The 91,133-nt window shown below is 71.7% G+C and carries 100 protein-coding genes and 3 pseudogenes (1 of these 103 cut by a window edge); 47 read left to right on the top strand and 56 right to left on the bottom strand.

The window, feature by feature from the left end; translation table 11 throughout:
• Positions 1–80: 80 nt before the first annotated feature.
• From IR158_RS12950 to IR158_RS12925, 6 genes are all read right to left on the bottom strand, one after another.
• Positions 81–299, bottom strand: a complete 219-nt coding sequence (locus IR158_RS12950) for a CDGSH iron-sulfur domain-containing protein (RefSeq protein WP_291813655.1) — start codon at positions 297–299, stop codon at positions 81–83.
• Complete coding sequence (locus tag IR158_RS12945; protein WP_291813653.1) at positions 296–1,270, bottom strand: glycosyltransferase; 975 nt, start codon at positions 1,268–1,270, stop codon at positions 296–298. Before IR158_RS12945 ends, IR158_RS12950 begins: the two co-directional genes overlap by 4 nt.
• Entirely contained in the window at positions 1,267–2,334 is a 1,068-nt protein-coding gene (locus IR158_RS12940; RefSeq protein WP_291813652.1) for an iron-containing redox enzyme family protein, read from the bottom strand. Before IR158_RS12940 ends, IR158_RS12945 begins: the two co-directional genes overlap by 4 nt.
• Positions 2,335–2,451: 117 nt before the next feature.
• On the bottom strand, positions 2,452–3,723 hold the full coding sequence (locus tag IR158_RS12935; RefSeq protein ID WP_291813650.1) for a cytochrome P450: 1,272 nt from the start codon (positions 3,721–3,723) through the stop codon (positions 2,452–2,454).
• Positions 3,724–3,752: 29 nt separating this feature from the next.
• Positions 3,753–3,896, bottom strand: a complete 144-nt coding sequence (locus IR158_RS12930; protein ID WP_291813649.1) for a chromosome partitioning protein — start codon at positions 3,894–3,896, stop codon at positions 3,753–3,755.
• Positions 3,893–4,051 carry a hypothetical protein gene (locus IR158_RS12925; protein ID WP_291813648.1) on the bottom strand — a complete coding sequence of 53 codons (159 nt, stop codon included), beginning with the start codon at positions 4,049–4,051 and terminating at the stop codon, positions 3,893–3,895. Before IR158_RS12925 ends, IR158_RS12930 begins: the two co-directional genes overlap by 4 nt.
• A gap of 137 nt (positions 4,052–4,188) precedes the next feature.
• On the opposite strand from IR158_RS12925, the gene IR158_RS12920 reads away from it, so the two are divergent.
• Together IR158_RS12920 and lgt are read left to right on the top strand one after the other, a co-directional pair.
• A complete protein-coding gene (locus IR158_RS12920) occupies positions 4,189–5,094 on the top strand; it encodes a hypothetical protein (protein ID WP_291813647.1) in 906 nt (301 codons plus the stop codon).
• An 82-nt stretch (positions 5,095–5,176) separates the two neighbouring features.
• Positions 5,177–6,139 carry a prolipoprotein diacylglyceryl transferase gene (lgt, locus tag IR158_RS12915; RefSeq protein WP_291813645.1) on the top strand — a complete coding sequence of 321 codons (963 nt, stop codon included), beginning with the start codon at positions 5,177–5,179 and terminating at the stop codon, positions 6,137–6,139.
• Positions 6,140–6,352: 213 nt separating this feature from the next.
• Here the strand turns inward: lgt and IR158_RS12910 are convergent, their stop codons facing one another.
• Positions 6,353–8,278 (bottom strand): FAD-dependent oxidoreductase, encoded by a 1,926-nt coding sequence (locus tag IR158_RS12910; protein ID WP_291813644.1) that lies wholly within the window; start codon positions 8,276–8,278, stop codon positions 6,353–6,355.
• A 112-nt stretch (positions 8,279–8,390) separates the two neighbouring features.
• On the opposite strand from IR158_RS12910, the gene IR158_RS12905 reads away from it, so the two are divergent.
• From IR158_RS12905 to IR158_RS12880, 6 genes are all read left to right on the top strand, one after another.
• The gene (locus IR158_RS12905) at positions 8,391–8,939 is read left to right on the top strand and encodes a TetR/AcrR family transcriptional regulator (protein ID WP_291813642.1); all 549 of its coding nucleotides are present in this window, start codon (positions 8,391–8,393) and stop codon (positions 8,937–8,939) included.
• A gap of 288 nt (positions 8,940–9,227) precedes the next feature.
• Entirely contained in the window at positions 9,228–10,907 is a 1,680-nt protein-coding gene (locus IR158_RS12900; RefSeq protein WP_291813640.1) for a ricin-type beta-trefoil lectin domain protein, read from the top strand.
• Complete coding sequence (locus tag IR158_RS12895; RefSeq protein WP_291813638.1) at positions 10,904–12,724, top strand: family 43 glycosylhydrolase; 1,821 nt, start codon at positions 10,904–10,906, stop codon at positions 12,722–12,724. Before IR158_RS12900 ends, IR158_RS12895 begins: the two co-directional genes overlap by 4 nt.
• A 191-nt stretch (positions 12,725–12,915) precedes the next feature.
• Positions 12,916–13,383 (top strand): hypothetical protein, encoded by a 468-nt coding sequence (locus IR158_RS12890; protein WP_291813636.1) that lies wholly within the window; start codon positions 12,916–12,918, stop codon positions 13,381–13,383.
• Positions 13,384–13,440: 57 nt separating this feature from the next.
• Positions 13,441–14,820 carry an EAL domain-containing protein gene (locus IR158_RS12885; protein ID WP_291813634.1) on the top strand — a complete coding sequence of 460 codons (1,380 nt, stop codon included), beginning with the start codon at positions 13,441–13,443 and terminating at the stop codon, positions 14,818–14,820.
• Positions 14,821–14,891: 71 nt separating this feature from the next.
• Positions 14,892–15,266, top strand: coding sequence for a cupin domain-containing protein (locus IR158_RS12880; protein WP_291813632.1), 375 nt, complete (start codon positions 14,892–14,894; stop codon positions 15,264–15,266).
• Between the two features lie 66 nt (positions 15,267–15,332).
• Here the strand turns inward: IR158_RS12880 and IR158_RS12875 are convergent, their stop codons facing one another.
• From IR158_RS12875 to IR158_RS12855, 5 genes are read right to left on the bottom strand one after another with little or no spacing between them, the layout of a single operon-like run.
• Positions 15,333–15,719 (bottom strand): PIN domain-containing protein, encoded by a 387-nt coding sequence (locus IR158_RS12875; RefSeq protein ID WP_291813630.1) that lies wholly within the window; start codon positions 15,717–15,719, stop codon positions 15,333–15,335.
• A complete protein-coding gene (locus tag IR158_RS12870) occupies positions 15,716–15,991 on the bottom strand; it encodes a hypothetical protein (RefSeq protein ID WP_291813629.1) in 276 nt (91 codons plus the stop codon). The genes IR158_RS12875 and IR158_RS12870 overlap by 4 nt, the downstream gene beginning before the upstream one ends.
• A gap of 57 nt (positions 15,992–16,048) precedes the next feature.
• Positions 16,049–16,498 carry a TetR family transcriptional regulator gene (locus tag IR158_RS12865; protein WP_291813662.1) on the bottom strand — a complete coding sequence of 150 codons (450 nt, stop codon included), beginning with the start codon at positions 16,496–16,498 and terminating at the stop codon, positions 16,049–16,051.
• Entirely contained in the window at positions 16,495–16,995 is a 501-nt protein-coding gene (locus IR158_RS12860) for a hypothetical protein (RefSeq protein ID WP_291813627.1), read from the bottom strand. The genes IR158_RS12865 and IR158_RS12860 overlap by 4 nt, the downstream gene beginning before the upstream one ends.
• Positions 16,992–17,456, bottom strand: coding sequence for a hypothetical protein (locus tag IR158_RS12855; protein WP_291813664.1), 465 nt, complete (start codon positions 17,454–17,456; stop codon positions 16,992–16,994). Before IR158_RS12855 ends, IR158_RS12860 begins: the two co-directional genes overlap by 4 nt.
• Between IR158_RS12855 and IR158_RS12850 the strand changes: the two genes are divergently transcribed.
• The 3 genes and pseudogenes from IR158_RS12850 to IR158_RS12840 form a co-directional block, all read left to right on the top strand.
• Positions 17,337–17,996, top strand: a complete 660-nt coding sequence (locus IR158_RS12850) for a carbohydrate-binding protein (protein ID WP_291813661.1) — start codon at positions 17,337–17,339, stop codon at positions 17,994–17,996. The genes IR158_RS12855 and IR158_RS12850 overlap by 120 nt on opposite strands.
• 2 nt (positions 17,997–17,998) lie before the next feature.
• Positions 17,999–18,073 (top strand): annotated as a pseudogene (locus IR158_RS12845) (hypothetical protein); the annotation flags it as partial.
• A 61-nt stretch (positions 18,074–18,134) separates the two neighbouring features.
• Positions 18,135–18,572, top strand: a pseudogene (locus tag IR158_RS12840) (L-arabinose isomerase); the annotation flags it as partial.
• A gap of 31 nt (positions 18,573–18,603) precedes the next feature.
• Here IR158_RS12840 and IR158_RS12835 read toward each other — a convergent pair.
• Positions 18,604–19,455, bottom strand: a complete 852-nt coding sequence (locus IR158_RS12835) for a hypothetical protein (RefSeq protein ID WP_291813625.1) — start codon at positions 19,453–19,455, stop codon at positions 18,604–18,606.
• A 202-nt stretch (positions 19,456–19,657) separates the two neighbouring features.
• Here IR158_RS12835 and IR158_RS12830 point away from each other — a divergent pair, with 202 nt between their 5' ends.
• From IR158_RS12830 to IR158_RS12815, 4 genes are all read left to right on the top strand, one after another.
• Positions 19,658–20,248, top strand: a complete 591-nt coding sequence (locus tag IR158_RS12830; protein ID WP_291813623.1) for a GNAT family N-acetyltransferase — start codon at positions 19,658–19,660, stop codon at positions 20,246–20,248.
• Positions 20,249–20,331: 83 nt separating this feature from the next.
• Positions 20,332–20,709 (top strand): cupin domain-containing protein, encoded by a 378-nt coding sequence (locus IR158_RS12825; RefSeq protein ID WP_291813622.1) that lies wholly within the window; start codon positions 20,332–20,334, stop codon positions 20,707–20,709.
• A 62-nt stretch (positions 20,710–20,771) separates the two neighbouring features.
• Positions 20,772–21,014: a helix-turn-helix domain-containing protein gene (locus tag IR158_RS12820; RefSeq protein ID WP_291813621.1), complete on the top strand. Its 243-nt coding sequence runs from the start codon at positions 20,772–20,774 to the stop codon at positions 21,012–21,014.
• Positions 21,001–21,606 carry a Clp protease N-terminal domain-containing protein gene (locus tag IR158_RS12815; RefSeq protein ID WP_291813619.1) on the top strand — a complete coding sequence of 202 codons (606 nt, stop codon included), beginning with the start codon at positions 21,001–21,003 and terminating at the stop codon, positions 21,604–21,606. Before IR158_RS12820 ends, IR158_RS12815 begins: the two co-directional genes overlap by 14 nt.
• Positions 21,607–21,695: 89 nt before the next feature.
• Here the strand turns inward: IR158_RS12815 and IR158_RS12810 are convergent, their stop codons facing one another.
• The 4 genes from IR158_RS12810 to IR158_RS12795 form a co-directional block, all read right to left on the bottom strand.
• Positions 21,696–23,330 (bottom strand): FAD-binding protein, encoded by a 1,635-nt coding sequence (locus IR158_RS12810; protein ID WP_291813617.1) that lies wholly within the window; start codon positions 23,328–23,330, stop codon positions 21,696–21,698.
• 227 nt (positions 23,331–23,557) lie between these two features.
• Positions 23,558–24,331, bottom strand: coding sequence for an alpha/beta fold hydrolase (locus tag IR158_RS12805; RefSeq protein WP_291813659.1), 774 nt, complete (start codon positions 24,329–24,331; stop codon positions 23,558–23,560).
• A 95-nt stretch (positions 24,332–24,426) separates the two neighbouring features.
• A complete protein-coding gene (locus IR158_RS12800; protein ID WP_291813615.1) occupies positions 24,427–25,323 on the bottom strand; it encodes a sulfurtransferase in 897 nt (298 codons plus the stop codon).
• Positions 25,324–25,462: 139 nt separating this feature from the next.
• A complete protein-coding gene (locus IR158_RS12795; protein ID WP_291813612.1) occupies positions 25,463–25,963 on the bottom strand; it encodes a CGNR zinc finger domain-containing protein in 501 nt (166 codons plus the stop codon).
• A gap of 103 nt (positions 25,964–26,066) precedes the next feature.
• Here IR158_RS12795 and IR158_RS12790 point away from each other — a divergent pair, with 103 nt between their 5' ends.
• Entirely contained in the window at positions 26,067–26,927 is an 861-nt protein-coding gene (locus IR158_RS12790; protein WP_291813610.1) for an alpha/beta hydrolase, read from the top strand.
• A gap of 297 nt (positions 26,928–27,224) precedes the next feature.
• Here the strand turns inward: IR158_RS12790 and IR158_RS12785 are convergent, their stop codons facing one another.
• Positions 27,225–27,671, bottom strand: a complete 447-nt coding sequence (locus IR158_RS12785) for a nuclear transport factor 2 family protein (protein WP_291813608.1) — start codon at positions 27,669–27,671, stop codon at positions 27,225–27,227.
• A gap of 149 nt (positions 27,672–27,820) precedes the next feature.
• Here IR158_RS12785 and IR158_RS12780 point away from each other — a divergent pair, with 149 nt between their 5' ends.
• Positions 27,821–28,639: a helix-turn-helix transcriptional regulator gene (locus IR158_RS12780; protein WP_291813606.1), complete on the top strand. Its 819-nt coding sequence runs from the start codon at positions 27,821–27,823 to the stop codon at positions 28,637–28,639.
• Positions 28,640–28,912: 273 nt separating this feature from the next.
• On the opposite strand, the gene nrdF is transcribed toward IR158_RS12780, so the two are convergent.
• The 11 genes from nrdF to dnaK form a co-directional block, all read right to left on the bottom strand.
• A complete protein-coding gene (gene nrdF / locus IR158_RS12775; RefSeq protein WP_291813604.1) occupies positions 28,913–29,893 on the bottom strand; it encodes a class 1b ribonucleoside-diphosphate reductase subunit beta in 981 nt (326 codons plus the stop codon).
• Positions 29,890–30,684, bottom strand: a complete 795-nt coding sequence (locus IR158_RS12770; RefSeq protein ID WP_291813602.1) for an NUMOD3 domain-containing DNA-binding protein — start codon at positions 30,682–30,684, stop codon at positions 29,890–29,892. Before IR158_RS12770 ends, nrdF begins: the two co-directional genes overlap by 4 nt.
• 13 nt (positions 30,685–30,697) lie before the next feature.
• Positions 30,698–32,845, bottom strand: a complete 2,148-nt coding sequence (gene nrdE, locus IR158_RS12765) for a class 1b ribonucleoside-diphosphate reductase subunit alpha (protein WP_291813601.1) — start codon at positions 32,843–32,845, stop codon at positions 30,698–30,700.
• On the bottom strand, positions 32,815–33,231 hold the full coding sequence (nrdI, locus tag IR158_RS12760) for a class Ib ribonucleoside-diphosphate reductase assembly flavoprotein NrdI (RefSeq protein ID WP_291813599.1): 417 nt from the start codon (positions 33,229–33,231) through the stop codon (positions 32,815–32,817). The genes nrdE and nrdI overlap by 31 nt, the downstream gene beginning before the upstream one ends.
• 198 nt (positions 33,232–33,429) lie before the next feature.
• Positions 33,430–33,675 carry a glutaredoxin-like protein NrdH gene (gene nrdH / locus IR158_RS12755; protein ID WP_227577913.1) on the bottom strand — a complete coding sequence of 82 codons (246 nt, stop codon included), beginning with the start codon at positions 33,673–33,675 and terminating at the stop codon, positions 33,430–33,432.
• A gap of 627 nt (positions 33,676–34,302) precedes the next feature.
• Positions 34,303–34,530, bottom strand: coding sequence for a chemotaxis protein CheW (locus IR158_RS12750; protein ID WP_291813596.1), 228 nt, complete (start codon positions 34,528–34,530; stop codon positions 34,303–34,305).
• A gap of 140 nt (positions 34,531–34,670) precedes the next feature.
• A complete protein-coding gene (locus tag IR158_RS12745) occupies positions 34,671–36,524 on the bottom strand; it encodes an AAA family ATPase (protein ID WP_291813594.1) in 1,854 nt (617 codons plus the stop codon).
• 239 nt (positions 36,525–36,763) lie between these two features.
• Positions 36,764–37,189: a helix-turn-helix transcriptional regulator gene (locus tag IR158_RS12740; protein ID WP_291813593.1), complete on the bottom strand. Its 426-nt coding sequence runs from the start codon at positions 37,187–37,189 to the stop codon at positions 36,764–36,766.
• 42 nt (positions 37,190–37,231) lie between these two features.
• Positions 37,232–38,221 carry a DnaJ C-terminal domain-containing protein gene (locus IR158_RS12735; protein WP_291813592.1) on the bottom strand — a complete coding sequence of 330 codons (990 nt, stop codon included), beginning with the start codon at positions 38,219–38,221 and terminating at the stop codon, positions 37,232–37,234.
• Positions 38,222–38,351: 130 nt separating this feature from the next.
• Positions 38,352–38,927 carry a nucleotide exchange factor GrpE gene (gene grpE / locus IR158_RS12730; protein ID WP_291813590.1) on the bottom strand — a complete coding sequence of 192 codons (576 nt, stop codon included), beginning with the start codon at positions 38,925–38,927 and terminating at the stop codon, positions 38,352–38,354.
• Between the two features lie 50 nt (positions 38,928–38,977).
• Positions 38,978–40,840: a molecular chaperone DnaK gene (gene dnaK / locus IR158_RS12725; RefSeq protein WP_227580374.1), complete on the bottom strand. Its 1,863-nt coding sequence runs from the start codon at positions 40,838–40,840 to the stop codon at positions 38,978–38,980.
• A 556-nt stretch (positions 40,841–41,396) separates the two neighbouring features.
• Between dnaK and IR158_RS12720 the strand changes: the two genes are divergently transcribed.
• Both IR158_RS12720 and IR158_RS12715 read left to right on the top strand, forming a co-directional pair.
• The gene (locus IR158_RS12720; RefSeq protein ID WP_291813586.1) at positions 41,397–41,711 is read left to right on the top strand and encodes a hypothetical protein; all 315 of its coding nucleotides are present in this window, start codon (positions 41,397–41,399) and stop codon (positions 41,709–41,711) included.
• 442 nt (positions 41,712–42,153) lie between these two features.
• Entirely contained in the window at positions 42,154–42,831 is a 678-nt protein-coding gene (locus tag IR158_RS12715; RefSeq protein WP_291813584.1) for a GNAT family N-acetyltransferase, read from the top strand.
• 204 nt (positions 42,832–43,035) lie between these two features.
• Here the strand turns inward: IR158_RS12715 and IR158_RS12710 are convergent, their stop codons facing one another.
• The 6 genes from IR158_RS12710 to IR158_RS12685 form a co-directional block, all read right to left on the bottom strand.
• The gene (locus IR158_RS12710) at positions 43,036–43,518 is read right to left on the bottom strand and encodes a Mov34/MPN/PAD-1 family protein (RefSeq protein ID WP_291813582.1); all 483 of its coding nucleotides are present in this window, start codon (positions 43,516–43,518) and stop codon (positions 43,036–43,038) included.
• Positions 43,515–44,807: a ThiF family adenylyltransferase gene (locus tag IR158_RS12705; protein ID WP_291813579.1), complete on the bottom strand. Its 1,293-nt coding sequence runs from the start codon at positions 44,805–44,807 to the stop codon at positions 43,515–43,517. The genes IR158_RS12710 and IR158_RS12705 overlap by 4 nt, the downstream gene beginning before the upstream one ends.
• On the bottom strand, positions 44,800–45,366 hold the full coding sequence (locus IR158_RS12700) for a hypothetical protein (RefSeq protein ID WP_291813577.1): 567 nt from the start codon (positions 45,364–45,366) through the stop codon (positions 44,800–44,802). The genes IR158_RS12705 and IR158_RS12700 overlap by 8 nt, the downstream gene beginning before the upstream one ends.
• A gap of 5 nt (positions 45,367–45,371) precedes the next feature.
• On the bottom strand, positions 45,372–46,328 hold the full coding sequence (locus IR158_RS12695; protein ID WP_291813575.1) for a nucleotidyltransferase: 957 nt from the start codon (positions 46,326–46,328) through the stop codon (positions 45,372–45,374).
• Positions 46,329–46,449: 121 nt separating this feature from the next.
• The gene (locus tag IR158_RS12690; RefSeq protein ID WP_291813572.1) at positions 46,450–47,376 is read right to left on the bottom strand and encodes an SAVED domain-containing protein; all 927 of its coding nucleotides are present in this window, start codon (positions 47,374–47,376) and stop codon (positions 46,450–46,452) included.
• A gap of 808 nt (positions 47,377–48,184) precedes the next feature.
• Positions 48,185–49,066 (bottom strand): restriction endonuclease, encoded by an 882-nt coding sequence (locus tag IR158_RS12685; protein WP_291813570.1) that lies wholly within the window; start codon positions 49,064–49,066, stop codon positions 48,185–48,187.
• Positions 49,067–49,329: 263 nt separating this feature from the next.
• Between IR158_RS12685 and IR158_RS12680 the strand changes: the two genes are divergently transcribed.
• Positions 49,330–49,713, top strand: a complete 384-nt coding sequence (locus tag IR158_RS12680; RefSeq protein ID WP_291813568.1) for a hypothetical protein — start codon at positions 49,330–49,332, stop codon at positions 49,711–49,713.
• A 337-nt stretch (positions 49,714–50,050) separates the two neighbouring features.
• Positions 50,051–50,530, top strand: coding sequence for a hypothetical protein (locus IR158_RS12675; protein ID WP_291813567.1), 480 nt, complete (start codon positions 50,051–50,053; stop codon positions 50,528–50,530).
• A 33-nt stretch (positions 50,531–50,563) separates the two neighbouring features.
• Here the strand turns inward: IR158_RS12675 and IR158_RS12670 are convergent, their stop codons facing one another.
• Together IR158_RS12670 and IR158_RS12665 are read right to left on the bottom strand one after the other, a co-directional pair.
• Entirely contained in the window at positions 50,564–50,959 is a 396-nt protein-coding gene (locus tag IR158_RS12670; protein ID WP_291813565.1) for a hypothetical protein, read from the bottom strand.
• Between the two features lie 346 nt (positions 50,960–51,305).
• Entirely contained in the window at positions 51,306–51,605 is a 300-nt protein-coding gene (locus tag IR158_RS12665) for a hypothetical protein (RefSeq protein WP_291813563.1), read from the bottom strand.
• A 516-nt stretch (positions 51,606–52,121) separates the two neighbouring features.
• Here IR158_RS12665 and IR158_RS12660 point away from each other — a divergent pair.
• Positions 52,122–52,859 (top strand): GH25 family lysozyme, encoded by a 738-nt coding sequence (locus IR158_RS12660; protein ID WP_291813561.1) that lies wholly within the window; start codon positions 52,122–52,124, stop codon positions 52,857–52,859.
• 70 nt (positions 52,860–52,929) lie between these two features.
• Here the strand turns inward: IR158_RS12660 and IR158_RS12655 are convergent, their stop codons facing one another.
• Positions 52,930–53,442, bottom strand: a complete 513-nt coding sequence (locus IR158_RS12655; RefSeq protein WP_291813559.1) for a GrpB family protein — start codon at positions 53,440–53,442, stop codon at positions 52,930–52,932.
• A gap of 290 nt (positions 53,443–53,732) precedes the next feature.
• On the opposite strand from IR158_RS12655, the gene IR158_RS12650 reads away from it, so the two are divergent.
• Positions 53,733–54,380 (top strand): HAD-IA family hydrolase, encoded by a 648-nt coding sequence (locus IR158_RS12650; RefSeq protein ID WP_291813557.1) that lies wholly within the window; start codon positions 53,733–53,735, stop codon positions 54,378–54,380.
• 13 nt (positions 54,381–54,393) lie between these two features.
• Here IR158_RS12650 and IR158_RS12645 read toward each other — a convergent pair whose 3' ends face one another.
• Positions 54,394–55,173, bottom strand: coding sequence for an HAD family hydrolase (locus IR158_RS12645; RefSeq protein WP_291813555.1), 780 nt, complete (start codon positions 55,171–55,173; stop codon positions 54,394–54,396).
• A 307-nt stretch (positions 55,174–55,480) separates the two neighbouring features.
• Here IR158_RS12645 and IR158_RS19365 point away from each other — a divergent pair.
• Together IR158_RS19365 and IR158_RS12640 are read left to right on the top strand one after the other, a co-directional pair.
• Positions 55,481–55,717: pseudogene (locus IR158_RS19365) on the top strand (chromosome condensation regulator); the annotation flags it as partial.
• A 33-nt stretch (positions 55,718–55,750) separates the two neighbouring features.
• A complete protein-coding gene (locus IR158_RS12640) occupies positions 55,751–56,332 on the top strand; it encodes a hypothetical protein (RefSeq protein WP_291813553.1) in 582 nt (193 codons plus the stop codon).
• A gap of 22 nt (positions 56,333–56,354) precedes the next feature.
• Here the strand turns inward: IR158_RS12640 and IR158_RS12635 are convergent, their stop codons facing one another.
• From IR158_RS12635 to IR158_RS12620, 4 genes are all read right to left on the bottom strand, one after another.
• A complete protein-coding gene (locus tag IR158_RS12635; protein ID WP_291813551.1) occupies positions 56,355–56,681 on the bottom strand; it encodes a hypothetical protein in 327 nt (108 codons plus the stop codon).
• Between the two features lie 212 nt (positions 56,682–56,893).
• A complete protein-coding gene (locus tag IR158_RS12630; RefSeq protein ID WP_291813549.1) occupies positions 56,894–57,745 on the bottom strand; it encodes a hypothetical protein in 852 nt (283 codons plus the stop codon).
• A 1-nt stretch (position 57,746) separates the two neighbouring features.
• Positions 57,747–58,454, bottom strand: coding sequence for an iron-containing redox enzyme family protein (locus IR158_RS12625; protein ID WP_291813547.1), 708 nt, complete (start codon positions 58,452–58,454; stop codon positions 57,747–57,749).
• Positions 58,451–59,590 carry a 3-oxoacyl-[acyl-carrier-protein] synthase III C-terminal domain-containing protein gene (locus IR158_RS12620; protein ID WP_291813545.1) on the bottom strand — a complete coding sequence of 380 codons (1,140 nt, stop codon included), beginning with the start codon at positions 59,588–59,590 and terminating at the stop codon, positions 58,451–58,453. The genes IR158_RS12625 and IR158_RS12620 overlap by 4 nt, the downstream gene beginning before the upstream one ends.
• A 229-nt stretch (positions 59,591–59,819) precedes the next feature.
• Between IR158_RS12620 and IR158_RS12615 the strand changes: the two genes are divergently transcribed.
• From IR158_RS12615 to IR158_RS12600, 4 genes are all read left to right on the top strand, one after another.
• A complete protein-coding gene (locus IR158_RS12615; protein ID WP_291813543.1) occupies positions 59,820–60,128 on the top strand; it encodes a hypothetical protein in 309 nt (102 codons plus the stop codon).
• Between the two features lie 159 nt (positions 60,129–60,287).
• On the top strand, positions 60,288–61,511 hold the full coding sequence (locus IR158_RS12610; RefSeq protein WP_291813541.1) for an RICIN domain-containing protein: 1,224 nt from the start codon (positions 60,288–60,290) through the stop codon (positions 61,509–61,511).
• Positions 61,512–61,593: 82 nt separating this feature from the next.
• Entirely contained in the window at positions 61,594–62,571 is a 978-nt protein-coding gene (locus IR158_RS12605; RefSeq protein ID WP_291813539.1) for a hypothetical protein, read from the top strand.
• Positions 62,572–62,861: 290 nt separating this feature from the next.
• Positions 62,862–63,683, top strand: coding sequence for a HEAT repeat domain-containing protein (locus tag IR158_RS12600; protein WP_291813536.1), 822 nt, complete (start codon positions 62,862–62,864; stop codon positions 63,681–63,683).
• Positions 63,684–63,685: 2 nt separating this feature from the next.
• Here the strand turns inward: IR158_RS12600 and IR158_RS12595 are convergent, their stop codons facing one another.
• The 3 genes from IR158_RS12595 to IR158_RS12585 all read right to left on the bottom strand — a co-directional run bounded on the left by IR158_RS12595 (position 63,686) and on the right by IR158_RS12585 (position 66,957).
• Complete coding sequence (locus tag IR158_RS12595; RefSeq protein ID WP_291813534.1) at positions 63,686–63,970, bottom strand: hypothetical protein; 285 nt, start codon at positions 63,968–63,970, stop codon at positions 63,686–63,688.
• A gap of 381 nt (positions 63,971–64,351) precedes the next feature.
• Positions 64,352–65,011, bottom strand: coding sequence for a response regulator transcription factor (locus IR158_RS12590; protein ID WP_291813532.1), 660 nt, complete (start codon positions 65,009–65,011; stop codon positions 64,352–64,354).
• Positions 65,008–66,957, bottom strand: coding sequence for a histidine kinase (locus tag IR158_RS12585; RefSeq protein ID WP_291813530.1), 1,950 nt, complete (start codon positions 66,955–66,957; stop codon positions 65,008–65,010). The genes IR158_RS12590 and IR158_RS12585 overlap by 4 nt, the downstream gene beginning before the upstream one ends.
• A 159-nt stretch (positions 66,958–67,116) precedes the next feature.
• Between IR158_RS12585 and IR158_RS12580 the strand changes: the two genes are divergently transcribed.
• From IR158_RS12580 to IR158_RS12545, 8 genes are all read left to right on the top strand, one after another.
• On the top strand, positions 67,117–67,869 hold the full coding sequence (locus tag IR158_RS12580) for a hypothetical protein (protein ID WP_291813528.1): 753 nt from the start codon (positions 67,117–67,119) through the stop codon (positions 67,867–67,869).
• Between the two features lie 115 nt (positions 67,870–67,984).
• Positions 67,985–68,233: a hypothetical protein gene (locus tag IR158_RS12575; RefSeq protein ID WP_291813526.1), complete on the top strand. Its 249-nt coding sequence runs from the start codon at positions 67,985–67,987 to the stop codon at positions 68,231–68,233.
• 325 nt (positions 68,234–68,558) lie between these two features.
• A complete protein-coding gene (locus IR158_RS12570) occupies positions 68,559–68,954 on the top strand; it encodes a hypothetical protein (protein WP_291813524.1) in 396 nt (131 codons plus the stop codon).
• A 204-nt stretch (positions 68,955–69,158) separates the two neighbouring features.
• Complete coding sequence (locus IR158_RS12565; protein ID WP_291813522.1) at positions 69,159–69,995, top strand: alpha/beta hydrolase; 837 nt, start codon at positions 69,159–69,161, stop codon at positions 69,993–69,995.
• Positions 69,996–70,378: 383 nt separating this feature from the next.
• A complete protein-coding gene (locus IR158_RS12560; protein ID WP_291813520.1) occupies positions 70,379–70,633 on the top strand; it encodes a hypothetical protein in 255 nt (84 codons plus the stop codon).
• Between the two features lie 12 nt (positions 70,634–70,645).
• Entirely contained in the window at positions 70,646–71,344 is a 699-nt protein-coding gene (locus IR158_RS12555) for a hypothetical protein (RefSeq protein ID WP_291813518.1), read from the top strand.
• On the top strand, positions 71,341–72,246 hold the full coding sequence (locus IR158_RS12550) for a hypothetical protein (protein ID WP_291813516.1): 906 nt from the start codon (positions 71,341–71,343) through the stop codon (positions 72,244–72,246). Before IR158_RS12555 ends, IR158_RS12550 begins: the two co-directional genes overlap by 4 nt.
• Positions 72,247–72,417: 171 nt before the next feature.
• Complete coding sequence (locus IR158_RS12545) at positions 72,418–73,206, top strand: hypothetical protein (RefSeq protein ID WP_291813514.1); 789 nt, start codon at positions 72,418–72,420, stop codon at positions 73,204–73,206.
• 24 nt (positions 73,207–73,230) lie between these two features.
• Here IR158_RS12545 and IR158_RS12540 read toward each other — a convergent pair whose 3' ends face one another.
• From IR158_RS12540 to IR158_RS12525, 4 genes are read right to left on the bottom strand one after another with little or no spacing between them, the layout of a single operon-like run.
• Positions 73,231–73,959: a hypothetical protein gene (locus tag IR158_RS12540; protein WP_291813513.1), complete on the bottom strand. Its 729-nt coding sequence runs from the start codon at positions 73,957–73,959 to the stop codon at positions 73,231–73,233.
• Positions 73,956–74,750: an ABC transporter permease gene (locus IR158_RS12535; protein ID WP_291813512.1), complete on the bottom strand. Its 795-nt coding sequence runs from the start codon at positions 74,748–74,750 to the stop codon at positions 73,956–73,958. Before IR158_RS12535 ends, IR158_RS12540 begins: the two co-directional genes overlap by 4 nt.
• On the bottom strand, positions 74,747–75,520 hold the full coding sequence (locus IR158_RS12530; protein WP_291813510.1) for an ATP-binding cassette domain-containing protein: 774 nt from the start codon (positions 75,518–75,520) through the stop codon (positions 74,747–74,749). The genes IR158_RS12535 and IR158_RS12530 overlap by 4 nt, the downstream gene beginning before the upstream one ends.
• Positions 75,517–76,650 carry a sensor histidine kinase gene (locus tag IR158_RS12525; protein ID WP_291813508.1) on the bottom strand — a complete coding sequence of 378 codons (1,134 nt, stop codon included), beginning with the start codon at positions 76,648–76,650 and terminating at the stop codon, positions 75,517–75,519. The genes IR158_RS12530 and IR158_RS12525 overlap by 4 nt, the downstream gene beginning before the upstream one ends.
• Before the next feature lie 57 nt (positions 76,651–76,707).
• On the opposite strand from IR158_RS12525, the gene IR158_RS12520 reads away from it, so the two are divergent.
• Positions 76,708–77,373, top strand: coding sequence for a response regulator transcription factor (locus IR158_RS12520; RefSeq protein ID WP_291813507.1), 666 nt, complete (start codon positions 76,708–76,710; stop codon positions 77,371–77,373).
• A gap of 9 nt (positions 77,374–77,382) precedes the next feature.
• Here the strand turns inward: IR158_RS12520 and IR158_RS12515 are convergent, their stop codons facing one another.
• On the bottom strand, positions 77,383–77,988 hold the full coding sequence (locus IR158_RS12515; RefSeq protein WP_291813505.1) for an ABC transporter ATP-binding protein: 606 nt from the start codon (positions 77,986–77,988) through the stop codon (positions 77,383–77,385).
• A 146-nt stretch (positions 77,989–78,134) separates the two neighbouring features.
• Here IR158_RS12515 and IR158_RS12510 point away from each other — a divergent pair, with 146 nt between their 5' ends.
• Positions 78,135–79,082 (top strand): phosphotransferase, encoded by a 948-nt coding sequence (locus tag IR158_RS12510; RefSeq protein WP_291813503.1) that lies wholly within the window; start codon positions 78,135–78,137, stop codon positions 79,080–79,082.
• Between the two features lie 6 nt (positions 79,083–79,088).
• Here IR158_RS12510 and IR158_RS12505 read toward each other — a convergent pair whose 3' ends face one another.
• Positions 79,089–79,436, bottom strand: coding sequence for a DUF952 domain-containing protein (locus tag IR158_RS12505; RefSeq protein WP_291813502.1), 348 nt, complete (start codon positions 79,434–79,436; stop codon positions 79,089–79,091).
• Between the two features lie 141 nt (positions 79,437–79,577).
• Between IR158_RS12505 and IR158_RS12500 the strand changes: the two genes are divergently transcribed.
• From IR158_RS12500 to IR158_RS12480, 5 genes are all read left to right on the top strand, one after another.
• A complete protein-coding gene (locus IR158_RS12500) occupies positions 79,578–80,309 on the top strand; it encodes a response regulator transcription factor (RefSeq protein ID WP_291813500.1) in 732 nt (243 codons plus the stop codon).
• Positions 80,306–81,721, top strand: a complete 1,416-nt coding sequence (locus IR158_RS12495; protein WP_291813499.1) for a HAMP domain-containing sensor histidine kinase — start codon at positions 80,306–80,308, stop codon at positions 81,719–81,721. Before IR158_RS12500 ends, IR158_RS12495 begins: the two co-directional genes overlap by 4 nt.
• A gap of 71 nt (positions 81,722–81,792) precedes the next feature.
• A complete protein-coding gene (locus tag IR158_RS12490; RefSeq protein WP_291813497.1) occupies positions 81,793–83,028 on the top strand; it encodes a hypothetical protein in 1,236 nt (411 codons plus the stop codon).
• Between the two features lie 85 nt (positions 83,029–83,113).
• On the top strand, positions 83,114–83,638 hold the full coding sequence (locus tag IR158_RS12485; RefSeq protein WP_291813495.1) for a Rieske (2Fe-2S) protein: 525 nt from the start codon (positions 83,114–83,116) through the stop codon (positions 83,636–83,638).
• 259 nt (positions 83,639–83,897) lie between these two features.
• Complete coding sequence (locus tag IR158_RS12480; RefSeq protein ID WP_291813493.1) at positions 83,898–85,070, top strand: SGNH/GDSL hydrolase family protein; 1,173 nt, start codon at positions 83,898–83,900, stop codon at positions 85,068–85,070.
• A 303-nt stretch (positions 85,071–85,373) separates the two neighbouring features.
• Here the strand turns inward: IR158_RS12480 and IR158_RS12475 are convergent, their stop codons facing one another.
• On the bottom strand, positions 85,374–86,432 hold the full coding sequence (locus IR158_RS12475; RefSeq protein WP_291813491.1) for a DUF4037 domain-containing protein: 1,059 nt from the start codon (positions 86,430–86,432) through the stop codon (positions 85,374–85,376).
• 115 nt (positions 86,433–86,547) lie between these two features.
• Between IR158_RS12475 and IR158_RS12470 the strand changes: the two genes are divergently transcribed.
• On the top strand, positions 86,548–86,814 hold the full coding sequence (locus IR158_RS12470) for a cupin domain-containing protein (RefSeq protein WP_291813489.1): 267 nt from the start codon (positions 86,548–86,550) through the stop codon (positions 86,812–86,814).
• Between the two features lie 163 nt (positions 86,815–86,977).
• Positions 86,978–87,319, top strand: a complete 342-nt coding sequence (locus IR158_RS12465) for a phosphotransferase (RefSeq protein ID WP_291813487.1) — start codon at positions 86,978–86,980, stop codon at positions 87,317–87,319.
• A 116-nt stretch (positions 87,320–87,435) separates the two neighbouring features.
• On the opposite strand, the gene IR158_RS12460 is transcribed toward IR158_RS12465, so the two are convergent.
• Positions 87,436–88,434 carry an NAD-dependent epimerase/dehydratase family protein gene (locus IR158_RS12460; protein ID WP_291813485.1) on the bottom strand — a complete coding sequence of 333 codons (999 nt, stop codon included), beginning with the start codon at positions 88,432–88,434 and terminating at the stop codon, positions 87,436–87,438.
• Between the two features lie 83 nt (positions 88,435–88,517).
• On the opposite strand from IR158_RS12460, the gene IR158_RS12455 reads away from it, so the two are divergent.
• Positions 88,518–89,342 carry an SGNH/GDSL hydrolase family protein gene (locus IR158_RS12455; protein ID WP_291813484.1) on the top strand — a complete coding sequence of 275 codons (825 nt, stop codon included), beginning with the start codon at positions 88,518–88,520 and terminating at the stop codon, positions 89,340–89,342.
• A gap of 167 nt (positions 89,343–89,509) precedes the next feature.
• Here the strand turns inward: IR158_RS12455 and IR158_RS12450 are convergent, their stop codons facing one another.
• Both IR158_RS12450 and IR158_RS12445 read right to left on the bottom strand, forming a co-directional pair.
• A complete protein-coding gene (locus IR158_RS12450) occupies positions 89,510–90,160 on the bottom strand; it encodes a dihydrofolate reductase family protein (protein ID WP_291813482.1) in 651 nt (216 codons plus the stop codon).
• Between the two features lie 108 nt (positions 90,161–90,268).
• Positions 90,269–91,133 carry the 3' portion of an aldo/keto reductase gene (locus tag IR158_RS12445; protein ID WP_291813480.1) on the bottom strand. The gene runs 104 nt beyond the window's last position, so only the last 865 of its 969 coding nucleotides appear in the window; its start codon lies off the right edge, out of view — the gene reads right to left on this strand; its stop codon occupies positions 90,269–90,271.

The following is a 91,133-nucleotide window of genomic DNA, read 5'->3' as shown; positions in this document are numbered from 1 at the left end:
GGTGGCGGGGGTGACGCCACCCTGGGGTGGCGGGGGTGACGCCACCCTGGGGTGGCGGGGGTGACGCCACCCTGGGGTGGTTACTCCCCCGTCCGGAAGCCGTTGACCTTGTGCGTGCCGTCGCACCACGGGGGTGTGCCGGTCCCGCCGCAGCGGCACAGGGCGACGGTGCGCCGACGCGGGGTGACGGCGTTGCCGTCGGCGTCGACGACCTCGATCGGCCCGCGGACCAGCAGCGGGCCGTCGGGGCACGCCGTGATCCGCACCGGGCCGCGCACGCGGTCGTCGCGGCCGGTCACGCCGCGAGCCCGACCGTGCGACGCAGGCGTCGGGGCGGGGTCGCCGCCGCTCGCAGCCGCGTCCCGGCGTAGGGCACGCCGCCCGCGGCGCGGTACCCGAGCGCGAGCCACGCGCACACCGCGCGCTCCCCCAGCCACACGGGCGCCCACAGCGCGGCGGACGCGGGGTAGGCCCGGGCGCCGTCGCCGCGTCGTCGCCCCACCTCGGCCAGCACGACACTCGCTGCAGCGACGGCCAGCGTCGCCCGCCGGCCGCGACGCCGCACCGCCGCTGCGACGAGCAGCGGCGCCACAGCCAGCTCCACCAGCAGCCGCCCCGGCTGGGCGTGGCTGTCGTAGGCCTGCCTGACGCGCTGTCGCCAGAAGTGCCGGACGGTCGGCGGGACGCGGCGCACCAGCAGGTCCCGCGCGACGCGCTCGCGGCCGCCGCGCGCCCGCACGGTCCGCACCAGCTCGAGGTTCTCGAAGAGCACGTCCGCCGCGTACCCGTGCGGCGGCAGCGCGGCGCGCCGCACGACGAGCGTGCCGGGCCAGTCACCCCCGACCGCGCGGTTCAGGAGCGAGCGGCCGGTGTCCCAGCGGGCGTGCCACGGCGCGGGGTCGAAGACGTTCTGCGGCCGGACCAGGTCGACGTCGTCGAGCAGGCGCAACGCGGCGTCGAGCGTCGCGGGGTCCCACCGGACGTCGTCGTCGGCGACGACGACCCGGGCCTCCCCGGACGCCTCGAGCCCGCGGCGCACCCCGAGCACCTTGCCGTTGCAGCCGGGCCGCGGTGCGGGCGCGTCGACGTGCCGGACGGCGTCGGGCAGGGCACGGGCGTTCGCGGAGCGCACCGCGTCGTGCGACCCGTCCACGACGACGACCGCGAGCTCGCGCACCAGCCCTCGCAGGTACGTCAGCGCCTCGGCACCCAGCGGCGCGTCGCCCCGTACGGGCAGGACGTAGACCGCGTCGGGGTGTCGCACGCTCATGGCAGCCCCACGCGCAGCGACGACTCACCGGCCGCCCACCGGTCCAGCACGTGCCGCGCCCACCAGCCGTCGAGGGCCAGGCACACCGCCGCGCCCCACACCACGTCACCGCCGAGCGTCGGCTCCTGCTCGACGAGCCGCCCCGCCAGGTCCCGTCCCGCGATCTGCTCGTGCACCGCGTCAGCCTCGACGTGCTCGTCGAAGTACTCCGTGACGTCCTGCCCCAGTCCGACGCGCCGCATGCCGTTGCCGTACAGCCGGTTGGGGATTGACGACGTCATCTCGAACGCCGCGAGGTGCCCGACGATCGCGCCGCGCAGGCGACGGTGCAGGCCGAGCATCGACATGACGTTGGGGTGCGCGAGCGTGATCGCCGGGACCTGGTCCACGTAGCGCCCGTACGTGTCGTCCAGGCCCAGGCCCCGCATCGCGCGGGCGAACAGGGCCGCGTGCTGCCGCTCCGGGTCACCCGCGCCGTACTCGTCGGACTGGATCTCCATCAGCGCGACCTTGGGCGCCCCGCCCAGCCGCGGCACCGCCCACGTGTGCGGGTCCGCCTCCTTGAGCTGGTACACCGAGCGGTGCACGAGGAGCTCCTCGAGGTGCTCACGCTGCGCGCGACGGGCGATCCAGCGGGACATGCTGGGGCCGTCGTCGGACGACGTGAGCTCGAACAGCGTCGCGGCCACCGCCGCCGCCGACGTGTCCACGGGGACCGGGACCGTCACGCGCGTCCGCAGCTCCTCCTCGACCGCCCGCTCGAGCGCCGCGCGGGCCGCGAGCACGTCGGGCTGCCACTCCCAGTCGTCGTCGACGCCGTCCAGGCCGCGGTAGTGCAGCTCGTACATGCAGGTCAGCGCGACCTGCACGTCGTCGTGCTCGCACCACGACGCCCCCGGGGACGCGAGCGCGCCGGCCACCGCGGGGTGCAGGACGGCCGGGTCCGCCGCGTGCGTCAGCACGCGCAGCAACGCGTCGCTCAACGGGCCCCGGGGTGCCGGCAGCGGCATCGGCGCCTGCGGACGGGTCGCGACGGGTGCCGGTGACGGCAGCTGGGTGGTCATGGTTCCTCCTGCGCAGGTCAGGCGCCGCTGCCTGGCGCCCGCTCATCGTGACGTGCCGATGCGGGGCCCGCCACCGCAGCAGCGACCACCGCCCCGGCCGCCTCCACGCCGCTGCGGTCAGCGCCCCGCGGAGACCCGCACGGCCGTGTGCGCCAGGCTCGACGGCAGCGGGTCGTGCGCCAGGTGCGGGTGCGTCGCGGGCGACCAGCGCGCCGCGCGCACCAGCGAGGCCAGCAGGTGGGACGTGGTGTGCAGGACGACGTCGCGGCCCGGGCAGACGACCGGCCCTGCGCTGAACGGCACCACCAGCCGACCGCCGGGGTCACGACCCGGCCGGAACGCGTCACCGTCGTCGCCGGGCACCGGCTCGCGGTGCCAGTAGGAGCTGACGAGCACCACGCCGGTGCCGGTCCGCAGCGTCGTGCCACCCCACAGCGTGGACCGCGTGGTCTCGCGCAGGATGACGAGCGTCGTCGGCCAGGCCCGCACGGTCTCCTCCACCACGGCGCGCGTGAGCGGCAGCATGCCGTCCGTGCCCTCCTCGGCGCGGACCTCGTCCTGCAGCGCGGGGCGGGCGGCGAGGACCGCGAGCGCCCGCCACAGCGTGATGCGCGCGGCGTCGAATGCGAACAGCCAGTGCGCGACCTGCGACGTCACCATCGACGAGTCGCCCGCGGCGTCGCGGCCGTGCCCCGCGAGCGACCCGGGTGCCGCGTCGAGGACGTGCTCGTGCAGACGCCGCAGGAACGCGGCGCGGCGACGGGCCGCGACGGGCACGAGGCCCGACCAGTTGGCCCGCATCCGCAGCGCCTGCAGCTCGTCGGTGAGGCGCGCGTCGTGCCGCGCGCCGGGCCCGAGCGCGACCTCACGGACGGTCCCCCACAGCAGGTCGTCGACGTCGTCGAACCCGAGGTCGCCGTGGCGCAGGGCGCGGTCGGCGATCCACGCGGCGTCGGCGGTCAGCGTCTCGCCGAAGTGCGGTGCCGCGCTGTGCACGGGGTGCCCGGTGTCGAGCGCCGCCTCGTTCCACGCGCGGCGCGGCGGGCGGGCGGGCACCGGGCTGATCAGGACGCCGTCGGGCTGGAAGTGGTGCAGCGCGCCGCGCTTCTCCGCCGACGCGGGCGAGAAGGGCTCCGGGGAGCCGGCCAGCACGGCGCGCGCGTCGTCGACGTGCAGCGGCACGAGCAGGTCACGCACGCCCAGGCGGACGAGCACCGGGCGGTCGTCGTACCGGCGGGCCAGCCGGCGCCACGTCCCGACGCCGTGCGCGTCGGCCTGGACGCGGTCGGCCAGCGGCGTCAGGCGCGGGCGCCGCAGGATCGCCCCCTGGGCCACGAGGGGCGCCAGCGCACCGACCGCCCGGGCCGTGTCGGCAGCGCCCAGCGGCACGGCGTCGCGGGGGCTGACGCGGTGAGCGGTCAGTGCGTGCCCTCGTCGGCCGGACCGTCGGACCGGACCGGGGCGTTGCCCTCGTGGTCGTCGGGGAGCGGGTCGGGGTCGACACCGAGCGACGGCAGGTCGGGCTGCTTCTCGTCGAACGTGTCCGGCAGGTTCTCGCTCACGTGTCCTCCCGCGGGTTCAGGTTCGCGGGCTCCGCGTCGGTGTCCGTGTCGGTGTCCGTGTCGCCCGCGGCGGCCGCACCCGTGCGGGGGTTGAGGTTGGCGGGGTCGGCGTCAGGGTCCTGGTCCGGGTCGTAGCCCGTGGTGTCTTCGCTCATGGCGTCCACGGTGGCACCGGGACGCGGGGCGCGCATCCGCACGCTGCTGCCCTCCGGTCCTCAGGGGACCCCGTACCGCCCGTCCCCCAGGCTTCGGTACGTTGAAGGCGCACCACACGCACCGGCCGGGGGGTCCGATGAGCGCCTGTTCGAGCAGCAGCTGCCGGCATGCCACAGGGATCACCTGCGTCTGCCGGTGCGGAGGTGGTCACCATGGCGCCAAGGCGCGCATCGCCTGGGCCGCCGCTCTCGCCGCTGACCGCCCGACACCGCACCAACTCGCCGACGCCGCGCGGGCGCGCGCCGCGCAGGACTGGGCGCTGAGGAACATCAGGCGCCAGGAGGCGACGCTGCCCGCCAGCAGGACGCGGCCGCGACGCGCAGACGCCACCTGGTTCTTCGAAACGGCTCGAACCGTCGACATCGTCTCCAGGCTCGTCGCCGTCCGGTCAGAACGGGAGCAGCTCGACTGGATGGCTGACCAGGTCGATCGAGCCTGCACGACCGTGCTGACGACCGGCTCCGATCGACACCTTCGACTCGCGGACCACTTCTGGTGCGACGTTCTCGCGGCCCTCGCTCACACGCTCACCGAGATCGTGGACGCGGTCGACCAGCTTCCTGCAGAGGTCGCTGAGCTCACCGTCAGGTCGGTGGCCACCATGACGTGGGAGCAAGTGCGCGACTCCCGCAACGTCTCGTTCGGCAACGCGCCGGTGGTCAGAGAGCGGTCGCGGACGTTCCACCGCACTACGCGCCTGGAGAGGGACACCGCGACGGACCTGACCGAGGAGGTCCTCCGGCAGACCACCGAGGCCCTGGCCATGGTGCTCCTGCAAGCCGCGATCGAGGGTGTGCACGTGACGTTCGACGATCTCGTGGTGAAGTTGCGAGTCCTCGCGCTCCTGTTCTGCCCCGATCCGTACTCGCACGCCGCAGTGTGGAACCACTGCGCGGTCCCGCTCATCAACGCGGCGGTCGTCGGTCAGGTGCGCGCACGCCTCGATCGCCTGCTCCCTCTGTTCCGGACCCCGTGGCCGTGACGAGCCCCAGGGACCAGCGGAGCAGTCGAGTCGTCCCCGGGACGGATTCCGTCCGCCGCGCTCCGCAGGGGATGCTGGGGGCGTGCACCTCGGCATCCCCAGCCCCGACCTCGCGTGGTCCGGCATCTCCCTCGGCCCCCTGACGCTCCACACCTACGCGCTGTGCCTGCTCACCGGCATGGCGGCAGCGGTGTGGCTGACGTCCCGGCGCCTGACCGCACGCGGTGGGCCGGAGGGTGCGGTCGTCGACATCGCGATCTGGGCTATCCCGTGCGGGATCGTCGGCGCGCGGATCTACCACGTGCTCACGCACTGGGGCGACTACGTCGGGCCCGGCAAGGACCTCCTCGAGATCCTGTACGTCTGGAACGGCGGCATCGCGATCCTCGGGTCCCTGATCGGCGGGACGATCGGTGCGGCGATCGGGTGCCGACGGGTCGGCGTCCGGCTGCTGTCGTTCGCCGACGCGCTCGCGCCCGCCATGCTCCTGGCGCAGGCGATCGGACGCCTCGGCAACTGGTTCAACCACGAGCTGTTCGGCAGCCCCACGACGCTGCCGTGGGGTCTGGAGATCCCCGCGAGCAACGGCGCGTTCCCTCCCGGCCTGCCCCCGGACACCCTCTTTCACCCGCTGTTCCTCTACGAGATGCTGTGGAACCTGCTGGGCATCGCGGTGATCCTGCTGCTGGAGCGGCGCGTCGCGCTGCGCTGGGGCACCGCCTTCGGCGTCTACCTGATCTGGTACGGGGCTGCGCGCGTGTGGCTGGAGCTGCTGCGCATCGACCCGTCGAGCGTCACGCCCCTGGGGCTGCCCGCGAACGTGTGGGGCGCGCTGGCGGCGGTCGCGACGGGCGTGACGCTCATCGTCGTCCAGCGGCGACGGCACCCCGAGCCGGAGACGTCGGTGATGGTGGACGGGTGGACGACGGCGGACGCCTCGGCAGAGACGACGGCGACGGAGACGACGACGGAGACGGAGACGGACGAGTCGACGGTCGACGAGGCCGCGGTCGACGGGTCGACGAGGGCGGACGGCCGCCCCTGACCGTGCGGGCTCACGCCTCCGCGTGCCGGTCCATGCGCAGCGTCGCGACGAGGTCCTCGTGAGGCGCACGGCGTGCAGCGCCAGCAGGTCGGGGGGTGACACCACCGGTGGACCACCCCGACGTCGGCCGCCACGAGACCGTGAAGCGTTGCTGCCGGATTCCGGCAGCAACGCTTCACACTCTGCGGTCTCTGCGGTCCGCGGCGGGTGGCGTCAGATCGCGGCGCCTGCGGCGTAGCCGGCGTGGACCGCGTCGCCGACCTTCGAGGGCTGCACGCAGTCACCCACGACGTACGTGGCCGGGCCGTCCGCGAGCGCGTCGGGCAGCGCACGGTCCGGGCGGACGCCGAACGCGAGCAGAGCCGTGTCGGCGGCCAGCTCGACCGGCCCGTCCGGCCCCTCGCACACGACCACGTCGTCACGGATCTGCGTGACACGGTGCCCGGTGAGCACGCGCGCACCGACCTCCGCCAGCCGTCGCAGCAGCGCGACGCGGTTGTGCACCACCATGTCGGCGGCGATCTGCGGGTCGGCCTCGACGATCGTCACGTCGTGCCCGGCGAGCGCCAGCTCGAGGGCCGCGTCGGCACCGGACAGGCCGCCGCCGCACACCACGACCCGCGGGCCGACGTGCGCACCGCGGTGGAAGTCGAGCACCTGGACCGCGGTCAGCCCGTCCGCACCGGGCACGGGCGGCGCCCACGGCGTCGACCCGGTCGCGACGACGACGGCGTCGGCGCCGGCGACCTCGGGAGCGTCCGCGGCGACCTCGTGGTCGAGGTGGATCCGCACCCCCAGGCGCGCCATCTCGACCTCCCACCAGTCGACCATCCGGTGCAGCTCACGCTTGAACTCCGGGGTGGCGGCGGGCTCCAGGACGCCGCCGAGCCGCGTCCCGCGCTCGTAGAGGTCGACCGTGTGCCCGCGCTCGGCCGCGACGCGCGCGGCCTCCAGCCCGGCGGGCCCTCCCCCGACGACGGTCACCTTGCGGACCACCGGCGTCGGCAGCAGCACGCGGGTCGCCTCGTGCGCGGCCTGCGGGTTGACGGAGCAGCCGAGCGCCTTGCCGGCCACGACGTTGCCGATGCACATCTCGTTGCAGCGGATGCAGGGGCGCACCTGCTCGGGCCGGCCCTCGGCGACCTTGCGGACGAGGTCCGGGTCGGCGATGACCATGCGGCCGAACCCGACGAAGTCCGCGGTGCCGTCGACGAGCGCCTGCTCGGCGAGGTCGGGCGTGAGGTTGCCGTTGACCGCGACGGGGATGCGCAGCACCGGCTTCACGACCTCGGCGTCGGGCAGGTACACGCCGTCGCCCATGTAGTACGACGGGAAGGAGTAGTCGATGGCCTCGTACGAGCCCGCGTCGACGAGCAGCACGTCGAGGCCCGCGTCCTGCAGGATGACGGCGAGCTCGCGCGCCTCCTCGGGGGTGCGCCCGCCGGGGAACCCCTGCCGGACGCTGATGCGCATGGACAGCGGGAAGTCGGCGCCGCCCTCCTCGCGCACGATGCGGATCATCTCGGTGGCGAACGTCGCCCGCCCGCGCACGTCGCCGCCGAACCGGTCGGTGCGGGTGTTCCACGCGGCGGCCAGGAACTGGTCCGTCAGGTAGCCCGTGTGGCCGTGCAGGTCGATGGCGTCGAACCCGCACTCCAGCGCGCGGCGGGTGGCGGCACGGAACCGGTCGAGGACGTCCTCGACCTGCTCGGTGCTCAGCGCGCGGCAGCGGACGCCCGGGTCCATGAGGGTGGGGCAGTCGGACGCCGAGTACGGCGCGCCGCCGTCGGGGCCGGCGGGCATGATCCGTCCGAGCCCCGGGGTGAGGTTGGCGCTGACGAGGCCGCCGGCGCGGTGGACCTCGGCGACGGCGTCGCGCAGCGGTGCGACGTGCCGGTCGTGGGTGAGGCTGATGGTGGAGCCGGTCGGCAGGTCGTAGACGTCCTGGGTCTGGATCGACTCGGTGATGAGCAGGCCGACCCCGCCGCGTGCCCGTGCGACGAGGTACGCGACGCCGGCGGGCGAGATGGTGCCGTCGGCGTTCGCGGTGTGGGTGCCCATCGGGGGCATGAAGGTCCGGTTGGGCAGCTGGAGGGAGCCCCAGCGGGCGGGCTCCATCATGCGGGGGTGGCGGGTCACGGCGCTCCGATCGAGGAAGGTCAGCGAAACGGACACCTGCGTCCGTTTCTGCCTGCGAGTCTCCCGTCGCGCTGCACCGACCCCGCGGGGCGAACGTCCTAGACTCCCCGGGGTGACCACCGCGCGCCGTGACGCCGCGCGCAACCGCGCCGCCGTCGTGGCCGCTGCCGAACGCGTCTTCGCCTCCCAGGGGCTCGACGCCCCGCTGTCCGTGGTCGCCCGCGAGGCCGGCGTCGGGCGGGCCACCGTGTACCGCCACTTCCCCGACCGCTACGCGCTGGCCGCCGGTCTGTACGGGCAGCACCTCGACGACGCCGAGCGGCTCGCGCGGGAGCGCGCCGGGCAGCCGGGCACGTTCGAGGTCGTCGTGCGGCGCATCGCCGAGGGCCAGCGCCGGCTCGCCGGCCTGTTCCCCCTCATGCGCTCGGCACCCGACGCCGCGGGCACCCTGCAGGGGCTCGGCGAGCGCATCAGCAGCATCGTCACCGGCCCGCTCGCCGACGCCGTCGCGCTCGGCGAGGTCGCACCCGACGTCACGGTCGCCGACGTGCACCTCGTCCTCACCATGGTGGAGGGCCTGCTCACGTCGCACGACGACGACGTGCGGGAGGCCGCCCTCGACCGCGGGCTGACGATCGCGCTGGCGGGGCTGCGACCCTGAGGCCGGCTGCCACACCTGTTCATCCGGACGGCGAGGCGGCAGATGCGACGGAGCGACGGCTCGGCCCGGCCGTCGAAGCGTTTCACCGGTGGACCGGCAGGCCCGCGTGCGTACTCTCGACGAGCACGTTGTGAACGTTCACGGCGGGGCCTCCAGCCCTCCGCACCGGATCCTCGGCCGACTCCCCTGCGCGGGGTCGGGCGCCCCGCCGTGACGCCCCCCGGCGGACACCGACGTCCGCCGGGTCGGTCCGGCCCGCACGCGGGCCACGTCCGCGAGGAGACCTCCGTGTCCCGCAGCCGTCCACGCTCCAGGCTCCACACGCTCGCGCTCGCCCTCGTCCTGCTGGTGTCGCCCGTCGTGTGCCTCGCCGCACCCGCCGCCGCGGCACCCGCCCCCACCGTGGACGAGCCCGCGCCCCTGCCACCGCTCGGCTGGAACAGCTGGAACACCTTCTACTGCAACATCAACGAGCAGATGATCCGCCAGGCGGCGGACGCGATGGTCAGCTCCGGCATGGCCGCCGCGGGTTACCAGTACGTCGTCGTCGACGACTGCTGGATGCAGGACACCCGCGGCCCCGACGGCAACCTGCGCCCCAACACCTCGCGCTTCCCGTCCGGCATGAAGGCCCTCGGCGACTACATCCACGGCAAGGGCCTGAAGTTCGGTCTCTACCACGCCCCGCGCGAGAAGACGTGCGACCAGTACTTCAACAACCGCCCCGGCACGTCGTCCAACGGCAACGAGACGCGTGACGCGCAGCTCTTCGCGTCGTGGGGCGTCGACTACGTCAAGCACGACTGGTGCGACCCGCGCGGCAACGTGCAGGAGCAGGTGACGCTGTTCAAGCGGTTCGGCGACGCGCTCAAGGCGACCGGCCGCCCGATCGTCTACTCGATCAACCCCAACAGCGCGCACGACAACACCGCCCCGACGTACTCCGGCTGGGGCGGGTTCGCCGACATGTGGCGCACGTCCGAGGACCTCAAGGACGCGTGGTCGACCGGCTGCCCGCCGTCGGACCAGTGGTGCTTCGTCGGCATCACCGAGGCCCTCGACATCATCGAGCCGATGCGCGAGTGGACGCGCCCGGGGCAGTACAACGACCCGGACATGCTCATGGTCGGCGTCCGCAACACGCTGTCCCTCACCGAGAACCGCGCGCACATGAGCATGTGGGCGATGCTCTCGGCGCCGCTCATCGCGGGCAACGACATCCGGAACATGAGCGCCGACGTCCGCAACGTCCTGACCAACCGCGACGTGCTCGCGATCGACCAGGACCCGCTCGTGCGCCAGGCCGACCGCGTGCGCGACGACGGCGACGCCGAGGTCTGGGTCAAGCCGCTCGCCGACGGGTCCGCGGCCGTGGCGCTGCTCAACCGCGGCAACAGCGCGCGCAGCATCTCCGCGACGCTCGCCGAGGCAGGCCTGACGGGCACCGCGTCGTACCGCGAGCTGTGGACCGGCGCGTCGGGCCAGACGTCCGACCGGATCACCGCGACGGTCCCCGCGCACGGCGTCGCGCTCTACCGCGTCACGCCCGGCACGACGACCCCGCCGCCGACCGACCCGCCGCCGACCAGCTCGACGTCGATGCTGGTCAGCGCCGCGTCCGGCCGCTGCCTCGACGCACCGAACGGTGCGACGGCCAACGGCACCAAGCCGGTGATCTGGGACTGCAACGGCGGGTCCAACCAGCGCTGGGAGGTCAGCGGCGCCCAGCTGCGCGTGCTGGGTCGCTGCCTGGACGCCCCGACCGGGGCCGCCGCCGGCACGGCCGTGCAGCTCTACGACTGCCACGGCGGCACCAACCAGCAGTGGACGCTGGAGCCCAACGGCACGATCCGGGGGGTCGCGTCGGGCTTGTGCCTGGACGTCGACCGCAACCTCACCGCCAACGGCACCGGCGTGCTGCTCTGGCACTGCGCCGGCTCCGCCAACCAGGTCTGGAGCCGGCGATGAGCCGGCGGTGGCGGGTCGCCGCGCTGGCGGCGGCGGCCCTGCTCGCGCCCGTCGCCCTCGCCGTCCCGGCGCAGGCCGACAACCCGATCGTCCAGACGATCTACACGGCCGACCCGGCCCCGCTCGTGCACGACGGGCGGCTCTACGTCTACACGACCCACGACGAGGACGGCTCGACCTGGTTCACGATGAAGGACTGGCGGGTCTACTCGACGACCGACATGGCGAACTGGACCGACCACGGCTCCCCCATGAGCCTGGCGACGTTCTCGTGGGCGCAGTCCGACGCCTGGGCCGGCCAGGTGGTCGAACGCGACGGGCGGTTCTACTTCTACGTGCCGGTCGTCAAGCGCGGCGGCGGCAACGCCATCGGCGTCGGGGTGTCCGACAGCCCCACCGGGCCGTTCCGCGACGCGATCGGCCGACCGCTGGTCGACAACGCCGAGATCGACCCGAGCGTGATGGTCGACGACGACGGGCAGGCGTACCTCTACTACGGCAACCCGAACCTGTGGGTGGCACGGCTCAACCGCGACATGGTGTCGCTGGCCGGCAGCCCCGCCCGGATCCCGCTCACCACCGCGGGGTTCGGCACCCGCCCGGGCAACGTCGCGAACCGGCCCACCCTCTACGAGGAGGGCCCGTGGGTCTACCAGCGCAACGGCACGTACTACAACGTCTTCGCGGCGGCGTGCTGCAGCGAGTTCATCGGCTACTCGACGGCACCCGGGCCGACCGGTCCGTGGACGTACCGCGGCGTCGTCATGCCCACGCAGGGCGGCAGCTTCACCAACCATCCCGGCGTCGTCGACTACCGCGGCAGGTCGTACTTCTTCTACCACAACGGTGCGCTGCCGGGCGGGGGCGGGTTCACGCGGTCGGTGGCCGTCGAGCCGTTCACGTACGGCGGCGACGGGTCCATCCCGCAGCTGTCGATGACGACCGCCGGCCCACCGCAGATCGAGCCGCTCGACCCGTATGTCACCCAGCAGGCGGAGACGACGGCCTGGGCGAGCGGCGTGGAGACGGAGCGGGCCACCGAGGGCGGGCTCAACCTCGCGTTCGTCAGCAACGGCGACTGGGTGCGGGTCAAGGGCGTCGCGTTCGGCGGCGGGGCTGCGACGTTCAGCGCCCGTGTCGCGTCGGCGACGAGCGGTGGACGCATCGAGGTGCGGCTGGACAGCGCCAGCGGGCCGGTGGTCGGCACGTGCACCGTGCCCGGCACCGGTGGGTGGCAGACGTGGACGACGACGACGTGCCCCGTCAGCGGCGCGACCGGGACCCGGGACCTGGTGCTGCGGTTCGCGGGCGGCAGCGGGGAGCTGTTCAACGTCACCAGCTGGCAGTTCACGCGTGGCGGCGGGACGACACCGACCCCCACGCCGACGTCGTCGTCGGGCGCCGACGTGCGCGTCGTCAACCGCGCCAGCGGCAAGGTGATGGACGTGCAGGCCCCCCACCGCGACGACCTCGCGGTCGTGGGCCAGTGGACGAGCAACGGCCAGCCGTGGCAGCGGTGGCAGGTCGTCGACGCGGGCGGCGGGTACGTGTCGCTGCGGTCGGTGAACAGCGGCAAGTGCCTCGACGTCAGCGGGGCGTCCACGGGCGACGGGGCACGGATCATCCAGTACACGTGCCACGGTCGCGCCAACCAGCAGTTCTCGTGGCGGTCCACGGGCGACGGCTACGACCAGCTGGTGAACCGCGGCAGCGGACGGTGCGTGGGCGTGGTGGGCGGCTCGACGGCCGACGGCGCGGCCCTGGAGCAGCGCACGTGCACGTCGGCGACGACGTTCCAGTGGAGCCGAGCCTCCTGAGGGGTCCACCCCTCGGGCACCTCGACGACGAACCCACCCTTCGGCGGCTTCCGGACCTCCGGGAGCCGCCGAAGGCGCGGTTCGGCGGGGGCGGCGGGGGCGGCGGGGGCTGTGGGGGGCGGTGGGGCGCCGGATCGGCTACCTCGGCGTCGTGCCTCTGCCAGAATCGCACCACCGCGCGAGGAGGCACCATGGGCGACACCCGGAGCCGCGACCCGACCGACCGACCCGGGTCGACGACGATCACACCGCCCGGCAGCGCGCCGGACCGGCGGCGGCCGTCGTCCGGCGTCGTCGCCGCCGTCTGCCTCACCTTCGGGACCTTCCTGACGGGCGCGTTGTTCCTCCAGTTCTTCGCCACCAGCTTCTCGTTGGTGGTACCGGCGGGCCCGCCGACGCGGGGTGAGATCGTCGGGTGGGAGGTCACCGCGGTGGCCTGCCTCGCCCTCCTCGTGGCCGGCACCGTCGCCGCCCACCTGGGCGACCGCCTCTACCGCGTGTTCCTGGCACTTCCGCTGCTCGCGCTGGGTGTCCTGATGGTGTTCCTGCTCCCCGTGCCCGGCGACCGGTGGGAACGGGAGGCGCCCGTGACGGACAGCACGACCCGCGGCCCCGTCTGCCGCAGCAGAGGCGACAGCGACGACTGCCCCGGCGGGTAGCGCCCGCCACGCAGCCGCAGTGCTCATCGACGTCCGCGGGAGGCCGATGGGTGGGGTGTGACACCCGCCCCGGACGACCACTCCGCGGCGCTCACGTGCCTCCTGCGCGAGCGCGACGTCACCGTGCTGTTCCACCCGGTGGTCGAGCTCGCGACGGGCACGGTCGTCGCTCTCAAGGCGTCCGCGCGCGGCCCGGAGGACTCACCGCTGCACCTGCCGGCGGACCTCTTCGCCGCCGCGGCGGTCGAGGGGCTCACCGGCGAGCTCGACTGGGTGTGCCGCGCGGCGGCGTTCCGCGCCTTCCTCGCGGCCGACCTGCCACCGTCGATGTCGCTGATCGTCGGGACGGAGCCCGAGTCGCTCGCCGTCCCGTGCCCGCCCGACCTGCTGGAGACCGTCTCGATCGCCGAGTCGCGGTTGCGGGTCTTCGTCGGCATCAACGAGCGCGAGCTCGCGCAGGACCCCGGCGGGCTGCTCGCCGCCGCCGACCGCGCGATCGACGCCGGGTGGGGCATCGCCGTCGAGGACGTCGGCGCGGGCCGCGCACCGCTCGCGCTGCTGCCCGTCGTCGGGGCCGACCTGATCGTCCTCGACCGGCGGCTGCTCGCGCAGCGCAGCGAGGACGACGCCGCGGCGATCACGCTGGCCGTGCTCCAGCAGGTGGAGCTGACGGGTGCTGCGCTGCTCGTCGAGGGCCTGGAGAGCGACGACGACGTCGCGTGGGCGCGGGCGCTCGGTGCGTCGTACGGCAGGGGCGCGTTCCTCGGCCCCGCGGCGGCCGTCCCGCCGGACCTGCCCGCACCCCGGGCCGTCCTGCCGATGCTCGCCCGCACGGACGCCGACGCGCCGCTCGGGTCCCCGTTCGAGCTCGTCGCCGGCACCCCGGGCCGGTCGGTCTCGGAGGCGCACCTCGTCCGGCTCATGCAGGCCGTGTACCGCGCCGCGCTGACGCCGGGCACCGCACCGGTGATCCTGGCCGGCGGCGGACGCAGCGACCGTCCGGACGAGTCGTCGGCCGAGGGCTACCCGGCACCGGCGACCACACCGCTGCTCACCGTGCTGTTCGGCACCGGCCTGCCGCCCGACCCCCTGCCGGGCCTGCGCGGCGTCCGCGTGCGGTACGGCGACCCCCTCGCCCACGAGCGGTTCCTCGTCGTGCTCAGCGAGACGGGCGCGTTCGCGGTGCTCGCGCGGTCCGACCGCGCCCACCCGGGCCGTCAGGTCGAGACGGTCGTCACGCAGGACCCCGAACTCGTGCACGCGATGGCGCGGCGGCTGATCCGGCGGATCCCGCCCGCGGGCGGTTCGAACGAGGCGCTGCCCGGGCCGGGCGCGCTCGGTGCACCGGCGGCGGTGGTCGCCGACGACCACCCGTCCGACACGGACACCGCACCGGAGCGCACGGGCTGGCGCGCGAAGCTGGGTCTGCGCGCGTAGCCGACGACGGTACGGCGGTGTCGGGGGGTGGTCGTACGGTGACGAGGACACCACGCAGAGAGGTGGCCCGCGTGACCGAAGACAGCAGCCCCGTCGTCCCCGGGGTGATCCCGGCCGAGTCGTTGCGCCTGCCCGGTGGCCGCACCCTGCGGTTCGAGAGGCAGCATCACGGCTCGGGCGTCAGCTTCTTCCTCGTCACCAACAACCCCGGCGAAGGGCCGGGCCTGCACCGGCACCCGTACACCGAGACCTGGTCCGTCCTCGAGGGGCAGGCGACGATCCGGATGGGCGAGCACGAGGTCGTCGCCGGCGTCGGCGACACCACCGTCGTCCCGCCCGACACCTGGCACGCCTTCACCAACACCGGCGAGGGCGACCTGCGGATGATCTGCATCCACGCCTCCCCGGTGATGATCCAGGAGGACGCGGAGGACGGCGGGCGCTGACCCGAGGCCACGGCAACCGCGCGAGGGACCCCGACGGTGAAGCGTGAACCTCGTGGCGGCACCGCGTCAGCGACGCGTCGGGGCGACGATGCGGACCAGGTGCGCGAAGGGCCGGAAGTCGTCGAGGTTCGCGGTCAGGACGGTGGCGCCGTGCCGGTGCGCCTGCGACGCGATGAGCGCGTCCTTCCCGCGGACCTTGGCGCCGGACGCCCGCGCCGTCGAGGCGACAACGCCGTACGAACGCGTGCACTCGACGTCGAACGGCAGCCAGTCGAACAGACCGTCGAGCTCGTTGAGGCGCCGGGTGCGTGCCGCCGTGTCCTCCGCGGTGCGTGCAGCCCGGACCCCGAACTCCAGCTCCGCACGCGAGAGGATGCTCGCGGAGTAGTCGTCGTCGGGGTCGAGCGCATACAGGTGCAGGTCGATCAGGACGTTCGTGTCGAGCAGGATCACGCGCGCGGCTCCCACGGGTCCGCGATCTCGTCGTCCTCGCCGAGGGACGCGAGGTCATGGTGAAGCCGTTCCCGCGCCGGGTCGTCGATCGGTGCGAGCCTCACCAGCTCGACGCCTCGCACCCATTGCCGGGGGCCGGTGGTGGTCGGCACCAGCGCGACCCCGGTCGGGTGTCCGTGCGTCGTGACCTCGACGGCCTCACCTGTCTCGAGGACCCGCCGCACGACGGCGTGGGGGTTCTGCTTCAGCTCTCGCGTCCCGACCGTGGCCATGCCACGACGGTAGCCCGGGTGTAGACGCGCGTCTACACCTGGCGCGCCACACCGGCCTCATCCCCGCAGGCCGTCCAGCACGACGCGCACCGCGAGCCGCGCCTGCGGGTCGTCGGGGCGCAGACCGCCGTGGCGCACGGCGTACGCGAGGCCGCACACCAGCAGCACGACGTCGCCCGCGTCCACGCCCGGCCGCAGGTCGCCGCGCTCGCGTGCGCGCGCCAGTGCGACGTCGACGCGGGTGAGCAGCGCGTCCCTCCGGCGGCCGGTCTCCTCGAGGTGCGGGTCGGGCCGGCCCATCACCCGCTCGAAGACGGGGTCGTCGACCATCAGGCGCACGTGCGCCTCGATCGCGTGCGCCAGCACGTCGTCACCGTCCGCGTCGAGCAGGGCACCGAGCTCGTCGAACCTGTCCCAGGCGAGCGTCTCCTCGAGCTCCTCGACGGTGGCGAAGTGCCGGTAGACCGTACCCACCCCGACACCCGCGGCCCGCGCGACGGCGTTCAGGCCGGTCGGCTCGCCCTCGGCAAGCAGGCGGTGACCTCAGCCTCGACGGCCGCCTTGCTCCCGTCAGTGCTCGCCACGGCGAGCCGCTGCACAACGTCCTGGAACGCCGTGCTGGCAAGGAGCTTCCCGACGTGGGAGTGGTCGATGATCCTGACGGCGTCGACGTCGATCTCGCCCAGGCTCGAAGCGCTGCCACCGGCGGTTCCGTTGCTGTAGAGAATCGTGACCTTCGGATTCTCGCCCCCCTTCCAGGGCGCGACGGACGTGATCTCGGCCAGGGCCTTCAGGCTCGATTCCTTCAGGATCGTCGACCCGTCATCGGCAAGGTCCAGCCACGCGAGGGCCTCCGCCGCACTGAGCGCCTGCTTCGTCGCTACCCGCTGCTCCAACCATCGGAACACACCGCCGGCCTCGACGGTCTGGCCAGCAATCACCGCCCGAGCGTCTACGATCTCCGCGTCCAGAATCTGCGCGTCACTCGCCGCTGCCGTCGTCACGAGATTTCTCCATCCGTCGGGACGCCGTCGGGGTATCCGAAGTCGACAAGCTGGTGCGCGGGGCGACCGCCGGTGCCGAGTTGCACACGGTCGTCCGGTGACCATCCGAACGTGGCGCCCTTCGCGGCCAGAAGCGCGAGCACGGCTTCCGCCGCCAACTCCTCCATCGCGAGCGCCTCGTCCTTGCCGCTGAACGCGTACTCGCCGACGCCATGCGTGAACGCGGCCGCGTGGCTGGTGCCGAACGTCGTGATCTGGTGCACCCGCGCACCGTCGACCTCGGCAGAGGGGTCGACCTCGAACGGAATCCTCGAGCCACGGAAGCACAGCGCGAACACACGGTGCCCACGCGGACCGTTCGTCCCGAGGTCTTCCAACCACACACCTCGGTCGTGGTCGACGACGTACCACGCATTCGAGCGGTAGGTCAGGTCCGAGGGCATGCGTTCGTAACGGAACATCTCGACTCCTCGAGATCGGCCCTGCACCCCTGGGGGCCCCGGTCGCGTGCGACGCACCACCGCGGCGGTCGCGAACTAGCGCATCCCGGCTGGTGGCGGGCGGTTTTCCGCGATTCGCTCTCCCTGGGGCAAGGTGGGCACGTCGCCACCGCGCCACACCTGAACGTCCTGCGAGGGCGGGGCCGGCCGACGCCAGAGCGCCGCGCGCGCATATCCGCACGCGTCGCGTCAGCCGGCAGCGGGGGCCGGGTCGAGGTGCGCCTCGACAGCGCGTCCGGCGCGGTGGTCGGCACGTGCACGATGCCGTCGTCGGCGGCTGGCAGACGTGGACGAACGTCAGCTGCCCGGCCAGCGGCGCGACCGGCACCCAGGACCTGGTGCCGCGGTTCACCGGGGGCAGCGGGAACCTCTTCAACGTCACCAGCCGGCAGCTCACGCGCGGCGGGGGCGGCGGCCCGACGCCCACGCCGACCCCGGCCCCCACTCCCCCACCCTCCGGTGACGTCCGGATCACCAACCGCGCCAGCGGCAAGGTCATAGACGTGCAAGCCCCCAACCGCGACGACCTCGCGGTGGTCGGCCAGTGGACGAGCAACGGCCAGCCGTGGCAGCGGTGGCAGGTGGTCGACGCGGGCGGCGGCTACTCGACCGTGCGCAGCGTCAACAGCGGCAAGTGCGACGCTCACGACGTCGAGGCCCCGCGTGGAGATCCACCCGCTGGGCATCGGCGGCAAGGAGGACCCGGTCCGCATGGTGTTCGACACCGACGCGGGCCCGGGCGTCGTGGTCTCGCTGGCGGACATGCGCGAGCGCTTCCGCCTGACGGCCAACGTCGTCGACGTCGTGCCACCCACGGCCGACCTGCAGCACCTGCCCGTCGCGCGTGCCGTGTGGGAGCCCCGCCCGGACTTCACGACGTCGTCGGAGTGCTGGCTGACCGCCGGAGGAGCGCACCACACCGTCCTGTCGACGGCCGTGGGCATCGAGGCGTGGGAGATCTTCGCCGAGCTGGCGCGCACCGAGCTGCTGGTCATCGACGAGTCCACGACCCGTCGCGGCTTCGCGGACCAGGTGCGGTGGAACCAGGTGTACTACCGGGTCGCGCAGGGCCTCTGACGCGCCACGCACGACGAGGGCGGGCCGCCGGTCATGGCGTGGGGTCGTCGACCGTGGGCAGGAGGTCGACGCTGACGACGTTGTCCTCGTTGCCGGTGACACCGAGCGCTCGTCGAACCTGCTCGGAGCACGGTGCGTCGTCGAACGTCACCGTCGCTGTCCTCCGTTCGATCTCGACGTCGAAGCACGCGGCTGCGGCGACCTGGGACTTCAGCGGTCCCGCGACCGAGCCGAGCGCGGCACCTCGCCAGGTCGCCCGGCCGTCGTGGAAGCCGGTCGGGTCGAGCGATCCCTCGAAGCGGTCGCCGACCTCCGCGGTGACGAAGACCTCGAACTCCTCGTCCGGGAGCGGGCCCGCGTCCTCCAGGAGCTCCCCCAGGAGCGACCGCAGGTAGCGCACGCGGTCGAGCGCTGCGCCGCGGGCCTCGCCCGCGCGGTCGCGCCCGGGAGCGCACCCCGCGGTCGTCCCCGCCAGAGCGAGGACGACCGCCAGGGCGACGGTCCACCGACGGTGTCTCACGGCACGGGCGGATTGAGCGTGAGGTCCATCGCCCACGCGTAGTCGAGGTAGCCCTCGCCCTAGCTCCTGGAGTGCGAGCGCGTCGTCCTCGGGCACCCGGTACGGCTCGATGCCGTGCGAGACCTGCGCCTTGCGGCTGAACCCGAACGAGGTCACCTGGTGCATGCTGACGCCGTCCACGTCCGCCCTGGTGTCGACCTCGAAGGGGATCGTGGTCCCGCCGACGCACAGCGCGAACACCCGGTGCCCGACCGGGCCGTTCGTGCCGAGGCTCCCCAACCAGACGTCACGCTCTCGGTCGACCACGTACCACGCGGCGCTCCGCCAGGTCAGGTCCGACGGCATGCGTTCGTAACGGAACATCGCGACTCCTCGACGTCGGCCAGCACCCCTGAGCCCCCGGTCGTGTGCGACGCACCACCGCGGCGACCGCAAACTAGCGGATCGTCCCGGCCGGTGGTGGACAGTTTGCGACGATGATCCGCCCTGCCATGTCGCACCCGAGCACCCGCGCCCTCAGAAGCCGCCGAAGGTGTGGTTCGCGGCCGTGTGGCACCGTGGACGGGTGACGCCCACCGTTGAGGTGCATCCCGCCACCGTCGAGCGTTTCGACGACGTCGCAGTCGTCCTCGCGCCGCGCGACCCCGACGCGGCCGCGTGCTGGTGCCTCAGCTACCGGGTCCCGAACCAGGAGTTCCGCGGCCTCACCGGCCCGGACCGCCCGGCGCGGCTGCGCCGGTACGCGGAGGAGGGGACGCCGCCGGGCGTCGTCGCCTACGTCGACGGCGAGCCGGCCGGGTGGTGCTCGGTGAGCCCGCGCAGCAGCCACCACCGCCTCGCCCGGTCGCGGACGATCCCCACCGTGGACGACGTCCCGGTGTGGAGCGTCGTGTGCCTCGTCGTCCGGCCCGGGTTCCGCCGCCAGGGGCTGGCCCGGCACCTGCTCGACGGTGCGATCGACTACGCCCGCTCGCAGGGGGCGCCGATGCTCGAGGCCTACCCCGTCGACCCGGAGGGCGGCCGGATCAGCGCGGCACTCGCGTACGTCGGCACGACAGGGCTCTTCGAGTCCGCGGGCTTCGAGCGGGTCGTCGAGACGGACTCGCGGTCCGGCGGCCTGGCACGGCGGCTCCTGCGGCTGCCGCTGGTGCCGTGACGGCGTCGGCTGCCGGATACGGCACCCCGTGCTCCGAGGCCGCCGTACGGTGGAACCATCGAGCGACGCAGAGGAGCGAGCCCGTGCCCGCAGATGACGAAGCTCCGAACCCCGCGGTGAGCCCCGCGGTGATCCCTGCCGAGGCCCTGCGCCTGGGGCGTGGCCGCACGCTGCGGTTCGAGGGCGTGCACCACGGCTCCGGCGTCAGCTTCTTCCTCGTCGACAACGACCCGGGGCAGGGGCCGACGCTGCACCGGCACCCGTACACCGAGACGTGGGTCGTCCTGGAGGGCGAGGCCACCATCCGCATCGGTGACCACGAGGTCGTCGCCAGGGTGGGTGACACCGCCGTCGTGCCGCCCGACACCTGGCACCGGTTCACCAACACCGGCCACGGCGTCCTGCGGATGGTGTGCATCCACGCGTCACCGGTGATGATCCAGGAGAACGCCGAGGCATGACGACTATGAGCAGTGTCAGACTGGGTTGACATCCGCATGGGTGTCAGACCAGGCTGACACCCATGGACCTCAGGCAGGTGGAAGCAGCCGCGCTGACGGACGACCCTCGTGACGGGCTGCGGACCGTCCTCGCCCTGCACCGCCTGGCGGACAGGCTCGAGGACCTGCACGTGGCGCGCGCCCGGGAGCAGGGCATGTCCTGGGCTGACATCGCCGCGGAGCTCCAGGTGACCCGCCAGACCGTCCACAAGAAGCACACCCGACCCCGCGGCGCACGCAGATGGAGCAGCGATGCTGATCTATGACGACACGTTCGCCACGGCGATGACGGCGACGCAGGCCGAGGCGACCGCCCTGGGCGCGCGCGCCTACGGCTCTGAGCACGTCCTGCTCGGGCTCCTCGTCGCCGACGACGAGCTGACGCGTCAGGTCGTCGGGTCGTTCCCCGCCCTGACGCCCGCAGCGGTGCGGGACGCCGTGCGTGGCGCCCTGGACGACGCACCCCACCTGGCCCGGCTGGGCCTCGCCGCCCCCGACCCCACGGTGAGCACCGGGGCGACGGCCGGTCGGCAGCCCCGCCTCAAGCACCTGCCCGAGCTGCAGTCGGCGCTGAACCAGGCGTCCGCGAAGTGGGCGCACCTGCGCAAGACCGGCGTCGTGCCGAAGGAGGGCAAGGTGGGCAGCACGGTCCTGTGGCTCGCCGTCCTGGAGCAGCCCGCACGCTCGCCACACCTGCTCCGCGCGATGGGGATCGACCCCGACGGCGTGCGCACGGCGGTCCTGTCCGCCGCCGTGCCGGCCGGCACCGAGGCGCCCGCGTGGCCGGCCAAGGCCCCGACCAGCCTGTTCACCCGGCTCGTCCACCGGTTCTTCGGGCGGACGATCGTCGCCGACTGAGTCGCACGGCCCGCCGTCGACACCCCCGACCACCGACGCAGGGGTGAGGGCGTGGGCCGCACCGGCCCACGCCCTCACCCTCGGACACGTCAGCCGCGGGTCGCCATGTCCCGGGCGGCCACCAGACCGAACACGGCCGCCGGACCGATCGTCGAGCCCGGACCGGGGTAGGTGCGGCCCATCACGGAGGCCGACACGTTGCCCGCCGCGTACAGGCCCTCGATCACCGAGCCGTCCGCGCGCAGCGCCCGCGCCCGCTCGTCCGTGACGATGCCGCCCTTGGTGCCCAGGTCACCCAGGACGACGCGGAACGCCGTGAACGGGCCCTTCTCGATCGGGCCCAGGTTCGGGTTCGGGTGGACCGTCGGGTCACCGTAGTAGCGGTCGTACGCGGAGTTCCCGCGAGCGAAGTCGCCGTCGATGCCGGCACGGGTGAACCCGTTGAACCGGGCGACGGTGGCGCGCAGGGTCTCGGGGTCCATGCCGGTCGCGTCGGCGAGCTCCGCCAGGGTCCGGGCCTTCACCGTGATCCCCTGCTCGGTCATCGCACGGTTCGCGCGCGGGTCCAGCGCGAACGTCCGCAGGTAGCGCCGCGCGTGGCGTGCGTCCGCGACGAGCCAGTACGGACCGACGCCCTTGTCGTGCTCGAGCATGTGGTGACCGAGGTCGACGTACGACTCCGACTCGTTGGCGAACCGCGCCCCGGCCTTGTCCACCATGATCGAGTACGGCATCGACCGCTCCCCGACGATGAACGACGGCGCACCGCCCGCCACGGGCGCGACCGACGCCCCCCACCACGCGTCGTCCATGAGCTCCAGGTCCGCGCCGTTGCGCTGCGCGATCTCGATCGCCGCGCCGATGTTCCCCGGGTTGCCCGACGTCGCGTGCTCGATGCCGTGGTGCTCCCGCCGCCACTGCGAGTTCGCGTCGAACCCGCCCGCCGCGATCATGACGCCGCGGCGCGCACCCACCGTGACCTCCTTGCCGTCGCGGGACACCCGGACGCCAGCGACACGGCCGTCGACGACGACCAGGTCCTCCAGAGGGCTGTCGAGCCACAGCGGCACCTGGTGCTTCACGAGCACCGCGTGCCCGAACGCGGTGGCGAAGGCGTTGCCGATGCCCACGAGCCGCTTGCCCGTGACCACACCGCCGAGGATCCGGAACACGACCTGCGCACCGCGGACCATCCCGCTCGGGGTCGACCAGGCGCGGCCGAGCAGCCACACGTCGTCCGTCTTGGCCGGCAGCGGGATCGCACCGCGCAGCGACTTCCACCACGAGCCGAGCAGCTTGGAGTCCAGCGGCTTGACCTCGATCGCCCGCCCGATCCGCCCGCCGGGCAGCTCCGGGTAGTAGTCGGGGTAGTCCGCGGCCCGCGCGAACACCACCCCGTTCTTCTCCGCGGTCGTCACCAGGTCCTCGACGCCGTCGACGAACGCCTCCTTGCGGGCACGGGACGCCGCACGACCCTCGTCGCCGACCGTCGCCTCGAGGTACGCGAGCGCGTCCTCGCGGGAGTCGGCCGCCCCCGCACGGGCCATGAGCGGGTTGTTCGGCAGCCACATGCCACCGCCCGACATCGCCGTCGAGCCACCCCACTTGTCCGTGCTCTCCAGCAGTAGCACGGACAGGCCCTCGTCGACGGCACCCATCGCCGTCGCGAGCCCCGCCCCTCCCGTGCCGACGACGACGACGTCGTACGTGTGGTCGAACTCCACGTCACACCTCCTCCGCGAGGCCGGGCGCCGGTGCCCGACCCGTGCGCGGCCGGCGCCGTCGACAGGGGTCGACGAGCGTCCCGGTGCGAAACGACCGGGCGGGCCGCGCACCAGTGGCATCGACAGCGCACGACGTGGATCCGCAGGACCAAAGGCCCGCCTGCGTGCCCGCCACCTGCGAAGCGGCAGGCGGAACGCGGACGTGGTCTCGTCGTCGTCAGTGGGGTTCAGGAGCCCCGGTCGTCGAGGTGCGCACCCACCGCACGAACGAACCAGGCGGGGTCGTCGAGCCAGGGGTAGTGGCCTGCGCCGGGCTGCACGGCGAGCGTGACTCGCGGGAAGACGGCCGCGTAGTCGGCCGCGCGGTCCGGCGGCAGCGCGACGTCGCGCTCGCCCGCGAGCAGCAGGACGGGGGCGCGCACGGCGGCGAGGCCGGCCCGGGTGCCGTCGACGTCGAGGTCGTCGGGGTAGTAGGCGGTCGCCGCTGCGTCGTTGCGCCCCGCGTCGAGCGCCGGGAGCAGGGCGCGGCGCTCGTCGTCCCAGCGCCCGTGGAGGAACGGCGTGATCGCGTCCGCGTCGGGGGGCCTGGCGTCACCGGACCAGATGCGCTCGAACGCGGCCCACGCCGCGGGGAACCAGGGCTCCGCACGACGACGACCCGCCACCGCGCGACGGTCCGCATCGGCGACCGCGACGCCCACCGCCCGCGGGCTCGGCGTCACGAGCACGAGGGTGCGGACCCGCTCGGGGTACCGCACCGCGTACAGGACCGCGACGGCCGCGCCTGCCGAGTGGGCGAGCAGGTCGACGTGGTCGACACCCAGCCGCGTACGCAGCGCCTCGAGGTCGTCGACCTGGCGGTCGCAGCGGTAGGTGGTGGGGTCGTTCGGCGCGTCCGAGCCGCCCGTGCCGCGCAGGTCCAGCAGGAGCATGGACCGACGCGACGCCAGCCCGCCGAGATCGCCTAGGTACCTCGATGCCTGCATCGGGCCGCCGGGCACGCACACGAGGGGCTCCCCCGCACCGGTCAGGTGCCCGACCAGCGCGGTGCCGTCCGCTCCGGCGAAGGCGATCCGGCCCGCGTCAGGGCCCTCGCTCACCCGACGTCGACCGGCCGCCGCTCGTCGGCGGTCCACTCCGAGAGCGACCCGTCGTAGACCGCGACCTCGGCGCCGGCGGTGACGAACGCCGCGAACGCGGGCACGGTCGCGGCGATGCCGCCGCCGCAGTAGGTCACGGCACCCCCGGAGTCGAGCACACCGCCGGCCTGCAGCCGGTCGCGGAGCTCGTCGGCGGGCAGGAACTGGCCGGTCTCCGGGTCGAGGAGCGTGAACAGCGGCAGGTTGAGGCTCCCGGGGATGCGGCCGCGGCGGGGGTACGGGCTGACCTCCTGCTCGCCGCGGAACGTCGCGGGGTCGAGGGCGTTGACCAGCCGGCCCCCGACGGCCCCGGACGAGATCTGCTCGACCTGCGGCAGCGTCGCCAGCAGCTCCGGACGCTCACGCGGCGTCAGCGTCGCGGGCGTCGCACGTGCGGCCTCGTCGTCGGCCGCGCCGGACGCGACGGCGAACCCGGCCGCCTGCCAGGTAGCCAGCCCACCGTCGAGCACGGAGACCTCGTCGTGCCCGAGCCAGCGCAGCAGCCACCACACGCGGGTCGCCCACGCGGAGCCGACGGTGTCGTAGACGACGACGTGCGTGTCGTCCCCGACCCCGAGCGCGCCGAACGCCGCCGCGAGCACCTCGGGCGACGGCACGGTGAACAGCTGCGGGGCGCTGGTGTCCGACAGCTCGTGCGTCACGTCGACGAATGCGGCCCCGGGCACGTGCGCCTCGAGGTACTGCTCCCTCAGCGGCTCCGCGGTGTACGGCTCAGCCTCGCCGTGCGTGGCGAGCGCGGCGGAGGCGTCGAGCACGAGCAGGGGCACGGTGCTCGCGGTGAGTGCGGCGTGCAGGGCCTCAGGAGTGAGGAGGGCGGGCAGAGCGGGTGCCATGTGCGGTCTCCTCGGAGAGGTCGAGTCGGCGTCTCCTCGACGCTACGCGAATCGGTAGACGACCGGGAGTGCAACGGTCACGTCCACGAGCGAACGCGCCGTGACGCGGAGCGGCTGGTGCAGGCCGAAGCCTGACTGCTCACGCCCCGCGGCGGGCGCGCTCCGCGTGGCTGCGGACCTTCATCCGGTTGCCGCACACCGCCATGGAGCACCACTTCGCGGTGCCGGGACGGCTGTGGTCCACCAGGAACAGGTTGCACTCGTCGTTCGCGCACGGGCGCAGGCGCCCGGGCAGCTGCTGCTGGACCCGCGACCAGGCCATGACAGCGCGCGCCGCGAGCCGCTCGTCCGCCGGGGCACTGAGCTCCCACCGGACGCCCGTCGCCGTCACCTCCGGCACGAGAGAGGCGTTGCGGAGCACCGCGGCCAGCTGCTCCTGCGCGTCGCCCTGCCCCCGGATCACCGCGTGCAGGGCAGCACGGGCTCGCCGGACGCTCGCCAGCTCGGACGCCGATCCCGCTCCCCCGAAGCAGGCGAGGAGCTCGCGCCCCGCCGCTCCCTCGAGCTGTTCGGTGACCGCGCCGTCGACGACAGGGCTGCTGTTGAGCACCGCCAGCAGCAGGTCCTCGTCCTCCACCATCCCCCCACCCTCCAACGCCCACCGGCTCCACGTCGACCGTTGCCGACGTCACGACCCGATGCTACGGTCCGCTAACCACTTACTCAACTGTTAGGGGTTAGCCATGTTCCGGACGCACCACCGCACCGTCACCGTCAGCGGGCTCGAGGTGTTCTACCGCGAGGCGGGGCCGCAGGACGCCCCGGTGATCCTGCTCCTGCACGGGTACCCGACGAGCTCGCACATGTTCCGCCACCTCATCCCGGCCCTGTCGGACACGTACCGCGTCATCGCCCCGGACCACATCGGGTTCGGCCGCTCGTCGGCACCGTCCGCCGAGGACTTCGACTACACCTTCGACGCCCTCGCCGACGTGACCGCCGCGTTCGTCAAGGCACTCGGCGTCGAGCGGTACACCGTGTACGTCCAGGACTACGGCGCACCGATCGCCTGGCGCCTCGCACTGGCCGACCCCACCGCCGTCGAGGGCGTCATCTCGCAGAACGGCAACGCGTACGAGGAGGGCTTCGTCCCGGACTTCTGGGAGCCGATCTGGGCGGACGCGGCGCACCGCACGGCGAGCACCCGGGACGCGCTGCGCCCCGCGCTGGGTCGGGCGGCGGTCGAGTGGCAGTACACGCACGGCGTGCCGGATCCGACACTGGTCGACCCCGACGCCTGGGAGCACGACATCACGCTGCTGGAGCGACCCGGCCAGGACCTCGTCCAGCTGGACCTCTTCCGCGACTACGCGAGCAACCGCGACCTCTACCCCGCGCTGCACGACTGGCTCCGCACGTCCGGCGTCCCGGTGCTCGCCATCTGGGGCCGCAACGACGAGATCTTCGCGGCGGCCGGCGCCGAGGCGTTCCTGCGGGACGCGCCCGGCGCGCGGGTCGAGCTGCTCGACGCGGGGCACTTCCTGCTCGAGACGCACCTCGGCGAGGTGGCCGCGTCGATCCGGGACTGGCGCGGAACGTTCTGACGCCCGCGTCCGGTGGCGAGGCACCGGCGCGCCATCCTCGCCACCGGGCCCGAGGTCGGGCGTCGCCCTGGCGCACCGCGAGGCGACCGGGACCCCGGCAACAGGCTCAGCCGACCTCGACCGAGCGCCCGTCGTCCGCCGTCCACTCCGAGAGGGAGCTGTCGTCGGGTCGAGGAGCGTGAACAACGGCAGGAGCCGCCGATCCTGCAGGTGGAGAGCCGCGCAGTCCATGCGGGTGGTGTGACCCCAGGCCGAAGGTGTGCTCGGTCTGGGGTCACACTCACAAGGCTCACTGCGTCAGCGAGCTGCGGCCTCGGTCTCGCTGTCCTTGATGCCGAGGTTGGCGTAGGTGACCGGGTTCGCGTACTCGGTGACGCGGGCGACAAGGCCATCGCTGACCTCGATCTTGAACACGTACACGTTGCGGTACTCGAGCCCTTCCGCGGATGACAGGATGTCACCGCGTGCCTCCATGAACGCAGTGCGACCGTCCATGCTGGCGTGCCACTCCTGATCGAGGAACGCGACCCGATCGAACTTGGCTGCCACCGCCTCGATGTATCCGCGGACCTGCGTCTGTCCGTCGAAGAAGTACCAGGGGGTGGGAGAGCCATCGATCCCCAGTGCAATCGTCAGGGTGGCGTCCTCAGCGAGGAGCGCGGCCGCCGCTTCGGGATTGCGACCCGCGAAGGCGTTCATGAACTGCTGGGCCAACTGCAGTGCGGTGAGCTGCGTGTTCGTCATGTGCATTCCTTTGGAGTGGACGGCGACACCTCGGAGGGGGTGCCGCTCGTTGTCGAGAAAGCTATGACGCTTCCCAGAGGCGAGGAAGGCACGCAGGGTCGTGGTACTGTCAGCACCACCCTTCTGAAGCGCGCGGGGAGGATAGTGGGGTGCCGACACCATTAGCCAAGGCCCTTCGGGGTCTTCGTGAGCGCACGCAGCCCGAGGACGTCGGATATCCGGCCGGGGGGCGGCGAAGGGTTCCAGGATTACGACGTGAAGAGGTCGCCGCGCTGGCGAACTTGTCGGTGGACTATGTGGTGCAGATGGAACAGGGGCGTGCTGACCGGCCGTCTGCTGCGGTGGTGGCGGCGCTGTGCCGAGCACTTTCGGTCTCGCGGCACGACAGGGATCATTTGTATCTCGCGGCCGGCCTCCATCCGCCGAGCCAGCAATTCATCTCCCAGCACATCCCCGCGGGCGTCCAGCGAATCACCCGGCAGCTTCACGGCTGTCCGGTCGCGGTCTACGACGCTGCGTGGACTCTTCTCGCGAGAAATCCTATGTGGGTTGCCCTCCACGGCCCCAACGTGTCCGAGCTCGGTGAGAACCTTGTCGCGTTGGTTTTCCTCCGCGACGGCCTCCACCGACTGCCGGACCTGGGCCACCGGGAACGGTTCAAGGCTACGTTAGTCTCGGACCTGTTGATCTCTTATGGTCGGTACCCGCACGATGTGCGGTTCCGTCGGTTCGTCGAGGAGATGCGACGCGACTCGGAAGACTTCGCACGACGATGGGCATCGACGGCGCCTCAGACTTTTGGAGTCGAGAAGAAGACTGTTCACCATCCCGTCCTCGGGGATGTCACCCTCGATTGCGACGTATTCGCCCACTCGGAGGAGGACCTGCGCATAGTCGTGTACACGGCAGCAGGTTCGGATCAGGCGGCACAGCAGCTCGCCTTTCTCGACGCGCTCAGCACCGGGTAGTTGGAGCCGATCGATGACCGCTCGCTCTGCACGAGTTGCTGGTCGTCAACCAACTGGCGGTGGGCGCAGCGGCGACGGTGTCGCGGAGGTGACCGAGGTCCAGCGGGCGAGGGTGACTCCGCCAGCGCAAATCAATGGGTCGCGGAGTGGATCTCGTCACGGGGCACCGCGTCACGGAGCGGACCGATGCCGATGCTCAGAGCTCCTCGCGCGAACCTGACGCGGCCCCCGTGACCTGCAGGTCACGGGGGCCGCGGCGGCGTCCGGCAGGACTCAGAAGTCCCAGTCGTCGTCCTCGGTGTTGACGGCCTTGCCGATGACGTACGACGAGCCCGACCCGGAGAAGAAGTCGTGGTTCTCGTCGGCGTTGGGGCTCAGCGCGGAGAGGATCGCCGGGTTGACGTCCGTCTCGTCGCGCGGGAACAGCGCCTCGTAACCCAGGTTCATCAGGGCCTTGTTGGCGTTGTAGCGCAGGAACTTCTTGACGTCCTCGGTCAGGCCGAGCTCGTCGTAGAGGTCCTGCGTGTACTCCACCTCGTTGTCGTACAGCTCGAAGAGCAGGTTGAACGTGTACTCCTTGAGCTCGGCGCGCTCGGCCGGCGACACCAGCTCCAGGCCCTTCTGGAACTTGTAGCCGATGTAGTACCCGTGCACGGCCTCGTCGCGGATGATCAGGCGGATCAGGTCGGCCGTGTTCGTCAGCTTGGCGCGCGACGCCCAGTACATGGGCGCGTAGAAGCCCGAGTAGAAGAGGAACGACTCGAGCATCGTCGAGGCGACCTTGCGCTTGAGCGGGTCGTCGCCGCGGTAGTAGTCGAGGACGATCTCGGCCTTGCGCTGCAGGTTCGGGTTCTCCTCCGACCAGCGGAACGCCTCGTCGATCTCCTTGGTGGAGATGAGCGTCGAGAAGATCGACGAGTACGACTTGGCGTGCACCGACTCCATGAACGCGATGTTCGTGTAGACGGCCTCCTCGTGCGGGGTGAGCGCGTCGGGGATGAGGCTGACCGCGCCGACGGTGCCCTGGATCGTGTCCAGCAGCGTCAGGCCCGTGAAGACGCGGGTCGTCATCGTCTTCTCGGCCTCGGTGAGGGTCGCCCAGGACTGGATGTCGTTGGAGACCGGCACCTTCTCGGGCAGCCAGAAGTTGCCGACGAGGCGGTCCCAGACCTCCGCGTCCTTCTCGTCCTGCAGCCGGTTCCAGTTGATCGCCGACACCCGGTCGACCAGCTTGATCTTGCCTGTGGGGCTCATGGCCTCTCTTCTCTCTCCGCGACCGCCACCGCATCCTGCTGGCAGTACGTGCATGTGGGGCTCGTCCGCCCCTGGTTGGTGTGATAGCGCGTGTTCGCGCTTCGTCTGCTCGAGGGCATCGGGCGCCCCTTGCGTGCTGCCGACATCTTCGCTCGGGTCTCGGCACTCGCCGACTTGCCGAAGTTCGGGTTCAGCTCACCCGTGCGGGACTCCGAGAGAGCGCGACGCTGCTCCTCGGCCATGAACCTCCCGTAGGCCGGGTGCTCCTCCCCGAAGCGTCCGAAGTTGGGGTTGGCCGCCCCGACGTTCTGACCTCGTCGACGCTCGGACCAGCGCGCACGCTGCTCCTGCGTGTGCCCCTGCCCGTAGAACGGGTTCTCGGCGCCGTAGCGGGACACCCCACGGCGACCGGTAGCCCGCCGCCGAGCGGCTTCGCGCTGCTCCTCGGTCCAGACGACACCCTTCGGGCCCAGCCCACCGTCCGTCAGGTTGAGCAGCCGATCACCCACCGCACGACGCTCGACGATCCACCGTGCCTCGGCGTGACCGAGATCGTCGCGCGAGGTACGGACCTCCTCGAGCACATCGACGACGACGTCGCTGTCGAGCTCGCGACGGAGCCAGTCGTAGAACGGGGTCTTCCGCCCTGCGCGGGCCTCCGCCGTGTGGCGCATGAGACGGCGCTGCACCGGCATCTCCGTCAGACCCACGTAGCGGTACTCGCGCGAGGACGCGAGTCGGATGCCGTAGACGTAGCCCACGGCACCCGACTCGTCGAGCCGATCGGTCATCGCCCTGCGACCGTCACAGCATGCAGCTGACGCAATTTTCCACCTCAGTCCCCTGCAGCGCCATCTGCCGCAGGCGGATGTAGTAGATCGTCTTGATGCCCTTCTTCCACGCGTAGATCTGCGCCCGGTTGAGGTCGCGCGTGGTGGCGGTGTCCTTGAAGAAGAGCGTGAGCGACAGGCCCTGGTCGACGTGCTGCGTCGCCTCGGCGTACGTGTCGATGACCTTCTCGAAGCCGATCTCGTACGCGTCCTGGTAGTACTCCAGGTTGTCGTTGGTCATGAAGGGCGCCGGGTAGTAGACGCGCCCGATCTTGCCCTCCTTGCGGATCTCGATCTTCGACGCGATCGGGTGGATCGAGCTCGTCGAGTGGTTGATGTAGGAGATCGAGCCGGTCGGCGGGACCGCCTGCAGGTTCTGGTTGTACAGGCCGTGCTCGGCGACGAGCGCGGCCAGCAGACGCCAGTCGTCCTGCGTGGGGATGCGCACCCCGGCCTCGTCGAACAGGGCCTGGACGCGCGCGGTGCGCGGCTTCCATTCCTTCTCGACGTACTTGGTGAAGTACTCGCCCGTCGCGTACGTCGACTTCTCGAACCCGTAGAACGACGAGCCGCGCTCCTGCGCGAGCAGGTTCGACGCACGGATCGCGTGGTACGCGACCGTGTAGAAGTAGATGTTCGTGAAGTCGAGGCCCTCGTCGGAGCCGTAGAAGATCCGCTCGCGCGCCAGGTACCCGTGCAGGTTCATCTGCCCCAGGCCGATGGCGTGCCCGCCGGCGTTGGCCTTCTTGATCGACGGCACCGACTCGATGCTCGTCTGGTCCGACACGGCCGTCAGGGCGCGGATCGCGGTCTCGACGGTCTTGCCCAGGTCCGGGGAGTCCATCGACAGCGCGATGTTCATCGAGCCCAGGTTGCAGGAGATGTCGCGGCCGACCTCGGCGTAGGACAGGTCCTCGTTGTACGTCGACGGCGTCGAGACCTGCAGGATCTCCGAGCACAGGTTCGAGTGCGTGATCTTGCCCTCGATCGGGTTGGCCCGGTTCACCGTGTCCTCGAACATGACGTACGGGTAGCCGGACTCGAACTGGATCTCCGCGAGGGTCTGGAAGAACTCGCGCGCGTTGATCTTGGTCTTGCGGATCCGCGCGTCGTCGACCATCTCGTAGTACTTCTCGGTGACGTTCACGTCGGCGAACGGCACGCCGTAGACGCGCTCGACGTCGTACGGCGAGAAGAGGTACATCGGCTCGTTCTTCTTCGCCAGGTCGAACGTGATGTCCGGGATGACGACGCCGAGCGACAGGGTCTTGATGCGGATCTTCTCGTCCGCGTTCTCGCGCTTGGTGTCGAGGAAGCGGTAGATGTCCGGGTGGTGCGCGTGCAGGTACACCGCGCCGGCGCCCTGACGCGCACCGAGCTGGTTGGCGTAGCTGAACGAGTCCTCGAGCAGCTTCATCACGGGGATGACGCCGGAGGACTGGTTCTCGATGTGCTTGATGGGCGCACCGTGCTCGCGGATGTTCGAGAGCAGCAGCGCCACGCCGCCGCCGCGCTTGGAGAGCTGCAGCGCGGAGTTGATGCCGCGCGCGATGGACTCCATGTTGTCCTCGATGCGCAGCAGGAAGCAGGAGACGGGCTCGCCGCGCTGCGCCTTGCCGAGGTTGAGGAACGTCGGGGTCGCGGGCTGGAAGCGGCCCGAGACGATCTCGTCGACGAGGTTGGTCGCGAAGGCCTCGTCACCCTCGGCCAGGGACAGCGCCACCATGCACACGCGGTCCTCGAAGCGCTCCAGGTACCGCTTGCCGTCGAACGTCTTCAGCGTGTACGACGTGTAGTACTTGAACGCGCCGAGGAACGTCTGGAAGCGGAACTTCTTCGAGTACGCGTGCTGGAAGAGCGACTTGATGAACGCGCGGTCGTACTGCGCGAGCACCGCCGGGTCGTAGTACCGGTTCTCGACGAGGTAGTCGAGCTTCTCGTCCAGGTCGTGGAAGAAGACCGTGTTCTGGTTGACGTGCTGCAGGAAGAACTCCCGCGCGGCCTGCCGGTCGGCGTCGAACTGGATCTTCCCGTCCGCGTCGTACAGGTTGAGCATCGCGTTCAGGGCGTGGTAGTCCAGCCCCGTCTGCTCTACGCGGGTATCTGTGACTGTCGCTGCCAAAATCTTCCCAATCCCTCGCGGACGCGGTTGACGTCCTCAGTGGTTCCCATGAGCTCGAAGGCGTACAGGTACGGCACGTGGCACTTCGCGGCCACGATGTCGCCCGCGATGCAGTACGCCTCTCCGAAGTTCGTGTTGCCGGCCGCGATGACGCCGCGGATCAGCGCACGGTTGTCCTCGTCGTTGAGGAACTTGACGACCTGACGCGGTACCGCGCCCCCTTCGTTGCCCCCGCCGTACGTGGGGACGACGAGCACGTACGGCTCGCTGACGCGCAGGAACCCGTCGGCCGGCCGCAGCGGGATGCGCTGCGCCGACAGTCCGAGCTTCTGGACGAAGCGGTGCGTGTTGTCTGACGCTGAGGAGAAGTAGACGAGCTGTGTCACGGCCTGACTCCTTCCCCCGCGACCTGCGGTGATCGACCGGACCTCGGACGCGCCGGGTCCTCGATCGCTACGGGTGCAGATCGACCGGCGCCTCGCGGCGCCGGCCGGCCTGTTCTCGATTGCCCGCCGGGCCGACGCGGCGTGAGCCATGCGTCGGCCCGGGGCGTGCGGGGCGGCGGACCGTGAGGCCCGCCGACGTCAGGCGACCTGCGTCGCCAGCTTCTCCGCGAGTGCCTTGATGCGGTCGGGGCGGTAGCCCGACCAGTTCTCCCCGCCGACGACGACGACGGGCGCCTGGAGGTGACCGAGCGACATGACGTAGTCACGCGCGTCGGCGTCCTCCGAGATGTCGACGACCGTGTAGTCGTGGCCGAGCTTGTCGAGGGCGCGGTACGTCGCCGTGCACTGGACGCAGGCCGGCTTGCTGTACACCGTGATGGTCATGTCTGCTCCCCCGAGCTCGTGGTCTGTGTGTGTTCGCCATGGCGGCCGCGTCACCCGGGGGCCGGGTGCCCGCGTCGCCCTCGTCGGCCCGTCGTGAGGCCCCCGGGAGGAACCTTCCGACCTGCTGACGAGGCCCGCGTGACATCCCTGTACTTCGGGGCGAGCCGTCTGCGTAGACACTACACCTGGGGTCTGACAGCGCAAGTCACTACTAAGTGTTGTGTTACACCCGTGTCGTTCTTCACCCTGTGGGCTTGGTCGCACACTACCTGTGGACACCGACAAGGCCCCCTGACGTGCGAGGACGCCGGGCCGCCACACGACACGCCGCGACCGCCCACATGAGCGTGCACAGGGCAGGGCGTGTCGTCCCCATGCCCGTCCACAGGCGATTCGGGCGCCCTGTCCGCTATGTCGCGACGGGCGCTCCGGCGCGTCGCGCGGCGACACCCCGGCAGAGGGCGCGGATCACACGGAGAGAAGCGGACGGAGACGCGCTCGGCGGTCCCGACAGCCGGCAGCAGGCCGCCGGTCGGGTCCCTTCTCCGGGTGCGCGCTCGGCCCAGGGCGTCCGGCCGGGACCGTGCCGGGTGCGCGTCGTCGCGCGCCCGGCACGGTCCGCTGGGCTCAGAACGACGTGAGCGCGCGGCCGAGGGCCGCGACGACGACCAGTCCGCCGACGGCCCAGGCGAGCATCGAGCCCAGGACGTAGCCGACGTAACGCAGGCGCTGGCGGGGGGTGCCCTCGAAGTACGGGGCGGGGGCCCAGCGGATGGTCTCGTTGAGGTGGCGCAGGCGGGTGCGCAGGGGCAGGGCGGCGGTCGTCGGACGACGATGCCAGGTGACGGCGGACACGGCGGTAACGCTCCTTGTGAGTGCGATGAGTACGAGGTGCCGGGGTCACCGGCACCGCTATCGTCTCACGATCTGGACGCGCCCCTAGGACCTAGTCCCCCTTGCGGACCAGGCCGTACGCCCCGACGGGTGACCACCGGTCAGGCGATCCGCAGGTGCTCGCCGGGCGACACCGGGCGGACCCCGTCGGGCCGCGCGCTCACGGCCTTCTCGAGCACCGACGTGATCTCCTCGCCCACCAGCTCGTGCCGCTCCAGCAGCGCGTCGCGCAGCGCCTCGACGAGGTCCCGGTTGCTCGCGAGCAGCCGCCGCACGGTGCCCCGCGCGCTGTCGAGGACCTCCTCCAGCTGCGCCCTCGCCGCCTGGTCCCCGATCACCGCGGAGACCAGGTCGCGGTCGGTCGCCGCGAACGACACCAGCGACCCCGTCATGCCCGCCGCACCGACCATCTGCGCCGCCGTCCGCGTGGCCGCCGCGAGGTCGGAGGCCGGCCCCGTGGTCGTCTGACCGAAGAACAGCTCCTCCGCGACCCACCCGCCCATGGCGATCTGCACGAGCGCCCGCAGGTCGTACTGCGTGTGGGTGTAGACCTCCTCGCAGTCCCCGTGCGCGAGCAGGCCCAGCGCCGAGCCGCGCTTGACGATCGTCAGGACCTCGAGGTTGCGGTTGGGCGCGACGAGCCACGCCGTGACGGCGTGCCCGGCCTCGTGCGTCGCGATGAGGTCGCGCTCGCCCTTCGTGTACGTGACCGGGTGGCCCAGCCCGACGAGCTCGGTGATGCGCGCCTGCTCGACGTCGACGAACGACATCGCGTCGTCACCGCGGCGCAGCGCGTTGACGAGGGCCTCGTCCAGCAGGTGCTCGACCATCACGGGCGTCCAGCCGCTGGTGGCGGCGGCGACCCGGTCACGGACCGCGGGCTCGTCGAGCTCGGGGTGGTGGGAGCGCCGGGCGAGGAAGTGGTCGACGAGCGCGCGGCGCCCGTGCGCGTCCGGCGGGTTGAACGTGAGCCGCCGGTCGAAGCGGCCCGGGCGCAGCAGCGCCGGGTCGAGGTGGTCCGCACGGTTGGTCGCGGCGATGAGCAGGATCGGGGCGCGCGTCGGGCGGCGCTGCATGAGCTGGCGGTGCGACGGCAGCAGCAGGTTCACCGCGGCGACCAGCCGGTTGTACAGCTTGTCGGAGCCCACGGGCTCGTCGAACGACTGCATCTGCACCAGCAGCTCGTTGACCACGCCACCCGTGCCCTCGGAGATCATCGCGTTGCGCACGACCCCGGTGCCCTGACCCGCCAGCATCGCCGACGGGGAGGGCAGCGCGACGAACGCGGCGGTCGGGTCCGCCCCCAGCAGGCCGCCACGACGCAGTGCGATCGCGTCGATCTCCTCGATGAACCCGATCGCGCCACCCTCCTTGCGGGCGGCGGTGCGCAGCGCCTTGAAGTACGTACGGATCTTGCGGGCTGTCGCGCCGTAGTACATCGACTGGAAGCTCGTCGCGGAGACGAACAGGAACGGCACGCCCGCCTCGGCGGCCATCGCCTTGGCGGTCAGCGTCTTGCCCGTCCCGGGCGGGCCCTCGAAGAGGATGCCGCGCCGGGGCGTGCCACCCATCTGGTCGGCGAAGCGGCGGTGCGTCTGGAACAGGTCGATGGAGCGGCGCACGTCGTCGACGATCGGGTCGATGCCGACCACGTCGTCGAGCGTGACGTCGACCTGCTCCGGCCGGTACGTGACGTGCGGCGAGCGCCCGGCGCCCACCTGGGTCCCCACGAGCAGCGCGATCAGCGCGACGAAGAACAGGACGGGCGCGACGACCAACGGGTCGACGTCCGGCAGCACGAGCAGCGGGCGGCCGGTCAGGGCCGACCACACCACGTACGCCTCGAGGGCGAGCACGACCAGGCACACCCGGATCACGCGCCGACGACGCACCCGCTCACGGTCGACGGCGATGTCGTGCGCGCCGAGCTGGGGGCGTGCGGGGGCGTCGGTCACGGGCAGACCCCTTCGTCAGGCGACGTCCGCGCGGGGGCCCGGCCGCCGCATCCGCGGTGGTTCCGCCATCGTGGTCCGGATTGTCCGAATCGGACAACCGCTGCGGTCGACTGTCACCCGTCCGGCCCAGGGCCCGCCGACCCGCCGAACGCGACAGAAGACAGCCGAGGGCGGCAGAAACGAGTACCGCGCTCGGGGGGGCGGTGTACCGCGCTCGACCCAGGGGGCGTGGCCCGGGGTCAGCTGCGGCGGGTCGGGCCGGACGTGAGCTGACGCGGCACCCAGCGGGGACGCCGCGGCGGGTCGGCCTCCGCCAGCGGGCGCAGCCGGTCGGCCACGACGTTGCCCGTCGGGTCGGCGCGGAACACCCGCCGACGCGGGTCGACGAGCGTGCGCAGGAACTCGACCTGTCGGCGCATCGCCCGGACCTCCTCCTCCAGCTCGAGGACCCGCTTGATGCCGGCCAGGTTCACGCCCTCCTCGTGGGAGAGGCGCTGCACCTCGCGCAGCAGCTGGATGTCGTGCATCGAGTACCGGCGACCCCGCCCGCGCGTGCGGGCGGGGCGGACCAGACCCAGGCGGTCGTACTGGCGCAGGGTCTGCGGGTGCATGCCCGCGAGCTCCGCGGCGTCCGAGATCGCGTAGACCTTCGCGTCCTCGTCCATCACACCTCCCGCCCTTCTCGCTCCTGCGGTCCGGTCACCGGGTCAGCGCCGCGCCTGCGCCATGAGGTCGGCGCGCACGTCCTGGCCGGACGTCGCGATGCCGAACGCCTGCACGGCCTCCTTGGCGGCCGCCGACAGCTTCTGCGGGACGACGACCTGCACGTTGACGAGCAGGTCACCCGTGCCCTTCGAGGTCGCGACGCCCTTGCCCTTGACGCGCAGCGTCCGGCCGGACGGCGTGCCCGCGGGCACCTTGACCCGCACGGTCGAGCCGTCGAGCGTCGGAACCTCGATCGTCGCGCCGAGGGCAGCCTCGTCGAACGCGATCGGGACCGTCACGCGCAGGTTGGTGCCGTCGAGCGTGAACACGGGGTGCGGCTCGACGTGCACGGTGATGACGAGGTCGCCGGCAGGCGCACCGGGGTCGCCGGGGCGCCCCTTGCCGCGCAGCCGGATCTTCTGCCCGTCGCGCACGCCCGCGGGGATGCGGGCGTTGACGGTGCGGCCCTCGACGGACAGCGAGATCGTCGAGCCCTCGACCGCGGTGCGGAACGGCAGCGTCGTCGACGCCGTGAGGTCCGCGCCCGGCTGCGGGCCGCGCGTGGCACCGAACCCGGGGCCGCCCCCGCCGAAGAGCCCGCCGAGGATGTCCTCGAAGCCCGCGCCGCCGGCGCCGCCCGTCGAGTAGCGCACGCGCCCGCCGGGGCCGTTGGCACCGCCACCGAACATGCCGCCGAAGACGTCCTCGAAGCCGGCGGTGCCGCCGCCCCGGCCGCCCGCGGTGAAGCGGGCGCCACCGGCCATGGCACGCAGCTGGTCGTACTGCTGGCGCTGCTCGGGGTCCGACAGGACCGCGTACGCCTCGCCGATGTCCTTGAACCGCGCCTCGGCTGCCGCGTCACCCGGGTTCTGGTCCGGGTGCAGCTGGCGCGCGAGCTTGCGGTACGCCTTCTTGATCGCCGTCGCGTCGGCGTCCTTGGTGACGCCGAGCACGGCGTAGAAGTCCTTCTCGATCCAGTCCTGTCCGGTCACGGCGCCTCCCTCCGGTTCGTCGTGCTGTGCGTGTCCGTGGTCGTGCTCCCAACGATCCAGGTGCCGCAGGGGCGGCGGCCGGTGCTCGGCCGCCGCCCGTCTGCGTGCGTGGTGCTGATGATGCTGGTACTCAGGCCTCCGGGTCCACGACCGCGACGCGCGCGGCCCGCAGGATCCGGCCCGGCGTGCGGTAGCCGGGCTGCAGCACCTGCTGCACCGTGGGCTCGGTGACGTCCGCCGAGTGCCCGTGCATGAGCGCCTCGTGGACGGCCGGGTCGAACGTCTCCCCGACCTCGCCGTACCGCTCGATCCCGAGCCGCTGCAGCGTGGACTCCAGCTTCTCGGCGATCGACGCGAACGGTCCGGTGAGGTCGCCGTGCCGGCGGCTCAGCTCGATGTCGTCGAGCACCGGGATGAGCGCCTCGCCGACCGTGGCGACCCCGCGGTCGTGGGCGGCCAGGGCCTCGGCCTTGGACCGCTTCACGTACGCGTTGTACTGCTGCTCGAGGTTGTAGTGCGCCGCCTGGGCGCGCTGCAGGTCCTCGAGCCGCTCGGCCGCCAGCTTCTCCGCCTGGACGAGACCCTCCAGGACGACCGACTCCTCGGCCTCGGAGGTGACGTGCTCGGCCTCGGCCAGCACGGCCTCCTCGGGCGTCGGCTCGCGCAGCTCGCCCGTCTCCGGGTCGACGCGGCGCTTGTCGGTCACGCGAGGGTTCTCCTCGGGTTCCGGCGTCCCTGCCTGGGGTCGATCCTCGGTCACTTCTTGTCGTCCTCGTCGTCCACGATCTCGGCGTCGACGACGTCCTCGTCGGAGGTCGTCGAGCCCGCGTCGGCCGCGGGGGCGCCGTCACCGGCCGGGTTGGCGGCCTGGTTGGCGTACAGCGCCTCGCCGATCTTCTGGCTCGCCGTGAGCAGGGCGGCGTGCTTGGCCTTGATGGCCTCGACGTCCGTGCCCTCGAGCGCGGTCTTCAGCTCCGTCACGGCGCCGCCGACCTCGCCCTTCACGTCGTCCGTGAGCTTGTCGCCGTTGTCGGCCAGCAGCTTCTCCGTCTGGTAGACGAGCTGCTCCGCGGTGTTGCGGGTCTCGGCCTCCTCGCGGCGCTTCTTGTCCTCGGCGGCGTGCTCCTCGGCGTCCTTCACCATGCGGTCGATGTCCTCCTTGGGGAGGGCCGAGCCACCGGTGATCGTCATCGACTGCTCCTTGCCCGTGCCGCGGTCCTTGGCGGACACGTGCACGATGCCGTTCGCGTCGATGTCGAACGTGACCTCGATCTGCGGCATGCCCCGCGGCGCCGGCGCGATGCCGGTGAGCTCGAAGGTGCCGAGCGGCTTGTTGTCCCGGGCGAACTCGCGCTCACCCTGGAACACCTGGATAAGGACGGACGGCTGGTTGTCCTCGGCCGTGGAGAAGATCTCCGAGCGCTTGGTGGGGATGGCCGTGTTGCGCTCGATGAGCTTGGTCATCACGCCACCCTTGGTCTCGATGCCCAGGGACAGCGGGGTCACGTCGATGAGCAGGACGTCCTTGCGGTCGCCCTTCATGACGCCGGCCTGCAGCGCGGCACCGACGGCCACGACCTCGTCCGGGTTGACGCCCTTGTTGGGCTCCTTGCCGCCCGTGAGCTGCGTGACGACCTCGGAGACGGCCGGCATGCGGGTCGAGCCGCCGACGAGGACCACGTGGTCGATGTCGTTCACGGAGATGCCCGCGTCGCGGATGACCTGCTGGAACGGCGCCTTCACGCGGTCGAGCAGCGACTGCGTCATCTGCTGGAACTGCGCGCGCGTCAGCTTGGTGTCCAGGTGGATCGGGCCGTTCTCGCTCATCGAGAGGTACTGCAGCGAGATGTTGGTGCTCGTCGCGGACGACAGCTCCTTCTTGGCCTGCTCCGCCGCCTCACGCAGACGCTGCAGGGCGATCTTGTCCTTCGACAGGTCGACGCCCGTGGTGTTCTTCACCTCGGTGACCAGGTGCGCCACGATCGCGGCGTCCCAGTCGTCACCGCCGAGGCGGTTGTCACCGGCGGTCGCGCGGACCTCGATCGTCGAGAAGCCGTCGTCGTCCTTGCCGACCTCCAGCAGGGACACGTCGAACGTGCCACCACCCAGGTCGAAGACGAGGATGTTCTCGTCCTCCTTGCCGCGCTCGAGCCCGTAGGCGAGCGCCGCGGCGGTGGGCTCGTTGATGATGCGCAGGACGTTGAGGCCCGCGATGGTGCCCGCGTCCTTCGTCGCCTGACGCTCGGCGTCGTTGAAGTACGCCGGGACCGTGATGACGGCGTCCGTGACCGGCTCGCCCAGGTACGCCTCGGCGTCGCGCTTGAGCTTGCCGAGGATACGGGCGCTGATCTCCTGCGCCGTGTACTTCTTGTCGTCGATCGTCACGCTCCAGTCGGTGCCCATGTGGCGCTTCACCGAGGAGATGGTGCGGTCGACGTTGGTGACCGCCTGACGCTTGGCGACCTCACCGACGAGCACCTCGCCGGTCTTGGAGAACGCGACCACGGACGGAGTCGTGCGCGACCCCTCCGCGTTCGCGATGACCGTGGGCTCGCCGCCCTCGAGGGTGGCGACCACGGAGTTGGTGGTGCCGAGGTCGATGCCGACTGCTCGTGCCATGTGTGTGCCTTCTTCCTGGAGCCAGGGGCTCCGACTGCGGTCGTTCGGGACGTCTTGAGTCCGCCGCGCTCAAGTCTGGGGGGCGCGCGGGGCGCGTGCCAACTTCAGACGGCGGAAGTTGAGTCTGATGGGCTCAACCTTGGAGGGCGCGAGTTTGTTCCCGGCTGTCACCTCCTCGTGCATCAGCCCCTTCTGTAGGAAGTCATCTGACCTGTCTTTTGTCATCGATCTGTCATCCGATGTCGCGTTGTCACCGACTTGTCACCTGCCACGCTGACCGCATGACCACCGAGGCGCTGCTCCAGACCGAGGTGCAGCACGTCACCGATGCGGGCGACCCGGCGGTCACCTCACTGCGCTCCCTCGACGGTGACCGGGCGCTGCACGGGCTGCCGGTCCGCAAGATCCGGTCCCACACTCGCGCGCGTAGAACCCGCCACTTCAGTGAGAACGCGCCTCCGCCACCTCGTCGCGAAAGCCGAGGTCACGGGGCCGGCGGTCCGCCACATTCGGCGCGAACCAACACCAAGCCCCAGCTGGTCGGTATCGTCGAGGTGTGGCCCATGACGAGCGATGGCTGGGGGTGCTGGCCTCGGTGAGCCGATCCCTGTGGGGCGAGGTCACTCCCGATCTGCGGTGGGTGAGCCTTGGGCTGGTCGAAGACTGTGTCGTGGCTCGCTTCGCTTACGAGGGGGCGATCACCGAGGCGGAGCGAGAAGTGGTCTCGTGCGCCGAGACTGAGGTGATCGCGGACGTCCACCCAGAGCTGTCGACCGACTTTGCGGCTGTCCACCGGCCCGTACCGATGCCGCGAGAACTTGAGGACGGCACTTCGTCGTGGGTGTACGTCCGCCGGGAGACCGTGGCGTAGGCCAGCCTCGGAACCCAGTCGCCTGGGGCAGCGAAGGGCTACACGAGCCGCAGCGGGACCTCCGGGTTCGCAAGCGCGGGACAGTACCGTCTCGCTCATCGGCATGGCCGCGAGATCGGCTCGCCCTCGCGCCTTCCGCGAGGATCCGGACACGAAGGTGGGACAGCGACCGTCTCCCGCCCCCGTCAGTGCGCAGGTCAGCGCGTTGGGCGGCGGACAAGCTCCGTGAGCCCCTGCAACAGGAGAGGCGGTCCGCTCGCAAGAGAGTGCGGAGGCGTCGTAGCAGGTCGGCACAGGGGCCTCGATCTCCGCGTAAGACTTGGGTGGAGCCTGGTCGACGTCGAAGACAGAACCTCCTTGTGGCCCAAACCCGTGTCGCCTAACAGCCGCCTGTTGTTGAATCGTCACCGCGATTTCACCTAGCACCCCACGAGGAGCAGCGATGAACGCCGAAGACCCTCTCCTGAACTCGGACCTCGATGCCTCGTTCCGGGCCGCGCATCAAGCACTACGCAGCCTGATACCGCCTGAGACGCTCACGGTAGGGGACGACGCCGATCTTCAGGACGTTGTTGACGATCTTGAGCAGCTCGTCGATCTGGCCCGAGAAAACGCCGCCGCAGTTCTCGGCCCGACCATCACATGGGCAGGATCGAAACCATCGGGTGACCCGTGGTCATCAGTCACCCTGCAGGCCGACCTCGATGGCCGTGTTCACGACGATCCTCCTGGCCTGTCCGATTTCGGCGAGTGGCCCTCCTCTGCCCTCGCCCGAGCCAGTCGCGCCTACAGACGCGAGTGCGCCTGGGATCACGCGCCCGGCGAGGCCGGGATCTGGCTGTTGTCGGTGGCGCCGTATAAGTGCCTCGCTCTGGGTGAGAGGGCGCATTGGACCGGGACCATAACCGGGTTCGTGATCCTTCATGACCGCGACGGAGACGCCGAGTACGAGTCGCTGGCGCACATATGGACGGCGCAGGCGTGGCGGCGCCGGGGTGTCGCCGGCAACCTCGTCCGCGAGGCATCCAAACGCTTTTCGGTGAGCCGCGCCGAGGGCCCGGCCACAGATGGCGGACGTTTGCTGCTGGAAGCGTGCGCCCCCGCGTTGCTGAACGATTGAGCTCTCGACCGAGAACTTACGGCGGGTAGCGCGCTTTGCGGCCCGGGGATGTCCGACCAGGTGCGCACGAGGGACTGGGCAGGACATCCCCGAGACGCCAACGACGAGGTCCTGGAGGGCTCCCAGTTCCGCAGGTAGGTGAGTCCGCCGATGAGCGCCCGAGGCCAGTGAAACACGTCGTCACTGAGAGGCTGCCGGCGGCGGCTACTCGACGACCTTGACGTCGGCGACCTGCACCGTGTTGCCATCGACGGCCCAGCCGCCGAGGGTCAACTCTCCGGTGACGGTCGACGCCACGATCACGCTGATGAATCGGCGGAAGCCCAGTTCCGGGTCGTGGACGTGGGAGGTGTAGGACCGCAAGTCCAGCTCACTGGGCACCGGGTGGCCCAGTGGATGCGTGTGCCACTCGCCGACCCACTGCGAGCGGTCGTGCGCCCACGCTTGGGCAGCAAGCATCCGCGCGTGGTTCAGGTCGCGCAGGAAGAATCGGGGCTCGCGCACCGCGTGCGGACCGGGCGCACCGGCCGCTGTGAGGCGAGTCGATCCTCCCGCTTCGTCGTCATGGCCCAGGAGGATCCCGCCGGTCTCTAGTGTGCAGCCTCCCGCGGCTGCCTCGTTGAGCATCCCTCGGAGCACCAATCGGGGAACGACGATCGTCCAGGACTGTGGGCTCGTGTCGGTCACGGCTCGCAGCTCCAGCAGCCCTGTCGCGGTGGATGGGCCGGGTGCCAGTGCACCATGCCCAGGGTTGGGGGGTCGTAGGGCGCGGCGAGGTCATTCCCGGTCCGCAGCGCCAGGACGGCGTGTTCGCCGGGCAACCTCTGGTCACCGTGTCCGCTCGCCTCGAGCAGCGTCGCGACAGCGATCTTCGCGGCGAAGTCAGCGACCAACCGCAGGTCTGGCCCCACGGCGGTCATCGGCTTGTGCAGCACTCCGGTGCCGTAGTCGAGCTCCTGGTCGCCCTCGGCGTCGATAGCACCCTGCTCCGCCAGCGCCTGCCGCTGGCACATCAGACATCCGTGCCGGCGGCCAGGGCGAAGCCGCAGGACTTCGCCGACGCCGCCGTCGTCCAGGACGCAGACCAGGACCGCAGGGAGATGGGCACGGCGCGCGAGGTGGCTCACTGCACGCCGCGGGGCGATCCCGTCGGCCGCGCACACCACCAGATCGGCTCCCTCGAGCAGGGGGCGCAGGTGGTGCGCCTCCTCGACCACGTCGAGCGTGTGCCCGACGGCGCGCGTCTGCGGCCACCGTGCGTTGATGTGCTCGGCAAGGGCGCTGACCTTGGTCCTGCCCACGCTCTGCGGCCCGAGCACGTGACGAACCGTGTTGTGCCACAGCAGGCGGTCCGGATCGACGAGGTCGATCCGCCCGACGCCGTAGGCGGCCAAAGTCTCGCCGACCGCCCCGCCGATGCTGCCTGCACCCGCGAGAACCACACGGCGCGCCTGGAGGTCCGCTACCGGCCACTGCAGGGCGAGCCTGCCGATCCCTGTCACCTCGGGTTCGATCTCGACCGCAAGCGGCTGGGCGCCGACGTCGTCCACCGACCAGCCCGCATACGTCGGCACGCCGACGTCGGCCAGCTCCTTCGGCACGTTCGCGACCTGCGTCACGAGCGGGTAGGCGTTTCCGCGAGGGGCACGCGTGCCGTCGACAACCTCTTGGAATATGGCGAGCGGGAGCGCCGATCCCGGCCGGCGGGACATGTCGAAGTGGGCGAGGTGCACGTCAAGCGGGACGTCGCGCAACCACTGGCCGCGAACGGATCGGTCCGCCCGTGCCAGCGCGCTGAACGCGCGAAGGTCCGTCACGGGCAGGAGGTTCCCGTTGACCGACTCGACCGCGCTCGCCACGTAGATGTCGTCGGCCGACGAGTGAGTGAACGTCAGGTCGCCGCCGGCCACGGGTGAGTTCGCCATCTTCTCGATCGCCTCGCGGGTCAAAGCGACGAGCGCTCGGGGTCTAGCCATCGGTCGACCTCCGCGGTTTGGTGCCCGTCGCGCGGTTCGCCTCGACTGCGGCCCGCACGAGGTGGTCGCGACTGTCGTCCTCGACGATGCCGCGCTCGCTCATCGCCTCGACGACCCCCGCCTTCATGAGCGCGTACTCGATGTGCCAGCCGCACGCCTTGAGCAGCAGGTGGCTGACCCGGTCGGACGGCGTCCACGCCCCGTAGGACTGCATGAGGCAAAGCTGTCCGTGAGGAGCCACGTGCCACAGGTTCATGCTGCGTTCGACGAGCAGGGGCTCCGGGTCGACGGGGACGATTTCCGGTGGGACCACGGGGTGGGCTGCCGAGCACCGGACCTGCACCCGAAGGCCGCGCGGGAGCAGCTCGGTAAGGCCGTCGGGTCGGTCCCGCTGGAAGGGCCACAGCGGCAGGTCGCCGGTCCAGGCCCCTTGATGCGCGCCGTCGACGCCTGGAGGTGGCTCGAACGTGAGGTCGGGTGCCAGTGCGGCAACATCCGCGAGGTCCATCTGCAGCCGGCGCTGGTCGACGTCGGTCCAGTAGACGGGGTCGCTCGGCACGGAGCTCACCCCTGCGGTGTGTCCTTGACCGGCCGCGGGGTGGCGACCACGGCCGCGGCGGGGTTCTGGCCCGTCGGCGCCGGGAACTCGGGGCCGAACACCTCTCCCCACAGCGAGATGGCTCGGTGTGGGTCGTTGCTACGCACGGCCTGCAGTGCCCGGGTCGCGGTGTCGGCCGCGAGGCGCAGAAGATCCGCCACGGCATCGCTGTCCAGGTCCGCCTGGATCTCCCCGCAGACCTTGGCCGGGTCTTCCACCGTGCCGCCGTTCTCCAGGTGCCATGCGGCAGAGGAGAAGAACTGCGCGATCGCCGTCGGGCGGTTGCTGGCCGCCGGGAGGTGCTCGAGCGCGAGGACCTCCATCACGAGCGACTTGATCTTGGTGTGCTGCCCGGCTCCCCATGCCTTCAGCATCCGCACCGAACTCGCGAACTTGTCCCACTCGGCGTGACGCTTGGCGACCTGCTCGATGAGGTATTCCGGGTTGCTCGGGATCCAGGTCGCGGTCGCGGACTGCGGGATGAGGAGCATGCCGTCGCGGCGGAACGCGGGAACCACGTCCACCGTGAATGCTCCTGGGTCGTCGGGATCGTCGAGGAAACACTTCACGGCGTGGTTGCGCGGGGACGCCAGCCGGACCTGCTGGTCGAGCAGGCCGTTGGTCATCCCGAGCTGTTCGTTGATGCGGGAGCCCGTCTCGCCCAGGGCGTCGTCGGCGGAGGTCCCGGGCTGGCCCCAGTCGGTGTGGTCGTCGTCGCGGTAGATCGCGATCAGGTCGACGTCGTGGATCGGGTGCTTGTGCGTGCCCCTAGCGATCGCGCCGGAAGGCACGATCTCGATGATGTCGCCATAGGCGAGGAGCGCGTCCCGGAAGAGGTCGCGGCGACAGCGCGCCTCGGACACGTCGTCAGGGGAGGCGTCGACGGCATTGCGGAAGTCCTCGAACGCGCTGCTCACGTCCATGTGGGTGCTCCGATCGGCCCGCGGGTGGGGCCACTGGGTGGCACGTTACTCACTACCTCCGACATCGAGACAAGTACGGGTGCGCGCCGTGCGTGACGCCAGCGCCGTCGACGGAGGGCGACTACACGAAGGTGAAGGTCGGGAAGTACTCGCGGCCGTCGAAGTCGTAGACGGTCAGCGGGCCCGGGATGGTGTTCCACCGGTGGCCCAGGAACAGGGCCGCACCCGCGGGTGCGCTCATGAACAGGTGGACACCAGTGGCTCGTCGAGCCGACGCCCTGACCTGGTCGCGAGCGCTGTGAGCCCAGTTGACGAGCCACCCGTCGTCGGGCACCGATGATGGCCCGGGCCCACCTTCAGGAGTCAGGACCAGCAGGCGGGAGACAGGCAACCGGTGGTCGCGAAGGTAGTCCAGGACGTCGTCGCTGATGTCGTTGGACAGCGCTACCGCGACGGCCACCTCCTCGCCCTGCTGGACGTCGACCTTCGAGAGGGACGCCGTCGCCTCGGTGCTCGGCTGCGCCTCGGTCCGCCAGATGGTCCCGCGCTGGTCGGTCGACAGGACCCAGCGGCGCACGTCCGGCAGCTCGAAGCCGACTGCGAAGTTCACGGCCAGGCGCATGGCCCCGGTGACGTGGACGCGCCGCGTCGGGTATGCCTCGAACTGCTCTCGAACTCGCTGCAGGTCCGCGCGGAACAACCCGTTCCAGTCCTCGCCGTCCACGGTCCGGTACCGGGCGCGGGCCTCGGCACCCTCGAACCGGTCGACCCAGTCGAGACGGGCGTGCGCGTGGTGAGGGCTGCTCGGCCAGTCGATCGCGTCGACCGCCAGGACGAGCTCGGCGTCACCCGCGAACATGTCGCGCGCGGCCAGGTCGTCACGCAGCTGGTCGCGGGTCCGTGGTCCGACACCGTCGGTGACGAGCTCTCGAATGTAGGCGATTCCGAGCTCGACGGCCGCGTCGTCGGAGCGCAGGCCCGCGAGGCGCATCAGTGCGACGGCGTCCTCCCGGATCCCGGACTCGGGCCCGGACTGAACCCACCTCATGTCCAAGAGGAAGGCATAGAGCTCGTCCTCGCTGACGCCGAGGTGCGCGGCCCACCGCGACCTCGCCCGCCCCGCGTCGCTGCGCGCAGTCGCGGACCGCAGATCAGCTACCCGGATGCGCGCGTCCTTGTTGTCACGCAGTCGTCCCAGGATCGGGTTGCTGTTGTCGATCCCTCGGTTCGTGTAGAGCGTCAGCTCGAATGGCCGGTCTCCCTGACGGAGGTTCTGCCACGTCGCGTGGAAGTGCTGTAGAGGGCTGCGGCCGGCGGGCGTAACTGGAGTCGTCAACCACGTCTCGTCTACGCCTACCGACCCAGAGTTGGAGCTCTTGACCTGGAAGTAACGATCCGGCGAGTCATCGAGTCGCCGCACGACGACGTCGTCGAAGTGACCACCGGATGGGTCCTCGATGCTGATGGACGCCACGCCCGGATCAGTCACCGCGTCGCACGCGTACCGCCACGCCAACGCGTACTGATACTGGTCGCCACGGACGGCGGCGCTGCGCGCCGACAGACGCGCACCCGCCGTACGTCCAGCCGCGCGACGACGACTCGGGCCGACCTCGCTGGAAGCCATGCTCGACCTCGCCTCCGACAGCCGGCTCAGCCCGCCGGGCCGTCGTCACGGTCGAGCGGCAGGTACTGGATGGGGGTCGACCAACCATAGCCACCGCAGAGTGCAGTTCTTGGGACGTCTCGGTCGCTGCGCTTTGGGTCTGCTGCACGGACAGGTGACGCTGTCACCCACTCGTGCAGCAGCGCCTTCCGTAGAGGCCCCGACCTGTGGTGCCGAAGGGCGCCGCTGGTCAGGCGTCACCTGGCCGTGCAGCAGGAGATTCGGCCCCGTACCTAAGCAGGCTTTCGGCGAGCGCGGAGACGCCGATGAGCGTGCCGTTGTCTGCGTCGAACTGGAACAATGGGACGTTCGCTGCCTCCGCGAACTCGATGGCCGCGGGCGTGTACGGACCGCTGGAGAAGAACAGTGGCAGCCGCCCGTCGACCATCGCGGCTCCTGCAATCTCTCGTACGGCTGGCGCGCCTGTACTGCCGGTCTGGTGCTTGACCTGTGCAACGTGCGTTTGTGACGTGATGTCGATGCCACCGTCCTGGGAGTAGCGAGTCACCTGCACGTCCCGTAGGCCGAGGTAGGTCATCCACTCCGCGCACAGGAGCTCGGCGCCAGCGAACGAGACGCCGTAAGGCTGCGGAGCCGGTGGTGTCCTATTCGCGATCGCCTCTCGGGCTTGCGACATCTGTGGCGTCTCTGTGGCGAGCACTTGCCGCTCGGCGGCCGACGCGACCACCACTGCCATCGCGATCGAGACGAGCTCCTCGACCTCGGGCGTGGGGCGCGCGAACGCTGACCCGTACACCTCTTTGGACGCCACGGAGAGAAACTCGCGGTACGCCTCCATTGCGACGTGGTTCGTCTCGCCCCTGGTGTCCAGGATGGCTGCCCGTTCGTCCTCGGTCAGGGACTCGACGAATGCGTTCGCTGCCTGGACCATCACCTGCGTTCGGTGGTCGTTACCAGAGGTGGGCATGACGCAGTATGTGCGACCCACCGACGCGATCGCAATGACACCGGCTGCCGCCAGCGCGATCCGCTCACGCACGAAGGGCGCGGTCTCCTGTGCTCCCACGCCGGACAGGTCGACCTGCCGGGCGACATGCCGGAACGAGTTCATGACCGGGCGACTGAATCTGAGGATTCGGACAGGAACACGAGACGAACGGTCGTCTCACTCAGTTGTCCGCCCGCAGGTCACCGCCACGCCGCGTTGACAACTCCGCTGAGTTCCTAGAGCCGGTTGTCCGATTCGCGGCAGCGCACGGCGGATCCCTCGGTATCACGCGCGACACCTCGTTCCGCGCCGTCGGCGATGTGCGAGGGCGGCGCGCCGGTCCAAGGTCTGGAGGACCGACGGCGAGGGTCATGGAGGATGCGGCTATGAATCCGGACGAGTTCGTGTCTGCACTGGTGACTACGGTGTTCGATGCCGCAGTGCGGGACGTCGTCGAGGGGCTTGAGGCACGTCCGCCTGGGCGCAGGCCGCACGCTCGGTCGGTGGCCATGCACGAGTGGTTCGTGCGGCTGCCGGAGCGGGACCAGCGATTCGTCGTGGAAGCTGTCCGGGATGCGAGCCACAGCGCCCTCTTCGGGATGCTCTGCGTCCTCGACGGAGTGCGCCAGATAGATGATCCTCCGCACGTCGAGCTTGTCCTCACCGCGACCGACGAACAGGGCAGCCAGACTCTGAACGACGGCGAGGACCTGCACGACATCCTCAACGCCCACGTCCACCCGCCCTCCGAACCTTGGGCCAGCGAGTAGCGCGAAGCGGCCGGACGGAGCCAGCGTCACCGTGACGGGGTCGCTGGTCACGGCGTCGGGCGGCAGCGACTCACCTTGAGCGATCGGCATTCACCGCCGACGGCGGAAGTGATCGATCGGTGGTCGCTGGGGATTCGGACACGAAAGTGAGACGGCATCCGTCTCCCGCTCCTGTCACGGCGCAGGTCAGCGCGGCGGGCGACGGACAAGTTCGATGAGTTCCTACAGTGGCACTTCTGGCTGGTCCCATGACCTTCCTCGCCCAGGTCGTCTTCACGGGCGATCCCGTGTCGACGACACTGGCGACGTGGACGGTGCAGACGACGACAGACAGGGCGTGAGGCACCGCGACCCCGGGCTGACGGCTTACGAGCTCACCGCCGAGGACGTGCTCGTGACCTGCCCTTCCTGCCAGGGCTGCGCCAGGGTCGTCGTGACGTCACGGACCGACGAGTGGCTCGGGTCGTGGCCCCGCCGCCTCGTGTGCCCGCACTGCTCGTTGGTGCAGGAGCGTCCACCGCGGTCGGGGAGCGCGTGGGGTGGAGCGACCGACCCCTACTTCGGCGCTCCGCTGTGGCTGCAGGGTCCGTGCTGCGGCGGGCGGGTGCTGTGGGCCTACAACGAACGCCATCTCAGCGTGCTCCGCGCCCACGTCGCCGCGAAGCTGCGCGAGCGCCACCCGGACGACCTCGGCCCCTCGAGCATGCTCGAGCGCCTGCCGTCGTGGATCACCTCGGCGCAGCACCGCGAGGAGGTGGTGCGGACGATCGACCGTCTGCAGCGGCGTGTGCCTCCGAGGACTCGGACAGGCACGTGAGTCGGGTCCCTGCACGGCGACGAACCTGATCGATCAGCACGACTCCTCGACGACCAGCAGCGTGCGGCGCTGGTCGTCGCGGAACTCCCCCGTATCGAAGTCGGTGAAGTCGCCGGGATCACGAACCGCAGGCTCCTCGAGGTAGCGGCTCATCCGCTGCCACAACGCGTCCCGATCGGCCGGCTCGACCTCCGTCGGCGCATGTGGTCCGTAGAACAGCAGGACCCGGACCTCGGGCGAACCCAACAGGCGCCTCACCCGCTTGTCCGTGCACAGCCCGCCACGGCGCCGCCACCGCGTCCCGGCGGCATCGAGCCACACCCCGTCACGAATCGGCGACGGCCATTCACCGCCGTGTCCGGCAGGACTCGGCTCCGGGCGGTCGCTCTGCCCCGCCCGGCGCTCTCGCCGTTCCGGTCCCCTGCTCACCCCGCCATCGTGCCCACCCACGACCGACGTTCACCAGCGGGCCACCTGGATCAGGGAACAGGCACTCGCGGGGAGGTTCTGAGGATTCGGACAGGAAGCTGAGACGTCCGTCGTCTCACCCATCTGTCCACCCGCAGGTCATGACCACGCCACGCGGACAACTCCGCTGAGCTCCTACACCCCCTGTGGGATCTCATCTGAGTTGTCCCGATCTCACGGAGATGCCCACGGCGTGTCCCGATCTCACCTACTTGCCCCGGGAAGAGGCTCGAGGGCGTGGAGCTGAGCGTGGCTCGCGCCACGTACGTGGCTGCCGCCGGGGGCGAGCTCGGCGGCTCGACCCGAGCTAGTCCGCGCCGCCGTAGCCGTAGCGCTCCCACGCGGCCGTGCGCTCGGCGCCGCTCAGCCACACCACCCGGTAGCGGATCTCAGCCCTGGCCTCTCGAAAGTCGTCTGCCTCACCGCTCCGTACAGCCCGGAGCCAGCCGTTGCCGGCTGGATCCTCGATGATCCCGTCGCTCATCTGCGTGACGTCGTACGAGTGGGATCCGTCGACCATCGTCTGCATCCACTCGACGACCTCCTTCGGCATCGCCCACTCACGCCACCACAGGTGGCCGCGCACGAGACGGCTCGAGCGGTCCACCCGAAAGGCGATGTAGCCGACCGTCCTGCTCCCACACATCAGACGGGCGACTGAATTGCGGAAGGCGTCCAGCGATGGGTCGGCGGGCAGCGGGCCGCCGAAAGGTGGCTTCCACGGCGTCACGAGTGCTCCGAGCTGACGGCGCCGCCAAGACCTGTTGACGCAGCGGCGGATCGAGTCCCCGACCAGTGCGCGTCGCACGCGCACAGGCGGCGTCGATTCCTCACGATGATCAGCATGACGCGGACGGCGCGCCGGCGCGCCTACCGCTGAGGATCCGGACACGAAGGTGGGACAGCGGCCGTCTCACGCTCCTGTCAGGGCGCAGGTCACGACATCGGGCGGTGGACAAGTCTGGCGCGTTCCTACAGACGGCGGCGCCCGAGTGACGCTGTAGGAAGCCGCGATGACCCGGCGCGTTGCGTGCCTCGGCGACCGGATGGTGGCACTCAGCGTCTGCGGCCGGTCAGGTGGACGCTGCGCGCGCAGGACGCGCGACGACGCCAGACTGGCGCGGTGCCGAGCCGCCGTCGCACCCGTGTCCTGCTGATCGTCCTGACGGGGACGATCGTCGTCCTCGCGCTCGGGGCCGCGCTCGTCGAACGCGGCCTGGTGTGGCCGAACCGTCTGTTCGCGGCGCGCTACGACGTGCGGGGGGTCGACGTCTCGGCGTGGCAGGGAACCGTCGACTGGCCGACGATCGCCCGGCAGGACGTCGACTTCGCGTACGTGAAGGCCACCGAGGGCTCGTCGTTCGTCGACCGGGAGTTCGAGGCGAACCTGCGCGGGGCGCGGGAGGCCGGGCTGCTGGTCGGTGCGTACCACTTCTTCAGCTTCGAGAGCAGCGGCAGGGCGCAGGCGGAGCACGTGCTCGCGACGGTGCCGGACGACGAGGACCTGCTGCCCGTCGCGATCGACGTCGAGTACTACGGGACGTTCCACGCCCACCCCCCGGACGCGTCGCAGGTCCGCCCGGAGCTGACCGCGCTCATCGAGACCCTGCGTGACCACGGCATCGAGCCGGTCGTCTACGCGACCTCCAGCGCGTACGACCGGTACGTCGCCGGTCACTTCCCGGGCACGCCCATCTGGATCCGGTCCGTCGCCGTGCCGCCCACCCTGTCGGACGACCGGGCGTGGACCTTCTGGCAGTACTCGAACCGGGACCGCCTCGACGGGTACGACGGCGAGGAGTCGTTCATCGACATGAACGTCTTCGACGGCGACCTCGACGACCTGCGCGCCCTGCGGTAGGTCTGGCGGAGGGAGCGGACGGTCATCACCGCGGCCCACCCGGAGCACGGCATGAGTGGACGCGCGCGGACTACTTGTCGGAGACCGACACCGCGGGCATACCCCGCTCGGCCCGAGCGCGATCGACCAGCTCCTGCACGATTCTCGTCTTCGCAGCGTTGTACGCACCGAGCCCGGCGGACGCATCCTCGACGGCCAGGCGCTTCACCTCTTGGTAGCGGAGAGCATCCGTGGGATGCGCCAGCAGCCAGTCGCGGAAGAGACGCTGATTCACCTCATTCCATACCGCCGAGGCGAAGAAGTGAGCGATGTGAGTCCGGGTGCCATCCCGCTCGCGGAGCATCACGTCGTGCGTTCGTACGCTGCTGCCAGTTCGCCAGCCATCGCCCTCCAGCGCTGGCCGGTGTCGCTGGAAGTCGCGAGCGTCCTCGATGCGAACAGCAAGGTCGATGATCGGCTTGGATGACAGCCCCGGGATGGCGGTGGACCCGATGTGCTCGACGGTCCACTGCGGGTTGCCTACCTGCTTGAGGGATTCAGCCGCGGCCCTGAACCGGTCAGGCCATGACGGGTCGTAGGGCACAAGCACAGCCTGGACCCTACTGAATGCAGCCAGACATCCGGACCGCAGCCTGTTCGCCTCCGGGTGGGAACGCGCAACGCCCCAGCAAGCAGCTCATGGCCGCGATGGCCGTCGACACCCGGTCCGAGCTTCCCGGACTCTCGCTGAGGATTCGGACAGGTAGGTGAGACGCCACCCGTCTCACCTACCTGTCCGGCCACAGGTCACAGCGTCGGTGTCCGGACAACTCCGACGAGTTACTGCGACACGCGACTCGAACGCCTGCGGGCAAAGCCCGTAGGTTGCGACGCATGCGCTTCGAGGTGGACGCGATCCTGTTCGACATCGACGGGACGTTGGTCGACTCGACCGCGGCGGTCGGGCGCTCGTGGCGGGCATGGTCCGCGGGCCGCGGGATCGACGCCTCGAAGGTCCTCGCGGTCTGTCACGGGCGCCGCTCGGAGGACACGGTGGCCGAGTTCCTGCCCAGCGACCAGTGCGCCGCGGCGGTCGCTGAGCTCGAGCGGCTGGAGATGGCGGACCTCGATGAGGTGATCGCGCTCCCCGCCACGCGAGACGTCTTGTCGCGCCTCCCTTCCGATCGGTGGGCCGCGGTGACGTCGGGGTCGCAGCTGCTGATGCGTGCGCGGCTGGCCGCCGCCGGGCTGCCGGTGCCCGACGTGCTGGTCGCGGCAGAGGATGTCCGGCTGGGCAAGCCTGACCCGCAGGGATACCTGGACGCGGCCCGCCGGCTCGGCTTCAACCCTCGCCGGTGCCTCGTCGTGGAAGACGCACCAGCCGGCCTGGAGGCGGGACGTGCAGCAGGCGCGCACGTGCTCGGGGTGGCCACCACCCACCCGGTCAGCGACCTGAGCGCGGCGCACGTGGTCGTGCCCGACCTCGCGGCCTGCATCGTCGAGATGACTGTCGAGGGCCTGGTCATCAGCACGGCAGGCTGAGTCGACAGTACCTTCAGCGCTTCACTACCGGCCCTGACGTGTCCGCGCGCCACTGAGGATCTGGACGGGTCCTGCGACCCCCTCTGCGCGCTCGCCTCCTCGTGTCGATCAGCTGCGCCGCATGCCGAGGCGCAGCTGTTCGGACAGCTCGTGGAGGGAGCCCGCCGTGAAGGTCGGGTTCGCAGCCCGCCGGGGCACGCCGGCCCTTGCGGTTGATCCATGCCGTAGCCATCCCGAGCACCCGGGCACCACCGATGTCGGCGGACGGCGAGTCCCCGACGTGCAGGACCTCGTCGGGTCGCAGGCCCAGGGCGTCCAGGGCGAGCTCGAACGGTTCTGGGCGAGGCTTGTAGGCGCGGGCGTCCTCGCTCGTGACGACGGCGTCCACCGGCAGGTGGTGCAGGTCCAGCACCGCCTGCACGTCGTCCCGGTCGATGTTGGAGACCACGCACACGGGTACCCCGACCTGCTGCAGGAACGGCAGGCTGTCGGCGAAGACGGCAGGACGACGCCAGAACTCGAACTGGGGACGACAGAGGTCCTCCGCGTCGCCGCGCACGTCGAAGTGCTGCATCGTCTCCGCGAGCGTCTCGTGGCTGAGGGCCCGCTGCAGACGGAACGCGTCCCCGTGGGCTGCGCGGCAGGCCTCGCCGAACCGACGCCCCCACTCCTTCGCGACGACGCCGGGCTCGACACCGGCGAGCCCTGCGACGTGGGCGCAGATCGGCGCCAACACCTCGTCGTCCTCGCACACGAGGGTGCCGTACATGTCGAGGAGGAGGCCGCGGTACATGGGCCGCACGAGAGCGAGGCCCCGCCCTCGGCCCAGTCATACCGTCTCCTCGGCGCCGCGGCGCCTCGGCCGCGTGGGCGGGCGCAGCGTCACCCGCTTCGCGAGTCCTCGAGGTCGACTCCTGGAACGATGGGCAGGTGCCGCAGCCGCTCGCCGTCCCGGTCAGGACCCGCGAGTCGGTCAGCCGATGCCCGTTCCAGGCCGGAGAGGCTGACGCGATGCTCGACACGACGCCGGACCCGCTGAATCCCCCGGTCGTCGGGCACTCCAGTGCCCCTCCCCACCACGATGCCGGCACGGGTGCTCGGTGAGGGACGCGCGACGTCCGGTGATCGCCGCCGGGCGACGGCACTCCGTGGGCGTGCGCGTGGACGGATCCGTCGTTGCCGCGGGCGCCCCCGGATCGCTGGAGTGCTCCGTCGGTGCGTGGTCCGACATCGTGTCGGTCGCGGTCGGCAACGTGCACACGGCACCGAACACGGGACGCTCGCACACTGTGGGCCTGCGTACCGACGGGACGGTTGTCGCGGTCGGTTGGGACAAGGACGGCCAGTGTGACGTCGCCGGCTGGGCGGACGTGGTGTTCGTCGCCGCCGGCTGGCGGCGCACGCTGGGCGTCCGTGCGAGTGGCACCGTGCTCGCCGCGGGTCGCGCGCGCGAAGGCGCGTGCCAGGTCGATGAGTGGGAGGAGATCGTCGCCGCCGCGGCGGGAGACTGGCATTCCGTGGGCCTGCGGGCAGATGGCACGGTCACTGCCGTGGGGAACAACCGCAGAGGACAGTGCGAGGTCAGCGGATGGCGCGGCATCACCTCGGTCTCGGCCGGCTACCTGCACACCGTCGCCGTCACCGGGACGGGCCGGGTGCACGCCGCCGGCGACCGCAGTGCCGGCGCCGCGGAGGTGATGGACTGGCGCGACGTGGTCGCGGTGTCGGCGGGCAGCCACCACACCGCAGGGGTCGACACCCGAGGACGGGTCGTGGCCGCCGGGGACAACAGCCACGGGCAGTGCGACACCGCCTCCTGGCGTGACGTGGTGGCCGTCGCGGCCGGGTCGACGCACACCATCGGCCTACGAGCGGATGGGACTGTCCTCGCCGCCGGCGACAACGATGGCGGCCGGTGCGATGTCGCGGGCTGGCACGTCCGGGCTCGGTGAGCGAACCGGGCCCTGCTGCGCGCTAGTCGTCCCACGAGCGGCCGTGCCACCACCCGTCACCGGGGCTGAGCGACCACGTCGGGACGGTCGCCGCCTCGAAGCGTGCGTCGAGCGGGCGGACGGCGGCCGAGACGCGCCGGCCCCGTCGTCCGCCCCGGCGGATCACCGCCTCCAGGCGGTCGCGCGCCTCGAGCCCGAAGTACCCGCCGCAGGCGGGGCACTCGCACTCGAACGGCGCGGTCGGCGCGGCGCTCTCGGCGAGGTGGACCAGCTTGGTCCAGGCGTCGAGGTACTCCTTGACCGCGCTGGGGCGGCGGGGGCGCCGCGGACGGCGCTGGGGCGCGCTCAACGCGCGGAGGGCGCTCCGATCGGGAGGCGCCGCGGATCGTGATTCATGTGGGACGCCGTGACGTGGCGTGGCCGGTGCGTGCCGGATGGGGCAGCGTCACCGTAGCGGATGGTCGGCGGCCCCGGGCGGCTCCAGCGCGGGTTCGAGGTCGAGACCGTCGTGGCGCAGTGCGTCGGCGAGATCCGACGAGTCCTCACGGGAGCTCCGCTGGATCAGTCGAACTCCACCGCCGTGTCCCGGGGGTACTGGCCGCCGGCGAGCTTCACCAGCTGCGCGTGCGCGTACTCGCAGACGAGCGCGTGGCGGTACACCATGCGCGGCACGTCGACGTTCGAGTCCATCCACAGGCTCATGCCGGCGAGCTTCCAGTGCCGGAAGGCGTCGTCGCCGGTGATGACGGCGAGGATCTCGAGGAAGGAGTCGTCGAATCGCATCGAGTGCACCGCTCGGCGGTACTCCTCCGAGCTGAGCGCCAGCGAGAACGGGATGTTCATGAAGCACAGCGCCGTCTGGATGTCGAGGCGGACCAGTCGCCGGCGGTGCCGCTCGGCGTCGAGCGGCGGGATGTCGAGCTGACGGAAGTCGAGCGGGTCACGGGCGACGAGCGGCACGACGTCCAGCGCGATGAGCACGTCGTACACGTTGACGTCGTGCTCGACGACGGCCTGGTCGCCCAGCTCGGACAACGACTCGGGACGCAGCGTGACGGGCTCGATGCCCACCGGGGTGTTGCGGATGATGAAGTTCACCAGGTTCGTCTCGATGACGAAGTGGCGCAGCAGCAGGTCCACGGCGTCGGGTGACACGCACCGCCGCAGGAACCAGACGCAGAGGAAGTCCATCGTCCCCAGCGGCATCCACCGGAAGGGCAGGACGCGCTTCAGCACGCGGATGATCGTGACGAGCACCCGCGAGAGCACCATCGCGATCGGGTAGAGCCAGCGCCGGGACGGACGTCGCTGGTCGTCGATGATCTGCCGGACCACCGACCGGTCGAGCGGGACCGAGGGGTCGGCGAAGATCGCCTCCCACATGCTCGGGTCGGAGCGGACGAACTCCGCCACGTCAGCGATCCAGCTCTTCGAGCTGCAGCGCGTAGAGCCGGGCGACGACCTGCGCGCACCGCACGATCTCGTCGGCGGTCGCGTCGTCGATGAGGCCGGACGTCAGGATCGCCTCCATGTCACCGGTGTGCGCGCCGTCCGCCTCCTGGTGGTACGTCATGAAGTGGACCTGGTTGTCGGCGAGGCCGAGCACCTCCTGGAACCGGGCCGCCCACTGCGCCGCGCGGCGAGCGCCCAGGCCCTCGATGACGAACATCGCCCCGAACAGACCCGCAGGGTTCGGCTTGCTCGCATAGGTGAAGAGGTAGCCCGAGAGGGCCTCCGAGCCGACGTTCTTGCGACCGGCACGCAGCTCCTGGCGCGACCCACCGAGCGCGACGTAGTCGGCCTCGAGCAGGAAGTGGTCCCGGTGCTCCTCCTCGGCGTGCTTGATCGCCGCCGCGCGCAGCTCGAAGTGGTCGATGTCGAAGTTCGAGGCCGCACGCGCGATCCACAGCGAGCCGTCGATGACCTGCTGGCGCAGGTTGAACAGCAGCCGCATGTAGTCCTCGAGCGTGACGGTGCCGTCGTCGAGGCGCTGCAGCACGGGCACCTTGGCCAGGTGGTCCTCGAGCTCGAGCCAGACGTCGCCGAGGCGCTCGAGGAGCGAGGCGCCCGCGGGGTCGGTCCCGTCGGCCGTCGAGGGGACGGTCGAGGTGGCACTGGTCATGACGATGCTCCTTGCGGGCGGGTCGGGGCGACGACGGTGAGCTGGGCGAAGGCGAACGAGAAGCGGCCGGACTCCGGCACGGCGAGCAGGACGGTCTCCCCCGGCTGGAACCGACCCGTGCGCACCGCCTCCTCCAGTGCGATGAAGATGCTGGCCGACCCGGTGTTGCCGCGGGTCTCGAGGTTGGAGAACCACCGGTCGGTGTCGAGGGAGGGGATGCGACGACGCAGCGCGTCGAACGCGACGTCCCGGAAGACGTTGGTGCTGTAGTGGCAGATGACGTGGTCGAGGTGGCGGACGTCGACCAGCCCGATGTCCACGAGCTCCTCGAACTGCGCGATCCCGGCCTGCGCGAGGTCGTCGAGCATGCCGACGTCCTGCCGCAGGACGAACATCCCTGCGGCCTGCGCGTCCGCGAGGGCGACGTCCTGCCAGGTGCCGCCGACGTGGGTCTCGTCACCGCTCATGCCGGCGCGCATGCACACGGCGTGGTCGTGAGCGAGCGACACCTGACGGATCCAGTCGACCCGGAACGAGAGCCTCGTGGGGTGCGGCTGGAACTCGACGACGACGGCCCCCGCCCCGTCGGAGAGCATCCACCGCAGGAAGTGCGCGTCCATGCCGGCGCGGACCCCCTCGTACCGACGCTGCCGCAGGCTGCGGCTCGGCAGCTCGGAGGCCACGACCGCCCCGCGCGGGTGGTCGCCGAGCCGGACCTTGCTGACCACTGCATCCAGCGCTGCCATGCTCGAGGCGCAGACGCCCGACGCGGACAGCAGCTGCATCGGTCCGCCGCCGAGCCGACCGTGCACCATGTTGGCGAAGCCGGGCACGAGCACGTCGCCCATGGTCGTCGCGGTCGCCAGCATCCTCAGGTCTGATGCCTGGATGCCGCGATCATCGAGCGCCGCGTCGAGCGCCTTGACCGCGAGCTCCTCGTTGAGCTCGGTGGGTTCGCCCTGCTCGTCCAGGGCGTAGTGCCGCTGCCTGATGCCGTTGGACGCCAGGATGCTGCCGCGGATGCGTGCGGTGACGGCATCGTCTCCACCGAGCCGAGCCGCCATGCCGTCGTTGTCCACCGGAGGACCGGGCAGGTAGCGACCGAAGCCCGTCAGGTACGCGCGCGCGGTCGTCATGGCGGGAGCCTAGGTGCGGAGCACCACTGCGGGGGCCCGCTGCCCGGGTGACGCGTCAGGGCGTCAGGACGTCGGTGGCGCGCCGCGCGTCCGTGCCTGATAGCGCTCGGGAGCCTGGACAAGGGGGCGGACCGCCGGGCCGCGCGGAGTGCGACGCGTGGACCGTCAGGACCGAGGGGTGTCGCACGTCTCATAGCCTCGTTCGCGTCGCAGGCGACAGGCTGACCCGATGAGCACACCCGACGCGTCGGACGGCCTGGCCGAACAGCTCGCCAAGCTGTTCGTCAGGTACGACCCGCTGGAGCCGTGGTTGACCGAGAGCAACTACGACGACTCCTACTGGGACAAGGAAGCGCTCATGCTCGCGGGTCGGCTCGCCGACGCCCGCTCGGTCGGTGACGTGCGCGATCTCATCCTCGCGGTGCTCTCCGTGCCCTTCCCGAGCTCGCGCGTCGATGGCGGGTTGCTTCGTGGCGACAACATCGACGCCCTTGCCGAGGCGTCATGGCACCTCCTCTGCTTCCGCTCCGACATGTGACGGACCCCGCGCGTCCACAGTGCCGCCCCACCCCGCACCTCATCGTTTGTGTCGATCGCACGCCCCACGACCCCGTGCCAGAGTTGGCCGAACGAGTCGCGTGAACGTTCACAACGACGTGGAGTCGCGCCGCGCGGCCAGCTCCAGGAGGCAGACGACATGCACCGAATGGCCCGACCGCTGCTGCTCGCCGTCACGCTCTGCGTCGCACTGGCCGGAGGGGTCGCGACCCAGTCCGCGCCTGCCTCCGCCGAGAGCAACGGGGGCACCCGCGTGATGCCCCTGGGCGACTCGATCACGGAGGGCATCGGCATGTCCGGAGGCGGCGGCTACCGCGTCGGCCTCTGGCAGCGCCTCGCCCAGGGCGGCTACACCACGGACTTCGTCGGGTCGGGCTTCAACGGGCCGTCGAGCCTGTGGGACCACGACCACGAGGGGCACTCCGGCTGGAGGATCGACCAGATCGACGCCAACGTCGTCAACTGGGTGCGCACGTACCAGCCGCGCAGCGTGCTGCTGCACATCGGCACCAACGACATCAGCCAGAACCGCGACCTGGCGAACGCACCGAACCGGCTCGCGGGGGTCATCGACAAGATCACCAGCACGTCGCCGCAGACCGACGTCTTCGTCGCGACCCTCATCCCGGTCTCGTACGCGGACTCGCAGGTGCGGGCCTACAACTCCGCCATCCCCGGCATCGTGTCGAGCAGGGCCGCGGCCGGCAAGCGCGTGCACCTCGTCGACATGTACCGGGCGGTCAGCCTCTCCGACCTGCCCGACGGCGTGCACCCCAACGCGAGCGGCTACGACAAGATGGCGGCCGTCTGGTACGCCGCACTGCGCGCCGTGCCGGGGAGCATCGGCAACCCGTCCGGGGGCACGACCCCCACTCCCACTCCCACGCCGACCCCTACCCCGACGCCCAGCCCGACCTCCAACCCCGGCCCGGTGGACACCTCGGCCTGGTACACGCTCGTCAACCGCAACAGCGGCAAGGCCATCGACGTGTACAACCTGTCCACCGCGGACGGCGCGCGCATCACCCAGTGGTCCCGCAACGGCGGCAACCAGCAGCAGTGGCAGTTCGTCAGCACGGGCAACGGCTACTACCAGCTGAAGTCGCGGCTGTCGGGCAAGGTCCTCGACGTCAGCGGGAACTCGACCGCCGACGGCGCGGCGATCCAGCAGTACGGCCCCCACGGCGGCAACAACCAGCAGTTCAGCATCCAGACGATCGACGGGTACGTCCAGCTGATCAACCGGAACAGCGGCAAGGCCGTCGAGGTGCAGGGCGCCGCCACCAGCGACGGTGGGAACATCGTCCAGTACTCCGACTGGAACGGCACCAACCAGCAGTGGCAGCTGCTCAAGGTGGGCTGAGCCTGCGCGTCACCGAGTCCCGGGCGATCTGCGCCCCGGTACCCGCCCATGCCGGGCGCCGCCGCTGCTAGGTTGCCCGGTCATGCAGCACGTCGACTGGTCGGTCCTGGAGCACTCGCACGGTCCGGCGACCGACACCCCGGGCCACCTCCACGCCCTCGAGCACAGTCCCAGCGAGGCCGCCCGCGAGGCGGCCGTGGGGCATCTCTGGAGCTCGATCCTCCACCAGGGGGCGGTGCTCAGCGCCGGCCCGCCGGCCATCCGGGTGGTGACGACGCTGCTGGCGGAGGGACGGGCGCACCCGGACACCGTCGAGGGGATCGTGGGGTTCCTCGAGAGCACCGCGTGGTGCATGGACGACTGGATCCAGCAGGGCTCCCAGGCGCGGATGCTCCCGCTCGTGGTCGACGCCCTGGTGGAGGGGTACCCGGCGGTCAGGACGCTGGTGGAGACCTCCTTACCCGACGACGCCTACCTGTACGCGAGGCTGCTCGGGGCGATCGCCCTCCTGCCGCCCCTCGCGGACCGGCGCGAGGAGGCCGCCGCCCTCGTCCGCACGGCGATGGACCGCAGCACCGAGCCCCGGCAGGAGTTCGTCGACATCCTCGCGGATCTCGGTGCGGACGTGCGTGACCTCCTCGACGACCCGGACCCCGTCGCCCGGGCTCGGGCCGCGCTCGTCCACCAGGACGACCCGCAAGCCCGGCAGGTGATCCTCGACCTGCTGGGCGGCCCACCGGTCGAGCGCCTCCCCACCGCCCGGCTCGTGCTCGCGGCGCTCCGGTTCCGCCCGAGCTCCGAGGAGATCGCCCCGGCGGCGTGCGACTTCGTCAGGAACAACTCCTACGTCGTGGTGGACGGCTGGGGCGCCGTGACCCGCTTCGCCTTCCCGGAGCCGCACGGCCCGGACCACCCCCTGAGCGACTCCCAGCGGGCCCTGCTCGAGGCCCTCGTCGAGACCGACCGTGTCTGGTCGTCCGGGGACGACGAGGCGCGCCGGGTCCTCGAGGACTGCGGCCTCCCCCGGGACCGGGAGGAGTGCCGCGCGCTCGTGACATGACACCCCTGTCCGCGTCGTGGCTCGCTGATACTGAGGAGCCGGTGCCGGACCACGCGACCGGTGGGTCCGACGACGAGGTCCCCGTGGCCGACGCACCCGGGCCGTTCGAGCCTCGTCCCTCCGGGGCGTACCTGATCGGCGGCGAGGCCCGGCGGACGATCTCGACGAGCTCGGCGTGCCCTCGCCCGCCGCGTACGCGGCGGATCCCCCGACGGCTCCGCTGACACCGTGCGGCCTCGTCGACGTCGAATCATCTTTGCGCCTCCACCAACCACGGATAGCCTCCCGCGGTGCTCATCGTCCCCCGCTCCCGGCTGACCGACCCGGACCGGGAGGTGCGCGTCGAGGCCGTCCGCGCGCTCATCACACTCGTCGGCTACGGCGACGACGAGGCACGCGAGATGCTGCGGGAGATGGTGACGCACTACCGCGACTTCGACGCCGAGATCCTCGGGTGGGCGGTCACCTGCGTGGGGGAGTTCGGTGACGAGGAACTGTCCGGGCCCTTGCTGGCGGCTCTGACCGACCGGGACCACGGCAGCGAGTACTGGGCGGCGGTGGCCTGCGGACGGTTGGGCATCCGAGCGGCCGAGCCGCTGCTGATCCCCCTCCTCGACCACCCGCTCGGGTGGCTTCGCGGTGACGTCTGCCGCGCCCTCGGTGAGATCGGCGCCACGACCGCGGTCCACACCCTGGTCGCGTGCCTGGACGACCCGGAGGAGTACGTCCGGCAGACAGCCGCCGAGGCGCTGACCGAGCTCCGGACCGCCGAGGCGGTCGAGGGGCTGTTCTCGGCCCTCCACGCCCGCCGCCACCGTCGCCTCCACTACCTCGCTGAGGCGCTGGCGAGGTGCGGCCCGGACACCCACGACCGACTCCTCGACGCCACCGCGTGCGAGGACCCGGAGATCCGCTTCTGGGCGGCGAGAGCTCTCGGTCAGGCCAGGGCGCTCGGGACGATCGAGGACGCACGCGTCGAGCAGGTGCTGACCCTACTGACCGACGACCACGCGACGACTCCGACGGGCGCGAAGGTGAGCACGGCGGCCAGGAGGGCTCTGAAGCCGCCGCGACGGCGCCGCGAGGACTCCCATGTCCCCGATCTCTCCTGACGTCAGTCCTGGGTCGGGACGCCGTTCCCAACGGCGGGAGGGTGGGTGCGGTCGTACTGGGCGATGAACCGCCCGAGCTCACCCGTGTTGCGCCAACCCACCCAGGCGTTGAGCACGAGGCTGAGCGCGATCAACCACCAGTAGCCGAGCCCATCACCGATCGTCATCCAGATGGCCGCGATGACGCCGGCGACGGCGACTGCTGTGACGGCGGCACGGTAGGCCACCGTGTGCCGGACGAGCCAGAGCTGATGGCGCGTAGGTGGCACATCGCGATCCGCGGGCATGGTCCGATCATCGAACCACCCGGGTCTGTTCTGGTCGACACCGATGCGGGCGCACGTCGCCTACGAGAGGCGCAGCTGCGACCACAGGCCGTGGAGGGAACTCGCCGTGAAAGCCGGTTTGCAGCCGGTTGGCGCTTGCCGGCCCTCGCGGTTGATCCACGCCGTGTCGATCCCGAGCGCACCGGCGCCGCCGTCGGCAGACGCCGAGTCCCCCACGTGCAGGACCTCGTCGACCTGCATCCCCAGAGCGCTCAGGGCGAGCTCGAAGGTACTCGGTCGGGCTCTCGGCGAGGCGGCCAAGGCGTGGGGGCGGTGTCGGCGATACGGAACCCTCCGTCGGGCTCGCATCGCTCCTGCACACGCTGCCGGTTCGAGTCGCGATCACGCGCCCAGGCCGTGATCGCGGGCCGTCGCCACGGCCGCGGCCCGGTCTCGCAGGTGCAGCTTGGTGAGGATGCTGGCGACGTTGTTGCGGACGGTCTTCTCCGCGAGGTGCAGGCTCTCGCCGATGCTGCGGTTGTCCAGACCGGTCGCGACCAGTCCGAGGATCTCCGTCTCACGGGTCGTCAGCTCGGGGAACGGGCGCGGCGCCTGCTGGTCGCGTCGTGCCGCGAGCTCGGTGACACGACGCCCGACCCTGTCGCCGAAAACGGTTCCTCCGGCGGCGACCGTCTCGATCGCTCGAACGATCTCGTCGCGGTCGGCACCCTTGAGCAGGTAGCCCCGCGCTCCTGCGCGCAGGGCCCCGAGAACGGAGTCGTCCTGCTCGCTCATCGTCAGCACGATGCAGGCGGGGCGGTCGCCCGCGGCCACGAGTCGGTCCACAGCGGTGACCCCGTCGAGGGTGGGCATCGCCAGGTCGGTGAGCACGACGTCCGGATCGTGCGCGCGGACCAGGCGGAGCAGGTGGTCGCCGTCGGTGGCCTCGCCGACGATGACGACGCGCTCGACGTCGTCGAGCGCCGCGCTCAGCCCGTACCGGAACATCGGGTGGTCGTCGGCGATCACCACCCGCACCACCTCGCCCGGTGCCGGCGTCACGCGCGACTTCCGACCGGGATCCGCAGCGTCACGGTGGTACCCGCACCGTCCGTGTCGATGTCGATGTGCCCCCCGACTGCGCGAGCCCGCTCGCGCATCGACGCAACCCCGATCCCGGTCTCGGCCGGAGCTACTCCTCGCCGGCCGTCGTCGACGACCTTGGCGACCACCTCGTCGGCCTGCACGCCCACGTCCACCGCGATGCCGTCCGCATCCGCATGACGCAACGCGTTCGTCATCGCCTCGGACACCACCCGGTACACGGCGTCCTCGACGTCAGCGCTCAGGGGCGGCAGGGCGCAGACGGAGACGTGCACGGGGACGGTCGAGGGTGCCGTCCGTGCACGTCGTCGCAACGCCGCCTCGAGGTCTCCCACGACGAGGTCGGCGGGCCGCAGGTCGTCGAGCACTCGGCGCACCTCGAGCACCGCGCGTTCGACCTCGTGCGCGAGCACCGCCGTGATGTCACGCGCTCGCTCGACCTGCTCCGCATCGAGTGCGTCCGCGGCCCCGCGCAGGCCGAGGCCGATGCCGGTCAGCGACGGTCCGAGCTCGTCGTGCAGATCGCGTCGGATCCGGTCCCGCTCCCCGGCCGTCGCCGCCAGCACGGCGTCCCGTTGCGTCTGGAGCAGGTCGGCGAGCCCGACCGCCTGTGACAGGAGCGCGAGCTGTGGGGCGACGGCCCCGAACAGATCGGCATCCCGCCGGGAGAAAGGCTCGCCGGGCCTGCGCGGGACGAGGCCGATCTCGCCGACGTGCGATCCGGCGACAACGAGCGGGGCACGCATGCTCACCGGCTCGACGGCGCCGACGCGAGCGCGCTCTGTCGAGTCGGGCCCGAACAGCACCGCTCCACGCGCCCGAAAAGTGGCCGCGACCCGGCCGAGGGACTCTTCCAGCAGCCGGGACGCGTCGGCATCGGCCACGGTCCTGCCGAGGTCGGCCACGGCACCCGCCGGGTCGGTGCGGGTCCCGTACAGGAATCGGCCGACGATCCGCTCGACCCTCTCGCGGAGCGGCAGGAGCCCGACGGACAGGACGGCCGTCGCGATCACCGCGGGAACCACGGCGCCTGTCAGCTGTGCGCCGGCCCACGCCGTCGCCGCCAGGTAGACCGCGGTTGCGAAGACCGTCAGGACGACGTACGTGACGGTCCGCGGGAGTGCGGTCTCGATGCCCAGCAAGCGGTACCGCAGCACCCCGACCGCGATCGCGGCGGGCAGGAGCGGAACGGCGATCGACTGGAGCCAGAGCGCGACGGTCGACTCACCCAGGAACATCGTGGCGAGAAGAAACGCCACCGACAGGAGCAACCAGGCCAGCTGTTGGCGCTCGGGGTACGCAGCGCGAGTCAGCCGGACCACGCACAGCACCCAGCCGAGAACGACTCCGCCGAAGTAGATGCCCGCCGGCAGCAGCAGGACCCATGCCGGGGCGACGTCGGAGGCGTCACCGAACGCCCACGTCGACCTGGGGTGGTACTGCGCCCACAGCCACTGGGCCTGCTGCGCGACCGCACCGGCCACGACGATGCCGCCGGCGACCAGGCCGGACCGCCCTCGGATCCGGCCCGACGGGTACAGCAGCGCGAGCAGGCCGATCGTGAGGTACAGCATGAGCCCGGCGGCGAAGGACAACGCGACGCCGGTGACCTCGTCGAGGTCGGTCCCCGCGCGCCCGAGCGCGTCGTGCGCCACGCCTGCCTGCGTGATCACGCCCGTGGTGAGCAGCATCCAGCCCAGCACGTTGCGGGGTCGGTGCCAGGCGATCACGGCACCGACCAGCGCCCAGCTCAGGGCGGAGACGGCGAGGAGGACCACCGGGACCGCTTCGAGGGCGGGCGTGCTGGACGCGACCTCAGCGGACGCCTCGGCGAAGCCGGCGACGGCTGCGCAGATCACCGCGACGACGGAGAGGCAACCGGAAGCGATCCGCTCGGCGCTCACCTGCCCAGTATGGAACCCGCCCGGACCGGTGGGATAGGGCCACCGCGCCCGCTTGCACGGGCAGATCCGCCCGCATAGCCGGGCGCTGTGCACCTTCTTGCCCTGCGCAGGGGCGCGACAGCCTGAGGCCGTTCAGCACCTCCGGAGGAAGGCACTCCCGTGACCTCGACCGCACCGACGGCTGCCAAGACGCACAAGCGTCGCGGACCCGGCCGCGAGATCCTCTACCGCGCCCTCCTGATGCTCTGGGCGCTGACCTTGCTCGTCCTCTTCGGTACCTGGCGTTCGATCCTGACACCGTGGGTCGCCTTCCAGGACACCGCCGACCACGGCTGGGACCGCACGGCCGAGCTGCACCGGCTCGCCGACAGCGCCTCCGCAGTCCTGATGGTGGCGATCGCCGCGGCGTCCGTCGTGCTCGTCACTCGCCCCGCGCACCGGTCGGGCATGGCGGCCTGGATCGCCGGCTCGCTCGCCGCGGTCGGACTGGCCGTTCCGGTCTCAGGCCATCTCCAAGGGCACGCTGCGGCCGACGGGCTGATCACCGCGGGAGTCTGGCTGGCGCTCACCGCCGTGACGTTCGTAGTGGTGGCTCCCGACGGCCGGGCCGTGGCACGTGGCGGCCTCGCCGACGGGTCCGCACCCCCCGCCCACGCGCGCCTGCTGCTCGCTGTGGGGGGCATCGTCGGGATCGGCGCAGCACTGACGGCCGTGGTGTGGCGTTCCGCCGGCGGTGTGTTCGAGAGCGCCCGCGAGGACGACGTCGTCGGCTTCGTGCTGCTCGGGCTGTCGTTCGCCCTGGGATGCCGGCTCTGCCAGACCGGCCGCGAGGGCTGGCGCGCGCTGTGCGTGATCCTCGCGTGCGTGGCGGGCTACGTCCTCGTCGGCGGTATGACCCTCGCCCTGCCGTGACGGCTACTGGCGCAACGAGCGGCATCCCGAGCATCCCGACCCCCACGACCTGGTCGACGAGAACTGGGACCACGACGAGCGGCACCAGCTGTGGTTCTACCTGACGACCGGCACAATGCTGCGGCCGCAGATGGGCAAGTCGCCGTGCCGCATCTGTGGCGTCGAGAACGGAGCCGTCGAGTACACGGACGGCACCTACATCTGGCCGGAAGGGCTCGAGCATGACGTTCACGATCACGCCGTCCGGCTCCCCCAAGAGGTGATCGATCACGCCGTCGACCGGCTCGGTCGACTGGAGGCGAGGAGCGTCTCCATCGACTGGTGGCTCCAGCAGCATGCCGGGCGTACCCGACCCACCGCTTGATGACAGGTGGACGCCGACGCACGGCGTACGGTCGGGGGCACGGGGATCGAACTGTTGAGGACTCGGGACAACTCCGCTGAGTTCCTCCAGACGACGTCGCGACCGCGCAGCTCAGGCCTTCGGCCGAGCGTCGCGGAACGATGAAGTTGGCGCCTGTCGAGGCCGATGCGTGGAAGTGGCCCGACTCGACCCCGCAGGCACATCGTCGCGACCTTCTCGTCCCGGGGCCCGGCGCATCGTTGTGGACTTCCTGCTCGGCGTGCGGCCGGACGCGGCTCGCACCCGCTACCCGCGAGCACTGCGGACCAGCTGGAAGCGAGCGGTCGTGACGTCCGAGGCTGTCCAGTGGAGGAGCCGGGCCGGTCATCAGCGGCGCATCGAACGATCGCGGATCTCCCGCATCGAGCTCGTCCAGACAGTGCCCTTCCGCGACCAGGGCAGCCGGGGCACTGACATCGCCGTCGACCACCACCTCCTCATAGGTACGACGGGAGGCGTGCTCCTCCGAGTGCGGGACACGAGCACCGCCAGCGACACAGCCATGCGCGCACGCTGGGCACCACTCGCTGTCCCTACGGTGCGGGTCAACCTGCCGATCAACCGGTTGAAGGACGCCCGCCGTCGGTGGCCCGAAGCGTTCTGGATCGTCACGGCGCACCCGGTGCTCTCGACCACTCTCGCCACCGTCGCATTCATGTACGGGCTGCCGAGGCTGATGTAAATCCCACGGAGCAAGTACATGAGATCCGGACAACTTGCTGAGACGAACGCCGTCTCACCTGCTTGTCCGATCGCAGGTCATGGCGTCGCTCTTCGGACAAGCCAGATGAGCCGGTGCACGAGTGCGGTGGCTTCCTGCATGTCCGTGGCGATCTGTGTCGTCGCGACCGTCGACTTCCTGCGCCGGGACGTGTCAGCGTGAGCCATGCGCCGTCACATCGAGCTGAGCGCCGGCCGCATTGACTACGAGGACACGGGCGGCGACGGTCCCGTCCTCGTCCTCGCGCACGGCGTCCCCATGAACGAGACGCAGTGGCGCAAGGTCGTGCCGCTGCTCACCGGGTACCGGTGCATCCTGCCGACCCTCCCGCTCGGCGGCCACCGGCAGCCGATGCACCCGGGCGCGGACCTGTCCCACCGCGGCGTGGCGCTGCTGCTCGGTGAGTTCCTCGAGCGGCTGGACCTCACGGACGTGACGCTCGTGCTCAACGACTGGGGCGGTGGCCAGTTCATGGTCTCCGAGGGCCGCGCGCAACGCGTCGGACGGATGGTGCTGGTGGCGTGCGAGGCGTTCGACAACTTCCCGCCCGAACCGGCGAAGGCCCTGGCGGCGGCCGCCCGGGTGCCGGGCGGGATCTGGCTGGTCGTGCAGCTGATGCGCACCCGTTGGTTCCGGCGCAGCCGTCGCGCCTACGGCGCCATGAGCCTGCGCGGCATCCCGGACGAGGTCTTCGACGACTGGATCGCGCCCGCGAGGAGGTCCCGGGCGATCCGGCGCGACTTCGCGGCGTTCGCGTCCTCGGCACCGGATCGCGCGACGCTCCTGGCCTGGTCCGAGCGGCTCGCCGACTTCACGGGTCCCGTCCTGGTGGTGTGGGCGCAGGACGACCCGCTGATGCCTCGCGCGCACGGGCCCCGGCTCGCGGCCCTCTACCCAGCCGGACGTCTGGTCGAGATCGCCGACTCCTCGACCCTCGTCCCCGAGGACCAGCCCGAGCGGCTCGCCGAGGTGATCCTCGCGTTTCTCGACGACCCCGGCTGAGGTCCGGGTCTCAGGCTGCGACGCGTGACGATGCGGCGCAGACGTCGCCGCCTCGATGGGAACCCGTCGCCGATAGGTTGCCGTGGGCTGCCAGGCCTCCACGTCGTCCCTCCGCGCGGGCATCGGGTGAAAAGGCATCGTCGCAGCGGAACACCGCGCCCGTGAAAAGGGCATTCTCTCGGCGGGCCCCCGCGTCCGGCCTTCTGGACGACAACACCATTGTGGGACGACCGACGACGGTCCTACCCTGAAAACGCCAGCGGTATCTGCTCCAGACGCGAACCGCGCAGCGTTCCGCTACGTGGACGTGGGGACTGAGGGGGTTCGCGATGCTCCGAGCTGTGAGTCGCCGGGCGCCGGCGACAGGTGAGTCCGACTTCGCCGTGACGCTGCACGCGCCCGAGGAGGCCGAGGAAGCGAGACTGACGTTGGAGGTGGTCTCCTCTGCGCTGGACCCGAAGGACTGGGACGAGCTGTCGGGACTTCTCACCCGTCGAGACTCTCGCGTCGTGTTCAATCCGGGTGGTGTCGCGAGCGGGCCGAACGGGCCGATCGTGCGGTTCGACCTGAAGTGGGTCAGCTGGCTCACCGATGAGAGCGAGCAGCTCGCCAGCCTCGTCGTGACCGACGCGCAGTAGCTCCACGACCGCGTGCTGATCGCCGAGCACAGGGACACGCTGCTCGACGCCCTGGTGCGCATGCTCCGCGCCACGGACCCCGACCGGGACGACGAGTCGGCGGATCTTCCGGTGGACACGTCGCCCACAGGTCTCCTTGCCCTGCGCGCCTGCCTCCCCGAGCTCGCCACCACCCTCCACCTCTGCGGCGTGGGCCTGACGCCGGTCCAGGGGACCGCCGTGGTGGCGGCTGTCCGGCTCGTCCCGCAGCTGCCGCTGCCCCCGGATCGGTCCGCGGCCGACGACGCGGTCGTCGCGCGACTGCTCGGGGCCGATCTCGCCGATGCTCGGATCGAGGCCGGACCACCATCCGCGCCGCTGCCGGACCTCGGCTGGGAGGAGCTCGGAGCCGCACTGGCGGCGCGGGCCTCCGCCGCCCTTCCCCGCCTCGCACCCGTGGAGGCCTCGATCGTCGAGGCTCGTGCTCTCGACGTGGCTCGGGCGGCCACGCTTGCGGCCGCCGAGCAGGACCACTGGACCTGCGCGCGCCTGCTCCGCTGGCTGCCGTTCGTCGACCAGCGCGATGCCGGCCTGATCCTGCCGCTGCTGGAGTACCAGCGCATCTACGCGGGCTGCGACCCGACGGTGGCGTGGTCCCTGGCCGTCGTCGACCATCTGCTCGATCGTGCGGCGCTCTCAGCTGATGTCGCACTCGGCGGCGTGCCCGCGTGACCGCGGCGCACGCCGTGCTGGCGGGTACCCGCCGATGGGTCGACCACAACCTCGACCGGTTCCACCTGCCTGACGTCGCGAGCCCCGGCTTCGTGCACGCCCTCAAGCCCCTCGGTGAGCTGGCGCTCACCGCACATGTCGCGGATCTCGGCTCCGACTCCGCAGGCTGGCTGGAGTGGTGCTGGCAGGAGACCCAGGAGGGCGAGCTGCTGCTGCGCGTCGTCGATGAGCACCACGCCCTGGTGCCACCGGTCGTCTCCCTCTACTCGGTGTTCGCGACGCACGGGTTGCGGCTCATGGCCCTCGAGCGACGCCTGGCTCGCCTCATGCCCCTGCGCGCCGTCGTCGCGCTCGAAGTTGCACCCTGGCGGCGGATCGAGCTCGGTCGAAGCCTCGCTGTGGTCGGCCTGCCGAGCCCGTGGGACGAGCGGGAGTGTCTGCGGGACACGTGGCTCGGCCATCAGCCCGAACCGTGGGTCGTCGACGACGACGCCGGCTACTCCGTCACCCACACGGTCTTCTACGTCACCGGCTTCGGCCGACGGCCCGAGGAGATGCCGACCCACATGGCCGAGTACGTGCGCGCATGGCTGCCGGTCTGGGTGCGCGTGTTCGAGCTGAGACGCAATCTCGACCTCGTGGCCGAGCTGCTGCTGGCGGGCCGCTGCCTGGGCATCGACGTTCCCGGCATGACCTCACTGCACCGAGCCCAGGACCTGGAGGGGATGGTCCCTGGGCCGGTGCGGCCCGGGCAGTCCACCGCCTCGACGCCCGCCGGCCGCTTCGCGCAGAGCTACCACACGACCCTCGTCTCCCTGATGGCCGCGGCCGCGGGCATCCGTGATGGGTCCGGTCCAGGGCCAGGCGCGACCGAACAGCAGTCTGTCGAGTGGCGAGGGTGAGCCGCTGCCGGACGCGGTGCTCGAGCCACCGCTGCCACCGAGGCGCGCGCCGTCGAACCCGAGCCCCGCAGCGTCTGGCCGTAGCACGCGTTCGCGAGCCCGGGGGTGGAACTCGTCCGCCCGGCCACCTGACGGCTCCACCGCGACCAAGGGCCTCCCGCGGTGCCAAACATGTCCCTCATGTCCGAGGTGCGTGTTTTGCTATGCGAGCCAGTTCGCATGATGGAAGGCGCGGCGGTCGCTGGCGACCCGCGACCGGAGCGTCACAGTAGGGGGGGCGTTCTTGCCATGCACGAAGACCAGATCACGATCCAGGCACCATGCGAGGCGGGCCGGCCCGCACGGCAGCTCACGGTGAGATCCGGGCAGTCGGCGTCCGTGGGAGTCTGCCGGTGCAGCACGTGCGACCTGAATCTGAGGATCGAGGACGACAACACACCCGCTTTCACGGCGGAGATCACCGCCGGCCACGGCTACTGGTCGGTGAGCAACCTCTCCGACCAGCAGCCGATCCGGATCGTCAACATGGACGACTCGTACCAGTACTTCCTCGTCGAACCCGGCCGCCGACGCGTCCCCGTCCCGTTCGAGCTGTCACAGATCGGGCCGACCAACGCGCCATCCGGCTCCATGGTCACGATCTTCGGGCCCGAGCCCCGACGGGTCCTCAAGCACCAGCCGGTGTGCCGAGAGGCGCCGGCGCGCCCGCTGCTCGACCCGGGATCGACGTATCACCGCGTGCTGCGCGAGCTGTGCCGCCCCCGCCTTGCGGGGTCGCTCAGCGCCCCCTTGCCGACGTCGTCGCAGATCGCGAGCGTTCTGAGCTCCGGGCGGCGACAGCTCACCGCACGCGCCGTGGACGCACACATCCGGTACGTGAGCGCGAAGCTCGACCTTCCGAGAGGAGCAGGTCGTGACGCGCTCGTCGCGGTCGCCATCCGACTCGGCGCGGTGCAGTAGCCACGGCCGTGCAGCCCTGCGAGGTCAGGCATCACGTCGTGCGAACGTCACGTACGCCGCCGCGACGCACGCCGCGACCCATGCCGTCAGGACCCCGAGACCCGCCCCACGCGTCAACGCGTCGGGGCCCTCGGGCGTCCCGACGGCGCTCAACGCCGCGTCCTGCGGGAGGAGCGCGATCACCTGGGGCAGCGCACCGCGCAGGGTCGGTGCGACGAGCAGTGCCGCGACGACGAGCACGACCAGCGGCACCACCGCGCCACGAGCGAGCACCGCGAACCCGAACGCGAGCACCGACATCAGCGTGTACACGCTCAGCAGCGCGAGCACCGCCGTCACGGCATCACGCGGCCCGAGTGTGCCGTCGCCAAGGGCACCCGCGTGCTGGACGAGGTACGCCGGCGTCACGACCACGAGCGCGGCGGCTGCGCTCACGCCCGCCGCCACGGCGAGGTGGGCGCGGAACGACCGGGGACGGTCCGGCGTCGCGAGCAGGCTCGAGCGCAGCTGTCCACCGGTGTACTCGGTCCCCGCCGCGATCGCCCCGAGCGCTGCGAAGACGTACACCGGCGCGAGCATGAGACTGCCGACCTGGCCGAGCGGGATCCCGCCGTCCGCTCCGGCCAGACGCAGCGCGTCGTCGCGCGCGAGCACCGCCAGCACCACGTCGGCGACGAGCGCGACGCCCACCACCGCCCACACCGACGGGAGGGTGCGGACCTTCGTGAGCTCCGCGGCGAGCACGGCGCTCACGGCGCCTCCCGGCGGGTGAACGCCGCACCCGCAACGATCCCGAGCACGACGACCCACGTCGCCAGCACCGCGACCGCGAGCGTCGGACCCGACGTCAGGTCCGGCGTGGACACCGGGTCCAGCAGCAGGTTGCGTCCCGCGCTGACCGGCAACCAGCGGTCCAGGGTCGGCGCGAGCGCCTGGGACATCGCCACGGCGGTCAGGACCACCGCCACCATCACCGCGACCACCACGCTGCGTGTGACGAGCGTGACCGCGTACGTCACGAGGCACAGCGCCACCGCGAAGCCGACGAACCGAGCCTGTGCGGACAAAGCGGCCTGACTCGCGACGAGCCCGGGCTGCCACTGCCGTACCGCGAGGTAGGTGAACAGTGTCGACACCGCGGCGACCAGCAGCGCGGGCAGGATGAGGAAGACGCCGGCGGCGCCGAGCTTCGCGGCGACCAGCTGCCCGCGCGCGGGCACCGCGAGCAAGCTCGTGCGCAGCTGACGCCCACGGAACTCCTGCCCGGCGATCACGGCCGCCACCACCGGCAGGAAGATGCACATCTCGAGCGACGACGCGACGAGACTCTCCAGCATCGCCTGCTCCGCGTCCTGCGGCTGCCCGACGAAGATCTCGATGATCCCGTCGGGCGTGATGGCGGCAACCGCGTCGGAGTACAGGGACACCGACATCGCGCCCACGAGCACCTGGAGCACCAGCACGCCACCGAGCGTGAGCCACACGCTGCGCAGCGTTGTGATCTTCGTCAGCTCGGAACGCACGACCGCCACGAGCGCGCTCACCGGGCCGCGCCCGCGGCCAGTGCGGCGAAGAACGCGTCCTCGAGCGAGGGGTGCCCCGCGACCACCGCGCCGAGCGTCCCGTGCACGAGGACCCGACCGCGGTCGATGATCACGAGGTCGTCGACCGTGTCGGCCATCTCCGCCATCTGGTGGCTCGAGACCAGCACGGTGCGCCCCTGTGCGGCGAACTCCCGCATCAGGGTGCGGATCCACCGGATCCCCGCCGGGTCCAGGCCGTTCGTCGGCTCGTCGAGGACCACGACCTGCGGGTCGCCGAGCAGCGCCGCCGCGATGCCCAGACGCTGCGTCATCCCCAACGAGAACGTGCGCACCCGCTGTGACCGGGCTCGCTCGAGATCCACGAGCCCGAGCACCTCGTCGACCCGCGACCGCGGGATCCGGTTCGACTGGGCGATCCACCGGAGGTGGTCGACCGCGCGACGCTCCGGGACCGCACCCGCGCCGTCCAGCATGGCCCCGACCGTCCTCAGGGGGTCCCGCAGCTCGGCGTACCGTCGACCGCCGATCGTCGCCGTGCCGCTCGTCGCGGAGGTCAGGCCGAGCAGGATGCGCAGCGTCGTCGACTTGCCGGCGCCGTTCGGACCGAGGAACCCGGTCACGCGACCGGGCACCGCGGTGAACGTCACGTCGTCGACGGCCATGGACTGCCGGTACCGCTTGGACAGGTGCTCGATCGTGATCACGTGGACCTCACAGACGGGCGGGAAGGACTCCTCGATCCTGTCCACACCGCGCCGGCGCCGGGTCACCCGGAAGTAGACACCTGTCCCGGCGCGGACGCGGGCAGGCGGGCCAGGACCTCGAAGCCCCCCGTGGGGTGGTCGGCCCAGTCCACGGTGCCCCCCACCAGGGCGGCGCGCTCGCGCATCCCCGTCAGGCCGAACCCCGGCTCCGGCGCACCGGCGCCCGGCCCCCGGTCCCGCACCCGCACGCGCACGTGCGTCCCGTCCGACTCGACGGCCACCGTGCACGGGGCGCCGGGCGCATGCCGCACCGCGTTGGCCAGCGCCTCCTGGACGATCCGGAAGACCACCAGGCTCGTCGCCTCGTCGACCCGGTCGTCGACCTCGATCCGTGCCTCGACGTGCACACCTGCCGCACGCGTCCGTGCCACCAGCTCCTGCAGGCGTGACGCGAGCCCGCCCTGGCCGGGAGCGTCCGCCGACGTCCGCAGGGCACCGACCAGCCCCTGGACCTCCTCCAGGGTGACCCGTGCCCGGACCTCGATGTCGGCCAACGCCTCACGCAGCTCGGCCTCGTCCGCATCGGGCAACGAGCGGGCCACCCCGGCCTCCGCGCTCAGCAGACCGAGCGCGTGACCCACCACGTCGTGCACCTCACGGGCGACCTCCAGCCGCGCCGCGACCCGCGCCGCCTCGGCCGCCGCCTCCAACCGCCGGCCGACGGCCGTCCCGAGCAGCCACGCCACACCAGGTGCCGCGACCGACAGGACCACCCACTGCGCGACCTGCCGGCTCTCGTCCGGGACCCCCGACACGGCCACGACGACCAGCAGCACGGCGACGAGCCCGATCACCAGCCGGCGCGCACTCGCGGCCCGGCGCACCGCCAGCGGGTACAGGCACCACGCCGTCGCGAGCATGAAGTCCTCGGTGAGCCCGGCCGCCGCGGCACCCAGGGTCACCACCCCCACACCCCCCACGACGACGGCCGGGAGCCGCTCACGGACCAGCATCGCCACCGCGACGAGCACCGCGAGCGCCAGTCCCACGGCACGACCGCCCGGCCCGGAGTTCAGCGTGGGCGGCAACCAGAAGACGCCCACGACGACCACCGCCGCGACCACGTTCACGGACCGTCGCGCCAGCGCCGACGACCCGTCCGACGGCCGGGGGGGCACGAGCACAGAGTCAGGCATGCCTCGCAAACTAGACCAGTCGGCACGACCCGCCGCGGAGCGCGATACTCACGTGCCATGACCGAGGCCCCGATTCGCGTCGTCGTCGCCGACGACGACCCCTCCTTCCGGGGCGTCTACCGCAAGCTCTTCGACCGGACGCCGGGCTTCCGCCTGGAGGGGGAGGCGGGCGACGGCGACGAGGCGGTCCGGCTCGTGCGGGGGTTCCGGCCCGACGTGGCGCTCCTGGACGTCCAGATGCCACGTCGCACCGGTCTCGACGCGGCGCGCGAGATCCTCCAGGAGGTGCCCGGCGTGCGCGTGGTCATGCTCACGACCTTCGACCTCGACGACTACGTGCACGAGGCGCTCAACCTGGGGGTCTCCGGGTTCCTGCTCAAGAACGCCTCACCGCAGGAGGTCCTGGCCGGCGTGCGCACCGCACACGCCGGCCACGCCCACCTCGCCCCGGAGGTCACGGCTCGGCTCCTGCGCCAGCTCGCCCCGCCCCGCCCCGAACGTCCGCACGCGTTCGTCGGGCGGCTGCTCACCCCGCGCGAGCTCGACGTCGTCCGGCTGGTGGCCCGTGGGTGCAGCAACCAGGAGATCGCGGACCAGCTCGTGCTCAGCACCGAGACCGTCCGCACCTACCTGCGGCGGATGTTCGTGAAGCTCGGCGTCAAGGACCGCACCCACCTCGCGGTCCTCGCCCACGAGGCGGGGCTGCTGCACGAGACCCGCTGACCCGCGGGGTCACGCGAGCAGCTGGTTGCCCGCCAGCTCGCGGTACAGCGGGCACGCGTCCATCAGCTCGCGGTGCGTGCCCTGCGCGACCACACGTCCCTGGTCCATCACGATGATCGCGTCCGCGGCGACCACCGTCGACAAGCGGTGCGCAATCACCACGATGCTCCGTCCGCCGACCGAGGCGACGAGGTCCCGGACGATCCGCTCGTTGTTGCTGTCCAGGTTCGACGTGACCTCGTCGAGCAGCAGGACCGGCGAGTCCGCCAGCAGCGCACGGGCGATGGCGAGCCGCTGGCGCTCACCGCCGCTCAACAGCTCACCCCCCTCACCGACCTGGCACGCGAGGAACGCGGCCGCGTCGCCTGCCCGCGGGAGGTTGACCTGGCGCAGCGCGTCGATGCACTGATCCGTGCTCGCCCCCGGGGCGCCGAGGACGAGGTTGTCCCGGACCCGGGCGGAGTTGACGTCGACACGGTCATGAGCCCGTGCGCCGCGACGATCCAGGAGGCTGCGGCCCGTACCGGTCGAGACCTGACCCTCGGTCCGCGGGCCAGCCCGGACCCCGGACGCGAGGCACCTGCACGGAGTACCCCCGTCGACACAGCGGCGCACCTGGGTAGCGCTCGCGCTGGGCTCGGCGATCCAGCGTTTCGAGGCACGGCTCCTGCCCGGCCCGCAGCTTCGTCGGCAGCATTCCCTCACGAGGTCGTCGTCCGCCGCCCCGGACCGTCAGGCATCGCTCCACTAGGGTCGCCGGCATGACCACGCCAGAGATCACCGCGGATCTCGTCCGCGACCTGCTGCGGGACCAGCACCCCGACCTGGCCGACCTGCCGCTGCGCGAGGTGGACGGCGGCTGGGGGAACCAGATGTGGCGCCTCGGCAGCGAGCTGGCCGTGCGGATCCAGCGGATGGACACGAAGCCCGACCACCAGCTCAAGGAGCGACGGTGGCTGCCGGTGCTCGCCCCGCGCCTGCCGCTGCCCGTCCCGGTCCCGGTGCGCGACGGTGCGGCGTCCGCGCGGTTCGGCAAGCTCTGGACGGTCATGACGTGGGTGCCGGGACAACCGCTGGACCACGGGTCGATCACTCGGGGCGAGCACGCGGCCGACACCCTGGCGACGTTCCTGCGGGCGCTGCACGTGGAGGCGCCCGCCGACGCACCGGTGGCAACCGACCGCGGCGGGCACCCTAAGGACTGCACCGGGGGCTTCGAGCACTTCCTCGGCTCGGTCGATACCGAGGCGCTCGGCTGTGACGCCGCCGACGTCCGGGCCGTCTGGGACGACGCCGTCGCGGCCCCCGCGTGGGAGGGCCCGCCGGTGTGGGTGCACGGTGACCTGCACCCGGCGAACGTCGTCGTCACCGACGGGACGCTGGCCGGCGTCGTGGACTTCGGCGACCTGTTCGCCGGCGACCCGGCGTGGGACCTCGCGGCGGCCTGGCTGCTGCTGCCGACGGGCGTCACCGCGCGCTTCTGCGCCGCCTACGCGCAGCCGGACGAGGTGACCGTCCGACGTGCCCGTGGGCTGGCCGCCGCGAAGAGCCTCTTCCTGATGCTGATGGGCCAGAACGGGGACCGCGGCCTGCCCGGCGGGAAGCCCGCGTGGGGACCGGCGGGACGCGCGGCGCTCGACCGGGTGCTGAACGAACCTCTGCCCGGTTCGCTCGACGAGCCCGCGACCTCGCCCGACGAAGCGGTCTGAGGAACCTCAGAACCTCAGCTCGCCGTCCGGTCCGAACACCGCCGGCAGCACGGCGAGCACCCACTCCGGCCGAATCGGCCCGAAGACGTGGGGGTACATCTGCCCGTCTCCGCCGTCCTCGAGGCGGACGTCGGTGCCAGCGGCCTCGATCGTCGCCGAGTCCAGCACCAGCACACAGAGCTCCTCGGTGTCATCGGCGTGGACGGTGCGCGCCACATCGGGCAGCTGGTCACGGGTCGAGGCGTGGATGAAGCCCACATCGTCCAAGGACGCGCCACGCGTCGACGTCCGGTACTGACCACTGACCAGGGCTTCATCCCAGTCGGCCCGGTGGGCGAGGTGCAGGATCTCCATCCCCGCGAGGCTACTGCGCCGCTCGAACGGACCGACCTGCGAGTCGCCCGGAAGTGCCCGGCCGGTCGGCCGACGAGAACCGAGGCCAGGAGCGAGGTCCCCTGGCACGCTCTCATCCTGGCCTCAGGTCCATCGGGGACGATGAGCGGCACGAGCACCGACCGGAAGGGGGCGGGCGGCGTGCGGATCATGATCGCCGACGACGACGCGGCCATCCGTGAGTCGCTGGAGCGAGTGCTCCAGGTCGAGGGGTACGACGTCAGCACCGTCACCAACGGTCTCGCGGTGCTCGACGCGGTCGGTGGGGCCGGTGGTGACACGCTCGACCTGCTCGTCCTCGACGTGATGATGCCCCGCCTCGGCGGGTTGGAGACCTGCCGGCGGTTGCGGGCCGCCGGTCGGGAGCTGCCGGTGCTGATGCTGACCGCTCGCGACCAGGTCTCCGACCGGGTCGCGGGGCTGGACGCGGGCGCCGACGACTACCTGCCCAAGCCGTTCGCCACCGAGGAGCTGCTGGCCCGGGTGCGGGCCCTGCTGCGCCGACGCACGGCGAGCGACGAGGAGCCGCAGATCCTGTCGTTCGCCGACGTCCGGCTCGATCGCGACAGGTTCGAGGCGTCGCGGGGCGGACGGCCGCTGCGCCTGACGCGGACCGAGTTCTCCCTCCTGCAGGTCCTCATGGGCAACGCGACGCGGGTGCTGACCCACGACATGCTCTTCGAGGCGATCTGGGGCTTCGACATGAGCGCCACGGCCAACAACCTCCAGGTGTACGTGAGCTACCTGCGCCGCAAGATGGAGGCCGAGGGTGAGCCGCGACTGGTCCACACCCTGCGCGGCCTGGGCTACACGCTGCGGGAGACTCCTCCGTGAGCAGGCCCCCCGGCCGGGAACCGCGACGGATGAGCCGGTGGTGGCGCCGGCGGTCCCTGCGGGCCCGGATGACGGTGATCGCGACGGCGGCCATCACGGTCAGCGTGTTCGCGGCGTTCCTGGGTGGCGCGGGGCTGCTCTACTGGCAGCTGCAGGAGACCGCCGAGGACGAGCTGCGCACCGAGGCCCGCGTCCTGGCGACGACCGCGGAGCGCGCCGGTCTGGCGCAGGTCCGGCTGGCGCCGTATCCCGGCTCCGACCGGCTGGTGCGGGTCGTCCTGCCCGACGGCTCCACCCGGACGCCCGTCGGCCAACCCGCGCTGCCCCCGGTCAGTGCGGACGCCGGGCGTGTGGCGCGGGGCGCACCGGCCGACCTGATGGAGGACGCCGACAGGGGCGGCGACGACTACTTCGTCTACACGCTGCGGGCGGGCGACGGCGCGGTCCAGGTGGCCCGCGTCGCCGACGAGAGCCCGCTCACCCGGTTCGGGCTGGGCATGCTGCTCATCGGGCTGCTCTGCGTGGTCGGGGGCGCCCTGGTCGGGCGGACCGTGGCGCGGATCGGCCTGGCCCCGATCGACCGGCTGAGCGCCGCCGCGACACGTGTCGCGCACACCCGCGATCTCGACGCCGACATCCCCGACGAGGGCGGAGGGGAGATCCGGCGGCTGACCCGGTCGATCAACGACATGCTCGCCGCGCTCCGGGACTCCCGGCAGGCCCAGCGGCTGCTCGCCGAGGACGCCGCCCACGAGCTGAGGACCCCGCTCACCAGCCTGCGCCTCAACAGCGAGCTGCTCATCCGGCTCGATCGGCGCGGCACCCTGGACAGCGCACTGCCGGCGCAGAGCCGGACGCGGCTGCTCCACGACGTCGGCGCCCAGGTGGCCGAGCTGAGCACCCTGGCCGCCGAGCTGACCGACCTGGCGCGCGGTGACGTCAGCGACGAGAGCACCGAGCTGCTCGACCTCGCCGACGTGGTGGCGGCCGCCGCGACCCGGGCGCGTTCCCGCGCGCCCGACATCCAGGTCGCGCTCGACGTGACCTCCGTGTGGGTGAGCGGGCGTCCTGCTGCGCTCCAGCGGGCGGTGCTCAACCTCATCGACAACGCCGGCACCTGGTCCCCCGCGGACCAGCCGGTCCAGGTCCGGCTGCGTGCCGAGGGCACGTCGGCGGTGCTCGAGGTCGACGACGCCGGGCCGGGCATCGACGCCGCCGACGTACCGCGCGTGTTCGACCGGTTCTACCGTGCCGACAACGCCCGGGCACTGCCGGGGTCGGGGCTGGGGCTGTCGATCGTGCAGCGGGTCGTCGACGCCCACGGCGGCCGGGCCACCGTCGCCCGCTCCGCTCGCGGTGGCGCGCTGCTGCGCCTCGAGCTCCCGGCTGCGGCCCCGCCCGCGTCGCTCTAACGGGCGTCTCAGTCTCGCTCGATAGGAATCAGGCCTCAGGTCAGCGATGTCACCCGCATGAGGAGGCCACCATGGCAGTCGACGCAGCACCGTCCGGTTCACGACGGAAGGTCGGGGCAGCCGTCATCACGCTGGCGGCGGTGTGCGCCGTCGCCGCCTGCAGCCCCGGCGCGGACAACCCCGCGGCGCCCGCCGCGGCCGACCCGCACAGAGCGCACGGGGGCGGGCCGTCGGCTCCACCGCAGCCGCTGCGCGCCGGCGAGCGGTTCGTCGACCTGACGATGGCCGAGGCCTACACGCCCGCGCCGCCCGAGGGCGCCGTGGACGAGTACCGGTGCCAGGTGCTCGATCCGGGCCTGACCGAGGCGGCGTTCCTGACCGGGACCCAGGTCGTCCCGGAGAACGTCGCCATCGCGCACCACGGCATCGTGTACGCGGTGCAGCCGGACGACGCTGCCGCGGTCCACGAGCACGACGCGAGGACTCCCGGCCCCGGCTGGCAGTGCTTCGGCGGGACCGGCGTGGACGGCGCCGACGTGGAGGACGACGACGAGGAGAGCACCGACGCGGGCGCGGCGTGGGTGGACACCTGGGCGCCGGGCGCCACTGAGACGCTGCTCGACCAGGACGTCGGCTTCAGGCTGGAGCCGGGCAGCCTGATCGTCTTCCAGATGCACTACAACCTGCTCGCGACCGACGGCACGCCGGGCGGGTCCGACCGCTCGGCGGTGCGGCTGCGGCTGACGGGCGGCACCCCGCGGACCCGGGGGCTCGAGACGTGGTCGCTCGGCGCGCCGACCGACCTGCCCTGTTCCGCCGACGAGTCGGGTCCGCTCTGCGACCGGGCGGCCTCGGTCGCCGACGTGACCAAGCGGTTCGGGCCCGAGGTCGGCGGTTTCGCGGACGAGCAGGTGGAGGAGTGCAACGAGGGCGGTGTGCCGACACCCGGCGACACCCAGTCCTGCGACCACGAGGTGGAGGAGCCGGTGACGGTGTTCGCCGGTTTCGGTCACATGCACATGCTCGGGCGGTCCGTGAAGGTCGAGCTCAACCCCGGCACGCCCGACGCCCAGGTCCTGCTGGACGTGCCGCAGTTCGACTTCGACAACCAGCGCATGACGAGGCTGCCGTCGCCCGTGGACGTCGACCCGGGTGACGTCCTGCGGGTGACGTGCACGCACGACGCGGCGCTGCGCAAGCAGGTGCCCCAGCTGCGCAAGCTCCCGCCGCGCTACGTGGTGTGGGGCGACGGCACCGGCGACGAGATGTGCATCGGCATCATGACGGTCTCCCCCCGCCGGCCCTGACGGGTGGAGGTCACGATGAACTTCCGCGACCTCCACCTCGTGACAACAGATGACAGCTCGTCCCGACCCGCGCACGGAGGTGCAGATGTCCTCGCTGCTGGACACCCCGAACACGTCGGACCCGAACGACCATACGCACGCACCGGGCTGCGACGGCTGCCTCGATCGCCGGCAGGTGCTGAAGCGGGCCGGAGTGGTCACCGCCGGCGTCGCCGCAGCCGGCGTGCTCGCCGCGTGCGGTCGTGGCGGTGGTCCGACCGCGGACCGCACCCCGAGCGCGAGCACCGGCGGCGGGTCGAGCACCGGCGGGGGGTCCGGAGCGCTCGCCGAGCTCGCCGACGTCCCCGAGGGCGGCGCGCTCTCCGTCAAGGACGCCGACGGGAACGAGCTCCTCCTGACGCAGGCGACCGCAGGGACGATCGTCGCGCTCTCGGCGGTCTGCACCCACCAGGGCTGCACGGTCACCGCGGACGACGGCCGGCTCGTCTGCCCGTGCCACGGCTCGGTGTTCGACCTGTCAGGCGCGAACGTCTCGGGGCCCGCTTCGACACCGCTGCCCGAGGTCGACGTGCACGTCGTCGAGGGGCGGGTCCTCGCAGGCAGGGCCTGAGACCCTCGGGACGATCGGGGGGCGTGACGACGCCGAATGCGTCCGGCCGCGGCGGCCGACGGAGGGCGCTCGGATGAGCGTGCCGGCAGCGCACTGCTCGTGGCAGCGGCGTGGCGGCGGGCCCGCTCGTACCCTTCGATGATGTCGACGTGCGACTCCCGCTCCGCCACCCCCAGGTGGTCGCGGCGACGACGAGACGCGGCCGTACCCCTGCTGTCAGTGCGCACGGCCGACCACCCGACCCCACCAGGACGAGACGATGACCTCCGCCACCTTCACCATCCCCCTGACCGACGACCTCTTCCGTGGTGCCGTCGAGCTCGAGCGGACCGAGCGGGGTGTGCAGCCGCACCGGCTGCCGGCCTGGGCGCGTCGCCAGCTGCCGGACCCGCAGCTGCTCATGGCCGAGGCGCAGGCAGCGGGCGTGCGCCTGGTCGCCCGCACCCGGGCGACGCGGATCGAGCTGGACGCCCGGCCGACGCGCGTGACCTACGTCGGCCTGCCCGGACGGCCGGACGGCGTGTACGAGCTGCTCGTCGACGGTGACCTCGCCGGCCGGGCGACCGTCGACGGCGGCGACGTGCTGGCGATCGACCCTGCCACCGGCGCGCGTGAGGTCCGCCCCGGTGAGCCGGGCAGGGTGACGTTCGACGAGCTGCCGGACCGCGACAAGACCGTCGAGCTGTGGCTGCCGCACAACGAGCTCGCGACGCTGGTCGAGCTCCGCGCCGACGCCCCGCTCGAGCCCGTCACCGCCGACGGCCGACCCGTCTGGCTGCACCACGGCTCGTCGATCAGCCACGGCTCCAACGCGCTGACGCCCACCGGCACCTGGACCGCGCTCGCCGCGCGCGCGGCCGGCGTGGACCTGCTCAACCTCGGCTTCGGCGGCAGCGCCCTGCTGGACCCGCAGACCGCCCGCACGATGCGCGACACGCCCGCCGACCTGATCTCCGTCAAGATCGGCATCAACATCGTCAACGGCGACACCATGCGGCTGCGGACGTTCACAGCGGCCGTCCACGGGTTCCTCGACACCGTCCGCGACGGGCACCGCGACACCCCGCTGCTGGTCGTGTCCCCGATCCTGTGCCCCATCCACGAGGACACCCCCGGCCCCGGCGCCTTCGACCCGAGCAGCTTCGGCTCGGGCACCATCCGGTTCCTGGCCACGGGCGACCCGGCCGAGGTTCCCGCCGGCCGGCTGACCCTCAGGGTCATCCGCGACGAGCTGACCCGCATCGTCGCCCAACGCCGGCAGGACGACCCGCGCATCGCCTACCTCGACGGGCGCGAGCTGTACGGCGTCGGCGACGAGACCGCGCACCCGCTGCCCGACGCACTGCACCCCGACGCGGCCACGCACCGGATCATCGGAGAGCGGTTCGCGCGCCTGGCGTTCGGCCCGGGGGGCGCCCTGTCCCCCGCGTGAGGCACTGGTGCCGGAGGTCATGACAGCGGCATGACCGCGCTCGATCGTCACCGGTTCGACCTGGCCGTGCCGGGCCACCACGAACCCCCGTGCAGATCCACCACGACGGGCGCCGAGGACCGTAGTGGGCGAAACGCCCGCCCGTCACCAGCCGAAGGGGCGCCCATACGCTCGGCTCAGCCACGAAGGTCGAGCTCGCGGCGTCCGGACCACGGTCCAGCGGCCGGCCGTCAACAGGGTCGAGGTCGGTAGGCCTCCAGCAGTGCGAGAACGCGGGCAGCGCGTGACGAGACGGTCGCCCCGTCAGCCGCGGGCCGCAGCACGGACCACAGCCCGCCGGCGCCGGGCGTCCATGAGCACGGACGGACCGTCACACCACTGCTCGATGGCGCCGAGGCCGGGCGGCAGGGCGAGCAGCAGCGGATCGCGGGCCTCGGCCCGGACCACCTCGAGGACGGCGTCGTCGACGCCGAGGAACGGGCGGTCGTGGAACGGTCGGACCGGTACGCCGTCGGCGACCGGCAGACGCGCGCCACGCTGCTCGTCGTAGAGGGCGGTGAGCGCGAGGCCGAGCGAGTGCTGACGTTCCGTCCAGTCGTCTGCCGCCAGCGCTGCGCGCAAGGGCGGCACCAGGCGGGACGCGAACGAGAGCCGGCTGACGGCGGTGCCCAGCCACTTCGGGTACGGCGCCCACACGTCCCCGACGACGCAGCCCAGGTGCAGCACCACGCCGGCGATCCGCCCCGCCAGGGCTCGTGCACCCACGTCGTCATGGACCTGACCGGCCCGACCGAGCAGGTGGAGCTCCTGCGAGACCCGCCACCAGCCCGCGGCGAGGACGTGGAGCCGAACGTCGCGGGGGTAGGTGGCCAGGAGCGTTCGCGCGCTCGTCACGGTTCCCGAGGCGTCATGGAACAGCCTCCCTGCGGTGACCTCCAGCACGGCCTGACCGGTGAGCGCCAGCCAGCCGAGCGAGTCGAGGTCGTGCGGCGACCCGACCCCGATCCGGGCAGCGAGGAAGTCCTCGACGGTGGTGACCTCGACACGGTGCCGTTCCCGAGCGTCCCATGACGTCGCGAACCGTGTCGGATGCCCGCCGAACTCGGCGGGCAGGCTGTCGTCCAGGGCTGTCGCGACCTGCTCAGGGGTGGGCCACGCGGCAGAGGCCGCGTCGGAGGCGTCCAGGAGCAACGTCAGCCGCAGACCCCAGTCGTGGTCGCGGGACATGTCGTCGTCGAGCCCGAGGACGTCGGACCCGGCTCCGAGCCGACCTGCGGCGTGCGGCAGCCCGGGCCAGTGACGCTCGAGCGCGGGTCGGACGACCTGCTCGTAGTAGGCCTCGCTGAGATCCGCGCCGCGCACCTGGACATCATGGCGCGGCGCGCCGAACCGGCACCAGACGAGCCACGATGAGCACACGCGCCTCTTCGACCTCCCCGAGCACGAGATCGACTCGTTCGACAGCGCGGGCGTCGTCATGCGCTTCATGCCGACGGTCGGCGGCACGTCGGTGCACCTGGCGAGGATCGCCGCCGGGGGAACCCTGGGCCGCCACCCTGCGGTGCGGCATCAGCTGTTCGCGGTGGTCCACGGGCACGGCGAGGTGCAGGTCGGTGAGGAGCCCCGCTTGCCCGTCGGGCCCGGAACGGTCGTGCTGTGGGAACCGGGCGAGGTCCACCAGACGTGGGCGACCACCGATCTCACCGTCGTCGTCGTGAAGACGTCGGAGGAGGTCGCCGGTTGACCCTCACCGAGATCACCGCGGACCTCGTCCGCGACCTGCTGCGCGGCCAGCACCCCGACCTTCCTCGGTTCGGTCGACGGGGAGGTGATCGGCCGGGACGCGGCCGATGTCCGGGCCGTCTGGGACGACGCCGTCGCGGCCCGCGCATTGGGAGGGCCGGCCGGTGTGGGTGCACGGCGACCTGCACCCGGCGACCGTCGTCGTCACCGACGGGACGCTGGCCGGCGTCGTGGACTTCGGCGACCTGTTCGCCGGCGACCCGGCGTGGGACCTCGCGGCGGCCTGGCTGCTGCTGCCGACGGGCGTCACCGCGCGCTTCTGCGCCGCCTACGCGCAGCCGGACGAGGTGACCGTCCGACGTGCCCGTGGGCTGGCCGCCGCGAAGAGCCTCTTCCTGATGCTGATGGGCCAGAACGGGGACCGCGGCCTGCCCGGCGGGAAGCCCGCGTGGGGACCGGCGGGACGCGCGGCGCTCGACCGGGTGCTGAACGGCGGGCCGCTCTGAGTGACGACACCCTCTGCGCGACTTGTCACCACCCTGACGGGCGGACCTCGCAGGACTCGCCGGAGCGGCCCGGGCCAGGTGCACCACCCGGGGGCGACCAGGGGCGCTGCCCGTCGTCAGAGCGGCCGGGGCCGGTACACCTCCAGCAGCCGCTCCGTGAGGGCCTCGAACTGCGGGTCGACCACCCGGCGCGCGGGGTCCGCGTCGTGCCACGCGACGATCTCGCGGGCGCCCGCCGCGAACGGGATGCGGGGCGAGAACTGCGGGACCAGCCGCCGGATCTTCGAGTTGTCGAAGATCATCGTGTGCGCCTTGTCGCCGAGGATCCCGGCGCCCAGCTCGGGGTCGGCGGCGGCGATCGCGTCGGACGCGACGTGCACGAGGCGCGGCTCGTCGACACCGGCGGCACGGGCCACCGCGCGGAAGATCTGGTCCCACGACGGCGCCTCGTCGCCGGTGATGTGGAACGCCTCGCCGATCGCCTCCTCGCGTCCCAGCAGCCCGACCAGCCCGACCGCGACGTCGGCGCTGTGCGTGATGGTCCACCGCGACGTCCCGTCCCCGGGGACGACGACCTCCAGGCCGCGGCGCATCCGGTCGACGACCGTCCAGCCGCCGTCCATGGGGACGAGCGTGGCGTCGTACGTGTGCGACGGGCGCACGATCGTCATCGGCAGGCCGGTGTCGCGGTACGCGCTCACGAGGAGGTCCTCGCACGCGATCTTGTTGCGCGAGTACTCCCAGAACGGGTTGCGCAGCGGCGTCGACTCGACGACGGGCAGGTGGGTGGGCGGCGTCTGGTAGGCCGAGGCGGAGCTGATGAACACGTACTGACCGGTGCGCCCGGTGAACAGGTCCAGGTCGGCCTGGACGTGCTCCGGGGTGAACGCCGTGAACTCCACGACGGCGTCGAACTCCAGGTCGCCCAGCGCGGCGCGCACGGACTCCGGGTCGCGGACGTCGGCGTGGATCACGCGGGCGCCGTCCGGCACCGCACGCTTCGTCGACTGCCCGCGGTTCAGCAGGGTGAGATCGACGCCCTCCGCGACCGCCCGCCGGGCCGCCTCCGTGCTGATGATGCCGGTCCCACCGATGAACAGTGCGCGTAGTGCCATGCCTTGCAGGATACGGAACGGCCCTCGCCGATCCTGCCGCCGCCCACCCGGCGCGCCCCGGGCGACGCGGCTACCGTGCAGAGATGAAGCGCTCGTTGCGGACTGCGCAGTCCGCCGTCGTGGCCCTCGTCGCCGCGCTCGCGCTCGTCGTCCCCGGCGCAGGCGCGGCCTCCGCCCACCGGCCCCCGGTCGTCTACGACGCCCTCGGCGACTCGTACGCCTCCGGGTACGGCGTCCCGCCCTACGCCGACTGCGGCCGCTCGCAGAGCGCCTACGCCGTGCAGCTCGACGGACGTCAGCGCGTGCGGCTGGACGACTTCGTCGCGTGCGCAGGCGCCACCACGACCTCCCTGGTGAGCGGGGGTCAGCTCGCCGCGCTCGACGCCCGGACGGACCTGGTGACGTTGACGATCGGCGGCAACGACGTCGGCTGGTCCACTGCGGTCACGGCGTGCCTGGGCGGCACCGACGCACAGTGCACGGGTGCTGTCGCCGCCGTCGACGCCCGGATCACCGGCGAGCTGCCGAGCCTGCTCGACACCGTGTACGCACAGGTCGCCGCAGCCGCCCCGCACGCCCGCGTCGTCGTGACGGGCTACCCGCGGCTGTTCTCCCCCGAGCACGGCGCCTACCTCGCCGCCTCGCCGGAGGAGCTCGGCGCCCTCAACGCGGCGGCGGACACCCTCGACACGGTGATCGCCGCCGCGGCCGCCCGCACCGGGTTCCGGTTCGTCGACGTGCGCCAGCGCTTCGAGGGCCACGGGGCGAACTCCCCGGACCCGTGGATCCTGGGGCCGACGGACCCCGGAGCGTTCCACCCGACGCTCGAGGGCTACGAGGCCTACACGGCCGCCCTCGGCTCGGCGCTGGGCCGCGACAAGCCGGGCTGCGGCCGGCACCACCGGTGACGGGATTTCGGACCGTCCGCATGCGGAGCCATCCACCCAGTGCTGGTGGAAGTAGATGGCGTGCTGCGACACGTCGCGCCTCCTGTGCCGCCTTTTCCTGTCACCACCCTGACGGGCGGAAGCCGCCGGCTTCGACAGGACGGCCGGGACGAGTCGCGCGCCCCGCCCTACCGACGCGCGAAGGTCAGGTGGATCACGCCGGACGGCGACGGGCTCGCCTCGATGCTGAAGCGTTCGTCGAGACCTTCCAGCCCGTCCCAGAGCCGCTCTCCCCTGCCCAGCAGGATCGGCACGACGACGAGGTGCATCCGGTCGATCAGGTCCGCCTGGAGGAACTGGCGGACGGTGCTGACGCCGCCACCGATCCGCACGTCGAGGCCGCCGGCCAGGTCGCGGGCGAGCGCCAGCGCGTCGCCGGGGTCGGCGTCGACGAAGTGGAACGTGGTCCCACCCTCCATCTCGAGCGTCGGCCGTGGGTGGTGCGTCAGGACGACGACCGGGGTGTGGAAGACGGGGTCGGGACCCCACCACCCCTGCCACTCCTCGTCGAGCCACGGACCGCGCTGCGGGCCGAACTTGTTGCGGCCCATGATCTCCGCGCCGATCCCGGTCCCCCACGAGCCGGCGAACGCCTCGTCGACACCGAAGGAGCCGTCCGTCACCCCGTGCAGGCCCATCGCGCGGAACGTGGGCGTCTCGAACGCCCACTCCATCAGCCGTGTCCCCGCGTGCCCGAACGGTGCCTCGAGCGACTGCCCCTCCCCGGTGCCGAAACCGTCGAGCGAGACCGAGAAGTTGTGCACACGGACGAGGGACATGTCAGCTCCTGACGTGGCGGCGGCCGTCACCGCCCGCATCGACGAGTGCGTTTTCTGACGGTATCGGATGCCGGCGCGGCGGTTCTCGGCGGGGCGGTGTTCTGGACGTCACCACCAGTAGTTGTCCTGGGTCGTGTAGGGCTCCTCGAGCGCGGCCATCTCCTCGGCGGTGAGGGTGACGTCGAGGGCGGCGGCGGCGTCGGTGAGGTGGTGCGGCTTGGTGGCGCCCACGATCGGGCAGGCGACCACAGGGTTGGTCAGCACCCAGGCCAGCGCCACCTGGGCCATCGAGACGCCACGGGCCTCCGCGACCCGCTGGACCGCCTCGACGACCGCCTGGTCGACGTCGCGGTCGAACGCCTTCGCGACGGTGTCGCTCGAGGACCGGGCCGTCTGCTCGCCCCACGGTCGCGCAGCCCGACCCTTGGCCAGCGGCGAGTACGGGGTCAGGCCGACGCCCTGGTCGAGGCACAGCGGGATCATGTCGCGCTCCTCCTCCCGCCGCAGGACGTTGTACTGGTCCTGCATCGCGATGAACGGCGTCCAGCCGTGCAGGTGCGCGGCGTGCTGCAGCTTGGCGAACTGCCAGGTCCACATCGAGGAGGCGCCGACGTAGCGGACCTTGCCGGCTCTCACGACGTCGTGGAGTGCTTCCATGGTCTCCTCGACCGGGACCTCGTCGTCGAAGCGGTGGATGTAGTAGACGTCGACGTAGTCGGTGCCCAGGCGGCGCAGTGAGGCGTCGAGCTGCTCGAGGATCGCCTTGCGGGACAACCCGCTGCCGCCCGGACCGTCGTGCATCGTCCCGTGGACCTTGGTCGCCAGCACGATGTCCTCGCGACGGGCGTAGCGCTGGATCGCCCGGCCGACGAACTCCTCGGACGTGCCGCCCTGGTAGACGTTCGCGGTGTCCCAGAAGCTCACGCCCAGCTCGACGGCCTGGCGGAAGAACGGGGCCGCTGCGTCCTCGTCG

The organism is Cellulomonas sp., assembly GCF_015234515.1.
GTDB lineage: Bacteria > Actinomycetota > Actinomycetes > Actinomycetales > Cellulomonadaceae > Cellulomonas.
The sequence above is the reverse complement of the archived record's forward strand: the minus strand, read 5'-3'. Positions and strand labels throughout refer to the sequence as shown.

Coding starts and splice junctions, on each gene's coding strand:
- IR158_RS12945 (WP_291813653.1), bottom strand. CDS start 1,270: ATGAGCGTGCGACACCCCGACGCGGTCTACGTCCTGCCCGTACGGGGC.
- IR158_RS12940 (WP_291813652.1), bottom strand. CDS start 2,334: ATGACCACCCAGCTGCCGTCACCGGCACCCGTCGCGACCCGTCCGCAG.
- IR158_RS12925 (WP_291813648.1), bottom strand. CDS start 4,051: ATGAGCGAAGACACCACGGGCTACGACCCGGACCAGGACCCTGACGCC.
- IR158_RS12920 (WP_291813647.1), top strand. CDS start 4,189: ATGAGCGCCTGTTCGAGCAGCAGCTGCCGGCATGCCACAGGGATCACC.
- IR158_RS12895 (WP_291813638.1), top strand. CDS start 10,904: ATGAGCCGGCGGTGGCGGGTCGCCGCGCTGGCGGCGGCGGCCCTGCTC.
- IR158_RS12890 (WP_291813636.1), top strand. CDS start 12,916: ATGGGCGACACCCGGAGCCGCGACCCGACCGACCGACCCGGGTCGACG.
- IR158_RS12870 (WP_291813629.1), bottom strand. CDS start 15,991: ATGGCCACGGTCGGGACGCGAGAGCTGAAGCAGAACCCCCACGCCGTC.
- IR158_RS12855 (WP_291813664.1), bottom strand. CDS start 17,456: ATGTTCCGTTACGAACGCATGCCCTCGGACCTGACCTACCGCTCGAAT.
- IR158_RS12835 (WP_291813625.1), bottom strand. CDS start 19,455: ATGTTCCGTTACGAACGCATGCCGTCGGACCTGACCTGGCGGAGCGCC.
- IR158_RS12820 (WP_291813621.1), top strand. CDS start 20,772: ATGGACCTCAGGCAGGTGGAAGCAGCCGCGCTGACGGACGACCCTCGT.
- IR158_RS12815 (WP_291813619.1), top strand. CDS start 21,001: ATGCTGATCTATGACGACACGTTCGCCACGGCGATGACGGCGACGCAG.
- IR158_RS12800 (WP_291813615.1), bottom strand. CDS start 25,323: ATGGCACCCGCTCTGCCCGCCCTCCTCACTCCTGAGGCCCTGCACGCC.
- IR158_RS12795 (WP_291813612.1), bottom strand. CDS start 25,963: ATGGTGGAGGACGAGGACCTGCTGCTGGCGGTGCTCAACAGCAGCCCT.
- IR158_RS12790 (WP_291813610.1), top strand. CDS start 26,067: ATGTTCCGGACGCACCACCGCACCGTCACCGTCAGCGGGCTCGAGGTG.
- IR158_RS12785 (WP_291813608.1), bottom strand. CDS start 27,671: ATGACGAACACGCAGCTCACCGCACTGCAGTTGGCCCAGCAGTTCATG.
- nrdF (WP_291813604.1), bottom strand. CDS start 29,893: ATGAGCCCCACAGGCAAGATCAAGCTGGTCGACCGGGTGTCGGCGATC.
- IR158_RS12770 (WP_291813602.1), bottom strand. CDS start 30,684: ATGACCGATCGGCTCGACGAGTCGGGTGCCGTGGGCTACGTCTACGGC.
- nrdH (WP_227577913.1), bottom strand. CDS start 33,675: ATGACCATCACGGTGTACAGCAAGCCGGCCTGCGTCCAGTGCACGGCG.
- IR158_RS12740 (WP_291813593.1), bottom strand. CDS start 37,189: ATGGACGAGGACGCGAAGGTCTACGCGATCTCGGACGCCGCGGAGCTC.
- dnaK (WP_227580374.1), bottom strand. CDS start 40,840: ATGGCACGAGCAGTCGGCATCGACCTCGGCACCACCAACTCCGTGGTC.
- IR158_RS12715 (WP_291813584.1), top strand. CDS start 42,154: ATGAACGCCGAAGACCCTCTCCTGAACTCGGACCTCGATGCCTCGTTC.
- IR158_RS12705 (WP_291813579.1), bottom strand. CDS start 44,807: ATGGCTAGACCCCGAGCGCTCGTCGCTTTGACCCGCGAGGCGATCGAG.
- IR158_RS12695 (WP_291813575.1), bottom strand. CDS start 46,328: ATGGACGTGAGCAGCGCGTTCGAGGACTTCCGCAATGCCGTCGACGCC.
- IR158_RS12690 (WP_291813572.1), bottom strand. CDS start 47,376: ATGAGGTGGGTTCAGTCCGGGCCCGAGTCCGGGATCCGGGAGGACGCC.
- IR158_RS12685 (WP_291813570.1), bottom strand. CDS start 49,066: ATGAACTCGTTCCGGCATGTCGCCCGGCAGGTCGACCTGTCCGGCGTG.
- IR158_RS12680 (WP_291813568.1), top strand. CDS start 49,330: ATGAATCCGGACGAGTTCGTGTCTGCACTGGTGACTACGGTGTTCGAT.
- IR158_RS12650 (WP_291813557.1), top strand. CDS start 53,733: ATGCGCTTCGAGGTGGACGCGATCCTGTTCGACATCGACGGGACGTTG.
- IR158_RS12645 (WP_291813555.1), bottom strand. CDS start 55,173: ATGTACCGCGGCCTCCTCCTCGACATGTACGGCACCCTCGTGTGCGAG.
- IR158_RS12625 (WP_291813547.1), bottom strand. CDS start 58,454: ATGACCAGTGCCACCTCGACCGTCCCCTCGACGGCCGACGGGACCGAC.
- IR158_RS12620 (WP_291813545.1), bottom strand. CDS start 59,590: ATGACGACCGCGCGCGCGTACCTGACGGGCTTCGGTCGCTACCTGCCC.
- IR158_RS12615 (WP_291813543.1), top strand. CDS start 59,820: ATGAGCACACCCGACGCGTCGGACGGCCTGGCCGAACAGCTCGCCAAG.
- IR158_RS12610 (WP_291813541.1), top strand. CDS start 60,288: ATGCACCGAATGGCCCGACCGCTGCTGCTCGCCGTCACGCTCTGCGTC.
- IR158_RS12605 (WP_291813539.1), top strand. CDS start 61,594: ATGCAGCACGTCGACTGGTCGGTCCTGGAGCACTCGCACGGTCCGGCG.
- IR158_RS12595 (WP_291813534.1), bottom strand. CDS start 63,970: ATGCCCGCGGATCGCGATGTGCCACCTACGCGCCATCAGCTCTGGCTC.
- IR158_RS12575 (WP_291813526.1), top strand. CDS start 67,985: ATGCTGCGGCCGCAGATGGGCAAGTCGCCGTGCCGCATCTGTGGCGTC.
- IR158_RS12565 (WP_291813522.1), top strand. CDS start 69,159: ATGCGCCGTCACATCGAGCTGAGCGCCGGCCGCATTGACTACGAGGAC.
- IR158_RS12545 (WP_291813514.1), top strand. CDS start 72,418: ATGTCCCTCATGTCCGAGGTGCGTGTTTTGCTATGCGAGCCAGTTCGC.
- IR158_RS12525 (WP_291813508.1), bottom strand. CDS start 76,650: ATGCCTGACTCTGTGCTCGTGCCCCCCCGGCCGTCGGACGGGTCGTCG.
- IR158_RS12520 (WP_291813507.1), top strand. CDS start 76,708: ATGACCGAGGCCCCGATTCGCGTCGTCGTCGCCGACGACGACCCCTCC.
- IR158_RS12510 (WP_291813503.1), top strand. CDS start 78,135: ATGACCACGCCAGAGATCACCGCGGATCTCGTCCGCGACCTGCTGCGG.
- IR158_RS12505 (WP_291813502.1), bottom strand. CDS start 79,436: ATGGAGATCCTGCACCTCGCCCACCGGGCCGACTGGGATGAAGCCCTG.
- IR158_RS12500 (WP_291813500.1), top strand. CDS start 79,578: ATGAGCGGCACGAGCACCGACCGGAAGGGGGCGGGCGGCGTGCGGATC.
- IR158_RS12490 (WP_291813497.1), top strand. CDS start 81,793: ATGGCAGTCGACGCAGCACCGTCCGGTTCACGACGGAAGGTCGGGGCA.
- IR158_RS12485 (WP_291813495.1), top strand. CDS start 83,114: ATGTCCTCGCTGCTGGACACCCCGAACACGTCGGACCCGAACGACCAT.
- IR158_RS12480 (WP_291813493.1), top strand. CDS start 83,898: ATGACCTCCGCCACCTTCACCATCCCCCTGACCGACGACCTCTTCCGT.
- IR158_RS12470 (WP_291813489.1), top strand. CDS start 86,548: ATGCGCTTCATGCCGACGGTCGGCGGCACGTCGGTGCACCTGGCGAGG.
- IR158_RS12460 (WP_291813485.1), bottom strand. CDS start 88,434: ATGGCACTACGCGCACTGTTCATCGGTGGGACCGGCATCATCAGCACG.
- IR158_RS12455 (WP_291813484.1), top strand. CDS start 88,518: ATGAAGCGCTCGTTGCGGACTGCGCAGTCCGCCGTCGTGGCCCTCGTC.
- IR158_RS12450 (WP_291813482.1), bottom strand. CDS start 90,160: ATGTCCCTCGTCCGTGTGCACAACTTCTCGGTCTCGCTCGACGGTTTC.